The sequence below is a fragment of the Pseudomonas sp. IT-P258 genome (assembly GCF_949767825.1).
Lineage (GTDB): Bacteria > Pseudomonadota > Gammaproteobacteria > Pseudomonadales > Pseudomonadaceae > Aquipseudomonas > Aquipseudomonas monachiensis.
The window spans coordinates 170,037-273,284 of record NZ_CATKPU010000011.1 but is presented as its reverse complement, the minus strand read 5'-3'; the positions used below and the strand labels follow the sequence as shown (position 1 = coordinate 273,284).

The window sequence follows — 103,248 nt, the reverse complement described above, 5'->3', positions numbered from 1 at the left end:
TTTTTTTTCAGCCAGGACGGCTTGCTGCATGGGTGCCGAAATCTCATGCAGGTGCAGGTTGTGGCACCAGACTCATGGCTTGGTTCGCACATCCTGGATGCTGGTGACATCGTTTACTTTCTGCTGAACGCCTACGCCTGGGCGTTGCACGCCGCATTCGGCTGCCGCCTTCGATTATAAGTTGTAGTAATACTTCGAATAATAAATAGAAAATTGACTAATCATGGTCCCGAAACGAAAAATCATCCCCAGACCGGCGCCGTCAGAGCGCCGCGGATTTGCCGTTTCTCTCCTGCCAGAAAAATAACCAAAGGAGTCCCCCCATGAAGCCTCCCGCTTCGTCCCAGCCGCGCCGTGCGGCAGCCGCTGCCTTCATTGGCACCATGATCGAGTGGTACGACTTTTACATCTATGCCACCGCCGCCGCGCTGGTGTTCGGCGCGCTGTTCTTCCCCTCCGACGACAAACTGTTCAGCACCATGGCCGCTTTCGGCACCTTTGCCGTGGGTTTCTTTGCGCGGCCGTTGGGCGGGATTGTCTTCGGTCATATCGGTGACCGCATCGGCCGCAAGAAGTCGCTGATCATCACCTTGTTGATGATGGGCGTGGTCACGGTGTGCATCGGTTTGCTGCCGACCTACGGGCAAATCGGCGCCGCTGCGCCGGTGCTGCTGATTGTGCTGCGTATCGTCCAGGGCATCGCCGTGGGTGGCGAGTGGGGCGGTGCGGTGTTGATGGCCGGCGAGCATGCGCCGAAAGGCCGGCGCAATTTCTTCGCCTCGTTTGCGCAACTGGGCAGCCCGGCGGGTTTGATCCTGTCGCTGCTGGCCTTCAGCGCCGTCACCCGGTTACCGGAAGAGGACCTGATGAGCTGGGGCTGGCGCTTGCCGTTCCTCGCCAGTTCGCTGTTGCTGCTGGTGGGCCTGGCGATTCGCCTGGGGGTCAATGAATCGCCGGAGTTTCTTGCCAGCCGCGAGCAGGCCGGCAAAAGCCAGCGCAAGGAGCAGGCGCCGGTCATGGAAGTGCTGCGCACAGCGTGGCGTCCATTGCTGCTATGCATCGGCGCCAACACCCTGGGGATCGCCGGGGTGTATTTCACCAACACCTTCATGATCGCCTACACCACCCAGCAACTCGAACTGCCGCGCTCATTGATCCTGGAGTGCCTGTTCGTCGTCGCGATCATCCAGTTCTGCATTCAGCCGCTGGCGGCCTGGGTCGCCGAGAAGATTGGCGCGACCCGCTTCCTGTGCCTGGTCTCGCTGCTGGCCATGGCCTCGCCGTACCCGATGTTCGTGCTGGTCAGTTCGGCCCAGGCGCCGCTGATCATCCTCGGCATTGCGTTGGCAGTGGTGTGCATGGCGTCGTTCTACGCGGTGATTGCCGGTTACGTCAGCGGTATGTTCGAGACCCGTGTGCGCTACACCGCGATCTCTCTGGCGTACCAGATTTGCGGCGCGCTGGCCGGTGGCCTGACGCCGCTGATCGGCACGATGCTGGCGCACAGGTTCGCCGGCCAGTGGTGGCCGATGGCGGTGTTCTACAGCCTGATTGCCGCGACTTCTCTGCTGTGTGTGCTGTCCCTTGCCCGTCGCCATGCCAGTGCCGAACGTATGGAACTGGCCAAGGCCTGAGCTGAATTTCCTGGAGAAACACATGTTGAAGACCAATGGTGAACGCCTCTGGGCGAGTCTGATGGCGATGGCCGAAATCGGCGCCACCGCCCGTGGCGGCAGCTGCCGCCTGGCCCTGAGCGACGAGGACAAGGCCGGCCGCGAACTCTTTGCCCACTGGTGCCGCAAAGCCGGCATGACCCTGAGCGTGGATGCCATCGGCAACCTGTTCGCCCGCCGCGCCGGCACCGACCCTGACGCAGCACCGGTGATGATGGGCAGCCACCTCGACACCCAGCCCGAAGGCGGGCGGTTCGATGGCGTGTACGGCGTGCTCGCCGGCCTGGAAGTGGTGCGTTGCCTGAACGATCTGGGCATCCAGACCCGCAAGCCGCTGGAGGTGGCGGTGTGGACCAACGAAGAAGGCGCGCGCTTCACCCCGGCGATGTTCGGCTCGGCGGTGTTCACCGGCATCATGGCGCTGGATGCCGCGCTGGCGGTGCGCGACATCGATGGCATCAGCGTCGCCGAGGCGCTGCAACGCACCGGTTATGCCGGCGCGCGCCCGCTGGGCGGCGCGGTGGATGCGTACTTTGAAGCCCACATCGAACAAGGGCCGATCCTCGAAGACAACGCCAAGAGCATCGGCGTGGTCAGCGGCGGCCAGGCGATTCGCTGGCTCGACGTACGGGTCGAAGGCATGGCGGCCCACGCCGGCACCACGCCGATGCCCCTGCGCAAGGATGCCCTGTACGGTGTGGCGCAGATGATCCAGGCCATCGAAAGCCTGGCGGCGGACTTCGCCCCCGAAGGCCTGACCACGGTCGGTGAGTTGAGCATCAACAAATCGTCGCGCAACACCATTCCGGGCTTGGTGAACTTCACTGTCGACCTGCGTCATCACCGTGATGAAACCATCGAGGCGATGGAGCAACAAGTCCGTGCGCGGCTGCAGGCGATAGCCGACGCTCGCGGCTTGACACTGGCGATCACCCCGCACTGGATCAGCCCGGCGACACCGTTCGACGCGGACTGCGTGGCGGCGGTGCAACAGGCCGTGGACGCCCTGGGCTACGCTCAGCAATCGATCGTCAGCGGCGCCGGACATGACGCGATCCACCTGGCGCGGTACTGCCCGACGGCCATGGTGTTCATCCCGTGCGTGGGCGGCCTGAGCCACAACGAAGCCGAAGATGTGCTGCCCGAGGATGTGCGCCAGGGCACAGATGTGCTGCTCAACGCGGTGTTGGCACGCGCCGAAAAAATCGACTGAACGCAGGCCCGCTCCCACAGCAGTGCGTGTCCGGTTTCAAGATTTTCGTTAACTGACAGGTAATCACTCCATGCGCAGTTTTTTCCACCCCGAACAATTGCTCCACCATCCTCGCAGTTACTACTCCCGTGGCCAGATGCGTACGCCGCAGGAAGTGCCGGAGCGTGCGCAGCGCCTGGTGCAGGCGTCTCATGCATTGGGTTTCAAGGTCGAGCAACCGGTCGATGCCGGGCTCGATCCGCTGCTGGCGGTGCACGGCGCACCGTACCTCACGTTTTTGCAGGAGGCCCATCAGCGCTGGAAAGAGATTCCCGAGGATTGGGGCGACGAAGTGATGTCGAACATCTTTGTCCGCGAACCCAATGCCCTGCGCGGGATTCTCGCGCAAGCCGCGTGCTATCTGGCCGATGGCAGCTGCCCGGTGGGCGAGCAGACCTGGCGTTCGGCCTACTGGTCGGCGCAAAGCGCCATCGCCGGCGCCCGGGCATTGCTCGATGGCGAGCCGGCAGCCTATGCCCTGTGCCGTCCACCGGGTCATCACGCCCGGGCCGAAGCAGCGGGTGGTTTCTGTTATGTGAACAACGCGGCGGTGGCGGCGCAGGTCTTGCGTGCCGGGTTCTCGCGGGTAGCGGTGCTGGATACCGACATGCACCACGGCCAGGGGATTCAGGAGATTTTCTACGATCGCGAAGACGTGCTCTACGTCTCGGTGCATGGCGATCCGACCAACTTCTATCCGGGCGTCGCAGGTTTTGCCGATGAGCGTGGTGTCGGGGCGGGCGAGGGTTTCAACCTCAACCTGCCGATGGCCCATGGCGCCAGCGAGGCGGATTTTCTCGGGCAATTGGAGGTGGCGCTGAAGGCGGTGACGGACTTTGGCGCCGAGGTACTGGTGCTGTCCCTGGGCTTCGATATTTTCGAACTGGACCCGCAGAGCAAAGTGGCGGTGACCCGCGAAGGGTTCGGCGTGCTCGGTGAGCGGATTCGCAGCCTGGGGTTGCCGTGCCTGATCGTGCAGGAGGGCGGGTATCACCTGGAGAGTCTGGAGGAAAATGCCAAGGCGTTTTTTGTCGGGCCTGAGGTCTGGCACCGCTGATTTTTTCTGCGCCTGGGAAATCGCTTTCGCGAGCAAACCCGCTCCCACACTTGACCGTGTTGAACCAAAAATGTGTGTTCAACATCGGACAATGTGGGAGCGGGCTTGCTCGCGAAGAACGATAACTCGGTCTATCTGGTGAATTACAAGCGCCCTACGGCACTTGCCATAGCCCTTACGTTAACGTAAAGATTGCTCCAGGGCGCCGACGTATGAAGGCGCAGGGTGGATGACCCGGAGCGCTTGATGACGCCAATAAAAACAAACTCCCCCAAACTGCATCGCGAAGCCCGGCTGGCCCGGGAAAAGCTGCACCTGGAAGGCGAAGTGCCGGATGGCGTCCTGCGTGCGGAAATCGATGCCTCGTGGCGACGCAGCCTGAGCCATGGCGTGCATTTCAATGCCAAGCATGAGCTGGCGCTGGAATCGAGTGCCAGCCTCGACGTGCTGCTGGCCAGCAACCGCTTGCTGATCGACGCCGCGCTGCCGGCCATCGATTACCTGGCCGAGCGTCAGGGCAAGGAAGGGCTGATCATCCTCGCCAACTCCGACGCCACCATCCTCGCCGTCGAAGGCCGTGCCGACCGTCTCAAGGGCAGTGGCCTGCAGGACATCACCCTCGGCGCCTGCTGGAGCGAAGCGGTGCGCGGCACCAACGCCCTGGGCACGGCACTGGTCGAAGCCCGGCCGACCCTGATCGATTGCGGCGAACATTATCTGGACCGCCTCAGTGATTTTTCCTGCACGTCGGTGCCGATCCATTGCCCCCAGGGCGACATTCTTGGCGTCCTCGACCTGACCCGCGAAGGCCCGCTCGGCCGAGCCCACGACAGCACCGCGCTGCTGGCCATGGCGGTCAGCCAGATCGAAAGCCGCATCTTCAACTCAAGCTATCCGGACGAAATCGTCCTCGCTTTCCACAGCCGCAGGCAATACCTGGAGTCCCCGTGGCAAGGCCTGCTGGCCGTGAGCCTCGGCGGGCAGATCCTCGCGGTCAGCGCCCAGGCCTGCCAGTTGCTTCACGCCGAGCGCTCGGCCCTGATCGGTCGGCGCTGCGAGGAGTTTCTCGGCGTCGATGGCCTGCAGTTGTTGGCGCGTCTGCATCAGGGCGGGGCCGGCAGTCTGCAAACCGCCAAGGGTGAGTTCTTCTACAAGACCCTGCGCGCGCCGCAACGCTCGATCAACGTCAGCAGCCCGCCGCGCACCGCGGCGAAAACACCCAAGGCGCCACCGGATCTGGAGGCGCTGGCCGGCAGCAATACCCGCTACGCCCGTGCCTTGCGCATGGCCCGTCAAGGCCTGGCCAATGAGTTACCGGTCTTGTTGCTGGGCGAAACCGGCACCGGTAAAGAGGTCATCGCCCGCGCCCTGCACATGGCCGGAGCGCGCTGCGACAAACCTTTCGTGGCGGTGAATTGCGCGGCCATTCCCGAAGGCCTGATCGAGTCGGAACTGTTCGGCTACCGCGAAGGCGCGTTCACCGGTTCACGCCGGGGCGGCATGGTCGGGCGCTTGCAGCAGGCCCATGGCGGCACCTTGTTCCTCGATGAAATCGGCGACATGCCATTGGCCTTGCAGGCCCGGTTGTTGCGGGTGTTGCAGGATCGCAAGGTCGCGCCCCTGGGCGCTGGCGAAGAGCAGGACATCGACGTCGCGCTGATCTGCGCCACCCACCGCGACCTCAAGCGTCTGGTGGAAGAAAAACACTTTCGCGAGGACCTGTTCTACCGGGTCAACGGCATCAGCGTGGTGCTCCCGGCCCTGCGCGAACGCGAGGATTTCGGCGCGCTGGTCACTCGCATGCTGACGACACTGGGCGCACCCGCCGTGGTCCTGCACGATGATCTCGATCGCTTGCTCAGCGGCTATCACTGGCCGGGCAACATCCGCCAACTGGAGATGGTCCTGCGCACCGCGCTGGCCATGCGCGAACCGGGTGACACCGTGCTGACCCTCGACCACTTGCCCGACAGCATGCTCGACGAGTTGACCGCCAGCGAACGGCCCCAGGCCGGCAGCATCCGGGAAAACGAACTGGAGCTGATCCGTCAGTCCCTGGACACGCACCAAGGCAACGTCTCGGCCGCCGCCGACGCCCTGGGCATCAGCCGCGCGACCCTGTATCGCAAGCTCAAACAGTTGCGTTCGTGATGCAGCGCCTGATCGTTCGGCTGATCGACAGCCAGAACCCCGAGGCGCTACAAGCGTCACTGCGCTGGCTGTACAGCTTTGTGCGACCCCATCGCCTGGCGATTGCCGGGCTGCTGGGTTTGTCGGTCTGCGCCTCGGCGCTGGTGCTGGTGCAACCGTGGCTGACCAAATTGCTGATCGACGATGGGCTGTTGGCGCGCAACTTCCCGATGCTGGTGTTGATCGCCGGGCTGATGATCGTTGCCGGCTTGTTGGGCACGGCGCTTTCGGGCATCAACCGCTACCTGCACACGCGCCTGTCCGGGCGCATGCTATTTGCCCTGCGCGATGACCTGTACCGACACTTGCAAACCCTGTCGCCGAGCTTTTACGGCCAGCGGCGCATTGGTGACCTGATGTCGCGCCTCGATGGCGACGTCGCGGAAATCCAGCGCTTTGCCGTGGACTCGCTGTTCTCGGCCGTGTCCAGCGTGATCGGCCTGGTGGTGGCCGTGGCGATGCTGCTGACCTTGTCCTGGAAACTCTCGCTGCTGGCCCTGGTGCTGATTCCCCTTGATGTCCTTTGGCTGCGCTGGATGCGGCGCAAGGTCGAGCGCGATGTGCGGCAGTTGCGCGAGCGTTCGGCGGACATGTCGTCGTTCATGGTCGAGACCCTGCCGGTGATGAAGTTCATCCAGTCCGCCGGTCAACAGCAACGCGAAGCACGGCGCCTCGAGACGCTGGGGCAAGGCTACATGAGTCAGTTGCTGCGCCTGCAAGTCACCGAGTTTTTCACCCAGGCCGTGCCCGGTACCCTGACCTCGCTGTCCCGGGCCTGCGCATTCTTGATCGGCGGTTACTGGGTGGTGCAGGGCACCTGGCAACTCGGCGCCCTGATTGCGTTTTCCACCTATCTGGGCATGGCCGTGGGGCCGGTGCAGAGTCTGCTCGGGCTTTACGTCGCGATCCAGCGGATGACCGTCAGCCTCGGCCGGGTCATGGAGTTGCGCGGCGAACAACCGACCGTGCTGACACCCGCCATGCCACGGGCGATGCCCACTGGCGGCGATCTGTGGTTCGACAACGTGCACTTCGCCCATCCCGGCCGCCAATTGACCCTGCGTGGCATCGAAGCGCGGATTCCCTACGGTTTGAAAGTGGCCCTCAGCGGCGGCTCGGGCGTGGGTAAATCCACCCTGATCGATCTGCTGCAACGTCATCACGATCCGCAATCGGGCCGGGTACTGCTGGGCGACGTCGATCTGCGCGAACTGGACCTGTTCCAGTTGCGTCGGCGCATCGCCATCGTCAGCCAGGACATCGTGTTGTTTCGCGGCAGCCTCGCCGACAACCTGGCCTACGCGGTGCCGGATGCCAGCCGCGAGGCGATTGCCGACGTGGCGCGACTGGCGCAACTCGACAGCCTGATCCAGTCCTTGCCCGAAGGTCTCGACAGCCCCTTGGGCGAGCGGGGCCAGCAGTTGTCCGGTGGGCAGAAGCAACGCATCGCGATTGCCCGGGCGCTGTTGCAAGACCCTTTGATCCTGGTGCTCGATGAAGCCACGTCCGCGGTGGATGAGGCCACCGAGCGCGAAGTCATCGACGCCATCGACCGCTTGTTTGCCGGGCGTACACGCATCCTGATCAGCCATCGCCCCTCAACCCTGGCCGATGCCGATCTGCGCTTCGAATTGCTCGACGGCGTGCTGACCTCGAAAACGGTGCTGCATGAAACCTGAGTTGCGCATTGGCGTGGTGGACAGCGGCCACTCGGCGGCACAACGGGTGCAAGTGATCGCCGGCCGGCGCTTTTCATTGCTTGAAGACGGCCTGGCCGAGGGCGACTTGCGCGAAGATCCGCTGGGGCATGGCAGCGCGGTGATCGAGGCGATCGGCCGGCGCGCACCCTCGGCGCTGTTTTGTGTGGCGCAGGTGTTCGACCAGCGGGGTGTCACCAGCGCCTTGCAGATCGCCACGGCGATTGACTGGCTGCTGACGCAGAACGTGCGCCTGATCAATCTGAGCCTTGGCCTGCGTCAGGATCGCAGCCTGTTGCGCGCGGCCTGCGCGGCGGCGGTGGCGCGGGGCGTGTTGCTGTGTGCGTCGAGCCCGGCCCAGGGCGAAGGCGTGTTTCCGGCAAACTATCCGCAGGTGGTGCGGGTGACCGGCGATGCGCGGTGCGCCGAGCAGGAATGGTCGTGGCTCAACAGCGCCCAGGCGGATTTCGCCGCCTGTGTGCATGGCACCTACCCGGGGCAATCCGGGGCGAGCCTCGGTTGTGCCGCCTTGAGCGGGCACATCGCCGGGTTCCTCGCCGAACAGCCTGACGCCAGCAACGCGCAAGTCATCGAGTGGTTGCGCGACCATGCCCGTTACCGTGGCCCTGAACGGCGTTTCGGGCCATGACCGACATCGTCATTCTGGGCGCCGGGCCAGCCGGCGCTGCTGTCGCGCTTGGACTCCGGCGACTGGGCCATGGCGTCACGCTGATCAGCGAATGGCGCCGGTTTGCGGCGCTCGAAGGCGTGTCCGTGCGGGTGCTGGAGGCTTTGCGCGGCGCGGGCCTGCATCAGGCGTTGGCGCAGGCGACGCTGCCTTCTCAACGCCAGGTGAGATGGAATGGCCAACACCACGCGCAGAACATCGAATACTTGCTCGACCGTCCGGTTTTTGATCGAGGCCTGCGTGAGGATTTGCACCTGGCGGGGGTCGAGCTGATCGAAGGCCGGGTGCTGACGGTTCAGTCATCGGCCAATGGTCATCGAATCGAAATCGACGGCCGCGAACCGTTGCTCGCGCCGTTTCTCGTGGAAGCCCGAGGACGTCAGGCCCCCGCTATCGGCAAGGGCATGCGTGGGCCCGAGACGGTCAGCCTGCTCAATCGCTGGCAGGGTTCGCCGGGCAGCACCGCCAGCGCCGTGGAAAGCCTAAAAGACGGCTGGGCATGGATGGCGCGGCGCGCCGACGGCCAGTGTTACTGGCAATGGACGGTGGACGTGGCCAGCGCCGGGTTGCCGGGTAAGGCCATGTTGCTCGAATACTGCCAGCAGCGGCGCCAGGGTTCGAAGCTTGCCACGGCATTTTTTGCCGGCGAAACGGAAGCTGATCTACAACTGCACGCTCGCAGCAGCACAGCGATTCTGAGCCCGCAGGTGTGTGGCGAAAACTGGATTCGGGTCGGCGATGCGGCCATGGCGGTGGACCCGTTGTCGGGCAACGGGATCTTTCAGTCCCTGTCTTCGGCGTTGCAGGCACCGGCGGTGATCAACACGCTGCTGTGCAAACCCGAACGGGCGGCTCTGGCCCAGCGTTTTCACCAGCAGCGGGTGGAACAGTTGTTTTTGCGGTTTGCCCGGATCGGCCGGGATTTTTATGCCGATGAGCAGCGCTGGCCGGATCAGCCGTTCTGGCAGGCGCGACGGAACTGGCCGGACGCCGAGGTGGCCCATGCCGAGGCGGATTTCAATGGGCTGAGGATTGAGCGGGCGCCGGTGTTGCGTGATGGGCTGGTCGATGAGGTCGAGGTGGTGATCACGGCGGATCAGCCGTTGGGCATCTGGCATGTACAGGGGGTTGAAGTGGCGGCGTTGGTGCGGCGGTTGCGCAGTGAATCGGCTGAGCAGGTGTTGGCCGGGTTGACGGCTGAACAGGGAAGGATGGTCAGGAGTTGGTTGATGGGGCAGGGATTCAAACCGTAGGAGCTGGCGAAGCCTGCGATCTTTTGGCTGCCTCAAACGTACCGAGGATCAAAAGATCGCAGGCTTCGCCAGCTCCTACAAAAACTGTTTCACAGTTTGATCAACACCGACTTCAACTCGGTGTAATGCTCGATCGCCGCATACCCCATCTCACGCCCGACCCCGGACATCTTGTAGCCGCCGAACGGCAGCGCCGGGTCCAGGGCGCTGTGGCAGTTGACCCACACCGACCCGGACTTGATCCGTGGGATCATCCGGTGCACCGCCGCCAGATCGTTGGACCAGATGCTCGCGCCCAATCCATACGGACTGTCGTTGGCCATGCGCAAGGCATCGGCCTCATCATCGAACGGAATCGCCACCAGCACCGGCCCGAAGATTTCTTCCTGCACCAGTGAGTGCTTCTGATCGACGTCGACAATCACCGTCGGCTTGACGAAGAACCCCGGGCCGAACTGCTCACCACCGCAGGCGATGGTCGCGCCGCTTTCCCGGCCCTTTTCGATGTAGCCGTAGACGCGCTCCTGCTGGCGCGCCGAGATCAACGGCCCCATGTCGACGCTCGGGTCCAGGCCGTTGCCGAGTTTCATGGCGTTGGCGATGCCAGCGATGTCCGCCACCACATTGTCGAAATGCTTGCGCTGCACATACAGCCTGGAACCTGCGCAGCAGACCTGGCCCTGGTTGAAGAAGATCGCGCTGGCGGCCCCGGCCGCGGCGGTTTTCAGGTCGGCGTCGGCCATGATGATGGTCGGCGACTTGCCGCCCAGCTCCAGGGTGACCCGGGTCATGGAATCCATGGCGATCTTGCCGATCTGTTTGCCCACGGCGGTGGAGCCGGTGAAGGTCAGCTTGTCCACCAGCGGGTTGTGGGTCAGGGCCGAGCCTGCGGTGATGCCGGTGCCGGTGACCACGTTGAAAACGCCTTCGGGATAACCGGCCTCCAGCACCAGCTCGGCAAGTTTCAGTGCGGTCAGCGGGGTTTCGTCGGCGGGCTTGAGCACCACGGTACAACCGGTGGCCAGGGCCGGGCCGAGTTTCCAGCAGGCCAGCAACAGCGGGAAGTTCCAGGCAACGATGGCGCCGACCACGCCCACTGCTTCGCGTCGGATGAAACTGTGGAACTGGTCGTTGGGCATCAGCGGTGCCGACACGTCAACCGTCGAACCTTCGATCTTGGTCGCCCAGCCGGCCATGTAGCGCAGGAAGTCGATGGCCAGTTGCACGTCCATCACCTGGGCGACCGCCGCGCTTTTACCGTTGTTCAGACATTCCAGCTGAGCCAGCAGTTCGGCGTCGCGCTGCATCAGGTCGGCGAGTTTCCACAGCAGGTTCTGCCGCTCCCGGGGGCGGGTGCGGGTCCAGGCCGAATCGTCGAACGCCTGGCGGGCGGCGAGTACCGCGCGGTCGACATCCTCCGGCGTTGCCCGTGGCACCACGCACAGCACTTCGCCGGTGGCCGGGTTGTGCAGGGGCATGGTCTGGCCGTCGGCGGCCTCGACCCAGTCACCGCCGATAAGCATGCGCGGGGCGCGCTGGATGAATGCCGAAGTGGCGGGAAGCAGGTTTGGGAGCGACATGATGAAACCTCGTCTTGTTCGTGTGGCGAGGTCTTTCGCAACGGTTGTGCCAGTTATGTTGATTGGGAGGCAAGAGCCGGTTTAGCGGGGCTTGCGGGTTATGGACCCAAGTTGAAAAGGGGGAGCATGCGTCGCAAATTGCGACGCAGTGAGACGCCGGTGACGCATGGTGAAGTTCAAAAGATCGCAGCCTGCGGCAGCTCCTGCAGAAGGAGCAACGTTCACCTGTAGGAGCTGCCGCAGGCTGCGATCCTTTGATCTTGATCCTATGCTTGTCTCAGGTTGAAACAGTTGTCGCGAAATTGAACGTGGAACGCAGACGACACGATTGGCAAAACACCGGCTTTTATCGGCAAGTCATTGATTCAAAGAAATATTCATAAGCTGGCACGCTCCGTGTATTGCTCATCGCAGACGTTTCTCTTGCCTCCGTCAGCGGTTCACCGCCGGCGGCAGAAACCATAAAAACGATAAGCCACAACAATAAGAACGCACCGTGCGAGGTTCGACGTTGATGAAGAGAAAACTCCGATCAGGCATGAGCGCCAGCCTGCTGGCCGTAGCCGCTTGTGTAGCGCTGCATTCGCCTCATAGCCTGGCAGCCCGCGACGCCCAGACCATCCTCAAGGAAACCTGTCAGGGCTGTCACACCCCCGAAGCCGATAACGCCCTGAGCCGTATCAGCCACCAGCGCAAAACGCCGGAAGGCTGGTTGATGAGCATCGCCCGGATGCAGACCATGCACGGTTTGCAGATCAGCGATGAAGACCGCCGGACGCTTGTCAAATACCTGGCCGATACCCAGGGCCTTGCGCCGAGCGAAACCGACGGCGTGCGCTATGCGCTGGAGCGCCGGCTCAACACCGTCGAACACTTCGACGACCAGACCAGCCAGATGTGCGGCCGCTGCCACTCCGGTGCGCGGGTCGCCCTGCAACGGCGTCCGGCCCAGGAGTGGGAACGCCTGGTGAACTTCCACCTCGGCCAATGGCCGTCGCTGGAGTACCAGGCGCTGTCCCGTGACCGCGACTGGTTCGATCTGGCCCGTAAAGAAATGGTGCCGTTGCTGGCCAAGCGCTATCCGCTGGATAACCCGGCCTGGAAAAAATGGCAGGGCGCGGCGCCGAAAAGCGAGGCGCTGGTGGGCGACTGGAGCTTCAGCGGGCACTTGCCCGGCAAGGGCGAACTGGCCGGTGTGATGAGCGTGACCGCCGACGGCAGCGACACTTTCAAGGTCAGCGTCAAAGGTCAATACGCTGACGGCACGCCGTTCAATGGCGACGGCAGTGCGATTCTCTACACCGGCTATGAATGGCGCGGCAACGTGACGATCGATGGCGTGACCATGCGCCAGGTGTTCGCTGCCCAAGGCAATGCGATGCAGGGCCGGATGTTCGAGGCCGAGCACGATGAGCGCGGTCTGGACTTCGTCGCCGCCAAACAGGGCTCCCAGCGGTTGCTGGCGGTGCAGCCGGGCTATGTGAAGGCCGGCAGCGAAACCGAAGTCACCCTGATCGGCAGCGGCCTGACCGGCAAGCCGGACTTCGGCAAAGGCGTGGAAGTGCTCGAAGTGGTCGAGCAGAGCCCCGAGCGGATCAAGGTCAAGCTCAAGGCGACGGCCAATGCCCAGCCGGGCGTGCGCGCGGTCAGTGTAGGCACGCTGAAAGGCCCGAGCCTGTCGGTGTACAGCAAGATCGCCTCGGTCAAGGTGGTGCCGGAATTCTCGGTGGCTCGGATCGGCGAGGGCGGTGGTTCGACGCCGAAAGTCCAGGGCCGTTTTGACGCCGAAGCCTGGGGCAAGGGCTCCGACGGCAAGCCATATCGCATCGGCGTGTTCCCGGCGCAGTGGAAGGTCGAAGCCTTCGACGACCGCGCCAAGGAAGACGAAGACGTCAAGTTTGCCGGCACCATGCAGGCCGACACCGGCGTGTTCACCCCGGGCGATGCCGGGCCGAACCCGGCGCGCAAGATGTCCACCAACAATGCCGGCAACCTCAAGGTGATCGCCGCCGTCGACGACGCAGGGCAATCCCTGACCGGCGAAGGCCACATGATCGTCACCGTGCAACGCTGGAACAATCCACCGATTCCATGAGTTGGCTGTCCTTGGCTTAACACAGCTTCAAGGCTACAGACACTTTTTGGAATGACCGCAAGCCCCGCCAAGCGGGGCCTGCACAGGAGGTTGGTTATGGGCGCCATATTGAATCTGGTCGAACGCAACCTGCACGAAGTGCAGGTCGATGCCGACCGCATGCTGTTTCACATCCCCAGCAGTTCGCTGTTCGCCAGCGATGAACTGACCGGGACCATCATCGACACCTTGCGTGGGCCCGGTTGTTCCTCGGACGACCTGATCCAGCGCCTGGCCGCGCGTTTCAGCGGCGAGGAAATCACCGAGACCCTGCGCGAGCTGATGGCCCTGGAACTGGTCAGCGACGGTTCGCCGCTGACCCCGGACATCGCCACCAAGCGCGTCGAGCGCACGGCGATCAATACCGTGGTGCTCAACGTCAACACCGGCTGCAACCTGAGCTGCACCTACTGCTACAAGGAAGACCTCGACAAGCCGTCGGCGGGCAAAAAGATGGACGTCGAAACGGCGATCGCCTCGGTGGAAATGCTGCTGCGCGAATCCCCGGACGAAGAGCGTTTCACCGTGGTGTTCTTCGGCGGCGAACCGCTGAGCAACCGCAAGCTGATCGAGTACATGGTCGACTACTGTGAGAAGCGTTTCCGCGAGGCGGGCAAGTTCGTCGAGTTCGTCATGACCACCAACGCCACGCTGCTCACCGAAGAAACCGTGGACTACCTCAACGCCCACCGTTTCGGGCTGTCGGTGAGCATCGACGGGCCGAAAACCGTGCACGACCGCAACCGCATCACCGTGGGCGGGCAGGGCACGTACGACGTGGTGCGGCGCAAGGCCGAGATGCTGCTGTCGCGCTACAACAGCCGTCCGGTCGGTGCGCGGGTGACCCTGACCACCGGCGTGACCGATGTTGAAACCATCTGGGATCACCTGTTCAACGAACTGGGTTTTGCCGAAGTCGGCTTTGCCCCGGTGACCTCCGGCGACATCAGCAGCTTCAACCTCACCAGCGATGAACTGGTGCAGGTGTTCGCCAACATGAAGGCCCTCGGTCGACGCTATCTGGAAGCGGCGCTGGAGCACCGCAACATCGGTTTCTCCAACCTGCACCAGCTCATCACCGACATCCACGAAGGCCACAAGAAAGCCCTGCCGTGCGGCGCGGGCCTGAAGATGCTGGCGGTGGATCACAAAGGCGAGCTGAACCTGTGCCACCGCTTTACCGGTTCGAGCCTGCCGACCTTCGGCAACGTCCACAGCGGTGTGAAGCAGGTGGAGTTGAACGACTTCCTGTCCCAGCGCCTGGACCGCACCAACACCGGCTGCGAGGACTGCCAGATCCGCAACCTGTGTTCCGGCGGCTGCTACCACGAGAGCTACGCCCGCTACGGCGATCCGACCCACCCGACCTATCACTACTGCGAACTGATGCGTGACTGGGTCGACTTCGGCATCGAGGTCTACACCCGGATCATGGCCAATAACCCTGCGTTCATCAGCAGTTACATCACTCCGCGCAAGGCTCACTGATATGAAACATCTCAAGGCAATCAATAACAAAGCGTTGAAGCTGGATCAGGCCGCGGACGAGAACCGCATTGAAGAAGTGGTGGCCATGAGCTCCGTGGCGGGCTGTGCCTCAACCACCGATCCGGGCTGGGAAATCGATGCGTTTGGCGGCGTGTCGTCGCTGTGCCAGCCGATGGAAGCCGACCTCTACGGTTGCTCCGACCCCTGCTGGTGGCCGGCCCAGGTGCCCGACATGATGAGCACCTACCCGGACTGGAACAAGGATGCCCAGGCGTCCAACGAAAACTGGCGCAACCTCGGCACTGTCTTCCCCAAAGACAAGTGATCACAGAAGAAGGATTCCAGCATGCGTAATATCAAAGCCTGCGGCCTGGCCGCGTTCGCCGTTCTGAGCAGCTGTTCGGTCAGTGTTCTGGCCGATGAAAACACCGCACTGCAAGATGGTCACGAGTACATGTTGACCACCAACTACCCGAACAACCTGCACGTGATCGACCTGGCCACCGACACCCTGTTCAAGACCTGCAAGATGCCCGATGCCTTCGGCCCTGGCACCGTGCAATTGTCGCCGGACCGCAAGACCGCCTACGTGCTGAACAATCACTATGCGGACGTCTACGGTGTCGAACTGGACAACTGCAAGCAGGTGTTCCACGCCAGCATCGCCCAGAAGCCGGGGGAAAAAGCGCGCTCGATGTTCGCCTTCACCCTCAGCCACGACGGCAAGGAGCTGTACACTGTCGCCAACCCGACGCTGATGATGAACGATCGCTACGAAGTGCAGCAGCCCCGGCTCGACGTGTACAAGACCGACGCCGGCATGGACGCCAAGCCTGTGCGCAGTTTCCCGACGCCGCGCCAGCTGACCATCATGCAGAGCGGTGACGACGGCACGCTGTACGTGGCCGGGGCGGACGTCTACAAGGTCAATGTGCAGACCGGCAAGTTCGACGTGCTGATCCCCAGCCGCCACTGGAAGCGCCCGAATTACAGCGCGCCGGACGTGCTCTACGTGTGGAACCAGCAGACCTACCGGCATGACTTCTCGCTGCTGTACACCGCGGCGAAGTTCAAGGACAAGAAACAGGACCCGGCCACCGCCGAATACCTGTACGGCCTGTTCAGTGTCGACCTGAAGACCGGCAAGACCGAAACCACCGACTTCGGGCCCTTGACCGAAATCTACTTCAGCGGCATGCGCTCGCCCAAGGACCCGAACCTGATGTTCGGCGTGCTCAACCGCCTGGCCAAGTACGACATCAAACAGAAGAAGATGCTCCAGTCCGCCACGCTCGATCACTCGTACTACTGCATTTCCTTCAACAAGGACGGCAGCAAGATCTACCTGGCGGGGACCTTCAACGACGTGGCGATCTTTGATGCCGACAGCCTCAAGCAAACGGGCAGCATCAAGCTGCCGGGCGGGGACATGGCGATTACCACGGCGCAGATTTTTGTCCGGTAATTGCCGCGCCTGAACTGACGCCTTCGCGGGCAAGCCCGCTCCCACAGTGGATATGCAGTGTGATCACTATCGTGTGAACACCCCTGAACCCTGTGGGAGCGGGCTTGCCCGCGAAGAGGCCCTCAAAAACACCGCAAAAACAGCAAAAATCAAACCCCCGGCACCGGACAACTCAAATCCCCCTCCTGGCACTTCAAGTACTGCTTGAACGTCTGAACCCGTGCCTTGGTCAACTCCGTGGTGCAGTTGCCATAGATCAGCGGATACACACTCCCGCCTTCCACCCCGGACGCCGAGAACCTGCACTCGGCATCGCGGAACGCCACCCACGCCCGCTGCGCACCCACCAACTGCTTCTTGCCGTCCGGGTTGCTCTTGAGCCGCGAAGTGATCTGCTGGTACAGCGCATTCAATTCCTTGTCGGCGGCAGCATTCTGCTGCGCCGCACACTGGTTCATCGTCGCCTGGTCGTTGGCGTTGTCACAATCCACGGCGAACGCCATGGAGGTGAACAACAGGGGCGTCAGCGCCAATAGTAAGCGTGGGTTCATGCTGGAGTGCTCGTTGTGACCGAATGAGAAATGCAGTGTAGCGCTGAGGGGCATTCAGCCCGCTACGCTTGCCATTGCGTGTGTTTTTCCACCGAATCGTATTCCAGCCATGGCACGTCATGGGCCGTCCAGATATGCGCTTGGGGTGTCTTCCGTGGATCGGTATCCAGTGTCGCCACCCGAACGATCACGTGGGGCTGGGCCGGCCGTTCGGCCATCAGGTGTGAACCGCAGGCCGAACAGAAATACCGAAACTTGCCTGGCGACGATTCATGGCGGCTCAGGCGATCCTGGCCTTTGGTCCAGCGAAAATGCTCGCGCATGACCCCGGCGGTCGATGCAAAAGCCGCTGCGTGTGCCTTACGGCAGGTCTGGCAATGGCAGTGGCTGATGGGCATGTCGAGGCTGTCGAGTTCGTATTCGATGGCCTTGCACAGGCAACTGCCGCGCAGGTTGTTCATGTCGCTATCCTTTTCGATGCTGTTTCGAGACGGAACGTTAGCCGTTTCGCCCTCTGACTTTGCGATTGCCCCAGAACTTATCCGTGCAAATGCGACCGAATATCTCAGGCATGATTGATTGCACATCCCCATTGGTACAACTTTAAAGTTGGTCTTGTGGTCTTACTGACCTACTGTTCAAGTACAGGAGGTGACTTATGAACCCAGCATCTGATCGCATCGAAAGGAAAGTCCTGCTCAAGGCCAAGCGTTCGCAGGTCTGGCGTGTGCTGGCCAATGCCGAAATGTTCGGACAGTGGTTTGGCGTGGCGCTGGAGGGCAAGCGCTTTGTGGCAGGCGAGTGGACCCAGGGGCAGATTACCTATCCCGGTTATGAGCATTTGCGCTGGAATGTACTGGTAGAGCGGGTCGAGCCGGAGCGACTGTTTTCGTTTCGCTGGCACCCGTATGCCGTGAACCCTGAAGTCGATTACTCCCAGGAACCCACCACCCTGGTGAAATTCGAACTCGAAGACATGGACGAAGGCACGTTGCTCAAGGTCTCCGAGTCCGGTTTCGATCACGTTCCCCAGGCCCGTCGCGAAAAGGCTTTCCGCATGGACAGTCGCGGTTGGGAAGAGCAAATGAACAATATCGAGCAGTTTTTGATCGACAATGCCAAGTCCCACGAACAACTGAGTGGCTGAAGCTGGCTCGAAACCTGAGGCGTCCAGGGGTTTTCGGAAGGTGGTTTATAGCGAATGTCTTACACGCGATGGTAGTGATATCGCCTGTTACAAATTGGATCCGAAGCGTAATCTGGCCTTACCCACTGAAGCACAGGATGTGCTCAGGATCATGGATGATCGACCATATGCAAGGAACGCTACGACAAGGAGTCGTCATGGTCTTGGAAAAACCCGCTTCGGCGGGTTTTTTTGTGGGCGCGTGAAAACATCGTGGCGGCAGGCACCGGGCTCCCGCCGCCGTTTTTCAATGCCGGTCGAGTTTCGCCGCCGCGCGCTCGGTGATCTGCGCCCGCAGTTTCAACGAGCCGGCAGCCCGCTGGCGAGCCTCCTCCAGCACACTGGCCGGGGCCGTCTCCGGACTGCCCGCGGTAAATGGCGGGGCTGGGGCGTATTCCAGTTGCAATTGCACCAGCTCGGCGGTGGCCTGGTCGAACAGCTCGGCGGCCAGGGTCAGGGCGAAGTCGATACCGGCGGTGATGCCACCACCGGTCAGCAGATTGCCGTCGCGAACCACCCGGTCTTGCACCGCAATTGCACCCAGTGGCTTTAGCAGTTCGTGATACGCCCAGTGAGTGGTGGCGCGTTTGCCCTTGAGCAATCCCGCCGCGCCCAGCACCAGCGAGCCGGTGCACACCGACGTGATGTAGCGGGCATTGGCGGCCTGGGCCTTGAGAAAGTCCAGGGTCTGGTCATCTTCCATCAAGGGGCCGACGCCGCTGCCACCGGGCACGCAGATCACGTCCAGTGCCGGGCAATCATCGAAGGTGGTGGTCGGTTTCAGCAGCAGGCCGGTGCTGGCGGTGACCGGCATCAGGTCTTTCCAGATCAGATGCACTTTCACATCCGGCAGCGAGGCCAGTACGTCATAAGGGCCGGTCAGGTCCAGTTGCTGCACCTGAGGAAACAACAGAAAACCGATCTGCAACGTCATGGTGTTTTTTCTCGTGAAGTGGGTGGACGGTTTGACTTTAGGCTCGTAGGCTTTGGCGTATACGCCAATATCCCCACGAATTACGCCAAATGTCGAAAACCATCCATGTGCTCGCTTTCGCCAACGTGCAATTGCTCGACGTCACCGGGCCGTTGCAGGTCTTCGCTTCGGCCAACGACATTGCCCGCCAGCAAGGCCTGCCGCCACCCTATGCACCGACAGTAATTGTCAGCGGCGGCGGGGCGGTGATGTCGTCGGCGGGGTTGGCCCTGTTGGCCGAACCATTACCGGAAGAGGGCACCGATACCCTGATCGTCGCCGGTGGCTGGGGTGTCTACGCAGCGGCCGAAGATGCGCCGTTGGTCGCCTGGGTGCGCGAACATGCCCATGGCTGCCGGCGGGTTGCCTCGGTGTGCACCGGTGCGTTCCTGCTGGCGGCCAGCGGCTGGCTCGACGGCCGGCGCGTGGTCACCCACTGGACCCGTTGCGAGCAATTGGCGCAGCAGCACCCGCAACTGCACGTCGAGCCCAACCCGATCTTCATTAACGACGGCCCGGTCTGGACCTCGGCCGGGGTGACCGCCGGCATCGACCTGGCGTTGGCCATGGTCGAACAAGATCTGGGGCGCACCATGGCCCTGGAAGTCGCCCGGCAACTGGTGGTGTTTCTCAAGCGTCCGGGTGGCCAGTCGCAATTCAGCGTGACCCTGTCACTGCAACAGGAAGGCAACCGTTTCGACGAACTTCACGCCTGGATCAGCGAAAACCTGACCCACGACCTGGGCATCCCGACCCTGGCCTTGCAGGCCGGCATGAGCGAACGCAGCTTCGTGCGCCACTACCGCGCCGACACCGGCCAGACCCCGGCCCGGGCCATCGAACTGATCCGCGTCGAAACCGCGCGGCGTTTGCTCAGCGATACCGGCGTGCCGATCAAACGGGTGGCGGTGCAATGCGGCTTCGGCAGCGAAGAAACCCTGCGCCGCAGCTTCCTGCGGGCCATGGGCGTGACGCCACAGGCTTATCGGGAGCGGTTTTCGGTTAGTGTTGCAGTAGATCCGGTGTCCGGTTCACGTCAGGCTTCAGCTTCCGCCAGCTGATTGAAATACTTCGCCCGATCTGGCGTGAACGTCACCACCATCCCGGTTCGCGAGCAAGTCAGCGCCCGCTCTTCGCTCAAATCAACATCCAGATCTTCCCCACGCAACCCTTGCCACTGTGCGAGGTATTTAAGGGAGCCATATTTTTCGAGTTTCTTCAGGCTGCGGCTGACGCCGCCTTTCCAGCCCAGTACGGGCAGTTCGCCGGCGAGGCACTGTCGGGCAAGGTCGGGGAAACGGGCGGCGCGCTGGCGGCCGACTTCCCAGCATTTGATCAGGCCCTTGTCACCGGCCTCCCAGAGCTCTTCGCGGTTCAAACCGGTTCGGAGCGGGGAGTCGATGCTGCGTTGGATGCGTTGGGTCATTCTGGTTCCTTGAATTCGGGTGGTTCTGGACAGCTCCGCTGTACCCGTAGAGCAAGGATGTTAGGTGGGGATGTAACAGCTTGCAACAGGGTATTTGCGGGTTTTTGCAAGCTGTTTTGTTTAAGAAACGTAGGACTCGGATTGCACAAGATTTGTAGTGTTAAGGCTGCCAAACAACCTTCTCCCCACTCAACCTCCTATCCAGAAAGCACGCCGCACTGATCAGCGCCAGATGGGTCAATGCCTGCGGTGTGTTGCCCATGTGCCGCCCATGGCTGTCGAACTCTTCGGCATACAGCCCCAGCGGGTTGGCGTACCTGAGCAGTTGTTCGAACTCCAGGTGGGCCTTGTCGAGCTGGCCGGCGCGGGCCAGGCATTCGACGTACCAGAACGAGCACGCGGCGAAGGCGCCTTCGCTGCCGGGCAGGCCGTCGATCTGGCTGTCGTCGTTGCGGTAGCGGTAGACCATGCCGTCGCGCACCAGGCTCTTTTCGATGGCTTCCAGGGTCACCAGCCAGCGCGGGTCGCGGGCGCTGACGAAACGCACCAGCGGCATCAGCAGCATCGAACCGTCCAGGCCGGTGCCGCCGATGTGCTGGACGAAGTGCCCGCGTTCCTCGCACCAGAAGTTCTCCCAGATGTCGGCGTAGATCGCCTGGCGGGTCTGGTCCCAACGCGCGAAGGGGGCCGGCAGCGAGCGTTTTGAAGCAAGGCGGATGGCGCGGTCCAGGGCGACCCAGCACATCAGCCGTGAATGCAGGAAATGATATTGCGCGCCGCGCATCTCCCAGATGCCGACATCCTTCTGCTCCCAGGTTTCACAGACCTGATCGACCACCTCCACCGTGTGTTTCCAGCCTTCATGGGAGATGGCTTCGCCGTATTTGTTGACCAGGTAAATCGCGTCCATCAGCTCGCCAAAGATATCGAGCTGGACTTGTTCGTAAGCCTGATTGCCGATGCGCACCGGTTGTGCGCCACCATGCCCAGACAGGTGCGCCAGCTCGATCTCCGGCAGCTCCTGGCGACCGTCGATGGCGTACAGGATATTGAGTTTCATCGGCTTGCCCTGGCAGTCGCTGACCCGACCGCGCAACCAGCGCATATAGGCGTTGGCCTCTTCGACGAAGCCCAGGCGCATGAACGCATAGACGGTGAACGAGGCGTCGCGGATCCAGGTGAAGCGATAGTCCCAGTTACGTGTGCCACCCGGGCTTTCCGGCAGGCCGAAGGTGGCGGCGGCGAGAATGGCGCCGTGTTTGCGCGAGGTCAGCAGCTTCATCGCCAGGGCCGAGCGGTTGACCATTTCGCGCCAGCGGCCGCGGTAGTTGGACTGGCCGATCCAGTCGCGCCAGAACTTCAGGGTGCGCTCCAGGCACAGTTGCGCGGCACCTTCCTTGAAGCGCGGATCGTCGAGGGCGCCTAGCAGGAATTGACCAGTCTGGTCTTGTTCGAGGGTGAAATCGGCGATCGCCACGTTGGCGTCGATGCGTAATGCCTGATCCGAAGAGAGCCGCAGAGTCGGTTGGTCGGCAGCTTCAAACACCACATCCTGTTTGTTCTGGCGTGCGCGAGTGTAGGCGCGGGCGTAGTCATGGCGCACGGCGCAGCGCATGTGGAAGGTGGCGCGGCCGCTGACCACACGGATCCGCCGCATCAGCAGCGGCAGGTCATCCTCGGTGTCACCGACCGGTAGCAGGTCGGTGACTTCGACCACAGCGCGATCACTGAGCCAGCGGGTCAGCAACACATTGGTGTCGGGCAGGTAGATTTGTTCGCGGCGGGCGTCGGGCAAGTCCGGCGCCAACTGGAAAATTCCGGCTTCGGGGGTGTCCAGCAGCGAGCAGAAGATCGACGGGCTGTCGAACTCCGGCCAGCAGAAAAAATCCACGCTGCCCTTGTCGTTGACCAGCGCCGCGCTGCGCATGTCGCCGATGATGCCGTGGGCGTCGATGGGGCGTTGGCGTTCGGGGGGATCAACCATTGTCGCGAAACTCCGGGAACCGGGGGCCTAAATAGCTGACTGGTTTGGGTGGGCGAGAGTTCATTCGGCGAAGGGTGTGAGTTGTCTGTTCTGGCTCCTTCACATTCAACCAACAATTCCACGCTTCCCCCGCAATCAGCCGTTATGGCAACGTGCAGTCCCCTGATGAGACCCGTCCCATGGCCAACCCCTATCGCGAGTTGTTCAAAGCCCCCGGCAGTGGCGCCTTCGTGCTGGCCGCAATGATCGCGCGCATGCCGATTTCCATGACCGGCATCGGCCTGATCACCATGCTTTCGCAGGTGCAGGGTGGCTACGCAATGGCCGGCGCGGTGGCGGCTACGTTCGCCCTGGCCACGGCCTTTTGTGCGCCGCAGGTTTCGCGGCTGGTGGATCGCTATGGCCAGGGGCGGATTCTGCCGGTGGCGGCGTTGCTGGGCGGTGGGGCACTGTTGCTGCTGTTGCTGTGCACGCGATTGCAGGCGCCGCACTGGACGCTGTTTTTCTTCGCCGCGCTGGCCGGTTGCATGCCGAGCATGTCGGCGATGGTCCGTGCGCGCTGGACCGAGGTGTATCGCGGCCGCCCCGAATTGCAGACCGCCTACGCCCTGGAGTCGGTGCTGGACGAAGTCTGCTTCATCGTCGGGCCGCCGCTGTCGGTGGGGTTGTGTGTGGTGGCATTCCCCGAGGCCGGTCCGCTGGCGGCCTTGCTGGCGCTGGCCATCGGCGTCACCGCGTTCGTCTTGCAGCGCAGCACGGAGCCGCCGGTGCATCCCCATGAAGAACACCATCAAGGCTCGATCATCCGTTCCCGCGACATTCAGTTGCTGATGCTGTTGATGGTGGCCATGGGCACCATCGTCGGCGTGGTCGACGTGGTCAGCGTCGCCTTCGCCCAGCAGCAGGGCCAACCGGCGGCGGCGAGCATCGTGCTGTCGGTGTATGCCATCGGCTCGTGCCTGGCCGGGTTGGCGTTCGGCGCACTGCGCTCGAAAGTGCCGCTGGCGCGCCTGTTCCTGTACGGCGGGGTGGCGACGGCGGTGACCACCTTGCCGTTGCTGCTGGCGACGAACATTTTCGGCTTGTCCCTGGCGGTGTTTGTCGCCGGCCTGTTTTTCGCCCCGACGCTGATTGTCGCCATGGCCCTGGTGGAGCAGATCGTGCCGCCGGCCAAACTCACCGAAGGCCTGACCTGGCTGGTGACCGGCCTGAGCATCGGCGTGGCGATCGGCGCCGCCGGCTCCGGCTGGTTGGTGGACGCCTTCGGCGCACGCAGCGGGTTCTGGCTGGCGATTGCGGCGGGGGCGGTGGTGCTCGGTTCGGCGATTCCGAGTTATCGCCATCTGAAATGAAGATTTACCTGTGGGTTATTCGTATGGCTAATTCTTTGGGCTCCTCGTCCGTTCTCCAAACAGACAACTTTCGAGGAAAGCCCGGTGACCCCGCTGACATTGCTGTGCCTGCCCTATTCGGGCGCGAGTGCCATGGTCTATAGCCGTTGGCGGCGCAAACTGCCGCAGTGGCTCACGCTGCAACCGGTGGAACTGCCGGGGCGTGGCGCGCGGTACGGCGAGCCCTTGCACACCGACATGCGCCGCCTGGCGCTGCAATTGGCCCAGGAACAAAAAACCACGCTCAAGGCGCCATACGCATTGTTCGGCCACAGCATGGGCGCGTTGCTGGCCTGCGAGATGGCCCATGCGTTTCGCTCGCTGGGCTGCCCGGAGCCGGTAGCGCTGTTCGCCTCGGGCACCGCCGCACCGACCCTGCGCGCCGACTACGACCGGGGCTTCGCCCAGCCCAAGACCGACGCCGAACTGATCGAGCAACTGCGCACCCTCAACGGCACCAGCGAAGAGATCCTGGCCAACGAAGAGTTGATGAGCCTGACCCTGCCGGTGCTGCGTGCGGACTTCCTGCTCTGTGGGCGTTTCGCGCCAATTCAACGCCCCTTGCTCAAGTGCCCGGTGCATGTTCTCGGTGGCAAGAGCGATCGCGCCAGCGCCGAACAGTTGATCGGCTGGAGCCAGGAAACCCGTGGCAGTTTTTCGGTGGACATGCTGGCTGGCGGGCACTTCTTCATCCATGAGCAGGAAGCCAAGGTCCTGCGGGTGATCAAGGATCAGCTTGAGGTGCATCATCGGCGGCTTTCCATGGCTGCCGTGGGTTAACACCACTCCCAAGTTTCACCCGCTCCCACATTTTGAACTGCAACAACCACGGTTTTTCGTGTTTTACCCTCCCTCCTGATACTTGCCCCCATCCGCTAATTTTTCCCGCCTGCATTCGTTCTATAGGCACGACGCGCCCTTGCGCCTGCTGCCTACTGATGCGGATGCCGATAGATGAATGCTCAAGACTCCTTGAAACTTGCTCGCCGGTTTATCGGGTTGCCCCTGGAAAAGCGCCAGTTGTTCCTTGCGGCCTTGCACAGGGAGGGCGTGGATTTCGCCCGTTTTCCGATTCCGGCCGGCATCGAGGCCGAGGACCGCCAGGCACTGTCGTACGCCCAGCAACGCATGTGGTTTCTCTGGCAACTGGACCCTCACAGCGGCGCGTACAACTTGCCGGGCGCGGTGCGGTTAACCGGTCGCCTGAACCTGCCGGCGCTGGAGCAGGCGTTCGCCAGCCTGGTGGCGCGGCATGAAACCCTGCGCACGGTGTTCGCCCGTCAGGCCGATGACAGCTTGCTGCAAGTGCCGGCCGCTACGCCGCTGCGAATCGCGCAGGTGGATTTCAGCGCATTGCCTGCCGAGGAACGCGAACCTGCCGTGGCTGAAACCGCCGAGCAGCAATCGGTGCTGCCGTTCGATCTGTTGACCGGTCCGCTGCTGCGGGTGACCTTGCTCAAGCTCGCCGAACAACAGCACGTGCTGTTGCTGACCCTGCACCACATCGTCTCTGACGGCTGGTCGATGAACGTGCTGATCGACGAATTCATCCGCTGCTACGACGCCTTCGATGCGGGCGCGCAACTGCAGCTGGCAGCGTTGCCGATCCAGTACAGCGACTACGCCCTATGGCAGCGCCGCTGGCTGGAGGCGGGCGAGCAGGCGCGGCAACTGGCGTATTGGCAGGCGCAGTTGGGTGACGAACACCCGGTGCTGGAGTTGCCCCTGGACCATTCGCGCCCGGCGATGCCGAGCTATCGCGGCACCCGCTACGAATTCGCGGTCGAGGCACAACTGGCGGAGCGCCTGCGTAGCACCGCACAGAAGCACAACATCACCCTGTTCATGCTGTTGCTCGGCGCCTTCAACGCTTTGCTCCATCGCTACACCGGGCAAACCGACATCCGCGTCGGCGTGCCCATCGCCAACCGCAACCGCGCGGAAATCGAAGGCCTGATCGGCTTCTTCGTCAACACCCAGGTGCTGCGCACGCAACTGGACGGCCAGACCCGGGTCGATGACCTGCTGCGCGCCATCAAGGAAACCGCCCTCGGCGCCCAGGCCCATCAAGACCTGCCATTCGAGCGCCTGGTCGAGGCGCTGAAACTGGAACGCAGCCTCAGCCACACGCCGCTGTTCCAGGTGATGTACAACCACCAGCCGCACGTGGCCGACATGGCCTCGGTCAGCACCGCGTCCGGTCTGGAGCTGGGCAGCATTGACTGGCAAAGCCGCACCACCCAGTTCGACCTGACCCTGGACACCTGGGAGAAGGGCGGCAAGCTGCACGCCGCGCTGACCTACGCCAGCGACCTGTTCGAGGCCGATACCGTTGCGCGCATGGCCGGGCACTGGACGCGCCTGTTGCAGGCGATTGTCGACGACTCGACGCAAAGAGTCGGCGAGTTGCCGATGCTGACCGCGGATGAGCAGCAAGTGCTGGTGCAGGACTGGAACCGCACCGCCGAGACCTATCCGGTCGAGCAGTGCCTGCACCAGTTCATTCAGGCCCAGGCCCGACGCACCCCCGACGCGCCGGCGCTGGTGTTTGGCGAGCGTCAGCTCAGCTACGGGCAACTCGACGCTCGCAGCAATCAACTGGCGCACTGCTTGCGCGAGCAGGGCGTCGGCCCGGATGTGCTGGTGGGGATCTGCGTCGAGCGTTCGCTGGAAATGGTCATCGGCCTGCTGGCGATTTACAAGGCCGGTGGTGCCTACGTACCGCTGGACCCGGAGTACCCGGCCGAGCGCCTGGCCTACATGATCGAAGACAGTGCGATTGGTTTGCTGCTCAGCCAAAGCACCTTGATCGGCGCACTGCCCACCGAGGGCGTCAAGGTCATCGCCCTGGATCAGGAGCACAACTGGCTCGACGGATACAGCGAAACCTGTCCGCAGGTCGACGTGCATCCGTTGAACCTGGCCTACGTGATCTACACCTCCGGTTCCACCGGCAAGCCCAAAGGCGCCGGCAACAGTCACGGAGCTCTGGTCAACCGCTTGTGCTGGATGCAACAGGCTTACGGGCTGGATGGCAGCGACTCGGTGTTGCAGAAAACCCCGTTCAGTTTCGACGTGTCGGTGTGGGAGTTCTTCTGGCCGCTGATGACCGGTGCGCGGCTGGTGGTGGCGCCGCCGGGGGCACATCGCGAACCGGCGCAGTTGATCCGCCTGATCGAAGACCAGGGCATCAGTACACTGCACTTTGTGCCGTCAATGCTTCAGGCGTTCATCCACGAACCGGGCGTCGAGGCTTGCACCGGCCTCAAGCGCATCGTCTGCAGCGGTGAGGCCTTGCCGCTGGATGCGCAATTGCAGGTGTTCAAAAAGCTGCCGGGCGCCGGGTTGTACAACCTGTACGGCCCGACCGAGGCGGCCATCGACGTCACCCACTGGACCTGCATCGACGAAGGCGCCGACAGCGTGCCCATCGGCCGGCCCATCGCCAACCTGCGCACCCATGTGCTGGATGCGCAATTGCTCCCGGTTCCGGCCGGCGTGGCGGGGGAGTTGTACCTCGGTGGCGCCGGGCTGGCGCGCAGTTATCACCGGCGTCCGGCGCTCAGCGCCGAGCGTTTCGTGCCGTGCCCCTTCGATGACGGCGCGCGCTTGTACCGCACCGGCGACCGCGTGCGCCAGCGCGCCGACGGTGTGATCGAATACCTCGGACGCCTCGACCATCAAGTCAAATTGCGTGGCCTGCGCATCGAGCTGGGGGAAATCGAGACTCGCCTGATGCAGCATGCGCTGGTGCGCGAGGCCGTGGTGCTGGTGCAGGGCGGCAAGCAGCTGGTGGCGTATCTGGTGCTGGAAAATACCGACACCGACCCGCAGTGGCCGCAAACCCTCAAGGCCTGGTTGCTCGGCAGCTTGCCGGAATACATGGTGCCCATCTACCTGATGCCGCTGCATGCCTTGCCGGTGACCACCAATGGCAAGCTCGACCGCAAGGCCTTGCCGCCACCGGACGCCGCACCGCAACAGGCATTCGTTGCGCCGCTGGATGCGATGCAGATCGCGCTGGCGCAGATCTGGCAGGACGTATTGGGCGCAGAACCCGTGGGCCTCGAAGACAACTTCTTCGAACTTGGCGGCGACTCGATCATTTCCATCCAGGTGGTCAGCCGCGCCCGCCAGGCCGGTATCCGTCTCAGCCCGCGGGACCTGTTCCAGTACCAGACCGTGCGCAGCCTGGCATTGGTCGCGACGTTCGACAGCCGCAGCAACATCGATCAAGGCCCGGTCAGTGGCGAAGTGATCCTGACCCCGGCGCAGCATTACTTCTTCGAACAGGCCATCGCCCAGCGCCGGCACTGGAATCAGTCGCTGCTGCTGACGCCCCGGGAAGCGCTGAATCCGCAAGTGTTGGAACAGGCGTTGGTTACCGTCATCAACCACCACGACGCCTTGCGCCTGCGCTTCATCGCCGGTGACGAAGGCTGGCAGCAGCGCCATGCAGCGCCAGTCGAGTCAGGTGGGTTGTGGCAGCGTCGGGCGTCTTCGGCCGAAGCCTTGACCGCCCTATGCGATGAGGCGCAACGCAGCCTCGATCTGGCAGAAGGGCCGCTGCTGCGTGCCTTGCTGGTCAGTCTCGACGACGGAAGCCAGCGCCTGCTGCTGGTGGTTCATCACCTGGTCGTGGACGGGGTGTCGTGGCGGGTGTTGCTCGAAGACCTGCAACAGGCTTACCGGCAAGTGGCGCTGCCCGAGAAAACCAGCGCCTACCAAACCTGGGCCGCGCACCTGCAACAGCACGCCCAAGCACTCAGTGAGCAGTTGCCGTACTGGCAGGCGCAACTGGCCGATGCCAGGGACGTGCCGTGTGACAACCCCCGGGGCAGCATGCAGCAGCGCCACGGACACAAGATCGAATCGAAACTTGACGCCGAGTTAACCCAACGTCTGCTGCAACAAGCCCCGGCGGCCTATCGCACCCAGGTCAATGATCTGTTGCTCACGGCGCTGGCGCGGGTCATCTGCCGCTGGAGCGGGCAGCGCTCGACGCTGATCCAGCTGGAAGGCCACGGCCGCGAAGACCTGTCCGACGACCTCGACCTGAGCCGCACCGTCGGCTGGTTCACCAGCCTGTTTCCAGTGCGCCTGCAACCCGAGGCCGAAGTAGAAAGTTCGATCAAGTCGATCAAGGAGCAACTGCGCGCCATTCCCGGCAAAGGCCTGGGCTACGGCTTGCTGCGCTACCTCGGCGAACCGGTGCAGCGTCAGGCCCTGCAAGACTTGCCGGCGCCACGGATCACCTTCAACTACTTGGGGCAGTTCGACCGTCAGTTCGACAACGCCGCGCTGTTCGTCCCGGCCCCGGAAAGCGGCGGCCAGGCCCAGGGCGACGATGCGCCGCTGGCCAACTGGCTGACCGTGGAAGGCCAGGTCTATGGCGGGCAGCTCTCGCTGCAATGGGGCTTCAGCCGTGACCTGTTTGCCGATTCCACCGTGCAACGACTGGCCGATGCCTACACCGAAGAACTCAAGACGCTGATCGAGCATTGCTGCGCGACAACGGCAGGCCAGGTCACGCCATCGGACTTCCCGCTGGCGCGCATCACCCAGGCACAACTCGATGCCTTGCCTGTTGCGGCGCCGGTCATCGAGGACGTTTACCCGCTGACGCCAATGCAGCAGGGCATGCTGTTCCACACCCTGTACGAACCCCAGGCCGAGGCCTACATCAATCAATTGCGCCTGGATATTCAGGGCCTTGAAATCGTGGCGTTCGGCCGGGCCTGGCAGGCGGCGATCAATCGCCACGACATCCTGCGCAGCAGCTTCCACTGGTTGGGGCTCGAGTGCGCCCATCAGGTGATTCATCGCCAGATCGACCTGCAACTGCAAGTGGTCGAAGCGGCCGACATCGACCTCGATGCACTGGCCGCCGAGGAGCGCAGCCGTGGCTTCGAACTCGGCGCCGCGCCGTTGTTCCGCCTGCTGCTGGTACGTCGGGGCAGTGAAGACTGGCACCTGATATACACCAGCCATCACATCCTCATGGACGGCTGGAGCAACGCCCAGTTGCTCGGCGAAGTGATCCAGCACTATGCCGGCCAGACGTTGGCCAGGCCGTTGGGGCAATACCGCGACTACCTGCGCTGGATTCAACAGCAGCCGCTGCTGGCCGCCGAACAGTTCTGGAAACAGGCGCTGGCACCGCTGGAAACACCGACGCTGCTGGCGCAAGCCTTGCCGGCGCCCGCCGAAGGGCGCGGCATGGACGAACATCAATTGACCCTTGAAAGCGCCACGCAACAGCACCTGAGCGATTTCGCCCGCCAGCAGAAAATCACCCTCAACACCTTGCTGCAAGGTGCCTGGGGCCTGCTGTTGCAGCGCTACACCGGCCAGTCCTGTGTGGCCTTCGGCGCGACGATTGCCGGACGCTCCGCGCCGTTGCCGGGCATCGAGCAGCAGTTGGGGCTGTTCATCAACACCCTGCCGATCATCGCCGCGCCGCAGGCAGGGCAGTCGGTGGGCCAATGGCTCAGCGACCTGCAAGCCCTGAACCTGAGCCTGCGCGAGTTCGAACACGTGCCGCTGTACGATATTCAGGGCTGGGCCGGGCAACAGGGGGCGCTGTTCGACAGCCTGCTGGTGTTCGAGAACTTCCCGGTGGCCGCAGCCCTCAAGCAAGGAGCGCCGGCGGGCCTGACCTTCGGCGCGCTGCACAATCACGAAATCACCAGCTACCCACTGACCCTCGGCATCGAAGTCGGCGCCACGTTGCGACTGGATTTCAGTTTCGACCGCTCCCGGTTCAGTGCTGCGCAGATCCGCCAGTTGGGCGCCAGCCTGCTGCATGTGCTGGCGCAATTTGTTGCCCAGCCACAACAGGCGCTCGGTGCCGTCAGCCTGCTGGATGCTCAGGCCCAAGCCCGGGTAATACGCGGCTCGCGTCCACCGGTGCCAGAACTGGACAGTCCGTTGCTGGCCCATCAGCGCTTCGAGCAACAAGCGGCCCGCACCCCCGATGCGCTGGCGGTGATGCTCGGTGACGAACGCCTGACCTACGCCCAACTCAATGCCCAGGCCAACCAGCTCGCCCATCGCCTGCGCGCCCAGGGTGTGGCGCCGGGGCAGCGGGTGGGGCTGTCGCTGCGGCGCAATGCGCAGATGATCGTCAGCCTGATGGCGATCCTCAAGTCCGGCGCCGGTTATGTGCCGCTGGACCCGGATTACCCGGCCGAGCGCCTGGCCTACATGATCGAAGACAGCGGCATGGACCTGCTGCTGGCGCAACCGGGTCTGCTGGCCGATGTAGCACTGCCGCAAGGGTTGCCGCGCCTGGCGCTGGAGCCGGGCGCAGCCGCCGGGTATTGCACCGACAACCCGGTCAACCTCGCCAGCGCCGAAGACCTCGCCTATCTGATCTACACCTCCGGCTCCACCGGACGGCCGAAAGGCGTGTGCCTGGCCCATGCCGCCCTGCGCGAGTTTTGCGTGATCGCGGCGGACTATTCACAACTCACCGCGCAAGACCGCGTGCTGCAGTTCGCCACGTTCAGCTTCGACGGCTTTGTCGAGCAGTGCTACCCGTCATTGTGCGTGGGCGCGGCGCTGGTGATGCGCGGCGATGAACTGTGGGACACCGACACCCTCTACCGCCAGATCATCGAACAGGGCGTGACCCTGGCGGATTTGCCGGCGGCCTACTGGTTCCTGCTGGCTCAGGAGTGGGCCGCACAACCGCAGCGGGACAAGGGGCGCTTGCGCCAGATCCACGTCGGCGGCGAAGCCATGTCGCTGGAAGGCCTGAAGCTGTGGCACGCCGCCGGTTTGGGCGATGTGCGCCTGCTCAACACCTACGGGCCGACCGAAGCCACGGTGGTGTCCAGCACCCATGAGTGCACGCTGGTCGATACCCGCAATCTGATTGGCGTGCCCATCGGCAAAGCCCTGCCCGGTCGCGCACTGTATGTGCTGGACAGCGAAGGCCACCTGCTGCCGACCGGTTGCGTCGGCGAATTGTGCATCGGCGGCGACGACGGCCTTGCCCAGCGCTATCACCAGCGACCGGGCTTGAGCGCCGAACGTTTCATTGCCGATCCGTTTTCCACCACGCCGGGGGCGCGGCTGTATCGCAGCGGCGACCTGGCGCGCTATCGCGAGGATGGTGCGCTGGAGTACCTGGGGCGCATCGATCATCAGGTGAAAATCCGTGGTTTCCGGGTCGAACTGGGTGAGCTGGAAGCGCATCTGCAAGGCCTGCCGATGATCAGCGAAGCCGCGGTGCTGGTGCATGAAGGCGTCGGCGGCAAGCAATTGATCGGCTACGTGGTGCCGGCCGATGCCGGGCTGCTGGCGGCGGATGCACGTCAGCTCACCGACACCGTACGCCGCGCCTTGGGCGAGCGCCTGCCGGACTACATGCTGCCGGCGCAACTGGTGTTGCTGGCTGCATTGCCGCTCAACCGCAACGGCAAGCTAGACCGCGCAGCCTTGCCGGCGCCTGAAGTCTGGGAAGTGGCAACGGGTACTGCACCCCAAGGCGAGCTGGAAATCGAACTGGCACAGATCTGGCGGCAGGTGTTGCAGGTCAGTCGTGTCGACCGGGAAAACAGCTTCTTCGAATTGGGTGGGCACTCGTTGCTGGCGACGCAAATCGTCTCGCAGATCCGCCAGCGCCTGGGCCTGTCGGTGAGCCTGCGCAGCCTGTTCGAACATCCGCGCCTCGAGGATTTCGCTGCTCAGGTGCAGGCGCTGCAACACAGCTGTGAACGCCCGGCGCTGGTGGCGGACACCAGCGGCGAACGCCAGCCGTTGTCCTTTGCCCAGCAGCGCCTGTGGTTCCTGTGGAACCTGGAGCCGGACAGTTCGATGTACAACATGCCCGGTGCCTTGCGCCTGCGGGGCGAGTTGAACCTTGACGCCCTGCGCCTCACCTTCGAAACCCTGGTGCAGCGTCACGCCGTATTGCGCACCACGTTCTATGAAGAAGACGGCCAGACCTGGCAACGGGTGCATGCGCAACTGCCGTTGAGTTTTGTCGACAGCGACCTGCGGCATCGGCCGGCGCCGGACGTCGAAGCGCAGCAACTGGCCCGCGAGGAAGTCTCCCGGCCATTCGACCTGCGCCACGGTCCGTTGCTGCGGGTGCGGGTGCTGCGGGTCGCGGATGACGAGCATGTGCTGTTGCTGACGGTGCATCACATCGTCGCCGATGACTGGTCGTTCCGCGTGCTGATCAATGAATTCGTCACGCTCTATCCAACCCTCAACCGTGGCAAGACCCCGCAACTGCCAGCGCACAGCGTGCAGTACGCCGACTTCGCCAAATGGCAGCGCCAGTGGCTGGAGCAGGGCGGCGAGTTGCAGCGCCAACTCGACTACTGGCAGCAGCGCCTTGCCGAGCCCCAGGCGGTGCTGGAGTTGCCTGCCGATGGCGACCGGCGCACGACACAAGAAGGTGCCAGCGCCCATTTCACCTTCAGCGGCGAACTCAGCCAGCAGTTGCGCGACTTTGCCCAACAGCGCGATCTGTCGCTGTTCATGCTGCTGCTGGCCGGTTTCACCCTGGTCCTGCGCCAGCGTACCGAGGTCGGTCGGGTGCGCATCGGCACCGATATCGCCAACCGAAATCAAGCCGAGCTTGAAGAAATGGTCGGCTTCTTCGTTAACCAATTAGTACTGCAAGTGGAGGTCGATGCCGAGCAGTCGGCGGCGCAGTTGCTGGAGGCCTGTCGTCGGGCGGTGCTGGAGGCTTCGGACCATCAGGACTTGCCGTTCGAGCGCCTGGTGGAAGCCATGCGCCTGCCGCGCCGGGCCGGCCGTTCGCCGCTGTTCGACATCAAGCTGATCTACCAGGAAGGCGTTGCTCGCCTGCCGTCGATGGAAGGCCTGCAGATCGAGGACTTCCCGTCCGGGCGCCAGGCCGCCGAGATCGGCATGGTCGCCGCGTTCTACAACGATGCCGAACACATTCACCTGAGTTTCGAAACGCCGGTGGGCCAGTACCTGCCGAGCACGCTGGAGTCCTTGTTCGAGCAGATCCGGGCGGTACTCGAAGCGCTGATACGCGCTGACGGAGTGCAGGTCGGTGAGTTGCTGGACCTGGCGACCGATGTGCAACGCCGTGCCGATGCGCGCTTGAACGAGCAACGCAAGGCCTTGCTCGGCGGCGCCATGGCGATCAAGCGTCGCTCGGCGAACCGTGGCGCAGCGGCAGCGAAAACAGCGGCGGACTGATTCAGTCGGCGGCGCCCTTGAGCGCCGCCGTCAACATTTTCTGGAGGGGTTTATGACCGTTTCAACGACCAAGTCCATGCCCAGGATGGGCCGTGGTGCCCGTAAAAGCCTGTCCACCGATCCGACGCGGCTGGTGAGTTTTGCGCCGCTGTTCGAAGGCCTGAGCATGCCGCTGGTGTGCCGTCCGGCCGTGTCCGGCGTGAGCCTGGTGGAATGGGCGACCCAGAATCGCGCGCTGATCGAAAGCAAGCTGCTGGAACACGCGGTGATCCTGTTCCGTGGCTTCCAGGTGGCCGATATCGGCGAGTTCAACCGCTGCGTCGACGGGATTTCCGGCGGTGCCCTGGAATACCTGTTCCGCGCTTCGCCACGGACCCAGATCAGCGGCCAGTTCAAGATCTACAGCTCCACCGACTACCCGGCGCCGGAAAAAATCTTCCCGCACAACGAACACTCGTACTCGCCGGTGTTCCCGCGTCACCTGTATTTCTACTGCGACATGCCGTCGACCACCGGCGGTGAAACCCCCTTTGGCGATACCCGCCGGATCCTCGCGCGGATCGACCCGGCGGTGCGCGAAGAATTTGCCCGTAAACGCATCATGTACGTGCGCAACTACGGCGATGGCATGGGCCTGCCATGGCAAACCGTGTTCCAGAGCGAGGATCGCGGCGAAGTCGAGGCCTACTGCACGAAAATCGGCATCCAGGCCGAGTGGAAACCGGGCAACCGCCTGCGCACCCGGCAGAACGGCCCGGCCATCGTGCGCCATCCACTGAGCGGCGAGCGCATCTGGTTCAACCACGGCACCTTCTTCAACGCACTGACACTGCCGGACAGCATCCGCGACAACCTGCTGCGTGAATTCGGCCCGCAGGACCTGCCGCAAAACACCTTCTTCGGCGACGGCTCGCCGATTCCCGACGATGTGATTCGCCACCTGCAAGGCATCTACCGCGAGGTGATGGTCGAGTTCGCCTGGGAGAAGGGCGACGTGGTGCTGCTCGACAACATCCTCAGCGTACATGCGCGCAACGAATTCACCGGCTACAGAAAAATCCTCACGGCCATGGCCATCGCGCAGAAAAGCGCCGACCTGGATCAGGAATAAGGACACCCGACATGAACACCACCGTCCTCGAACCTTCGGTAGACGTATTCCAGGCTTCGGCCCAGCAGGCCTTTTATTTGCGGGCTCAGGAGCTGGGCGCACGGCCGCTGTTCGCCACCTTGACGCTGCCGGTCACCAGGCCAGTGGACGCCCAAGCGTTGCGCAGGGCGCTGGAAACCCTCGGCCAGCGCCATGAAATCCTGCGCACGCTGTACCGCCGCCTGCCGGGCATGAAGTGGCCGGTGCAAAGCCTGTGCGCTGGCTTGCCGCTCACAGTTCTGGGCAACCAGCCTTTGGTGGCCGAGGCCTTGAGTCGCAGCCGTGAAGTCATGGTTGAAGATTCGAAGCAGGCGTTGGTGGTGGCGCAGGTTGAAGACGGAGCAGGGCAGCTGTTCATCACTCTGCTGGCCCCGGCATGCAGCTTCGACGAGGCATCGCTGCGGGTGCTGGCGAGTGAGCTTGGCAGCCTGTTGCGCGGTGAAACCCTGGGCGACGACGAGGACGCGCTGCAATACCTGGACTACAGCGCATGGCAGGAAGAACTGCGCGAGGAAGACATCGGTCACCAGGGCGCGGCGTTCTGGCGCAACCTGCAGCAGCAGGTCGCCGTGGCCCATCGCTTGCCGTTCGAAAAAGCCGTCGATGTCACCCTGGTTCGTCATCAGGCAACGTTGATTGACGGCCCATGGTTGGCTGGCGTGCAACGAGCCGCTGCCGAAACGGGCGTTGAGGCAGAGCAATTGGCACTGTTGCTGTGGACCGCCTTCGTTGCGCGCATCGGCCAACAGGAAAAACTGCTGATGGGCTGGCAGGTGGAGGGTCGCAACGAACAAACCATCGCCACCCTCGGACGCTTCGCCCGGCGTTTGCCCGTGGCTTTCGAGCACCGCAGCCAGCAGACCCTGGCGCAAGCGCTGGTGGCGTTTGCCGCCAGCGTCGAACAGTCGCTGTCGTGGCTCGATTGCCTCAATGAATTCGAACTGAGCGCCGAAGGTTCCGCGCCGCTGCGTTACGGCTTCGTCTATCAGGCTGCCATTGAGAGCGCTATCGAGGTGGATGACGGTAACCCTGAAGTCCTGCGCCTGCGTGTGCAGGGCGATCAATTGCAGTTGTCGTGTCTTGACGGTGCGCTACCCGAATCGATGCTGGTCGAATGGCTGGAGCAGTTTGTCGAGTTCAGCCACCAATTGCTGGCATCGCCCGAGCTGACCCTGGCTCAGGCAAGCCTGGTCAACGGCGCACAACTGAGCCGCCTGATCGAAGGCTTCAACCCGAACGCCACCGAACAGGCATTGCCGTGCCGCTTCCTGCAAGAACTGTTCAGCGAACAGGCGCGCCTGCATCCGCAGCGCATTGCGGTGAGCGTCAACGGTGAGCGCCTGAGCTATGCCGAGCTGGATACGCGCTCCAACCAGGTGGCCAATACCCTGCGCACCCAAGGCGTGGCGCCGGACCAGATAGTGGCAGTCTACGGTCAGCGCTCCCTGGAAATGGTCATCGCCCTGTTGGGCACGCTCAAGGCCGGCGCTGCGTACTTGCCGCTGGACCCGAACTACCCGATCGAGCGGCTGGCGTTCATGCTCGCCGACACCGGCGCGCGCCAGGTGCTGGCCTGCCAGCCATTGCCCGAAGCGTTGCGCAGCGAGCGGACAATCTCCCTGATGCCGGGGGCCGAAGTCTGGTCCGCTGCGTCAACCCGGCCTGAGCCACAGGGCGACAGCGCCAACCTGGCCTACGTCATCTACACCTCCGGTTCCACCGGCAAACCCAAGGGCGTGATGATCAGCCATGCCAACGCCGTGGCCTCGACCCTGGCGCGCAACGCTTTCTACCGCCAGCCGCTGCGGGCATTCCTGATGCTCTCGTCGTTCTCCTTCGACAGCTCGGTGGCCGGGGTTTTCTGGGCGCTGGGGCAGGGTGCGACCCTGTGCCTGCCGGACGAAGACAGCTACAAGGATCCGGCCCGACTGGCCGAGTTGATCCAGCGCGAAGAGATTTCCCACTACCTGACCCTGCCGTCCTACCACGCGCAAATTCTCGAGCACCTCGACCACCAGGCGCTGGCCTGTGTGATCGTCGCCGGCGAAGCCTGTGGCAATGCGCTGGTACAGCGACATCGCGAGGCATTGCCGGGGGTGGCGCTGGTCAACGAATACGGCCCGACCGAAGGCACCGTGTGGTGTTCGGCCCGGGAACTGCCCCTCGGTCAAGAGGATGGCAGCGTGCCGATCGGCCAGCCGATTGCCGGCATGCGCATCCACGTGCTCGGCCCGGACCTGCAACCGGTGGCCGTGGGCGTCGAAGGCGAGTTGTATGTCGGCGGGGCCGGCATTGCCCGGGGTTATCTGCAACGGGCCACGCTGACGGCCGAGCGTTTTGTCCCCGACCTGTTCGCGAAGGCGGCAGGCCAGCGCCTGTATCGCACCGGCGACCTGGCGCGCTATCGCGCCGATGGCGTGCTGGAGTATCTGGGCCGAGTCGATCACCAGGTGAAAATCCGCGGCTTCCGCATTGAGCTGGGGGAAATCGAGTCGGCCATGCGCAACGCGCCGGGCATCGAAGACGCCGCCGTGATTGCCCGGGAAACCCCGACCGGCCCGCAACTGCTGGGCTTTGTGGTGTCCCCGGCCGACACCGCCGACATTCGCCTCAACGAATTGCGCAGCCATCTGGCCGAAGTGCTGCCCGGGCACCTGCAACCGGCGCGCTTGCAGGTGCTGGAGCGTTTCCCACTGATGCCCAACGGCAAACTCAATCGCCAGGCCTTGCTCGATCTCGATGTGCGCCGCAGCGTCTTCGTCGCGCCGCGCAACGACCTCGAAATAACCCTGGCGGCGATCTGGGCCGAAGCGTTGCACGTCGAGCGCGTCGGCGTGCACGACAACTTCTTCGAGCTCGGCGGGCACTCGCTGCTGGCCACGCGCATTCGTGCGCGGATTCAAGAAGAGCTGAACCTGGCGATCCCGCTCAAGCTGTTTTTCGACGGTGACACCCTGGAACGGCTGGCGGCGCATATCGAGCAGTTCCGTGAGCACAGTGAACTTAAAGAAAACGATGTAGACGCCCTTGAAGCGTTGTTCGACGAAGTGGATGAGGAACACGCGCGATGAGTGCTGCACCGGACAGAATGATGACCCTGGCCCAGCGTTTCTGCGGCTTGAGCGCGGACGCCCGGCGTGCGTTGCAACAGAAGATGCACGCCCAGGGGTTGACCCTGGAACGGCTGCCGATCCCGCCACGGGACCGCGGCGTCGAAACGTTGCCGGCGTCCTACGCGCAGCAGCGCTTGTGGTTCCTCTGGCAGATGCAGCCCCAGGCCACGGCCTACAACCTGACCGGTGCCTTCCGCCTGAGCGGCGAGCTCAACCCTGAGGCGCTGGCACAGACCCTGAGCGCGCTGGTACAGCGTCACGAAGTGCTGCGCACCACCTTCGTCTTCGATGAGCAGCAAGTGCTGCAAAAGATTCACCCACGGATGGATGCGCCGCTGGTTGAAGTCAGCGCTGGCGACGAGGTCGAACTGCAACGGCAGATCGCCCTCAATGCCGAGCAGCCGTTCGACCTGCAGCACGGCCCGTTGATGCGCTGCCGCTTGATCCGTCTCGATGCGCAGCAACATGTGCTGGTGCTGACCTTCCACCACATTGTCACCGACGGCGGCTCGCTGCCGATCCTGTTGCAGGAGTTCACCCAACTTTATGCGCAACTGAGTGCCGGGCAGCCTGCGCAGCTGCCGGAGTTGGGCATCCAGTACGCCGACTTCGCCCGCTGGCAGCGCCTGTGGCTGGAGGCCGGCGAGGCCGAGCGCCAGCTCGATTACTGGCGCGAACAGTTGGGCCGTGAACATCCGCCACTGAACCTGCCGACCGACCGTCGTCGCCCGGCGATCCCGAGCCAGCAGGGCGCCAGCGTCGAGCTGGAAATCTCCACTGCGTTGACCGCTCGACTGCGGGACCTTGCCCGCCGCGAAGGCTGCACCCTGTTCATGCTGCTGATGGCGGCATTGCAGACGTTGCTGCATCGCTACAGCGGCGAACAGGACATCCGTGTCGGCGTGCCGATCGCCAACCGCACCCGCCAGGACGTGGAAAACCTGCTGGGCTTCTTCGTCAATACCCAGGTACTGCGCAGCCAGCCACGGGCCGACCAGTCGTTTGGGCAATTGCTCGCCGAGATCAAAGCCGCGGCACTCGGCGCCCAGGCCCATCAGGACCTGCCGTTCGAGCAACTGGTTGATGGCCTGGGCGTGGAACGCAGCCTGAGCCACACGCCGCTGTTCCAGGTGATGTTCAACCACCAGCGCGACAGCGGCGGCCCGCAACGCTGGGACCTGCCGGGGCTGAGCGTCGAACCTCTGATCTGGGATGAGAAAACCACCAAGTTCGATCTGATGCTCGACACCGTCGAGGGCGACGAGGGCATCCACGCGTCGTTCGTCTACGCCACCGAACTGTTCGACGCCTCGACCATCGAGCGTCTCGGCCGGCACTGGCTGAACCTGTTGCAGGCGATTTGCACTGACAGCACGGTTGCCCTGGCGGACCTGCGCATGCTCGACGCCGCCGAGCAGCAGGCCACCTTGCTCGACTGGAATCGCAGTGCGGTGTTGAACGGCGATCAGCCGAACCTGCTGTGCGCCCATCAACTGATCGAAGCCCAGGCCGCCGCGCACCCGAACAACATCGCCGTGACCTGCGACGGCGTCACCCTCACATACGCAGAACTGAACCGCCGCGCCAACCGCATCGCCCATCGCCTGCGCGAGCGCGGCGTCGGCCCGGACGTGTTGGTGGGCATCGCCCTGGAGCGTTCGCTGGAGATGATCGTCAGCCTGCTGGCGATCCTCAAGGCCGGTGGCGCCTATGTGCCGCTGGACCCGCAATACCCGCAGGATCGCCTGGCCTATATGCTCGCCGACAGCGGCACGCGCCTGTTGCTGACCGATTCCGCACTGTTGCCGCGCCTGCCATTGAACGAACAGATCGAAGTGATCTGCATCGATCACGCCAGCGACTGGCTGTCCGAGGCCAGTGCCGACAACCTGCCGAACCTGACTGCGCCAGCGAACCTGGCCTACGTCATCTACACCTCCGGCTCCACCGGCAAACCGAAAGGCACGCTGCTGCCCCACAGCAACCTGACGCGTCTGTTCAGTGCCACCGAACATTGGTTCGGTTTCCATGCGCAGGATGTCTGGAGCCTGTTCCACTCCTATGCGTTCGACTTTTCCGTGTGGGAAATCTTTGGCGCGCTGTTCTACGGCGGCAAGCTGGTGGTGGTGCCCCATGCGGTCAGCCGCTCCCCGGAGGACTTCGCCCGCTTACTGCGTGACGAGCGCGTCACCGTGCTCAACCAGACGCCTTCGGCATTCCGCCAGTTGCTGCCGTTCGCCTGCGCCAATTCACAAGCCATGGCCCTGCGGTATGTGGTGTTCGGCGGCGAGGCGCTGGACGTGGCCAGCCTGCGTCCGTGGTACGACGCCTTCGACGACCGGCAGCCGTTGCTGATCAATATGTACGGCATCACCGAAACCACGGTGCACGTGAGCTACCGGCCGCTGTCCCGCGCCGACCTCGATGGCGCCAACAGCTCGCCGCTGGGGGAGCCGATCGCCGATCTGCGTTGGTACGTGCTCGACCCGCGCCTGAACCCGGTGGCCAAGGGTTGCGTGGGTGAGTTGTACGTCGGCGGTGCCGGCCTTGCTCGCGGCTATCACCAGCGTGCCGACCTGACCGCCACGCGGTTTGTCCCGGACCTGTTCGCCGCCGAATCGGGCGCGCGTCTGTATCGCACCGGCGATCTGGCGCGGTACTGCGCCGATGGCAGCATCGAATACGCCGGGCGTATCGACCATCAAGTGAAGATCCGTGGCTTCCGCATCGAACTGGGGGAAATCCAGGATCGCCTGCAAAACCATCCAGCCATCGAACAGGCGCTGGTGCTGGCGCCCGAGGTCAATGGCAGCCCGCAACTGGTGGCGTGGTTCACCACGACCGGCGGCGACAGCGATCTGCGCCAGTCCCTACGTGAACATCTGCAGGCCGGTTTGCCGGATTACATGGTGCCGGCGCACCTGATCAAACTCGATCAGTGGCCGCTGACCAGCAACGGCAAGCTTGATCGCAACGCGCTACCCAAGCCCGACGCCGCGCTGGCGCAACAGGCCTACACGGCACCGCTGGACGAGATGCAGGCTGCATTGGCAGCAATTTGGCAAGACGTGCTCAAACTCGAGCGGGTAGGCATCGACGATAACTTCTTCGAACTGGGCGGCGACTCGATCATCTCGATCCAGGTGGTCAGCCGCGCGCGTCAGGCCGGGATTCGCATCACCCCCCGGGACCTGTTCCAGCACCAGACCGTGCGGAGTCTGGCGAAGGTTGCCGAGCGCAGTGCAGGGCTGGTGATCGATCAGGGACTGGTGCGTGGCGAGGTGCTGCTGACGCCGATCCAGCACTGGTTCTTCGAGCAGGACATCGAGGCCCGTCATCACTGGAACCAGTCGCTGCTGCTGGAACTGCGCGAGCCGCTGGACAGCGTCAGCCTGCAACAGGCTTTGGCCGCACTGGTAGAACATCACGATGCATTGCGCCTGCGTTTGCGTAATGTCGACGGCACCTGGCAACAGGCCCAGGCCGAGCAGTGGAACAGCGCCGAGGTGCTATGGCAGCGCCAGGCAGCCGATGCCGATGAGTTGTTGGAACTGTGCAACGCCGCGCAAGCCAGCCTGAACCTGCAGGACGGCCCGCTGTTGCGCGCCTTGCTGGTGGACATGGGCGCGGCGGGGCAGCGCCTGTTGCTGGTGGTGCATCACCTGGCGGTGGACGGCGTGTCCTGGCGATTGCTGCTGGAAGATTTGCAAACCGCGTATCAACAAGCGCAGCAAGCTCAACCCGTGCGTCTGCCCTCGAAAACCAGCGCCTATCAGGCCTGGGCCGCGCGCCTGCAATCCCATGCGCAAAGTGCCGGGTTGGCCAGCCAGGCCAGTTACTGGCAAGACCAGTTCCACGACGTGCAAGTTGAACTGCCCGCCGACAACCCCCAAGGTAGCCTGGCCAGCCAGCATGCCGTCAGCGTGGAAACCGTGCTCGACAGCACTTTGACCCGCCAACTGCTGCAGGACGCCCCGGCGGCTTACCGCACCCAGGTCAACGACCTGTTGCTGACGGCGCTGGCGCGGGTGCTGGGCCAATGGACCGGTCAAACTTCGACCCTGGTGAAGCTGGAAGGTCACGGTCGTGAAGACCTGTTCGACGACATCGACCTGACCCGCACCCTGGGCTGGTTTACCTCTATTTTCCCGGTGAAACTCACCCCGGCCACTGATCTGGCCGGCAGCATCAAAACGGTCAAGGAACAACTGCGCGCCGTGCCCGACAAAGGCATCGGCTTCGGCATCCTGCGCTATCTGGCCGACGCCGGCCTTGAGGATCTGCCTTCGCCACAGGTTACCTTCAACTACATGGGCCAGTTCGACGCCAGCTTCGACCAACAGGCACCATGGCGCCCGGCCCGGGAAAGCGGTGGCGCCGAGCAGGGCGCATCGGCCGAGCTGGACCGGGGCCTGAGCATCAACGGTCAGGTCTACGCCGGACAATTGCGCCTGAGCTGGACCTTCAGCGGTGAAGTATTCAAGCCACAGACCGTGCAGCGTCTGGCCGATGCCTACGCCCTGGAACTGCAACAGCTGATCGAGCATTGCCTGAGCGGTACCGGCGGGTTGACCCCGAGCGACGTGCCGCTGGTGCGCGTCGATCAGGCGCAACTGGATGCCTTGCCGCTGGCGGCCAGCCGGATCGAAGACATCCTGCCGCTGTCGCCGATGCAGCAAGGCATGTTGTTCCACAGCCTGTTCGCCCCGGATGCCGGGGCCTACGAGCCGCAGATGCGCGTGGATGTGCAGGGCCTCGACGTCGAGGCGTTCGGCGATGCCTGGCAACAGACACTGCAGCGCCATGAAGTGCTGCGCGCCGCGTTCTTCAGCGAAAGCAACGGCTCGCGGCCGCTGCAAGTGATCCTGGCCGACGCCACGCTGCCGCTGACCGTGCTCGATTGGCGCGATCAAACCACGGTGACCGAAGCGCTGGATCGCCTGGCCGAGGTCGACCGTTTGCGCGGTTTCGACCTGACGTTGGCGCCGTTGCTGCGCCTGACCCTGGTGCAGACTGCCAGCGATATTCATCACCTGATCTTCACCCACCACCACATCCTGCTGGACGGCTGGAGCACTTCGCAGTTGTTCGGCGAAGTGCTCCAGCGGTATTGCGGGATCATGCCCGCGCCAAGCGTCGGTCGTTATCGCGATTACATGACCTGGCTGGGCAGCCGTGATCGGGCTGCGTGCGAAGCGTTCTGGCTGGAGCAGTTGCAGTCGTTCACCGAGCCGACGCGACTGGCCGGTGCCTTGCCGGGGCCGGTTGCGGCGCAGGGCGGTGCTCATCGCACCCTGCACCTGAGCCTGGACCGCGCGGCCACCGAGCGCCTGAGCAGCTTTGCCCGTCAGGCTCGCGTCACGCCCAACACCCTGCTGCAAGCGGCGTGGCTGTTGCTGTTGCAGCGCTACACCGGGCAGCAGACCGTGGCGTTCGGCGCCACGGTGTCGGGGCGTCCGAGTGAGTTGCAGGGGATCGAGCAGCAGATCGGTCTGTTCATCAACACCTTGCCGGTGATCGCCACGCCGCACCCCGAACGCACGGTCAGCCAATGGATCGATGAAGTCCAGGCGCTCAACCTCAAGCTGCGCGAAGTCGAATACACGCCGCTGGCGGATGTGCAGCGTTGGGCCGGGCACTCTGGCGAAGCGTTGTTCGACACGTTGCTGGTGTTCGAAAACTACCCGGTGGCGCAAGCGCTGGAAGAGGGTAACGCCAGCACGTTGAAGTTCTCCGGTATCAGTAACCACGACCAGACCAGCTTCCCCCTGGCCATCGCCGCCGAGCTGGGTGAATGCCTGGATTTGCGCTTCAACTACGACACGGCGCTGTTCAGCGCCGAAGCCATCGAAGGGGTGAGCGCACGTCTGCTGGCGTTGCTCGATGCCATGGTGAGTACGCCGCAGCAGCCCTTGGGGCGCCTGAGCCTGCTCGATGCCGCACAAACGGCGCAGCAGGTCGAAGGTTTCAACCGCACCGCGCAGGCCTGGCCGGATGTGCGCCCGGTCTACCAGTGCTTCGAAACCCAGGTACTGCAAACCCCCGAGGCCCCGGCCCTGGTGTTTGCCGGCCAGACCCTCAGCTATCGCGAACTCAACCAACAGTCCAACCGGCTGGCGCACTACCTGCGCAGCCAGGGCGTTGGCGCCGAAGTGTTGGTGGGCATTGCCGCCGAGCGTTCGCTGGAACTGGTGATCGGTCTGCTGGCGATCATGAAGGCCGGTGGCGCCTACGTGCCGCTGGACCCGGACTACCCGCGCGAACGCCTGGAACACATGTTCAACGACAGCGGCGTACACCTGCTGTTGACCCAGCGGCATCTGCTGCAGCAGTTGCCGATTCCGCCCGCCACCACGGCGATTTGTCTCGATGACATGGCCGGTTTGCTGGACGGCCTGAGCGACGAAAACCTGCCCTGCGTGGTCGAGCTGCAATCGCTGGCCTACATGATCTACACCTCCGGCTCCACGGGCAAACCCAAGGGCGCGGCCAACCGTCACGATGCCTTGTACAACCGCCTGGCGTGGATGCAGGGCGCGTACCCACTGGACGGGCGCGACACCGTCTTGCAGAAAACCCCGTTCAGTTTTGACGTATCGGTCTGGGAGTTCTTCTGGCCATTGATGACCGGTGCACGCCTGGCCATGGCCGAACCGGGTGCCCATCGCGATCCGGCGCAACTGGTCGACCTGATCGAGCAGTACCAGGTCAGCACCCTGCATTTCGTGCCGTCGATGTTGCAGGCGTTTGTCCAGGGCGAAGGCTTCGAGCGTTGCGCCAGCCTGCGGCAGATCCTGTGCAGCGGCGAAGCCTTGTCGGCGGACTTGCAGCACAACCTGTTCCGCGTGCTGCCCAACGTCGGCCTGTACAACCTCTACGGCCCGACCGAAGCGGCCATCGACGTGACCCACTGGACCTGTGTCGATGACGGCGGCTTCAGCGTGCCGATCGGTTATCCGATCGCCAACCTGGTGACCTACATCCTCGACGACAGCCTGCAACCGCAAGTCCAAGGTTGCGTGGGTGAGCTGTACCTGGGCGGTATCGGCCTGGCCCGTGGTTACCACAACCGTCCCGACCTGACCGCCGAGCGCTTTGTCGCCAGCCCGTTCGGTGAGCAGGGCGAGCGCCTGTACCGCACCGGCGACCTGGCGCGTTATCGCGAAGGCGGCGTGATCGAATACGTCGGGCGCATCGACCATCAAGTGAAGATCCGTGGCTTGCGCATTGAGCTGGGGGAAATCGAAGCCTGCCTGCTGGAGCATCCGTCGGTGCGCGAAGCGGTGGTGATCGCCGTCGATATTGGCATATCCAAACAACTGGTGGCTTACGTCGTGGGTGATGCCGCTGTCGATCCACTCAAGCAACACCTGCGCAACGCGCTGCCCGAACACATGCAGCCGAGCCACGTGCTGCTGCTCGATCAGTTGCCGGTAACGCCCAACGGCAAGCTGGATCGCCGCGCATTGCCGCAGCCGGACCAGCAAGTGCGTGAATACATCGCGCCGCGCAATGCCGTGGAAACAACGCTGCAAACAGTGTGGCAGGCGTTGTTCGAAGTGCCGCAAGTGGGCGTTTTCGACAACTTCTTCGAACTGGGCGGCGATTCCATCGTCTCGATCCAGGCCGTCAGCCGCGCACGCAAGGCCGGGTTGAGCATTTCCCCCAAGGACGTGTTCAGCCATCCGACCATCGCCGAACTGGCCACGGTCGCTCAACCGCTCACGGCGAATCAGGCCGTGCCGACGCAGGTTGCACCAGCAGCAAAAGTCGAACTGAGTGAAGCGCAATATCAGGCGCTGGAATTGACGGCGGACGAAGTCGAGGACGTCTATCCGCTGTCGCCGATGCAGCAGGGCATGCTGTTCCACTCGGTGCAGGACGGCGACTCGGGGCTGTACGTCAACCAGATCGAAGTGGGCGTGCGCGGGGTTGCTGGCGCGCGTTTCCGTGCAGCCTGGACCGATGCCGTCCGGCGTCACGGGATTCTACGTACCGCATTCCTCTGGGAAGGCGACAAGGAACCGCTGCAAGTGGTGCGGCGTGACGCGCCGTCATTGCTCACTGAATTGGACTGGCGCGGGCTGGACAATCAGCCCGGGCGCCTGCGCCAATTGGCTTTCGAAGAACGCGAACGCGGCTTCTCGCTGAACCGTGCGCCCTTGTTGCGCCTGTTGCTGGTGCGTCTGGAAGACGACCGCTATCGCCTGATCTGGACCTACCACCACATCCTCATGGATGGCTGGAGCGTGTCGCGCCTGATCGGTGAAGTGCTGCGTCATTACAGCGGTGAGGAGCACGAGCCGGTGGCGGCCTATCGCGACTACATCGACTGGCTCGGCCAGCAAGTCGCCGAGGCCAGCGAAGCGTTCTGGAAAGACAAACTCAGTAATCTCGAAGGCGCCACCCACCTGGCCCGCGCCTTGCCGGTCAAAGCGCCGCAAGCCGGTTACCACGCGATCTATACGCACCTGAGCGCCGGGCAGACCGCACGCTTTCAGGCCTTTGCCCAGCAACAGCAAGTGACCCTCAACACCCTGGTGCAAGCCGCGTGGCTGCTGCTGTTGCAGCGCTACACCGGCCAGCGCACGGTGACCTTCGGCGCCACCGTGTCCGGCCGCCCGGAAACCCTCAACGGCTCGGAGAACATGCTCGGGCTGTTCATCAACACCTTGCCGGTGGTTAACACGGTGCCGACCGAAGCCCGCGTCGGCGACTGGCTGCGCGAACTCCAGGCCTACAACCTCGACATCCGCGACTACCAGCAAACCCCGCTCAGCGATATCCAGCGCTGGGCCGGGCAGGGTGGGCAGTCGTTGTTCGACAGCATCATCGTGTTCGAAAACCAGCCGGTGGACCGCACCCTGCGCGAGTGGAACGGCGATGCCCTGCGCTTCGACGACGTCTCCGATTTCGGCCTGACCAGCTTCGCCATGGACCTGATGGTCAGCCTCGACGAAGGGCTGCGCATCGAGTACATGCACCAGCGCGATCAGTTCGACCTGGCCACCGTCGAAGTCCTGCGCAGCCACATGGAAAGCCTGATGCAGCGCCTGTACGACGACGCCGGGCGCGCGGTCGGTGAACTGGGCCTGCTTACCCTGGACGAAGGCCGGGCGCTGGACGGCGAACTGCCGGTGGTGGCCGAGGGGGACGAGACGCCGGTGCACGAACTGATCCGCCAGCGTGCGCGACTGCAACCGGAGCACACGGCGCTGGTGCTCAGTTATGCCGAGCGCGACGCCGAGCACTTGAGCTACGCCGAACTGGACCGTCGCTCCGATGCCCTGGCGGTGCATCTGCTTGAACAGGGCGTGCAGGCCGAAGACGTGATCGGCGTGTTCATGGAGCGCTCGCTGGAGTTGGTGGTGTCGTTGCTGGCGGTGATGAAGTGCGGCGCCGCTTACGTGCCGCTTGACCCGCAATACCCGCAGGAACGCCTGCGCTACATGATGGCCGACAGCGACATGCGCCTGCTGCTGACCCAGGAGCGGCTGCGTGATAGCGCGCAACTCAATCCGGGCACGCCGATGGTCGCCGTGGATCGCCTGAACCTCGACGTCGAGGTGCCGGCACCGCAACGCGCGGTGCATGCCGAGCAATTGGCCTACCTGATCTACACCTCGGGCTCCACCGGCAAGCCGAAAAGTGTCGCCGTGGCCCACGGGCCGCTGAGCATGCACGTGCAAGCCATCGCCGAGCTGTACGAGATGGACCCGGACAATCGCGAACTGCATTTCATGTCGTTCGCCTTCGACGGTGCCCATGAACGCTGGATCACCGCGCTGATCAGCGGCTCGACCCTGGTGATCCGCGACAACACCTTGTGGACCGCCGAACAGACCCTGGCGGTGCTGCACCGCCAACGCATCAGCGTCGCCTGCTTCCCGCCGGCGTACCTGCTGCAACTGGCCGAACATGCCGAATTGCAGGGTGGCGATCCACCGCCGGTGCGCATCTATTGCTTCGGTGGCGATGCGGTGCCGGACGCCACATTTGAACGGGTCAAGCACACACTCAGGCCGCAATTCCTGGTCAACGGCTACGGCCCGACGGAGACCGTGGTCACGCCGCTGCTGTGGAAAATCGCCGCCGACGGCCACTGCCAGGCGATGTATGCGCCGATTGGCCAACGCGTCGGCGCCCGCAGCCTGCACGTGCTGGACATGGACCTCAACCCGCTGCCGGTGGGCATGGTCGGCGAGTTGTACATCGGCGGACGGGGCGTCGCGCGCGGCTACCATCGTCACCCGTGGCAGTCTGCCGAGCGCTTCGTCGCCGACCCGTTCAGCACCGAGGGCGGGCGCCTGTACCGCACCGGCGACCTGGTGCGCCGTCGCGAGGATGGCGTGTTCGATTACGTCGGCCGTATCGACCATCAGGTCAAGGTGCGCGGCTTCCGCATCGAACTGGGCGAAATCGAAGCCCGATTGCGCGAGCAGGCCGGGGTCAACGATGCGCTGGTGGTGGTGCGGGACAACAGCCAGGGGCCGCAATTGGTGGGTTATGTGGTGGCGGCGCAAGACGATGGCCTCGGCCCGCGTTGCCAGGCGGCATTGCGCGAGAGCCTGCCCGACTACATGGTGCCGACGCAGGTCGTGGTGCTGCCGCGCTTCCCGCTGACCCCCAACGGCAAGCTCGACCGCAAGGCCTTGCCGGACCTGGCCTTCAGCGGTCGCGACTACGTGGCGCCACGCACGCCGCTGGAATGGGCGCTGGCGGACATCTGGCAGCAGGTGCTGGGCATCGAGAAGGTCGGCATCACCGACAACTTCTTCGAACTGGGCGGCGATTCGCTGCGCACCCTCAAGGTGATCTCGAAAGTCCGCGCCCTGAATGAGCCTGGCTTCCAGCTCAAGCTACGGGACATGATGGCCAAGCCGACGATTGCCGGGTTGTCCGGTGTCGATGAACAGCCGCTGCGACAGCGTCCGCAACCGCTGTTGCTGCTCAACCAGGTGGTAGGCGATCAGCCGCCGCTGTTCTGCCTGCACGCCGGTTTCGGCACGGTGTTCGACTACGAGCCACTGGCCCGGCGCCTGGAGGGCGAGCGCACGGTGTACGGCGTGCAATGCCGGATGCTGCTGGACCGGCAGTGGCACGACACCTCGCTATCGCAGATGGCCGCCGACTACGTCGAGGCGATCCGCGCCCGGCAACCCCAGGGCCCGTACCACGTGCTGGGCTGGTCGCTGGGCGGGGCGCTGGCGTTGATGGTGAGTGACCTGTTCGAACAGCAGGGCCAGCGTGTGGCATTCATCGGTCTGGTGGACAGCTTTGTACCGACCCAGGCCAATGCCGTGGCCAGCCCGGATGAGTGGCGTACGGATCTGGCCGAGTTCCTCGGTGCAACTTTGGGCATGGACGATGCGGTGATCGCCCGGGTGTTGAGTAGCGAGTCGGCAGGGGACCACGACGCCGTGGCGCGGATCATTCGCGCGGTGATCGACAGCCAAAGCGATCAGGCCAGCGGTTATGCGCTGCTCGGTGCCGACGAACTGGCCCAGACGTTCATGGTCAGCACGCGCTTGAAGGCGCTGTCGCGGCAGATCGAAACCTTGCCGATTCCTCAGGCCGAACTGCATTGCTGGTGGGCTGACGGCAACCCGACGACCGAACGCGCGACCCTGGAACGTCAGCAACCACGGCTGCGCAAGGTGCAGACGGTAACGGCCGGCCACTTCGATATCCTGCAGCAGGATGAGTGCCTGGACGCGGTGGTGGCGGCGCTTGGCCGGGAGGTGGTGGCGCAGTTCTAAACCAATCATTTGTGGTAAGGCAGCTTCCCTGTGGCGAGGGAGCTTGCTCCCGCTGGGTCGCGAAGCGGCCCCAAAACCGGGCATCGCGGTGATTCAGGTATACCGCATTGCTCGGGTTTACGACTGCTTCGCAGCCGAACGGGAGCAAGCTCCCTCGCCACAGATTTTCGTTCGGTGCAGGAGGTTTTTGATTGAACAGGATTACGCCCTAATGAACGGTCCTCACGGTTCGTTTATTGGGCGAGCTTTTTTATTTTTGGAGACCACCGCCCATGGCACTGCACCCGGACATCGAAGGATTTCTAGAACTGGCCGAGTTCGGCCGCCTCAGCGGCAAAAGCCAACCGATGCATGAGCTGAGCCCCGGCGAAGCGCGGCAGCAGTTCGAACAGACTTCGCAGTGGCTCGATGCGGTGCCGGCGGGCGCGTTGACAGTGACGGCGGTCAGCATTTCTGCGCGGGACGGGCATGTGCTCAACGCGCGGCTGTACGCCAAACCGCAACCGGACAGCGAACCGCGCCCGGTGTTGTTGTACTTCCATGGCGGCGGTTACGTTGTGGGCAGCCTCGATTCCCACGACACCCTGTGCCGACGCCTGGCGCTGGCGGGGGAGTTTGCCGTGTTGTCGGCGGACTATCGCCTGGCGCCGGAACACCGTTTTCCGACTGCTTACAACGATGCCGAAGACGTCACCCGTTGGCTGGCCCTCACCGGAGCCAATGCGTTGGGGCTGGACGCCAGGCGCATTGCGCTGGCCGGGGACAGCGTCGGCGGCAGCCTGGTGGCATCGCTGTGTATCGCCATTGCCCGGGACCCATTGGGCTGGCCGCTGGTGCCGCGCCTGCAAGTGCTGCTGTACCCGGTGATCGACGCGGTAAAAAAGCGCCCGTCTCTTACGCGGTTCGCCGAAGGCTATCTGCTGGAAGCCACCACGCTGGAATGGTTTTACCAGCAGTACCAACGCAGCGAGGCCGACCGCGCCGACTGGCGTTTTTCACCGCTGTACGCCGAGCGTTTGCAAAGGCTGACGCCGACGGTGCTGTGGCTGGCCGAGTACGACCCGTTGCTCGACGAAGGCCTGGCCTGGGCCGAGAAACTGCGTGCCGCGGGGCAACCCTTGGTGCTGGAGGTAAAGGCCGGCATGACCCACGACTTTGCGCGCATGGGCGAGATGGTCCAGGAAGTGCCGGGGATGCTGGCGCAACTGGCGGCGCAGATCAGCGAGAGCCTGGCCTGATTCACTGTGAGGGGAGTACGGATGCCGATCAGTTAAATGCAATCCCTGTGGGAGCGAGCTTGCTCGCGATAGCGGTGTATCTAACACATCAATGTTGAATTTGCCGCCGCCATCGCGAGCAAGCTCGCTGCCACAGGCCATCGGTGATCTGGAAATTGTGGTCAGGGCGGATCAAGCCGATCCAGCGCCCGATTCACCGCCAGTTCCCCCAGCATGATCACCTGCGCAATCCCCAACAGCGCATTGCGACTCGTCCCCTCCAGATGATCCACCAGATCATTGGCCATGACATTGGCCGACGCCAGCGATTCGCAGGCATGCACCAGCAGGGTTTCGGTACTGAGCTCGGGGTTGACGATGAACATGGTGCTGGGTGTGCGCGGGGTGGCCATGATGTTGGCGCCCGGGTTGAGGTAGTGATTGAGCGCGCGCTCGGCGGCTTCGTGGAATTGTTTTGAGTCGGGGCTTTCGTACGGCGAGGCCGGGTCGGAGTCCGGCGGATTGGGTGTGGGCTTGAACATGGATGGTAAACCTCTCAGTTGAGCCGCAACCTGTCTCGCTACTAAACGGAAGGGTGGCGGCTGTGCGCAAGTTAGTAGACCGGATTACCACCCAAATCCGGCGCACCCGAAGGTGCCATGCGCACAGCCACCATCAAATGCAGGCGGACACCTGATTGAAGGACGCTTATGCAACCGATTTTGGATGGTAAGACGGGCTACTAAACCCGATCACTGGAAATCAGTGACCCGAACCAAGTTACCGACACCCCCCAAGGCGCACAAGCCGGCGGATTCTGGCGTACCTGTAGGCAACGGCGCAAGGCGTTGTGGCTTTCACGAAGTAACCTGTAGGCCGCTTAAACAGGCGCTATCGAGTGGTTTTCAACCTGCTGCCATGCCTTGTCAGAGAGCGTTGAATTCCTCGGAGTCGGCAGGAAGAGTCCTACGAAAGTTTGCGGTTGGCCCTCGGAAGTACAGCCCTTACGATCTGACGCGACGCAATGGTCGGCTAACCCAATGACATTCATCATTGCCAATGACGACAGCGGCTCTGGAGGCCATTATGAGCGCCGACTTTTCCCCCATCGTTTCAGGGCTTGAGACCGAAGAGCAGGTCGCCAACCATGACCGTTGGTTCCGCGCCAAGGTGCAAGCTTCGATAGACGACCCGCGCCCGAATGTCCCACATGATCGGATGATGGAAGATATTCGAGCCCTCATCGAGTCAAAACGCAATGTCAATGGACGAATGGGTGATATGTAAAGTCTCCGGGCTCGCACCGCAAATCCGCGAGCTGGAAGCGCAGGCCGTTGCAGAAGGCTTCAGGTTCCTCACCCGGTTGATTTCGGAATGGGAAAGCGGCGCCAATCGATTCGATCAGCAGGGTGAGTGCCTATTGGGGGTGTTTCGCAACGGGAGGCTGATAGCCGTTGGAGGTCTCTCATCCGATCCATTTTCCGAACCGGGCGTAGGAAGATTACGGCGGGTGTACGTCGCCCCTGCATCAAGGGGCCGGAATGTGGGTAAAGCGCTGGTGCGGCAGCTACTGGAACTGGCGTCTGAGCATTTCCGCGTTGTGCGACTGTCCACGGACACCCCCAAGGGCGCTGCCTTTTACCTGCGCAGCGGGTTTGAACCGATACACGATGAACATGCGACGCATATGAAGTCATTGGTGAGGGGCAAATAGCCCATACGAAATCACCGATCAAGTGCCTTGCCAGAGGAAAAACACTGCGAAATACGAAAAAGCTGCCCGTTAATTGGCGGTATCAATCCCAACGGCGTTCTGAAAAAACCAAGGACGATTCAATGATGGATCATAAAAAAAACCTCCTCAGTTGCCTGATATTCCCCATCGCCCCTGTCGCCGTCATTTTTCTCACCTTCGCCCTGTGCAAGGACATCTGGATGGAAAGTTTCTACACGCCCGGCGAGGACGGCGGCGAAGTGGAACCAACGCTGGCGCTCGTTATCATTCCGATCCTGCTGGTAATTGCCGCACCGTTGCTGGCGGGGCTGACAGGGCTGACTCGATGGGGTTCGCGGCGCTTTGAACGCGGTGCCTGGTGGCGGTGGTTGATGGCGATTCCACGCGTCGTGCTGGTAGCCATTGCGTTGTTTCTGTTTATGCTTTCGAGCGGTTTCCTGATGGGCGACACGTTCGGTCCATTCAGGCATTGGCAGGTGGCCTGCGCATGGGCAGCCTGCGCGGTCACCGTCGGGGCATTTGTGCTTCAGCAACTTTCACGTCTGAAGGAATAGTCTTCAGGCCTCGGACTGAGTACTGCCGGGCCATCTTCCGCAGACCGTATCGGCTATGTATCATCGACCTCGGCCCGATGCTGCCCGCCGCTCGCTCCCGTTGGGAAAGGTGAAAGCATCTCCTCCTTCTACAAACCTTTTCGCCTCTCTTGACGGTCGAGGTTTGGCAATGCGAGCACCAAGGCATCTCGGCTACAGGAGCAGCCATGTTTTCAATCGAGCAAGCCAAGCAAATGGCCAAACAGTTGCGCGCCTCGCTGGAGGAACGCAATCAAGTGGTGACCCATTCCACCGCGCTGGAACTGGTCGCGCAGCAACTGGGCTACAAGGACTGGAACACCGCTTCAGCGATGCTTTCCCAGGCAAACACCCCGTCCACGCCTGCTGCGACGTTCGACAAACCCATTCCAATCCTGCGGATGTTCGACGAAGCCAAGGCGCGCGAGTTCTATCTGGATTTTCTGGGTTTTAGCGTCGAGTTCGAACACCGTTTCGAGGCTGATCTGCCGCTGTACCTGGGCATCAGTCGCGACGGTCTGCAACTGCACCTTTCCGAACATCACGGCGATGCCAGCCCGGGCTCGACTGTATTTGTGCCGATGAAAAATATCGAACTGCTGCGGGACGAGTTGCTCGGCAAGCGCTACGGCTACGGACGCCCGGATATTGTTCAGCAGGGCTGGGGCAAAGTCCTGGAAGTCTACGACCCGTTCGGCAACCGGATTCGCTTCTGCCAATACTGATCCGGCGGTGCGAACCGGGGTAACCCGGTCCGCTTCAAGGCACAACGATTCGACCTCGCGCGCTCCGATTCGGGCTGTGCTTTAATCTGAAACCTTCAATCAGGAGATCTCGGAATGGAACCCAACATCGCACACATTTCTCGCTTCCTCGTATCAGGTCTGACCGTACGTACGAAGAACCAGGATGAATTCCGGCAGGAGAGTGCGAAGATCCCCGGGTTGTGGGGCAAGTTCTTTTCCGCCAGCGTTGCTGACCAGATCCCGGACCGCTTACCCAACGCACATGTTGTTGGTGTGTACTCAACTTATGAATCTGACGCCAACGGTTTGTACAACGTGACGGCAGGTGTGCCCGTGACCGCGACGAGCGCGGACTTCGACAGCATCGAGATTCAGGAAGGCAAGTATCTGGTCTTCGAAGCCCGTGGCCCAATGCCCGCTGCGGTCATTCAGGCCTGGGGGGATATCTGGAACTACTTTGAACAGCATCAACAGGTGCAACGTCGTTACGCCACGGACTTTGAATCCTATGGCGGCCCTGACGAAGTCCGGATTCATATTGGCGTTGTGGCATAAACGCTGAACGAAACATGTGGGTTAAATCTTGAGGATCAACACGGCATGACCACGCAGGACACTTCGCTTCAAGACATCGCCGCGCCTGAAGGCGTCTGTTACGGCTGCGGCAGCCAGAATCCGCACGGGCTGCACATCAAGAGCTTCTGGCATGAAGACGGGGTGCATGTCATGGCCGAGCATTTGCCGGAAGACAAATACTGCGGCTGGCCGGGTCTGGTTTACGGCGGTTTGATCGCGATGCTGGTCGATTGCCACTCCAACTGGGCGGCGATGGCTTATCACTACCGGGCAGAACAGCGCGAGGTGGGCAGCCTGCCCCACGTTACATGCGTCACCGGTAACCTGGGCATCAAGTACATCAAGCCCACCCCGATGGGTGTCCCCCTGACACTGCGTGCAAGAGTCGAGGGCGAGGTCGGGCGCAAAAGCCGGGTCATCTGCGAGATCTTCGCCGGGGATGTCCTGACCGCTGTCGGGGACTCCACGTTTGTCCGCGTCGATACCGAGCAACTCAGGACCGCCGCGCACGAGCGCAAGGTCGACTCCTGAAGCCGGCGCAACAAATACACATTACCTTTGCGGTTCGTCAGCGAATCAGCACCGGGCCGCAAGCGGCCCGGGTGGGGTGTGGCTGTTGACGCTGCCGGCAATCAATACTGCGCGCGCAAGCTCAGGGTCAGGGTGCGCGGGTCGCCGTAGAAGTTGGTGCCCCAGGAGGCGTCGACGCGGTCGTAGTACTTGCGGTCGAACAGGTTGTTGGCGGTCAGTGTCGACGACAGGTGTTCGTTGAACTTGTAGCCGACCTGGGCCGAGGTCACGGCATAGCCGCCTTGTTTGAACTTCACGTCACGCTGGTAGTAGGTGTCGCTGACCACACGCACGCCACCGGCGACGCTGAAGTCCTTGAGCGCACCGTCGGTGAACTCGTACTTGGTCCACAGGTTGTAGTTGTGCTTGGGCGTGATGGTGCTGAAGGTCTTGCCTTTGTTGGCCTGATCGCCGTCCAGGAACTTGGTGGAGGTGAAGGCGTAACCGGTGACGATGCTCCAGTTGTCGGTCAGGTTGCCGCTCAACTCGGTTTCCCAGCCCTGGCTGCGGGCCTTGCCTTCGGTCATGTAGGCACCGGAGTTGTTGTCGTATTCGGCGCGGTTTTCATCGTAGATGCGAAAGGCGGCGAGGCTGGCGTTCAGGCGACCGTCGTAGAACTCGCGCTTGAGGCCGATTTCGTACTGCTTGCCTTCGCGCGGGCCGACCGGCTCGCCGTTTGTGCCGATTTCGCTCTGCGGTTTGAACACGCCGGTGTAGCTGAAGTAGGTCGACAGTTCAGGGGTGATCTTGCCGATGATGGCGCCGTACGGCACGACCTTGCGGTTGATGCTGGTGTGGGCTTCGCCGAAGTTGTTGAAGAAGGCGTTGGCGTTCTTCGCATCGCTTTCGTACCAGGTGACGCGGCTGCCGCCGATGACATCGAGCCAGTCGGTGACGTTGATCTTGGCGCGGGTGTAGACGCCGTACTGATCGGACTTGGACCAGTTGCCGTTGACGTGGGCATAGTCGTTGCGGGGAATGTCGATGCTGTCCGGATCGTACACGTTGATCGGGAAGTACTCGCCGCCGCCGTAGGTGAAGTCCTTGTCCAGGTGCTGGTATTCGGCGCCCACGGTGAACTCGTGGCGGCGATCGGCGAACTCGAACGGCGTGGTGACGAAGCTGTCGACGCCGACGGTCTTGATGTGGGTGTAGTAGTCGTAGGCGACGGCCCAGCTGTCACCGGTGGCCGGGTCGACCGCGCCGTCGGCCCAGGTGAAGTTACGCTCCGGGGTTTCGGCGTCGCGGTAGGTCAGGGTGGTCTTGAACTGACCGCCGTTGTCCAGTTCGTGGTCGAGTTCGGCGAAGGACTCCCAGACTTTTTCGTTGAGGGTGTTCCACTTGGCATCGACGAAGGTCGAGCGCGGCACGTCGAGCAATGAGCCGTCGGCGTAGGCCGGCAGGCCGAAGGCCGGGGTGGAGTTGTTCTTCTGGTAAGCGCCGCCGACCGACAGGGTGGTGGCCGGGTCGAGGTCGAATTCCAGGCGACCGTAGACCATCGGGCGTTCGTTCTGCGCGTAGTCGACGAAGGACTGGTTGTTCTCGTAGGCGGTGATGAAACGACCGCGCACGGTGCCCTGTTCGTTCAACGGGCCGGTGACGTCCACCGAAGAACGGTAGCGATCGTAGGAGCCGGCGGCCAGTTCGCCACCGAGGGCGAATTTGCTCAGGGCGCGCTTGCGCACCACGTTGATCGTACCGCCGGGTTCGCCCGCGCCCTGGTACAGGCCCGACGGGCCGCGCAGCACTTCGATGCGGTCGTACATCGCCAGGTCGAAGCTGGTGGCCATGTCGCCCTGGCCGGTGGGCTGCGAGACGCCGTCGACCTGCACCTGGTCGACGAGGAAGCCACGCATGTAGACGTCGTTGAGGCTGGAGCCGGAGTTGTAGGTCTTGATGGTCACGCCGGTGACCTGGCGCATGGCGTCCTGCAGGCTGTTCAGGTTCTGGTCGTCCATGCGCTGGCGCGTGACGACGGACACCGACTGCGGGATGTCCTTGAGCTTGATGTTGCCTTTGCCGATGGTCACTTCGTCGCTGGTGTAGGAGTGCGAACCTTCGGTGGTCGGCCCCAGCGCCACGCCGGTGATGGACGTCGCACCCAGTTGCAGTGCACTGGAGTCACCGGCCGATGGCACCAGCGACACGGTGTTGCCATTCAACTGAAAATTGATGCCGCTCCCCAGCAGCAAGGTTTTCAGTGCCTGTTCCGGTTCCATGTTGCCGGACACCGCCGTGGACTTGATGCCGTTGACCATGTCCTGGCTGTAGAGAATCTGCAGGTTGGTCTGCTGGCCCAGTTGGCGCAATGCGCTGGCCAGCGACTGAGCCGGTACATTGACGTTCACCGGGGCTGCCTCGACCTGGGACGTACCCAACAACAACAGGGTCAGCAGCGCGCCCGGCACGACCGTTCGGAATTTCTTTTGCCGTTCGATGGCTAAGGCCAAGGGGGCGCGGGACAGAGTAAGGCTTTGCATTGCTCGAATCGCTCCAGAAGGGTGTGTGCAGTTTTTTAGTTAATGATAATTATTATTAGACGGACCACGTTGCCTAAACCGGAAAACAAACTCTAAAAAACAATGATTTGCGTGCGGCAACGGCACTCAGGCGGTTGCGCGCTCGGTGACGACCCGCCCCGATTCCATGCGCACCAGTTGATCGGCCATGTCGAAATAGCGGTCGTCGTGGGAGATGACGATGATGGTCTTGCCCAGGCGTTTGAGGTCGGGCAGCAGCTCGGTGTAGAAGATGCGGCGGAAGGTCGGGTCCTGGTCGGCGGCCCATTCGTCGAACACCAGCACCGGGCGTTCTTCCAGCCAGGCATTGACCAGCGCCAGGCGCTTGCGCTGGCCGGTGGACAGGTCGGTGGTGGTGAAGCTGCCGTCCCTGACGCTGACCTTGTGCGCGATCTCCAGCCGTTGCAGGTATTGGTTGGCATCTTCGGGGATGTGCTGGTCGCCCTGGACCACGTCATCGAACAGGTAGTAATCGGCAAAGATCGTGGTGAACAATTGGCGGTAGTCGTCGCGATTGTGCGCGTCGATGCCTTGGCCGTTGAGCAGGATCGAACCCTGTTGCGGCGTGTAGAGGCCAAGCAGCAACTTGATCAGGGTGGTCTTGCCGCAGCCGTTTTCACCGACGATGAAAATGATCTCGCCTTGCTCGATGGTCAGGTTCACCGGGCCCAGGCGAAACGCGTCGCTGCCCGGTGCGGCGGGGAAGGCGTAGCTGACGTGGTCCAGTTGCAGGCGGTTGACCACGGTCGGCGGGGTGCCTTTGTCGTTGAGCAGCAGGTGCGGCTCGGGGGAGGAAAACTGGCTCGACAGTTCGGCAATGCGGCGAAAGGCAATGCGTGCCCGGCTGACGATCGGCAAGGTGCTGACCAGATGCTCGATCGGGCCTTTCATGTACAGCAGCACCAGCACGAAGCCGCTCATCACCGCCTTGTCGGCACTGGGCCAGAAGGATTGCAGGGCCAGCGCCAGGCCGATGACCACGAAGAACAGCATCGAGCCCAGGGTCTTGGCGATCACGAAGGTGTTGATCGAACGCACCTGGGTGTTACAGATGAAGTCGGCAGTGCCCTGGATGCCCTTGACGAACATGCGCTGGCGGCGCGGGCGGTGGATGCGCAACTCCTTGGCGCCACCGGCAATGGCGTTGTAGTGCTTTTGCAGATCGTCCTCGGCGTCGCGGGCGGCCATGAAACCCTGGATGCCCTTGCCTTGGGCGTAGAACTGGATGCCGGTGCCGATGGCAATCGCCAGCACCATCATCAGGAACATCGGCCACGACAACATCGCCAGGTAACCCATGCAGCCAAGGGTCACGGTCAGGGAAATCGCCAGCGGCGCGAAGGCGAAGGCGAAATCGCTGATGGTGTCGACGTCGTGGGTCAGCACCGGGATCAAGCGGTGGCTGCGGTAGCGCTCGATCTGCTCGATGGGCGCTGAAAGCACCTTTTCCCCAAGTTCTTTGCGCAGCCGGGCAATGATGTGCTGGCCGACGTAGTTGGTGCCGATGTCCGAGCAGATCGAGCTGCCCAGGGCCAGCAGGCACAGGCCGCCGAACAGCGCGACCACGTCTTGGGTCAGGCCTTCGGCCGAGTGCAGCGCGTTGTTGATGGTGGCCAGCAACACCGTCACGCTCAGGCCACCCACCATGCCCAGGAGGATCGACAGACTGACGACGAGCCGGAACGGTTTGAGGAGGGTGAACAATTCATGAATTGCACCGCGCGTTGGCTGGGTCATGAGCAGAGGGTTCCTTGGGTCTTGAGGCAGATACCCAGTAGAACGTCTGATGGAGGGCTTAATTTAAACGGTGGGTGACTGGTGGCGGGGGAGTTACACAAAACCTGTGGGAGCGGCGGTGCGGCGATCCGACTTGCTCGCGAAAGCGGTTTGTCAGTCACATTGATGTTGGATGTGCTGCCGCCTTCGCGAGCAAGTCGGATCGCCGCACCGCCGCTCCCACAAGGATTTGGGAAGGAGTCATAGGTTGGGTGTCAGGTCGCGCACGACGCGAAATCCGATCCAGTCGCCACGGGTTTGCGGGTCGATGTCATTGCGGTTGCCCGAGCGGGAAAACACCGGCGCCTCGCCCCAGTCGTTGCCACGGATGCGCAGGGTGTCGCAGTTCGGTTCGGTCCAGGCGCTGCCATCGGTGGGCGCGCCGACATAGTCCGGGTGATAGCAATCGGCGATCCACTCGTAGACATTGCCGTGCATGTCGTACAGGCCGAAGGCATTCGCCGGATAGCTGCCCACGGGTGAGGAATAGCTGTAGCCATCGGTGGGGCCGTAGGTGTTGGCGTGTGTGGCGATGCTGTACTCGGTGCCGGGGTCGAACGGGAAGGGGAACGCTCCCTTTGACCCGGCACGGGCGGCGTACTCGCGCTGGGCCTCGCTGACGATGTGGTAATGCTGGCCGGTCTTCATTGACAGCCAGGCGACGTAGGCACTGACCTCGGCGAAGTTCATGCACACCGCCGGCTGACGCGGGCCCTGTGGATAACGCGGCTTGCCGTTGATGCACTCGCGGCCGGGGCGGGTGTCGCCATCGGGCAGGGTGATCCCGGTTTCCTTCATGTATTGGGCCCATTCGCCGGCGGTGATCTGGTAGCGGCTCATGGCAAAGGGTTTGTCGAACGTCACCTCATGCATCGGGCCTTCATCAGGTTCGCGGCCGACTTCGTCGTCCGGGGTGCCCATGGTGAAGGTGCCGGCGGGCAACACCACCATTTCCGGGCAGTTACGGCAATCCTTGAAGACCTTGCCGGGCAAGGGCGCGGTGTAGGCCTGGGCGAAGCCGGGCAAGGCGCTGCCGAGCACGGCCAACAGCGTCAGGGTGCCGAGTTTTTTCAGGGTGCTTTTCATAATGGTTCTCGCTCAGTCAGACCTGGTTGGCCAGCAGTTCCATCAGGCGGTCGATGTGCGCTTGGGTATTGAGTAGCCCTGGCGACACACGAATGATCGGCCCGACATCACGGTCCACGGCATCGCACACCACACGCTGATCCATCAGGTAATTGGCAACTGCCTCGCAGTCCCGGTTCTTGATGCGGAAGAAGGTGAAACCGGCGGAATACTCCGGCGACAGTGGCGTGACCAGCTCCACCGACGGGTGTGCCTGCAAGCGTTTTTTCAGGTAGCTGTTGATGGCGTGAATGCGTGTCGCGACCTCGGCCTTGCCCAGTTCCAGGTGCAATTTGAAGGCCTCGGTCAGCGCCCAGCGGTGTTCGAACGAGTGGTAGCCGCCGTAGGTCATCACCGTGGAGAACTGGGTGGCTTCGGAGAATGTCGGGATGGTCGGGGTCACGTCCTTGAGCTCGTCGGAGCGGGCACAGATGATCCCGGTGCCCCGTGGGCCGAACATCCATTTGTGGGTGCCGGCAATGAAGAAATCGCAGTGCATGTCCGGGAAATCGACGTTCTCTACGCCGAAGCCGTGGACGCCATCGATCACGTAGAGGATGCGGTCCTTGTCGGCGCGGCCACGGTTTTTCTCTTCAACCAGTTTGCCGATCTCGCCGATGGGCAATTTCACGCCGCTGCCGGAATGCACCCAGGTCATGCCCAGGACGCGGGTTTCGGGGCGGATGTTGCGTTCAATCGCGGCCAGCACTTCGGCGGTCGAGACCTTGTACGGGTCTTCGAACAACTTGATCTTGCGAACCTGGGTGCCGTCCTTCCGGGTGCGGTATTCGAACACGCTGTTGGCGGCGTAGTGCTCGTGTTCGCTGGTGAGGATCTCCTGGTCCGGGCGCACGTGGATGCCGGCATAGATCATCGCCAGGCCTTCGGTGGTGCTGCCGGTCAGGGCGATCTGTGACGGCTTGGCCTTCAGGTAACGGCCGGCCCACACGCGCACCTCTTCTTCGCGGCGTTCGGTTTCGCCGCGATGCCAATCCATGGCCAGGCCCGGGTTGCGATCGAGGTTGGCGCGGTGCATCTCGATGGCTTCACGCACAGGCAGCGGATGCGAGGTCACCAGGAAGTTGGCGAAGTGCAGGTAGTTCGGGTCTTGGGTGAAGAGTTGGCGCAACTGGTCCCATTTGTCCTTGGGCAGTGGCGCGGAGCTGGCGGCCCGTACCGGCAGGCTCACAGCGCAGGCCAAGGGAAGACCGGCCGCGAGGATGCCGGCCTGCTTTAAGAATGAACGACGGTTGGTCATGGATTCGGTTCGCTTTGGCAATAGATGAAAATCAGTTCTGGACCACGGGCCGGGAGGACTTCTGCACCTGGTCCCAGACCCGCAGGAAGTTGCCGCCCCAAAGCTTGGCGATGTCGGCTTCGCTGTAGCCGCGGCTGATCAGTTCGGCGGTCACGTTGCGGGCCTCGCTGACGTCTTTCCAGCCATCGAGGCCGCCGCCGTCGTTGAAGTCGGAACTGATGCCGACGTGGTCGATGCCGATTTTCTTCACGGCGTAATCGATTGCATCGCCGTAATCCTTGAGGGTGGCCTTGGGTTCTTCGTCGAGGATTGAATAGAGCTGGCTGGCGTACTCGCCGAAGCGCTGCTCGGGCCAGACGGTGATCACCGGGTCGCCGGGCATCAGGGCCATCTCCAGGCCTTGCAGCGGTTGCAGGTCGAAGCGGGCGCGCAGGGCGTTGAGCTTGTCCTGGGTGGCCTGGCTCAGCGGGCGGATGTAGGTCGGGAAGCCGACAATCTGCACCACGCCGCCGCTGTTCTTGATCAGCTGCATTTCCGGGTCGCTGAGGTTGCGCGGGATGTCCACCAGGGCACGCGGCGCCGAGTGGGAGGCGACCATCGGCGTGCGGCTCAGTTGCGCCACTTGCTCCAGGGCCTTGGTCGACATCTGCGACACATCGATGATCACGCCCAGGTCGTTGAGGCGATGCACCGCTTGCTTGCCGATGTCCGACAGCCCGCCCAGGGCATCCCGCGAATCGTTGAAGAACGGCAGCGGCCGCGACGAGTCGGCCCAGGCGTTGTTGCCTACGTAGCTGAAGCCGAACATGCGCATGCCGCGCGCTGCCCACTTGTCCAGGGCGTTGAGGTCGTTGCCCAGCGGGTAGGCATTGAGCATGCTGATGAACACCGCGAACTTGCCTTCGCCGTGCAGGCGACGGAAGTCGTCGGGGGTGTAGGCGATGGCCACTTGGTTGGGGAAGTCGCGCACCATGGCGCTGATGATCTTGTAGCGGGTTTCCTGCTCGTGTCGGGCCTCGTCGACGAAACCGGCGGTAGGGCGATGGGGGGCGTTGGGGCCGTTCCAGATTTCCGGCCAGCCGAAGATCGTCAGCGCCGCCCCGGACAGACGCCCGCGCCCGGTCTTGACCAGGTCGAACTGGCCTTCGCCGTCCTTGTCGACTTCGTTGCCGGCGGTGCCGAAGTCCATGGGCACGGTGATGTGGCTGTCGAACGAGAGGATGCGTTCCTGCAACTGATCGGCCTGTTTCATCACCTTGACCGGGTAGCCGGGGTTGTCCCTGAACCAGTAATTCCAAGCCGCGAAACCCGCCCCCGCGCTGATCGCCAGGGCCAGCGGCAGGCCGATGAAAAGAGCCTTTTTCGAACGTGGTTTGGTCATTGCCGTCTCAGTCAGATTCGCCGCCCCGGTGCAGGCGCAGGGGCCTTTGCTATCAGGGGGGAACGAGTGGCTGGCCATGGAATTTAGGTTGATCCCAAAAGATCGCAGCCTGCGGCAGCTCCTACATTGGATCGGCATAAACCCGTAGGAGCTGCCGAAGGCTGCGATCTTTCAAAGCACCGTAAATTTGTCGGTGCAACAAACGTTCTAGCTTGGATAAAGCCTGCTCCATGGCTGACACAGGTAGGGCAATGACGATTTCTCGACGATGGTTCCTCGCGGGCCTGGCGCTGACCGGTGCCGCCGTGCCGGCGGCGTATTACGGGCATCGCGAACTGACCAGGCCGGACCCGAGCATCACTCCCGGCGAAGCCTCGTTCGATGTGGCGGATGTCGCCGGCCAACGCTTGGCGGATACCTTGCGCGGGGTCTGGCAGATTCGTTTCGAAGGTCGTGACGCCGGTATCGAAGGCTTGCCCCTCGAAGGCCTGGAGGTGTTCCTCGACATCGGGCACAAGGGTCGCGGTTTCAGTGGTTATCTCGACACCGCCGAGCGTTTGCGCTCCAGCGAAGAGCCCCGTTACCGAGTGTTGGGCGATCTGTCCGGGGCCAACCCGAAGCAGCTGGGTTGGCGTCTGCTGGGCGCCAGTGGCTGTTGCGAATACGAATTCGAGATGACCCTGGACGAGGTCTGGGCCGGTTTCGGCAACGCCGGCAGCGGCAGCCTCAGTGGGCGGGTGCTGGACCTGAAGCGGCCGCTGATGCTGACGGCCCAGGACAATCGATTCATTGCCGTCAAACGGGTATTCCCTGAAGCCCGCGAGCGTGCCGGCCTCAACAAGGCACTGCTGGCCTGGCTGGTATCACCGGAGCATCGGCTGTTCCACCAGCTCTGGCATGCCTCCCGGGACAAGTGGCACAAGCTGTCCGAAGACCAGCGCGGCGCCTTGCGCGGGCTCGGCTGGCAACCCGGCCCGCGGGACCAGGAGCGCGATGCCCGTGGCGAACGCAAGGATCGCAACGGTTCGGGCGTGGACTTTTTCTTCATGCACCGGCACATGCTCGGCACGGCGCGGTCGATGCAGGACCTGCCGTCCTGGACGCACTTCCCGTTACCGCAGCCGGAACTGGCGCGGGACCGGCCCGGCTTCGCGCGTTACTTCGACAACCACGACGGCACCGCGTTGCCGCCGACCTGGCTGGCCGAGGACGATGACGAGTACACGCAATGGGTCAGCGACATCAAGACTGGCGAGACGTACCGCAGCAATTTCCAGGTCTGGGAATCCCGCTACCGCGACCCGCGTTACCTGTCGACGCTGACCCTCGGCCAGTTCGGCTCGGAGGTCGAACTGGGCCTGCACGACTGGCTGCACATGCGCTGGGCTTCGGTGCCCCGTGATCCGTCCAACGGTCAGCCGGTGCCGTTCGCCCGGGATCCGGCGGACTTTTCCTCGCGCTGGTTTGCAGCGGAAAACGATTTTCTCGGTGACCCGTTTTCTTCCCATGTGAGCCCGGTGTTCTGGCATTTTCACGGCTGGATCGACGACCGCCTGGAAGACTGGTTCCGCGCCCACGAGCGTTTTCATCCGGGGCAGGTCAGTCGGTTGCTGGTTAACGGTGTGCAATGGTTCGCGCCGGGGCGCTGGGTCGAGATCGATGACCCCTGGCTCGGGCCAACCACCCATGGCTGCAGCACCACGCCGGGGTTGCAGGCGGGCAAGTCAGTGGAAATGGACCCGGAAACCATGAAGCTGGCGCTGCGCATCACCTTTGGCGAGGACGAGAAGAAACTGAAGGGTCTGTTCCGCAAAGTGCCGCAGCGACCGTGGTATGCGCGCAATTTGAAGGCCAAGGCATAAAGCCAAAGATCGCAGCCTGCGGCAGCTCCTACAGCTTATGCGGCGTACCTGTAGGAGCTGCCGCAGGCTGCGATCTTTTGATTCTCATATTGTCCACCCCCCACCCAACGCCTTGTATAGCGCAATACTCGCCTGCATCCGCGACAACCGCAGTTGCACATTCAAATCCTGCGCCGCATACAGCGTGCGCTGGGTCTCCAGCACCGTCAGCAAGTCCTCGGCCCCGGCCTGATAACGGCTTTGCGCGATGTTGAAGGCGGTTTGCGCCTGGCTCAGTTCTTCACTCTGCCACCCGCGCTGTTGATCCAGCCCGCGGATGCTGTTGAGGGCTTTTTCGACGTCGGCGAAGCCGTTGATGATCGCCCCGCGATAGGTCTCCAGCAGTTCTTCCTGGCGTGCCGTGGCCTTGTCGCGCTGGGCGCCGAGGCGGCCGTTGTTGAACACCGGCGCGAGCAGCCCGGCGGTGAGGTTGTAGAAGGGGCTGCGCAGGATGTCGTCGGCCCGGTCGGCGCCGGAGCCGATTTCGGCGGTGAGGGTCACGGTCGGCAGCATCGCGGCCCGGGCGACGGTGACGTCGGCCTGGGCGGCGGCCAGTTGCGCCTCGGCCCGGGCAATGTCCGGGCGGCGACTGAGCAACTGGCTGGGTACCCCGGCGTCAATCGCCGGCCAGGTCAGTTGATCGAAGCGTTCCTGACCCAGCGACAGCGCCTGAACCGGGCGGCCGAGCAGGGCGGCGAGGCTGATCCGCGCCTCTTCGGCCTGTTGCCGCACCAGCGGCAGCTGGCGTTGTTGCGCCGCCACCAGGCTTTTTTGCTGCGCCAGTTCCAGGGCCGTGGCCGAACCCGAATCGAAACGAGTCTGCACCAGTTTCAACACGCTTTGGGCATTGGCCAGGTTCAATTCGGCGATGCGGCGCTGCTCCTGCAGCGACAAGGCTTGCGCGTAGCCGTTGGCCACACCGCTGAGCAGCGTCAGTTCCACCGTGGCCTGATCGAACTCGCTGGCTTGCAGACTGAATTGCGCACTGTCGCGAGTGGCACGCTGGCCCCCCCAGAAATCGATTTCGTAGCTGGCAGTCAGGTTCGCCGTGAAATAGTCGACGGCGTCGTTATCGCTGTCGGCATCAAGCTGACTGTAGCCGTTGCCCCGCAGCAGCTTCTGGCGATTGGCGTTGATCCCGGCCTTGACCTCGGGCAGTTGCGAGCCGCCGGCAATCACCGTGTCGGCCTGGGCCTGGCGCACTCTGGCGACGGCCGCGGCCAGGTCGTAGCTGCCGAGCCGCGCCTGTTCGATCAGGCGTCCCAGTTGCGGGCTGCCGAAGCGGTTCCACCATTGCTGGTTGTCATGGACAGCGCCTGCGGTGTGTGGCGATTGCCAGGCGGCCGGCGGCTGGATACCGCTGTCAGGGCGCTGGGGCGGGGTGCCGCAGGCACTGAGCAACAGGCACAGGGTTATCACACTGAGTGGCGGCTTCATCAATCGATCATTCACTGGTAAGGGCCGTGACCGGGTCGAGTCGGGCAGCCTTGCGGGCCGGCATATAGCCGAAAACGACACCGGTAACCAGGGCGCAGCCGAAGGCGCCCAGCACCGCTATCAGGGAGAACGCGACAGCGACTTCGCTGAAAATCAGCACGCCACCGACGATCAGCGCCAGGGCAATCCCGGTGAGGCCGCCCACCACCGAGAGCATCACCGCTTCGGTGAGGAACTGGCGCAGGATGTCGCGCTGGCGGGCACCAGTGGCCATGCGGATACCGATCTCGCGAGTCCGCTCGCGCACGGTCATGAGCATGATGTTCATCACGCCGATCCCGCCCACCAGCAGCGAGATCGCCGCAATCGAACCGAGCATCAGCGACAGGGTGTTTTGCGTGCGCGCCTCGGCCTGGATCATCGCCGCGTTGTTGGTCAGTTCGAAATCGTGCTTGCCGTCGTGCAGGCGCAGCATCAGTTGCTCGATGGCTTTTTCGGTCTCCTTGACCTTGCGCGCATCGGCGGCGGCGATGGCGATGTACTCGGGATTGTGGGTGCCGAACAGGCGCACGCTGGCGGCGGAGTAGGGGATGGCGATGCGGTCGTCGCTGTCGGTGTCACCGGAGCTGGCACCTTTTTCCGCGAGCACGCCGACCACCTGGAAGGGGACGTTTTCGATGAGGATGTACTGGCCGATCGGGTTGGTCACGTCCTTGAGCAATTTGCTCCGCACCTTGTGCCCGATCACCGCGACCGCCGCGGCGTTCTGTTCATCGGCGTGGGTGAAGTAGCTGCCTTCGACCACCGGCCAGTTGAAAATCGCCGGGAAGTTGGTGTCGTTGCCGCCGACGTAGCTCAAGTGGTCGAGGTTACCAAAACGCACCCCGGCCTCCTGGCCGTTGACCGGCATGATCCGCATCACCTGGGGCAGGCTGGCAATCGCGGCGACCTCATCGAGGGTGACGATGCCCATGGGCGTGCGCGGGTTGGGCGCCGAACCGCTGAGGTAGATGATGTTGGAACCGAACGCGCCCATCTGCGCCATCACCTGGCGCTTGCTGCCTTCGCCCACGGCCAGCATCACCACCACCGAGGCCACACCGATGATGATGCCGAGCAGGGTCAGGGCGGTGCGGAACTTGTTGATCCACATCACTCGCCACGCCGCGTGCACGGCATCGACCAATTCGCCTTTCCAGGCGCCGGTGGCTTCGGCGCCTTCGCTCAGGCGTCTGCGCAAATCGACGGCTTGCAGGGCGCCGGGGTTGGCCGGGTTTTGCGCGGCGCGATTGTCCCGGGCGCTGTCGCTGATGATCTCGCCGTCGCGAATTTCGATGATGCGTTTAGCCCGGGCCGCCACTTCCCGGTCGTGGGTGATGAGGATCACCACATGGCCCTGGCTCGCCAGTTCGTCGAGCAGGGCCATGACTTCGGCGCCGCTGTGGCTGTCGAGGGCGCCGGTGGGTTCGTCGGCCAGGATGATGTGGCCGCCATTCATCAGCGCGCGGGCAATCGACACCCGTTGCTGCTGCCCGCCGGAGAGCTGGTGCGGGCGGTTGCCGGTGCGCGACGCCAGGCCGAGACGGTCGAGCAGGGCGGCGGCGCGGGCGTGGCGTTCTGCGGCGGGCAAGCCTGCGTAGATCGCCGGCATCTCGACGTTTTCCTGGGCCGAACCGGAGGGAATCAGATGGTAGCCCTGGAACACAAACCCGAAGGCTTCACGCCGCAGCCAGGCCAGTTCGTCGCTGTCCAGGGCGGCGACGTTTTCCCCGGCGAAGCGGTATTCGCCCGAGGTCGGGCGGTCGAGGCAGCCGAGGATGTTCATCAGCGTCGACTTGCCGGAACCGGAAGCGCCGACAATCGCCACAAACTCCCCGGCATGGATCGACAGGTCGATGCCGCGCAGCACGTGGACTTCAGGCGCGTCGCCGCCGCCGTAGGCTTTGCGGATGTCCGAAAGGTCGATCAGGGGCGTGTGCATTCAGCCGCCACTCCCGTCGACGGGACCGATCAACAGGTGATCGCCCTCCTGCAGGCCGTCGAGGATCTGTACCCGCAGGCGGTCGCTGATGCCGGTGCGCACGTTGCGCTGTTCGATGCTGCCATTGCTGGCGACTACTTGCGCGGTCTGCCGGTCTGATTGCGTGCCGGCCTGCAGGGCTGTGATGGGGGCGGTGAGTACGTTCTGCGCCTGATTGGCGACGAAAAATACCTGGGTGGTCATTTCCGCCATCAAGGCGTTGTCGGCGTTGTCGACGTCCAGCAACACGGTGTACAGCACCACGCGGGCACTCCCGCTTTTGCTGGTGCTGGCGGGGCTGCCGCCGCCCTGGCTGGTCTGGTCCAGGGGCTTGGGCGGGACGGGCAGGATTTGCCGCACGGTGCTGGTCCAGCGCCGGGCGCCGCCGCTCAGGGTGGTGAACCAGGCGTGCATGCCGGGTTTGACGTGGCCGATGTCGGCCTCCGAGACCTCGGCCCACACGGTCATCGGCGACAGCTTGGCGATGCGCAGGATCAGCGGTGTTTGTTGCTGGGCGTTGAGGGTCTGGCCTTCCCGGGCATCCAGCGCCACTACGGTACCGGCCATTGGCGCATAAATCCGCGTGTAGCCGAGCTCCGCCTGGTCGCTGCGCAGGCTGGCTTCGGCCTGGCGGATCTGCGCCTGGAACATGTCGACCCGTGCCTGGGTGGCGCGCAGTTCGGCCTGGGCGGTCTGCACGTCTTCTTCACGGGTGGCGCCGCCGGCGGCGAGGTTCTGTTGACGCTGGTATTTCTGCCGGGCCAGATCGTGTTGCGCGCGCTGTTCCTGCAGCTGCGCCTTGAGATTTTCGACGGAGAAGCGCCCGGCATCGAGTTTGGCCTGTTGCGTGGAGGGGTCGATTTCCACCAGCAATTGGCCTTCCTTGACCTGGTCGCCGACCTCTACGTGGATCTTGTGGATCTGCCCGGACGCCTGGGCGCCGACGTCGACATAGCGCCGCGGTTGCAGGGTGCCCAGTGCCGTTACGCTGCTTTCAATGTCGGCGCGGCTGACCTGGACGGTGACCAGCCCGTCGCGGCCCGGGGGGATGAACTGCCAGGCGGCGACGGCAGCCACGGGGATCAGACAAAGTGCTGCAAGCAGGGCGCGTCGGGTCTGTCGGGGACGTTTCATGCGGGGTTCCGGCCTTGGGAAATAGGTCCGTCGTTCAGCGGCGGGTCGATGGCTGAACGCTGTCGGCAGGGCCGAACAGGGACGGGGAGCTGTCCTGTAAACGATGAACCCGACGGGAAATTTAACCGGCGACACAAGGTGTAACACCTGTAGGAGCTGCCGAAGGCTGCGATCTTTTGATTTTCGACGTAGCTGAAAACGCTAAAGATCGCAGCCTGCGGCAGCTCCTACCCTCAGAGCGGTGCACAGCCGCTAGACCATGACTATTTATCGGGCAAGGCGACGCAGTACTTTAAATCTATATGAGAATTACTATAAATTACGCGACTCGAACTGCCACTATCGTGCCACTGTCTATTTCAACGGTCACGCAAAGGGCTCAAGGACAGAAACCGCACCCCCGTGCGGACGGGAGTCATGTTGGAAAACTACTATCGCGAACTGGTGTGTTTCCTGAACGCCAGGCTGGGCAACCGTCAGGTGGCCGAAGATGTGGTGCATGACGCTTATCTGCGGGTCCTGGAGCGTTCCAGTGATACGCCGATCGAGCAGCCCCGGGCATTCCTTTATCGCACCGCCCTGAACCTGGTCATCGACGACCATCGACGCAACACCCTGCGTCAGGCCGAATCCCTGGACGTACTCGACAACGAAGAGCGCTATTTCACCCCTTCGCCGCTAAACGTGCTCGATCATGGCCAGCGCCTGGAAATGCTCCAGAGTGCCCTGGCGGAGTTGCCGAGGTTGTGCCGCGAGAGTTTCCTGCTGCGCAAGATCGAAGGCCTGTCCCATCCGCAGATTGCCGAGCAACTGGGCATTTCCCGGGCAATGGTCGAGAAGCACATCGTCAACGCCATGAAGCATTGCCGTATACGGATGCGACAGTGGGACGCCCAGTGATCCCGCGCGGTTAAATTTTTTTTCACGGTCCTCGTTCCTACTCAACAGACGACCTGTTGTGCGGCCCTTGGCGGGTCAGGTCACTTAGGTTCAATGCCCCGTCTTTGAGGGGAACATCCAGAGGACACTGGACATGACACAGGCAATTGCTTCGCCCCTCGTTCACGACCTGATCGGCGTCGGTTTCGGCCCGTCGAACCTGGCACTGGCCATCGCGCTGCAAGAGCGCGGGGCGAGCCAGGGCAACCTGGATGTGCTGTTCCTCGACAAGCAGGCCGACTACCGTTGGCACGGCAACACCCTGGTGACCCAGAGCGAGTTGCAGATTTCCTTTCTCAAGGACCTGGTGACCCTGCGCAATCCGACCAGCCCTTACTCGTTCGTCAATTACCTCAAGGCCCACGGGCGCCTGGTGGACTTCATCAACCTGGGCACCTTCTATCCGTGCCGCATGGAGTACAACGACTACCTGCGCTGGGTTGCCGGGCAGTTCATCGCGCAAAGCCGCTACGGCGAAGAAGTGCTGACCATCGAGCCGGTGCTGCACAACCATCAGGTCGAGGCGTTGCGGGTGATTTCCCGCGATGCGAGCGGGCATCAACAGGTGCGCACCACCCGTTCGGTGGTGGTCAGCACCGGTGGCACGCCACGCATTCCCGAGGTGTTCAAGGCACTCAAGGATGACGGCCGGGTGTTCCATCACTCCCAGTACCTGGCGCAGATGGCCAGGCAGCCGTGCGTGGACAACCGGCCGATGAGCATTGCGATCATCGGTGGCGGGCAAAGCGCGGCAGAGGCCTTCATCGATTTGAACGACAGCTTCCCGTCGGTGCAAGTGGACATGATCCTGCGCGGCTCGGCACTCAAGCCGGCCGACGACAGCCCCTTCGTCAACGAAGTGTTCTCACCGGAGTTCACCGACCTGGTGTTCCAGCAGCCCGACAGCGAGCGCGAGCGACTGGTCAACGAGTACCACAACACCAATTACTCGGTGGTGGACATCGATCTGATCGAGCGCATCTACGGTATTTTCTACCGGCAGAAAGTCTCGGGTATCGCCCGTCATGCGTTCCACACCCTGACCACTATCGAAAAGGCCACCGCCAACGAGCGGGGCATTGAACTGGTGTTGCGCAACAACGCCACCGGCGAAGTCTCGGTGCGTCACTACGACGCCGTGGTGCTGGCCACCGGTTACGAGCGGCAGATGCACCGCAAGCTGCTGGCACCGCTGCAAGAGTACCTGGGTGATTTCGAGGTCGATCGCAACTACAAACTGATCACCGATGAGCGCTGCAAGGCCGGCCTCTACATGCAGGGCTTCTGCCAGGCCAGCCATGGGCTGAGCGACACCTTGCTGTCGATCCTGCCGATTCGTGCCGATGAAATTGCCGGCTCGCTGTATGAGCACGGCAAGCATCGCGGGCATGGGCGGTCGGTGGTGGATTTGTTGTTGGCGACGGCGAGCTGATATCGAGTTGACCGTCAAAAGATCGCAGCCTCCGGCAGCTCCTACATTGGGATGGCGTACACCCGTAGGAGCTGCCGAAGGCTGCGATCTTTTGATGAGGACTCCAATCCTGAACCCTACCTGAAGAACCCCGCGATTGCCCCGGCAAGGTTTTGTAACGGGTTTACTCGCCAAACATCGGGGCGTAAGCTTCGCGCGTTTTCATCCATTACGGAGACCCACAGTGGGTACTTGTTCGAGTGACAGTTGTCGGCCGGTCTCGGTAACCGGCACTTTCTCGGCAAGATAACGCGCAGTCTCCTGTGCCGTTGTCTCGCCGACAAGCGAGCAGCGGCATCCCGATCATGGCCAGTCCCGGCCGTGTCCCGACGTCCCTCTCATCGACGCTGAACAGTGCGTGGTTTCGACTTTTTTGTCGTGGCCGCCGCTCTATCGACACGCCTGTCATTCGTGACCGGCGTGCCAGGCCTTGCTTTGCCGGTTGTTCCGGCGGCAGCGGCGTGGACTTGCCTGCTCGACGGTTTCCCGGCTGACCAAAGGGGCTCCAGCCATGAAACTTACCCTCAAGGAATTCTTCGCAGGTTTCCTGCGTACCCGCCACATCGCCCGGCACTTCCGTCGCCTGGCGTTGCTGGAAACCTTCACCGACACCACGGTCAGCCGTGAAGTCCCGCCCACCCTGGCGCAAACCCTGGTGGCCGCTGCCGGCAGCGACACCGGTCAATTGCTCAACACCCTGGGCAGTCACACCGACGGCTTGAGTGAACTCGAAGCCGATGTCCTGCGCGAGCAATTCGGCCTCAATGAAGTCGAGCACGAACAGCCGCTGCCGTGGTGGACGCACCTGTGGCATTGCTACAAGAATCCGTTCAACCTGCTGCTGACGCTGCTGGCGCTCATCTCCTGGCTGACCGAAGACCTGAAAGCCGCCGTCGTGATTTTCTCCATGGTGGTGCTCTCGACCTTGCTGCGTTTCTGGCAGGAAACCAAATCCAACCAGGCTGCCGATGCCCTCAAGGCCATGGTCAGCAACACCGCTACGGTGATGCGCCGGGACCTTGAGGACCGTGGCGCGCAGCGCATCGAATTGCCGATCAGGCAACTGGTGCCGGGCGACCTGATCGTGCTGTCGGCCGGTGACATGATTCCCGCCGATTGCCGGGTGCTCAGCGCCAAGGACCTGTTCGTCAGCCAGGCAGCCATGACCGGTGAATCGATGCCGGTGGAAAAATTTTCCCGCCAGCAGGATCGCGACACGCGCAATCCGCTGGACCTGGACAACATCCTGTTCATGGGCACCAACGTGGTGTCCGGCACGGCCATGGCGGTGATACTCACCACCGGCAACAGCACCTATTTCGGTGCCTTGGCCCAGCGCGTCGGCGCCACTGACAGGGCGCCGACTTCGTTCCAGACCGGGGTCAACAAAGTCAGCTGGCTGCTGATCCGCTTCATGTTCGTGATGGCGCCGCTGGTGTTGTTCATCAACGGTTTCACCAAGGGCGACTGGACCGAAGCGCTGCTGTTCGCGTTGTCGATTGCCGTGGGCCTGACTCCGGAAATGCTGCCGATGATCGTCACCTCGACCCTGGCCAAGGGCGCGGTGTTCCTGTCGCGCAAGAAAGTCATCGTCAAACGCCTCGACGCCATCCAGAACTTTGGCGCCATGGACGTGCTGTGTACCGACAAGACCGGCACCCTGACCCAGGACAAGATCTTCCTGGCGCACAACGTCGACGTCTGGGGCAACGCCTGCGATGACGTGCTGGAAATGGCCTACCTCAACAGCTACTACCAGACCGGCCTGAAAAACCTGCTGGATGTGGCGGTGCTCGAACACGTCGAGATCCACCGTGAGCTGAAAGTCGGCACGGCGTTTCGCAAGGTCGACGAGATCCCGTTCGACTTCACCCGCCGGCGCATGTCGGTGGTGGTCGCCGAGCGCGATCAGCCGCACCTGCTGATCTGCAAGGGGGCTGTGGAAGAGGTGCTGGCGGTGTGCTCGCGTGTGCGCCATGGCGAAGTCGATGAAGCCTTGACCGAAGAACTGCTGGCGCGAATCCGTCAGGTCACGGCCACCTTCAACGCCGAAGGCTTGCGAGTGGTGGCGGTGGCGGCACGGCCAATGGTCGAAGGGCGCGACACCTACAGCCTGGCCGATGAACAGGCACTGACGCTGATCGGTTACGTGGCGTTTCTCGATCCGCCGAAAGAAAGCACCGCGCCCGCCCTCAAGGCCCTGGCCGCCCATGGCGTGGCGGTGAAAGTGCTGACCGGCGACAACGAACTGGTGACGGCGAAGATCTGCCGCGAAGTCGGCCTGGAACAGCAAGGCCTGCTGATGGGCAACGACATCGAACGCATGAGCGATGCCGAGCTGGCGAAGGCGGTGGAGACCACCAACGTCTTCGCCAGGCTGACGCCGTCCCACAAGGAGCGCATCGTCCGGCTACTCAAGGGCAACGGCCATGTGGTCGGTTTCATGGGCGACGGCATCAATGACGCCCCGGCCCTGCGCACCGCCGACATCGGTATTTCCGTGGACAGCGCGGTGGACATCGCCAAGGAAGCGGCCGACATCATCCTGCTGGAAAAAAGCCTGATGGTGCTGGAGGAGGGCGTGCTGGAAGGGCGCCGGACCTTCGCCAACATGCTCAAGTACATCAAGATGACCGCCAGTTCGAACTTCGGCAACGTGTTCTCGGTGCTGGTGGCCAGTGCGTTCATCCCGTTCCTGCCGATGCTGCCGATGCACCTGCTGGTGCAGAACCTGCTCTATGACATTTCGCAGATCGCCATCCCGTTCGATAACGTCGATGACGAAATGCTCAAGCAGCCGCAGCGCTGGCAACCGGCGGATGTCGGGCGCTTCATGCTGTTTTTCGGGCCGATCAGTTCGATCTTCGACATCTCCACCTTCGCCTTGATGTGGTACGTGTTCGATGCCAGCACCCCGGATCACCAGACCCTGTTCCAGTCCGGCTGGTTCGTGGTCGGGCTGCTGACCCAGACCCTGATCGTGCACATGATCCGCACGCCGAAGATCCCGTTCCTGCAAAGCCGCGCGGCCATGCCATTGCTGGTGATGACCGGATTGATCATGGCCGTGGGGATTTTCCTGCCGATGGGACCGCTGGCCCATTACTTCAAATTGCAGGCGTTGCCGTCGCTGTACTTCGTGTTCCTGCCGGTGATCCTGCTGGCGTACATGGCGCTGACCCAGGCGGTGAAGGGGTTCTACATCCGCCGGTTTGGCTGGCAATAAAGCCGCCAGCATGACCTTTGTGGCGAGGGAGCTTGCTCCCGCTCGACTGCGTAGCAGTCGCAAAACCGGCGAGCGAGGTTTGCTGGAGGGACCGCATTGTCAGGTTTTGGGGCCGCTTCGCTGCCCAGCGGGAGCAAGCTCCCTCGCCACAAGGGGTGTGTGTTTTTCAAGGAGTTTCATATGCAAGCCATCAACAACCTCAACCTGGCCTCCCTGCTCGACACCCTGGTCAGCCTCGGCGCTGCCTTCATCCTCGGCGGCCTGATCGGTTTCGAACGCCAGTACCGGCAGCGCACCGCCGGCCTGCGCACCAATGTGCTGGTGGCGGTGGGCGCGGCAATTTTCGTCGACATGGCCACCCGGCTAGGCGGTGCCGAAGGCGCCGTGCGGGTCGTAGCCTACGTGGTTTCCGGCATCGGCTTTCTCGGTGCCGGGGTGATCATGCGCGAAGAGGGCAATGTGCGCGGCCTCAATACCGCCGCCACGCTCTGGACCTCGGCGGCGGTCGGTGCCTGCGCCGGCGCCGACCTGCTGGCCGAGGCGCTGCTTGGCACCTTATTCGTGCTGGCGGCAAACACGCTGCTGCGGCCGATCGTCAACAACATCAACCGTCAGCCGCTGGATGTGATTTCGGCGGAAGTCACCAACATCGTCTATGTCATTGCCCGGCGTACGCAGCAGAAAACCGTGCTGGCCTTGCTCGAAGCCGAGCTTGCGCGCTGCAACTATCCGGCCAGCGATGTCGACGTGCATGCCTTCGGTACGGATGAAATTGAAATCGAAGCCACCCTGGCGACCACCTCGGTCGATGGTGATGAACTGGATGAGCTGGTGGCACGGATTTCGGCCTCGTCCCTGGTGGTGCAGGCGTTCTGGAGTCCGAGTACCACGGAGTAAAGGTCAGGAGGTGCGATTGCGTTTCTCTGGCAGAGTCAGATTAACCGGAACTTATTTAGGAAAATTCCTACATAAACCTAGGAAGGTCTTCCGTAGGCTTTGCGACCTCTTGAAACCGACATCCTTTTGGAGGTCACCATGCCGAACAAATCCTTGCGCATCCTGATCGCCGATGCGCAGCACTTCAACCGTCTGCGGATCGAGCGGCTGCTCAATCAGCTCGGCTACTTTCGCGTGGCACCGGTGCAGAGTCTCGAAGAGCTCCTTCCTCTGGTGGAGTACGGTTGCGAACCTCTGGACCTGGTGCTCATCAATGGAGCGATGGCCAGTGAAGGGCTGGACTTGTTGAATTTCTTTCTCGACAACCCGCAGGTAAATCACGCGTTTATCTTCAATGAACGGCAGGCGTCGTTGCCGTCAGGCGTGGGCAACGTCCAGGTCAGCCAGGCCGCCCTGCCTGACCTGGCGTGCATTACGCAGTTGATGAGCGTCGTCAATCGTCGGCTACCGTTCGTCGGAACTGTCATTTCTGTCAGGTAGTTCTTTCCAGCCTTCCATGCAAAAGTCTATGCGCAGCGTTGTGCCCAACCGCTGCGGCGCCTGGAGGGCATTTTTTGCCCGATCGTGTTGTTTTGCACGGGAGTTGTCATGAAGTCAGCACTGATTGTGGAAGATCATCCGGTGGTTCGCTCCATGATCAAACTCGTACTCAAGGGGGAAGGGTTCAAGCAAGTATATGAAGCCTCCCGTGGCGATGAGGTCCTGGCGTTGGTCCGGGAGCATCAGCCGGATGTCGTGCTGCTTGATCTGGGCCTTCCTGGTGTGGCGGGGCTTGAGGTGATGGACCGAATCAAGGCCGAAAACACGCGATGTCGCGTGGTGGTGTTCACTTCACTGGAGGCCCAGTTCTATCAGGACCGCTGCATGCGTGCCGGGGCTGTTGCCTATGTTTCCAAGAGCAAGGACCTGGATGACTTGAAGGCAGCGGTGAATTCCGTGATGGCCGGCTACACCTATTTCGCCCAGATCCCCTCGAGCTCCGTGTCGATGGGGGAGTTGCAACGCAGCGAAAAGCAGTTGATCGAAAAGCTCTCCAATCGTGAGTTGACCATTTTGCAGTACCTGGCCCGGGGTTCGAAAAACCTGGAAATCGCCGAGATCATGCACCTGAGCTACAAGACCGTCAGTACCTACAAGACCCGACTCACCCTCAAGCTCAATATGAACTCGTCGGTGCACTTGAGGGATTTCGCCCTGCGCAATCATCTGATCTGAATGAACGCACTCCGACGACTGGCAGATGGGGTGTTGATTGGCCTTCTTCTTTGGGCATCGACGGCCTGTGCGCAACAGTCGTTGACCCTGTTGGGGCGCTCGAGTGTCGAAGGCCTGAGCGTCAGATTGTCGCAAACCGAGTTGCGCTGGCTGCAGCAAAAGGGCCGATTGGTGCTGGCCGTCTCGGCGCCGGACTATCCCCCCTTCGAGTTCAACACGGCGGGCAAGGTGTTCGAAGGCGTGACCGCCGATTACGCCGGGTTGCTCGAACAATTGTTGAACGTTGTCATCGAGGTCCGGCGTTATCCGTCGCGCGCCGACGCGGTGCAGGCGATCAAGGAGGGGCGGGCAGACCTGTTGGGAACGGCCAATCGGTTTGAAGCCGAAGATCCACAGCTGCAGATGTCCAGTGCCTATGCGGTCGATCAACCGGTGCTGGTCACCCGCACCGATTTCCCTCCGGTGCTCGACCCGACACTGGCCGGCAAGCGGCTGGTGATGCTGTATCACTACCTGCCCGAATACAGCGTGCAACAGTTCTATTCCAGGGCGCAGGTCCAGTTGTTTCCCTCGACACTGGCGGCAATGGGCGCCGTGGCGTACGGTCAGGCCGATGTCTACCTGGGGGATGCGATCAATGCCCATTACCTGATCAGCAAGAATTATCTGGATAATGTGCGACTGACGGACTTCTCGCCCATGGAGTCCGGGCGTTTTGCCTTTGCGATGGACCGCGACAACGATTCGCTGTTGCGCATCGTCAACAAGGCGCTTGCGGCCATCAGCACCAATGAGCAAATGAACATCCTGCGCCGTTGGGGGGCAAACGAGGTGTCTATCCCCGGTACCCAGTCCTTGCAATTGAGCGTGGCCGAACAGCGCTGGCTTGAGCGCCACCCGCGGGTGAAGGTCGCGATCAACGAAAATATCCCGCCCATTTCATTTATCGACAGCGAAGGCAGGTTTCGCGGGATTGGCATCGATGTGCTGGCGAAAATCAGTTTGCGCACCGGCTTGCAATTTGACATCCAGGGCATGAAGTCGGTGGCCCAGATGATGACCGCCATCAAGAGCGGGCAAATCGATGTGCTGGCCGGTATCGGCCTCAGTTCCCAGCGTGAAGATGAGTTGCTGTTCACCCGCGCGTTCCTGAGCAGCCCTTCGGTGCTGGTGACCCGCGTTGACACGGAAAGCCCCAGGACGCTGGATGATATGGCAGGGCGACCCCTGGCACTGACCCAGGGCAACATTGTTGGCGAGTACCTTCGCCAGCATTACCCGTTGATCCAGCTGGTGGATGCGCCCCTGTCGACGGACGCCATGGAAATGGTCGACCAAGGCAAGGCCCAGGGCGGCATCAACTCCTTGATCAGCGCCCGTTACCTGATTTCCCGGCAGTATCGCGATCGCCTGCAAGTGACCAGCACCGTGGGCACCGACCCTGCACGAAGCACCCTGGCGACCAGTCGCGGGGCCACCGAGCTGCATTCGATCCTGGACAAGGCGCTGTTGAGCATCCCTCCCGAAGAAATTGACGAGTTGACCCAGCCCTGGCGCTATGACGCGATGGTCGAGCAGAGTTACTGGCTGCGACACCGGCAGGCGATCGTGCAGGCATTTGCGGTGGCGGGTGTCTTGCTGTTGCTCGCGTTGGCGGGGATCGTCTGGCAGCGTCGGCAGATTCGCCAGCGTCAGCAATTGCTCGGGCAATTGCAGGAAGCCAAGGACGCGGCGGACGACGCCAACCGGGCCAAGACCACGTTCCTGGCCACCATGAGCCATGAAATCCGCACGCCGATGAACGCGCTGATCGGCATGCTCGAACTGGCGCTGAAGCGGGCCGATGAAGGGGAGACCGACCGCGCCGCCATTGAGGTGGCGTCCAACGCCGGGCAACAATTGCTGGATTTGATCGGTGACATTCTGGACGTTGCCCGGATCGAATCCGGGCATTTGTCGCTGGCGCCGGAGCGGGTCAATCTGCAGTTGCTGGTGACTTCGGTCTGCCGGGTTTTCGAAGGGCTGGCGGTGCAGAAGAGTCTGCAGTGGCGGGTCGAGCTCGATGAACACAGTGACCGTGACGTGATGCTCGACCCCACGCGCTTCAAACAGGTGTTGTCCAATCTGCTGAGCAACGCGATCAAGTTCACCCGGGAAGGCCAGGTAAGCCTGACGCTGCGAGTGCGACCTCAAGCCCCGGCGCACCTCGCCGTCAGCGTACGCATCGAAGACAGCGGCATCGGCATCAGCGCTTTCGACCAGCAACGTCTGTTCAGCCCGTTTGTGCAGGCAGACAACAACCAGCAGAGCGCCCGGCAAGGTTCCGGCCTGGGGCTGGTGATCAGTCGTACTCTGTGCGAAATGATGGGCGGCCGGTTGCAACTCGACAGTGAGCTCGGGCGCGGGACTCGGGTGGACATCAGCCTGGTGCTGCCTGTCCTGCAAGCGTTACCCGCGGGGGGCAAGCCCCTGGATTCGGCGCAGCTGACGACCCGGCCGTTGTCGATTCTGGTGGTCGACGATTATCCGGCCAATCGCCTGTTGCTCTCGCGGCAGCTGAGCTATCTCGGTCATCGCGTAGTGCTGGCCGAAGACGGGGCGCAGGGGCTTGAACAGTGGCGCGGGCAAGGGTTCGATCTGGTCATCACCGACTGCAACATGCCGCGGCTCAGTGGTTACGAATTGGCGGGTGCGATACGTGAGCAAGAGCGGGTGCAGGGGCTGTCATCAACGTTGATTCTGGGCTTTACCGCCAATGCACAGGCCGAGGAGAAGGCCCGATGCCAGGCGGCAGGCATGGACGATTGCCTGTTCAAGCCCATTCGCCTGGTGGATTTGCAGGCGTGGCTGGCCCAGCGGTTTTCCAGCGCACCCTCAACGGCTACCGACGACCATGGCGTCTGCGAGTTTGACTTGAGCGGGCTGGAACGCTACGCGGATGCGGACCGTGAGCTGATCGATCAACTGTTGCACGACCTGGCGCTATCCAACCGCGAGGACCGCATGCATTTGCTCGCCTTGCACACCGGCGGCAATCGCCCGGGCTTGCGGGAATTGGCACACCGGATCAAGGGTGGAGCGCTGATGGTGCGAGCCCACGCCCTGGTCGAGTGTTGCGAACAACTGGAGCAGGCGTGCAACGACGGCCGCGCGGCAATGATCGACGACGCCGTCGAGCGGTTGCAGCAGGCCATGGCCCGCCTGGACCGGCGTCTGGAGCAGGATTGAGGCTCAATCCCAGTTCGGTGCGATGCCTTTCGGGCTGGTCAAGCGGTGGCCGCGATCCAGCGATGCGATCAGGGCCATGTCGGCCTCGCTCAAGGTCAGTTCGCGAGCCTTCAAGTTGCTTTCAAGGTTGGCCCGGCGCGTGGACGACGGGATTACCGCGTAACCCGATTGCATGGCCCAGGCCAGGGTGACCTGCGCCGGAGTCGCGTGCAGGCGTTCGGCAATCTGCTGGATGAGCGGATCCTTCAGGACTTCACCGTAAGCCAGGGTCATGTATGAGGTGATGCCGATGCCCTGGCTGCGTGCGAACTCGACGATTTTGCGGTTTTGCAGGTAGGGGTGCAGTTCGATCTGGTGGGTGGCGATGTGCTCGGCACCGATGGCCGCGACTGCCTGTTTCATCAGGTCGATGGTGAAGTTGGACACACCGATCTGCCGGGTCAGGCCCAGGCGTTTGGCCTCGAGCAGGGCGCCCATGAATTCTGCGACCGGCACCTGATCGTCCGGCGACGGCCAGTGGATCAGGGTCAGGTCCAGGTAGTCGGTCTGCAGTTTGCGCAGGCTTTCTTTCAGGCTGTCGATCAGGCGATCACCGGCCAGGTTGGCGACCCAGATCTTGCTGGTGATGAACAGCTCTTCCCGGGCGATAGCGCTGGCGGCGATAGCCTCGCCGACGTCAGCTTCGTTCTCGTAGATTTGTGCGGTATCGATCACCCGGTAGCCGAGCGCCAGGGCGGTGCTCACCGAATCGATGACCACCTGGCCTTGCAAGCGAAAGGTACCCAGGCCGAAGGCGGGAATGGACATTGATGACTCCAGGGGTTGCAGTGGGAATGGGCGGCAGTATCCGCGCCTGCATCCGTGAGAAAAACCGCTGGAGCGGCAAAGCAATGTTTACCGGAAATCAAGAATCGGTGGCAGTCCGGTTTGGTGAGGGTGTCTGGTCTGACGCCTTCGTCGGAACGCCGCCCGGAGCAAGCCCGCTCCCACAGGGGAATGCATTCCAAATGTGGGAGCGTGCTCGCTCGCGAAGGCGGCGACTCGGTCTAAAGCCTTACCCCGACCCTAGGCAATATCACTGTGGCTGAATTCCTCCCCGAGAAAATCGATCAACGTGCGTACCGAGGGCAGCAAGCCCCGGCGCGAGGGGAAGATTGCATGGATGACACCGCTCTTCGGTGCCCAGCCCGGCACCAGTTCCACCAGTTGCCCGGCGGCGATTTCATCGCGCACCACCACACTGGGCAGGTGCACGATGCCGATCCCGGCGAGTGCCGCGTGGCGCAAGGCCAACAGGTCATCGGTGACCATGCGCGGGGCATGCCGGATCATCGCGGTACTGCCGTCGGCCCCGAACAGTTCCCACTGATATTCGCGCTGCGCCGCGCCCCAGTGCAGGCTCGGCAAGCCGCTGAGGTCGGCCGGGGAAGCCGGCGTCGACAGGCGCGATAAAAAGGCCGGGCTGCCGACCACGCTCTGGGTGCTGTTGCCCAGCACTTTCATCACCATGTCGGTGTTTTCCAGCGGCGGAAAGCGTACCCGCAGGGCAATGTCGAAGCCTTCGTGAATCAGGTCGACGCGGCGATTGGTGCTCTCGATGAACAATTCCACCAAGGGATACTTGAGCATATAGCGGGTCAGCATCGGCCCGACCCAGGAATTGAGCAGCGCCGTCGGGCAACTGACACGCACCAGGCCCTGGGGCTCTGAGCGATTGCGCTCGATCAGTTCGGCAGCGCTTTCCGCCTCCACCCGCATGGCCAGGCAGCGCTGGTAATAGGCCTGGCCGATTTCCGTCAACGAGCAATGCCGGCTGGTGCGGTGCAGCAGGCGCACGCCGAGGCGTTCTTCAAGCTCGGCGATACGTCGACTGAGCTTGGACTTGGGCATGTCGAGTGCCCGGCCGGCCGCGGCGAAACCGTGATGCTCCACCACCTGGGTGAAGTAGTAGAGGGTGTTGAGGTCTTCCACCATCGTTCTCCAAATAGAACGCTAAAGCTGATTTTTGCAGTCTAGCGCAGCAAAGGTCACGGTTTTAAGCTTTGTCCATGGCTTCACTCACCTCATCAGGAGACACCATGAAAAACATCATCGGTATCTACACCAGTCCACGGACCCATTGGGTGGGCGACGGTTTTCCGGTTCGCACGCTGTTTTCCTACGACAACCTGGGCAAACACATCAGCCCGTTCCTGCTGCTGGATCACGCCGGCCCCGCTGAATTCACCCCGACCAGCGAGCGACGTGGCGTTGGTCAGCATCCTCACCGTGGCTTCGAAACCGTGACTATCGTTTACAAGGGCGAACTGGAGCACCGGGACTCCACCGGCAGTGGCGGCAAGATCGGCCCCGGCGATGTGCAATGGATGACCGCGGCCTCGGGGATCCTGCATGAAGAGTTTCACTCCGAAGGTTTCGCCAAAAGCGGTGGCACCCTGGAGATGGTGCAACTGTGGGTCAACCTGCCGGCCAGGGACAAAATGGCCGACCCCGGCTACCAGACGATTCTCGACCGTGACATCCCGGCCATCGCCTTGAAAGACAACGCCGGCAGCCTGCGCCTGATCGCCGGTGCGTTCGACGGCCACAAGGGCGCGGCGCGCACCTTCACCCCGGTCGACGTGTGGGACATTCGTTTGAATGCTGGCAAATTGCTCACCCTTGACCTGCACGAAGGGCGCAACACCGCACTGGTGGTGCTGCGCGGCACGGTTCAGGTAAACGGCCAGGAATCGGTGCGCCAGGGGCAACTGGCGCTGTTCGACCGCAAGGGCGATCAGGTGACCCTCGAAGCCAGCGAAGACGCGGTGGTGCTGTTGCTCAGCGGCGAGCCGATCGACGAGCCGATCGTCGGTCATGGGCCGTTCGTGATGAACACCGAGCAGGAAATCCACCAGGCCTTCGCCGACTTCCAGTCCGGCCAGTTCGGCCGGATGCACGCTTAATTCGCAGCGCTGTTACACCCGACTCTACACAGGATGAGTAGGCCGGTTTTCAGGCCAGGGATGGCTGTTGCCCAAAAGAAAGAGGAAACGCACATGAACACTGTCTACGCGGCCAACTTCAACGGCCAGAAGCCGACCATCGACCCCAACGACAGCGCGATGCTGTTGATCGATCACCAGAGCGGACTGTTCCAGATCGTCAAGGACATGGACGTGCCCCAACTACGCGCCAATGCCATTGCCCTGGCCAAGGCCGCGACCCTGCTGAAGATGCCCGTGATCACCACTGCTTCCGTTCCCCAGGGGCCGAACGGGCCGTTGATCCCGGAAATCCACGAGGCCGCACCCCATGCGCAATACGTGGCGCGCAAAGGTGAAATCAACGCCTGGGACAACCCGGAGTTTCACGCGGCGGTCAAAGCCACCGGCAGGAAAACCCTGGTGATCGCCGGTACCTTGACCAGCGTGTGCCTGGCGTTCCCGTCCATCGCCGCCGTGCATGAAGGCTACAAGGTGTTTGCCGTGGTCGACGCCTCCGGCAACCACTCGAAACTGGCCACTGATCTGACCGTTGCCCGCCTGGCCCAGGCCGGGGTGGTGCCGATCGACATCATGGCGACGCTCTCTGAGCTGCAAGGCTCGTGGAACCGTCCGGATGCCGAGCAGTGGGCCGCTGTCTACGCCCAGGCCATGCCGCATTATCAATTGCTGATCGAGAGTTACCTCAAGGCCCAGCAAGTGGCGAACGAACACGAGGCGCTGGACTCCCAGCGCTGACCGGTGACCCCACGCCGATTTCCATTCGGCATCGATAACACGCGAGGACTACTGCAATGACCACTTCCTACAAGCGTCTGGACAAGGACAACGCCGCGGTTCTGATGGTTGATCATCAGGCGGGCCTGCTGTCACTGGTGCGCGACATCGACCCGGATCGATTCAAGAACAACGTGCTGGCCCTGGCCGACCTGGCCAAGTACTTCAAGCTGCCGACCATCCTCACCACCAGTTTCGAAACGGGCCCTAACGGACCGCTGGTGCCCGAACTCAAGGCCCTTTTTCCGGACGCGCCATACATCGCTCGCCCGGGCCAGATCAACGCCTGGGACAACGAAGATTTCGTCAAGGCGATCAAGGCCACCGGCAAGAAGCAACTGATCATCGCCGGTGTGGTGACAGAAGTGTGCGTGGCCTTCCCGGCGCTTTCGGCCCTGGCCGAAGGCTTTGAGGTGTTCGTGGTCACCGACGCGTCCGGCACCTTCAACGAACTGACCCGCGAATCGGCGTGGAACCGTATGACCGCTCAGGGCGCGCAACTGATGACCTGGTTCGGCCTGGCCTGTGAACTGCACCGCGACTGGCGCAACGATGTCGAAGGGTTGGGCACATTGTTCTCCAACCATATTCCGGATTACCGCAACCTGATGACCAGCTACAGCACGCTGGCAAACAGCAAGTAATCCAGCCAACACGCTTTCCCCTGTGGGAGCGAGCCCGCTCGCGATGACGGTAGAACAGGCACTGATGTAGTGACTGTCAGTCCGCCATCGCGAGCAAGCTCGCTCCCACAGGTTTTTTGGGTGTCCAGCCAGACGTGTTCAACCAGCCAAATCAATTCCACCTACACTGACGCCAATCCATGCGATCTTCGCGTTATTGGCCCTGGCTGGAGTTGTTAGATGCTGTCATTGCTCACCGAACACCCGCTGATTTGCGCGATGGCGCTGATCCTGATCGATCTTGGGTTGTGGTACTTGCTCAGTGCCTTTGGCAGCGCCTGGCGGCTGTTGGTGCGGGTGGTGATTTTCTCTTTGTTCAGCCTCTTGCTGTTCAACGAAGGCCTGAACCCGATGGAGCCGCCGCCCTGGCCTGACAACGTACCCTTGCATCTGGCGGCCACCGGCTTGCAGATCGGCTGGTGGTTGTTCGGTGCGCGGACCCTGACCGTGCTGATCGGCGCGGTAATGATGCAACGGGTCGGGCATACCGGGCGCTTGCTCCAGGACTTGCTAGGCGCGGTGATTTTTCTGATCGCGGTGATTGCCGCCCTGGCCTATGTGCTGGATCTGCCGGTCAAGGGCGTGCTGGCGACGTCCGGTGCGTTGGCGATCATCGTCGGCCTGGCCTTGCAAAGTACCCTCAGCGATGTGTTTTCCGGGATCGTCCTCAACACCACCAAGCCTTATCAACTGGATGACTACATCTCCATAGACGGCATGGAGGGCAAGGTCACCGACATCGACTGGCGTGCCACGCGTCTGCAGACCGCCCAGGGTTGCATGGCGGTGATACCCAACTCCCTGGCCGCCAAGGCCAAGATCATCAATTTCAGTCGGCCGAGCGATATGTTCGGCATCTCTGTTTCGCTGGAAGTGAGCCCCCACGCGCGGCCGAACACGGTGATCGAAGCCCTGGAACGGGCCATGCAGGGATGCCGCTTTCTGTTGGAGACACCGTCGCCGAGTGTCGGCATGAAAACTGCCGGTAACACCGGCGTGGTCTATGAAATCAGCGGGTTTGTCGCGCAGATGGACCAGAAGCGTTCGGTGCGCAATCAACTGTTCGACCTGGCCTACCGGCACTTGCAGGCGTCCGGCGTCAACCTGCTGTCGAGCGTGGAACCCAATCCGCCGGGCAACCTGTCGCGACCCCGGGCATTGCTCGACAGCTCGCCGATTTTCTCTACCCTGCGCCAGGAAGAGAAAGACACCTTCAGCCAGAACATGACCTTGCAATCGTTCCGCGCCGGGGAAACGATCCTGGAGGCGGGGGAGGTCAGTGATCACCTGTTCATCATCGAGTCCGGGGTGGTGACGGTGACGCTGACCCGGCACGGCGTACCTTTCGAGTCCGGGCGCATGGGGCCGGGGGAAGTGATAGGCGAGGCCGGGATCCTGGAGGACAGCTCGGTGCCTGCACGGTTTACCGCCAAGACCTTCTGTGGCCTGTACCGCATCGAAAAGTCCTACCTCAAGCCATGCCTGGATGCCCGTCAAGACATCAACGATGCAATGAAAACCTTGCTCGATTACCGGCTGCACAAGGCAAAAACCCTGACTCAGGACCTGCCGGTGGCGCAGGTGAAGAAGGGCTTTTTGCAGTGGTTGCGCAATCGGGTTTGAATGGCCTCCTCGACTTCTGAAGGATTGGCTATTTGTGCAGACCGGTCGTGGCACTAATGTAGTGACACACCCATTTGCCCTGGAACACACCATGAAAACCCGGATCGATTTCTACACCGCTTCCCCTGATGCCCTCAAAGCGATGATCGCCCTGGAAACAGCAGTGTCGAAATTGCCACTGGAAAAAAACCTGATCGAACTGGTCAAGCTGCGTACCTCGCAAATCAACGGCTGCGCCTTTTGCCTGGACATGCACAGCGCCGATGCGCGCAAGGGCGGTGAGTCCGAGCGTCGCCTGGCGACGCTGTCGGCCTGGCGCGAAACGCCGTTCTTCACCGAGCGTGAACGCGCCGCACTGGCCTGGACCGAATCCCTGACCCTGATCAGCCAGACCCACGCCCCGGACGAAGACTATGAACTGGCTAGCGCCCAGTTCGATGCCAAGGAATTGGTCGACCTGACCGTCGCCATCACCACCATCAACGCCTGGAACCGCCTGGCCATCGGCTTTCGCAAAATGCCCCAGGCCTGACCCGCAAAAACATCAATGAGCATCGGCACTCGGCGCGGCCGGTGGTTGCACCTTGCGCATCAGGGGCACCATCGCCGTGGCGATAATGAAGCAGACCATGATCATCAGGAACGCATCGCCATAGGTTTGCGTCTGGGCTTCGCGGTATGTCAGCAACCATAGCTGATGCAGGCTGGCAGTCACCCCTGCGTCACCGCTCTGGCCAAAGGCGGCAAAGTTGTTGCCGACCTGGGACAGCCATTGGTTGAGTGCCTCGTTGGTGCTGTTGAGGTTCTCCGCCAACCGGGTGAAGTGCAGATTGGTGCGGTCGTTGAGAATGGTCGCACACGCAGCGATGCCGATAGCCCCGCCCAGGTTGCGCATCAGGTTGAACAACCCCGACGCATGCTTTAGCCGCGCCGGTGCCAGGCCGCCAAGGGTCAAAGTCACCGCCGGTGGTACCGCCAATTGCTGGGCAATCCCGCGCAAGGCTTGCGGCAGCATCAACTCCTTGGCCCCCCAGTCATGGGTGATCGGGCTGAAATCCCACATCGATAACGCGAACAGCCCAAGGCCGGTCATCATGATCCAGCGCAGGTCGATGCGGTTGGCCAGAAAGGCATACAGCGGAATCGCCATGATCTGGAACACCCCGGTGGAGAAAACCGCCAGACCAATGTCCAGCGCTCCGTAGCCACGCACCCGGCCGAGGAACAGCGGCGTCAGGTAAATGGTGGCGAACAGGCCGATGCCGGTGACGAACGAGAAGAAACAGCCGAGGGCAAAGTTGCGATCCTTCAAGGCGCGCAGATCGACAATCGGATTGGCCACGTGCAAGGTCCGGCCGATGAATGCCAGTCCGGCCAGGCCGCTGATCCATGCGGTGGTCAGGATCGTGCGGTCACTGAACCAGTTCCAGCGCGGGCCTTCTTCGAGGGTGTATTCCAGGCAGCCGAGGAACAGCGCCAGAAACACCATGCTCAAGTAATCCGCGCCTTTGAGCAGCGACAGTTCCGGCTGGTCGATTTTCACCAGCATCGGCACGGCCACGGCGACAAAGATGCCGGGGAGCAGGTTTATGTAGAACAGCCAGTGCCAGGAGGATATGTCGGTGATCCAGCCACCGATCACCGGCCCCAGGGTCGGTGCCAGGGACGCCACTGCGCCGATGGTCGCGGCGGCGATCACCCGTTGCTTGCCGGTGAAGAACACGAAGGCCGTGGTGAACACCAGTGGAATCATCGAGCCGCCCAGAAACCCTTGCAGGGCACGGAAGGCAATCATGCTCTGGATGTTCCAGGCCACGCCGCACAACAGGCTGGCCAGGGTAAAGCCCACCGCCGATGCGCAGAACAGCCAGCGCGTCGAGAACACCCGGGACAGCCAGCCCGACAGCGGGATCACGATGATTTCGGCGATCAGGTAACTGGTTTGCACCCACGCGGTTTCGTCGGTGCCGGCGGAGAGCCCGCCGCCGATGTCACGCAACGAAGCCGAGACGATCTGAATATCCAGCAGCGCAATGAACATGCCGATGCACATGCTGGCAAAGGCGAAGACCTTGGTCGCCGTCGCCATGCTCGCGGCATTGAACGGTTGCGCCGGGGCGGCAAGGGCGCGACTCATGGTGCGCTGGCCACGGCTGGCGCCTCAGGCTCCTTGCGCGTGTCCACTTCAGCGGTCACCGACAACCCCGGACGCAGGTGGCCGAGCACACTGTCGGCCGGGTCGAGGTGAATCCGCACCGGCACCCGCTGCACGATCTTGGTGAAGTTGCCGGTGGCGTTTTCCGGTGGCAACACACTGAATTGCGAACCGCTGGCGGGGGCGAGGCTGTCCAGGTGACCGTGGAATTCCTGCCCCGAGAGCACGTCGGCACGGATCACTACCCGTTGCCCCGGCACCATGTGTGCCAGTTGGTCTTCCTTGAAGTTGGCATCGACCCACAGGCCGCTGGTCGGCACCACCGAGAGCAATTGCGAGCCGGCCTGGGCATAGGCGCCGACCCGGGCCCGGCGATTGCCGATCACACCGTCGACTGGTGCCTTCAGTTCGGTGTAGCCGACATTCAATTGCGCCAGGTCGCGCTCGGCCTTGGCCTGGATCAGGGCGGCCCGGGCTTGTTGTTTCTGGGTGTCGATCACATTCAACTGGCGCTGCGCGGCCAGCAATTCAGCCTGGGCGCGGTTGCTTTGGGCCTGGGCCGTCTTGAACGTGGCGTTGGCCCGCTGGGCGCTTTCCACCGAGACGGCGTTGGTGGTCACCAGTTTTTTGTAGCGGCTATCATCGTCCCGGGAGCGGGCGGTTTCGGCACCGGCGGCGTCGATGCCGGCACGGGCCTGGCCGATGACGGCCTGTTGCAGTTGTTCGGTGGCTTCTAGGTTGGCGAGCAGGGCTTCTTCGGCGGCCACTGCGCCTTCGGCCTTGGCCAGGTTGGCGCGGTAGTCGCGCGAATCGAGACGGATCAGCACATCGCCGGCCTTGACCTTCTGGTTGTCGGTCACCAGCACTTCGTCGATGTAACCCGCCACCTTTGGCCCGATCACCGTAACGTCGCCGCCGATGTAGGCGTCGTCGGTTTCCTCGATGAAGCGCCCGACGCTCCACCAATGCGCACCGTACACACCAGCCAGCACCAGTGCCGCGATACCAACGGTTGGCAACAGCAGGCGTTTGAGCAGGGGAGGTTTTGCTGGTTTCACCGGGGCGTCCAGATCGGGTTCTACGGTGGACATGCTGGTCATGGAGGGGTACCTGTCGGGGCGGCGTTTAATTATGATGGCTGTAATATGATGTATGTAATATTTCGTGACAAGTGGTTTTTGCTGCCGGTCGTCAGGTGGAGTTCTGATCAGGAAGACTCATTCATGGCCACTGTCGAGATGCCGAGGATTTTTTTGCTGTTGTAGGCAGAGTCTTAGGGCGTTGTGGTCTGCCGCATAATTCGGAAACACCCTACACGCTCATTAGAAGCGTCCTATATCAACCATTGTCAGCTTCTTGAAAGCTTCCCGGCGCTCGAGCGAGGGCGGCAACGAAGCCTCCCCGCCTGCATCGATAGACTAGGGAGGTCTGCAACATGCACCCCGTATTGCCCGTTTTCTTCGACCACAGCCGCCACACACTCTGGGTCCGAGAGGTGGACGCCCCCCTCGACGTCCTGGCCTTCCACGGCGAAGAACACCTCAGCCAGCCGTTCAGCTACTACATCGAGTTCACCTCCAGCCAGCTCGACATCGACGCCGAACTCATGCTTGGCCAACCCGCCAGCTTCAGCCTGCACGCACTGCCGGAAAAGGTCTCGTCGCTGATCTTCGAACCGTCCGAAGTCAAGCCGCTGCGCAGCTTGCACGGGGTAATCAGTAGCTTCAAACGCCTGTCCGCTTCCGTCGACGAGGCGCGCTACGAAGTCACCCTGCAACCGCGCCTGGCGCTGCTCGCGCGGGGCCGGCAATACCGGATCTACCAGCACCGGTCGGTGCCGGAAATCGTCGAGCACATCCTGCGCGGCCGCCACGATTTCAGGGGCCAGGACTTCCTCTTCCACCTGCACCGCGAGTACCCCCGGCGCGAGCAGGTGATGCAATACGGCGAAAGCGACCTGGCCTTCATCGCCCGGTTGCTGGCCGAAGTCGGCATCTGGTACCGCTTCACCAGCGACGAACGCCTGAGTATCGACGTCGTCGAATTCCACGACTCCCCGCGCGCCTACCAGTTCGACGTCGAACTGCCGCTGCGGCCGCTCTCCGGGCTGAGCAGCGACCAGGACAGCGTCTGGGCCCTGCAGTCGGAACACCAGGTGGTGGAACAGCACGTGAACATCCGCGCCTACCACCACCGTGACGCCCGCGCGCACCTCGACGGCGACATCGACCAGACGCGCGGCGCCAAGGGCACCTACGGCGAGGCCTATCACTACGCCGAACCCTACACCGCGCTCGGCGACCGCCATGCCTTCCCCGAAGACGTGCAGTGCGAAAGCGGCTACTTCTATGCGCGCCTGCGCCACGAGCGTTACCTCAACCGCCGCACTCGCCTGCGCGGCATGAGCAGCAGCGCCTGCCTGGCGCCGGGCCAGGTGCTGGAAGTCACCGACGGCGCGCCCCAGGCCTTCGCGCCGCGGGCGGTGATCATCGGGCTTCAGGCCAGCGCCACCCGCGACCGCAGCTTCGAGTGCAGCTTCCAGGCCATCCCCTATGCGCAGACGGTGTGCTTTCGCCCAGACGTACCGCCCAAACCCTTGATCGCCGGCACCGTGCCGGCCCGGGTGACCAGCGCGCAGGCCCACAACCCCTACGCCGATACCGACGCCGAAGGCCGCTACCGGGTGCAATTCCTGTTCGACCGCGACACTTGGGACGCCGGTCGCGAAAGCACCTGGCTGCGCCTGGCCCGGGCATACGCCGGCGACACCCACGGCCTGCACCTGCCGCTGATCGCCGGCACCGAAGTGGCGGTGGCCTTCGAACAGGGCGACCCGGACCGGCCCTACATCGCCCACGCCCTGCACGACAGCCAGCACCCCGACCACGTCACCATGTACAACGAAAAGCGCAACGTGCTGCGCACCCCGGCCAACAACAAACTGCGGCTGGACGATACCCGCGGGCAGGAGCACATCAAGCTCAGCACCGAACACAGCGGCAAGAGTCAGCTCAACCTTGGGCACGTGGTGGATGCCGAGCGGCAAAAACGGGGTGAAGGGTTTGAGTTGCGCACCGATGCCTGGGGCGCGATTCGCGCGGGCAAGGGGTTGTTTATCAGCTCCGATGAACAGAGCAAAGCCCAAGGGCAGGTGCTGGAGATGGGGGCCGCATCCAGCCTGATCGAGGGGGCGAAAGGGCAGATAGCCTACTGGCAAGATATCGCCCTGGCCCACCACAGCCGCCAGCCCACTCTCGACGGCTTGCAGCAGTTGCAAAGCGCCGCGAAAGACCTGGCCGACGCGGCCATCTTGCTCAGCGCACCCAAGGGCATCGGTGCGGTGACGCCGGCCAGCCTGCTTCTGAAAAGTGGCGACGCGCTCCACCTGCAAAGTGACGACGACATCAATCTGGCCGCCGTCCAGCGTCTTTTAGCCCACGCCATTCAAGGCATCTCCCTGTTGGCCCAGCAGGGAGGCCTGCGCGTGGTCTCCGGCAAGGGGCCGCTGGAAATCGAGTCCCACGACGATCTACTGAATCTGATTGCCCAGCTGGACGTCACGATGCAGTCGGTGCAGGGGCATCTGCTGTTCACGGCCAAAAAAGGCATCACGCTGGCCAGTGGAGAAAATTTCATCCGCATCGATCCGAACGACGGCATCACTCAGGAAAGCTCCAGCAAGCTGACGTCTCGGGGGCAGCATATCTGGGAGGGGCCTGGCGGCCAGAGTTTTCCGTTGATGGTGTTGCCGAAGTCGGTGTGTGAAGAGTGCCTGAAAATTGCTCAAGCCGAGGCGGCGGGCGCAGTGATGCGCACGACCGGTGGGGGACGATAAATGCAAGAAACTTATGAACAGTGGCTCGACCAGTTGGAAGGCTTGTGCCGTGCAGCGGACCTCGATCATGTTGATTTAATCGTCGACCAAGCGGGCTCCGATGTTTCCCTGCTACCAGCACTCGAAGCCATCGAGCCAGCCATTCCCTGGTTTTCATTTTTCAGCACAACGCCGGAGGAGACGTTGTTGCCTCAGGCGCCGATCCTGATGCGCATCAGTCTGGACGATTGGCACCACAAAGCCTGGCTGGAAGAAATCATCGAGCAGATGGGGCACATGCCGAGACTCATGTTGTTGATTTCCCCCATCCCGTTCGATGTTCTGACCAAGACCCTGCAAGGACTTTCACAGCTTGAATGGGGAGGAGAGTCTGGCTTGCTGCGTTTCTACGATCCGCGTGTGCTACCGCAATTGTTGGCAAGCGTCCTGGATCCGGAACAGAAACAACGGTTTCTGAGCCTGGCGCTGTTCTGGAGTTGGCTGGATCGGGATCAACGGATTGCCTGGCAACCGGGCACCTATGGCTCGGATCAGGTACTTGGAGAAGCAAACACTCCGGTTGAGTTGACGGATGCGCAGTTTGATCGGTTGGGCTGCATCAGTGATGCGCAAAAGTTGCTCGGGTTTGCAGTGAAAGCGTTTTCACAACTATCCAGTGAGGAGTGTTTTTCTCGCTGTTACCACGTTGTGCTTCAAGCAAGTTGCGAAAATTATTTCGGGGGTTTGAATGCTTGTGCGGTGGACAAATTTGCTGTGTTGTCTGGTGCGAGTGGAGAGGGGCAAGAGTGACTAAATTTATAGCGAAATTAATATTGGTGGGGCTGCTTGTCTCATCTCTTATGGGGTGCGGAACAAATGCGGCGCGGATTGAAAACTTGGGTTTTGCCAGCGATGCAGATTATTACAGGGGGGTAGTAACAGATGTTCAGGTACTAACATTTAATGCGGATCTTGCATCCGTGCTTTGTTATATAACAATTATTTGTCCGGTTGTCGTGCTGGCCAGTATTCCAGTCGATCTGGCGGTCGATACGCTGAGCATTCCCCATGACTACGCGCGTGCAGATAGAAAAGAAGAAATGACTGATATCCAGGCGAGAATGGAGCCGAATCATGGGTATATTAAGTTTGACTTTGGTGGTTCAAAAAGCTTCCGAGCTTCTGCGCAATCAATTAGGTATGGGGTGGAGTATAAGAATGGCACTAAAAAAGACCTGAGGTTATATGTTGATGGTGCTCCCCTTGTTGACTCTTCGATGACGGCTTATATACCGGCCTTCAAAGGATACTTGCCTGATTCAATGTGGATGTATTATGGAGAGCGTTATGATGATGTAAAGGTTAGGTTTGTTTTTCCAGATAAGCTTTCTGCGTCTTCTGTCAACAGCTCAAAAGTAAACGATTGGCTGCATTCAAATAACAATACTTTTGTTTTCTATGATGGTAGGCAAGGGGTAGAAGACAAGGAAAGTAAAGTTTCAATTTCGCCAGCTATAAAATATCCGGATGTAAAGTTTTCGGTTGAGCCACGCTGGCGTCCAAGCTCACATACTTATTAAGTGGGCGGATTATCTGTGGTTTAAGGGGTGTCTGTATCTATGCGTAGCCAATGTGTTTGTTGCAGGTATATGTAGGTTTAAGTGAAAAAATTTTCATTCCGGGTGTTTGTCGTACGCGACTTAATAAACAGGGAGCGTTTAATGGGTAACGAGAAAGGGAAGGCTGGGCGGCAATGGGCTGTCGGTAGTTTGCTGTTGTTGCTGGGCGGGTGCTCTCCGGGGACTCCGAAGTATCTGGCCGGGGATTTGAATGGGGTTAATCACACGTCGGCGGCTATTAATTACTTCATGGTGAATGGTTATGGAGGAGGGAATGCCAGTCCTAATGGATACGGGGGTGGAGTGTGTTGTGTGATGTTGCCCAGCCAATGGTCGCCGGGTTTGAAGTTCAAAGTGGAGTGGGAAACCGATCCGAATCCAAACGCAAAAATAAAACGCAAAACATCGGGTTATGGATTCGATCCAGATGCATACGATCAGCATAAAGCCAAGTACCAGCAACACACTGCCATTGTGGAACTTCCGCCTTATGAAGACGAACTGTGTGCGTTGGAAGTGCATTTTCTGCCGTGTCATCAAGTCAAGGTGTCCACTTCCTGTTGGGCTTATCCCTCACCCAATAGTCCGATCAAAGAGCCAATAAAAATGAAGGAGCCTGCCGTATGTCCGAAGTAAAGACCCGTGATGCCGTAGGTAGTGAACGAAAGTTTCCTGCCGCAGGCATTTTTCGTGCGCAGCTTAATAAACAGGGAGGCGTTTAATGAGTAATGAGAAAGGGAAGGTCGGGCGGCAATGGGCTGTCGGTAGTTTGCTGTTGTTACTGGTCGGGTGTTCTCCGGGGACGCCGAAGTTCCTGGCCGGGGATTTGAGCGGGGTTAATCACACGTCGGCGGCGATCAATCATTTTTCCGTAAATGGTTATGGTGGAAGAAACATCTCTCCGTTTGGTTATGGAGGGGGAGTGTGTTGTGTGATGTTGCCCAGCCAATGGTCGCCGGGTTTGAAGTTCAAAGTGGAGTGGGAAACTGATTCTGATCCTTATGCTAAATCCCCTCCATTGGGAACCGATGAGTTTCGGGCCTTTATGGTCAAGCATAAAGCCAAGTACCAGCAACACACTGCGATTGTGGAACTTCCGCCCTATGAAGACGAACTGTGTGCGTTGGAAGTGCACTTTCTACCTTGTCATCAGGTCAAGGTGTCCACTTCCTGCTGGCGCTACCCGTCACCCAACAGTCCGATCAAGGAACCTCTGAACATGCAGGAGCCAGCCGTATGTCCGAAGTAAAGAATCGTGATTCCGTGTATGTCCCGTCCCTGTTTCCCAAGGAAGGGCGGTTGCCCAGCGATCCAGCAGTTGTGAGGGACAATTACGATCGGCAAACGGCCGAAGTGGAGTTGTACCGTCAGCAGTTGAATGCCCAACGCGGGTTTCGCGGCGCTTCCACCTGCGCGCGTGCCCTGCACATCAGCCTGTTTTTCGATGGCACCAACAACAACGAGCCCTACGATACCCGCGAGGCCAAACCGCCCCACCCGACCAATATCGCGCGGCTGTTTCACGCCAGTCTGGATCAACCGGAAAACGGTTATTTTGGTTACTACATCCCCGGCGTGGGCACCCCCTTTCCCGAGATTGGCGAACTGGACTTCAGTATCATGGGTATGGCGTTTGCCAACCGGGGCGAGGACCGGATCAACTGGGGACTGCTGAGAATCGCCGACGCGTTGTCTTTTGCGTTAGATAACAAGAAGGGCTTGGCGCTCCCGGTCGCCCAGACCAAGCTCAAAGCCATGGCCACCACCTGGCCCATGACCGCCTTGGGCAAAAGCAGCCGCCGCCAGGCCATGGTTTCGCTGCTGGAGCCGTTGCGGGTCAAGGTGTCGACGGCGCAACCCACGGTGCTGGCGATCAAGTTGTTCGTTTATGGCTTTTCCCGGGGGGCCGCCGAGGCGCGCACCTTCATCACCTGGTTGAGCGAGTTGTTTGACACGCCGCAAGGCGCCGAGCTTCCAGAACAAAAGCTCCTTGGCCTGCCATTGAGTATCGAATTCCTTGGTTTGCTGGATACCGTGGCCTCGGTGGGCAGCGCCCGTGCCGCGCCCTTCGCCGAAGGGCATATGGACTGGGCCGATGGCACTCAATCACTGCCCGATGTCGGGCGTTTCCCCGAATGGATCAAGGACTGCCGGCACTTCGTCGCCGCCCATGAGAAGCGTCTGTGTTTCCCGTCTCAAGAAAAGGTAGTGAACGAAAGTTGCCTGTCGCAGGCATTTTTCGTGCGCAACTTAATAAACAGGGAGGAGTTTAATGAGTAATGAGAAAGGGAAGGCTGGGCGGCAGTGGGCTGTCGGTAGTTTGCTGTTGTTGCTGACCGGGTGCTCTCCGGGGACGCCAAAATATTTGGGCGGTAATTTGAATGCGGTTAACCATACGTCCGCAGCCATCAATAGTTTTTCGGTAAATGGTTATGGGGGGGGCAATGCCAGTCCTAATGGATACGGGGGGGGAGTGTGTTGTGTGATGTTGCCCAGCCAATGGTCGCCGGATTTGAAGTTCAAAGTGGAGTGGGAAACTGATCCAGCCCCCTATGAAAAAATTAAACGTAAACCCGATGGGTTTAATTTTGATGAATCTGCATTGGCTAAACATGAAGCCAATTACGGAAGACACACTGCCATCGTGGAGCTTCCACCATATGAAGCAGAGAATTTGTGTTCGTTAAAAATTCATTTTTTACCTTGTGATCAGGTTAAAGCTACCACTGCCTGCATGGCTTATGGTCAACCTGCCTATCCGATCAAGGAACCTCTGAACATGCAGGAACCAGCCGTATGTCCGAAATAAAGAATCGTGATTCTGTATATGTCCCGGCCCTATTTCCCAAGGAGCGGCGTTTACCCAGCGATCCTGAAGCGGTAAGGGAGAATTACCAACGGCAAACGGCTGAAGTGGAGTTGTATCGCCAGGAGTTAAATGCCCAGCGCGGATTTCGTGGGGCTTCCACGTGCGCGCGCGCGTTGCACATCAGCTTGTTTTTCGATGGCACTAATAACAACGAGCACAACGACACTCGTGTGGCCGAGCCGCCACACCCGACCAATATTGCACGGCTTTTTCACGCCAGCATTCTTCAGCCGGAAAGCGGTTATTTCCGCTATTACATTCCTGGCGTGGGCACCCCCTTTCCCGAGATTGGCGAACTGGATTTCAGTACCATGGGTATGGCGTTCGCCAACCGGGGCGAGGACCGGATCAATTGGGGATTGCTTCAGATCGCAAACGCGTTGTCCGTTGCACTGACTAAAGATGATTTATCGCTGACCACGATGCAGACCAAGCTCAAAGCCATGGCCACCACCTGGCCCATGACCGCATTGGGCAAAAGCAGCCGCCGCCAGGCCATGGCTTCGCTGCTGGAGCCGTTGCGGGCCAAGGTCGCGACGGCGCAACCCAAAGTGCTGGCGATCAAATTGTTCGTCTATGGCTTTTCTCGCGGCGCCGCCGAGGCGCGTACTTTCGTCACCTGGTTGAGCGAGCTGTTCGATACCCCGCAAGGCGTCGAACTCCCGGAGCAAAAGCTGTTGGGCCTGCCGTTGAGCATCGAATTCCTCGGCCTGCTGGACACTGTGGCCTCGGTGGGCAGCGCCCGTGCCGCGCCCTTTGCCGAAGGGCATATGGACTGGGCTGATGGCACACAGTCACTGCCGGATGTCGCGCGTTTCCCTGAGTGGATCAAGGACTGCCGGCACTTCGTCGCCGCCCACGAGCAGCGGTTGTGTTTCCCGCTGGACTCGATCCGTTATGCCGACGGCCGTTACCCGCCCTATGCCACTGAAGTGGTTTACCCCGGCATGCATTCGGACGTTGGCGGTGGATACCCACCTGGGGATCAGGGCAAGGCCCGCGGTGGGGCGGGCGAGTTGTTGTCGCAGATTGTTCTGCATGACTTGTATGCAGCGGCCTTCTCGGCGGGCGCGCCATTGACTGTGTCCGAAGCAATAGTCCCGGATGACCTTCGACAAATTCAACCGACACGAGCCATGTCGACGGCAACCGAAAAAGAATTTGCACTGGACGATTCGCTCATCAACCGCTTCAACGCCTGGCGCACCACCCTGGGCTTGGCCGAAGACCCTGCCTCAACTCCAACCACCAGCGAACCCCTACGCCTTGGCCACAACCTGGAAGACACCATGGCCGCGCAACTGGCCTGGCTCACTGGTTGGCGAATCGAGCGATTCGCCCGGGGCAGTTATGCCAATCAGCCTTTTTACGGCCAGGCCGTGCAAACCAACGCGACCCTGCAAGCCGAGCAGAAAGCCCAGCGTCAGATGGATACGAAGAAGGCCAAAGGGGCCCGCGCGGGCGTTCGAGGCCAACCCGTCGAAACGCAAAATCTGGCCGCCCTTGCCGGCCCACCGCCTTACGAACCAGTGCTGGACCAGCAGCAAATCCGCGAGGCCGCCGTCGAGTTCGAACACGACTATCAGCAGTGGCGCCGAGATCAGACCAGCTTTGGGGGATTGGTATTCGATGGCGTGCTGAGGGACACGGTGTATCTGCTCAGCGAGGATGACGAGCAGCGCGAGTACGCGCAGATCAAGGCGGCCGGAGAGTTGCGCGCCAAGGAACTGTTCATCGAACGTAGGGACAATCGGTTTGAAGTGAGTGACTCAGCGTCGATCGCTGCGGTAGTCGCCATGTTCGACGATCAGGTACACGACTCCCGCGCCTGGTTCCTGCATGACTTCATGAATTCGCGGGAGATGTTTGGTGATTACTTCCGTTATCGCGCGGTGTATTTCGGCGATGAATCCAACAAGCGCTGGACGCCGGTCGTGGTGGCGGGACGCGTGGTGGGCATTGCCCTGGTGTTGGGCGGGGCGTACAGCATTCGTCGTTACGGCGGCAAAGCCTTTGCCGGGACGATGGTCGCGGCATCAGTGGGTTATCAGGTGATCAACGCCGCCACGGGCGAAGTGGAACCCTTCCTGCCGGGCGCGGAGCAGATCCTGAAATCGACGTTGGCCATCGGCCAGGTCGTGGCGCAGCAAAAGCAGGCCATTGTCAAAGCCGAAGACGCGCTGCGCATGGAGAACATGCTCGACTACCTGACCCGCAGTGGCGGGTTGGTCGAGCGGGTGAAGGAGGTGGTGTCTTGATGCCCTTGGTGCGTAGGGGCGATCCGCTGCGCCCTTATGGCGGCGAGGTGCTGGAAGGTCACTTCGAAGCCTTCGGCATGCCGGTGGCTTGCATGGGTGACAAGGTGCGCTGCGACAAACACGGCACGACGCGTATCAGCGAGGGCGCCTCGGGGTTCACCATGGAAGGCAAATTGTTGGCGCTGGATGGCTACCGCTGTGACTGTGGTTGCCGGTTGGTCAGCACCCTGGCGGTTTCCTCCATGGGGGTGGTGCCATGAATCGGCCGCCGGAGTACCCCGAGGTAGTGGCGCCAAGTGTTCCACAGTGGCGGTGCTGGTGGCTGGTTTTACTGTGGCTATGGGGCCTGCAGGCGGCCGCCTTGCTCACGCTGTGGCCTGAGGATCAGCCACGGCTGGAGCTGTGGTTATGGAGTGCCGTGCTGCCGTTGTGTTGGGCGTTGGCATTGGCCCTGCGCGTGTTGGCATGGCAAATCGGCCTGTTTGGCAACGGCGTGTATCACCGTAGCGTGGACGCCGCGGTTCAGCGCTGGTGGCGGCGCCGCAGTCTGGGTTTGCCGGTGCAGCAGGTGTGGTTGATTGGTCCAGCGGGCGATGTCCAGGACAATTACCAAGGGTTGATGGCAGGCACCTCTTTGCCGAAGCCATCGAAACTGCGGGAGGCCTCACAGGTACGGTTTTGTTGCCCGCTTTCGCTGACCAAGACCACCCTGCGCGCACCGGCCCTGGCTCGGTATCTGGCTCGGATGACCCTTGAACTCCCGGAATTGAAAGAACGTTGGCCGGCATTGCGAGGTGTTGTCTGGATGGGGGATGAGAGCAGCCAGACCGCCTTCACAACGGCACTGGGCAAGGGGGGAGTGGTGCTGCCCGAAGCACGCTTGCCTTTGGACGATCTGACCGATCTGGACGCTCTGATCGATGCCTTTTTCCACGATTGTCGTGACAAGGATGATTGGGTGCTGTGCGCTGGCGTGATCTCGGTCGAAAGTGCTGAAGGCACAGAACTGCCCGGCGAGGCGGGCTTTCTCTGGCTGGTGAGTTCGCAGGGGCGCCAGGTGTTGCACCGGGGAGAGTACTTGAATGAGACGCACCAGACAGCTGTAGGCCTCTGTACACAAATGCAGCGATATGCCGGGATCGACTCGGCCCCCCCCAACCTGCCTTGCAATGGATAAGGAAAGCCAGGAAGCCTTCGTGGAAGGCGGGTGGTCGGCTGGCGAACATCAATTGGCAAGACACTGGGGGGGACTGGCGCATATCGCACCATTCATTGGTATGTCCCTGGCGCTGTTACAGGCGGGGAAGGCCGGACAACCTTGCGGTTGGCTGAGTCAGGATGGAAACAAGCGATTGGCTATTGGAATGGCGGTGCCTCATGGCAATGAATAACGCAAAGTACAAGGGTTCTTTGATTCGCGTGGGATTGGGTTATCTGCTGATCCTGGCATTACTGGTGATACAGGGTTGTCTGCTGTATGCCTTGAGCGGCACTCACTTCGGCTGGCCGCAACTGTCGCTCAAAGACTTGGCGCTGCGCGGTTTCGGCATCTGGTTTGCCATCGGCTGGACCTGCCCGACCATTCTGCTGGCCTGGGATCGGCTGGCAGGGACTCGGTCGAATCGGATAATCGGAATGGTCGCTGAAACACCGGTTTCACCCTTGAGCAAACCGAGCGATTCCCCCGACATTTCCTGGTTCCCCGAATTAAAGGAGCACCTGCGCGAGAACTACAGTTTTCTCAAACGGCCAAAGGTTCGCTTTCTGTTGGTCGTCGGCGAACCCGAGCAGGTCGAAGCCATCGCCCCCAAACTGGCAGTACAAAAATGGCTGGAAGGTCACGACACCATCCTGCTTTGGGGCGGTAGCCTGCAAAGCAAATTCGATGATTCACGCCTCGAAGCGTGGCGCAACCTGACCCGCTGGCGCCCCCTTGACGGCGTCATCTGAGCCCTCGACAAACCACAAAGCGCCGACCCCCGCGCCATGGACCATGGCATACGCCACCTGCAAACCCTGGCCCACAAGCTGCGCTGGCAGTTACCGCTGCACCTGTGGCAGGTCTGCGACAGTCAGTGGGACCAGAAAACACGCCAGACCCAGGCGGTGGGTTGTCTGTTGCCGACACGGTTGACGCCGGTGGCCGTGGAGAATGCTCTGCAAGACCTGTTGGAACCCCTGCGCGACTCCGGATGGGCGCAGATGCATGGAGCCATTCATCATGACTTCCTGCTGCGCCTGTCCCGCGATTTGCAGGTCGAGGGCATTGCCCGTTGGCGGCAGGCGCTGACGCCGTTGTTCCGGGTGTTTGCCCGTGGCGTGCCGTTGCGCGGGTTGTGGTTCAGCCTGCCGGTGCCGGGTGGCGAAGAAAAAAAGGGAAATACTGAGCACTTTTGGCACGCCACACCGCCCTGGGAGGGCGTGCTCGGTGACAAGACTGTTCACCGTCGCCGTTTGGGCTGGGGCGCCACGCGGATCAGTTATTCACTAGCAATGGGGCTGGCGCTGATCTGGGGCGCCGGCCTGCTGCTGTCCTTCGCCAGCAACCGCGTGCACATTGCCCAGATGCAGAGCACGTTGGTCTCTCTCGAACAGTCGCAGAGCCCCGACGAACAACTGCTGGCGTTCAACGAGTTGACCCGCGAGCTGGGGCGCCTGGACTACCGCGCCGAGCACGGCACGCCCTGGTACCTGCGCTTCGGCCTCAACCAGAACGACCCATTGCTGGCGACGCTGTGGCCGCGCTACGTCGACGCCAACCAGCGGTTGCTGCGCGACCCGGCCGTGGCCAGGCTGCAGCAGCAACTCAAGGCGCTGATCCAGTTGCCGCCGGACAGCCCCAAACGCGCCAGGCGTGCCCCGCAAGCCTACGCGCAGCTCAAGGCCTACCTGATGATGGCGCGCCCGGAAAAAGCCGACGCGGCTTTCCTCGCCAAGGTGCTGGTCGAGACCCAGGCGCAGCGCGCCGACATGACGCCGGGGCTCTGGCAGGGCCTGTCACCCGGCCTCTGGCAGTTTTATGCCGAGCAACTGGCGGCCCATCCGGCCTGGCGTATCGAGGCTGACCCGACGCTGGTGGCCCAGGCCCGTCAGGTACTGCTCGGCCAGCTTGGCCAGCGCAATGCCGAAGCCAGCCTGTACCGCCAGGTGCTCGATGCGGCGGCCAATCACTACCCGGCTCTGAGCTTGCCGCAGATGGTCGGCGACACCGACGCCCGCGCGCTGTTCGCCACCACGGCCAGCGTGCCCGGGGTGTTCACCC

General features: G+C 62.2%; 68 protein-coding genes and 2 pseudogenes (1 of these 70 cut by a window edge). 51 read left to right on the top strand and 19 right to left on the bottom strand.

The window, feature by feature from the left end; translation table 11 throughout:
- The 8 genes from ACM6G4_RS01160 to ACM6G4_RS01125 all read left to right on the top strand — a co-directional run.
- Positions 1–180 (top strand): hypothetical protein (locus tag ACM6G4_RS01160; protein WP_414912855.1); only part of this gene is annotated, 180 nt, incomplete at its 5' end.
- A 143-nt stretch (positions 181–323) separates the two neighbouring features.
- Positions 324–1,634: an MFS transporter gene (locus ACM6G4_RS01155; RefSeq protein ID WP_056722695.1), complete on the top strand. Its 1,311-nt coding sequence runs from the start codon at positions 324–326 to the stop codon at positions 1,632–1,634.
- A gap of 22 nt (positions 1,635–1,656) precedes the next feature.
- Positions 1,657–2,886 carry a Zn-dependent hydrolase gene (locus ACM6G4_RS01150; RefSeq protein ID WP_414912854.1) on the top strand — a complete coding sequence of 410 codons (1,230 nt, stop codon included), beginning with the start codon at positions 1,657–1,659 and terminating at the stop codon, positions 2,884–2,886.
- 70 nt (positions 2,887–2,956) lie between these two features.
- Positions 2,957–3,982: a histone deacetylase family protein gene (locus tag ACM6G4_RS01145; RefSeq protein ID WP_414912853.1), complete on the top strand. Its 1,026-nt coding sequence runs from the start codon at positions 2,957–2,959 to the stop codon at positions 3,980–3,982.
- A 246-nt stretch (positions 3,983–4,228) separates the two neighbouring features.
- A complete protein-coding gene (locus ACM6G4_RS01140) occupies positions 4,229–6,133 on the top strand; it encodes a sigma-54-dependent Fis family transcriptional regulator (protein WP_414912852.1) in 1,905 nt (634 codons plus the stop codon).
- Positions 6,133–7,851, top strand: coding sequence for an ABC transporter ATP-binding protein (locus ACM6G4_RS01135; protein ID WP_414912851.1), 1,719 nt, complete (start codon positions 6,133–6,135; stop codon positions 7,849–7,851). The genes ACM6G4_RS01140 and ACM6G4_RS01135 overlap by 1 nt, the downstream gene beginning before the upstream one ends.
- A complete protein-coding gene (locus ACM6G4_RS01130; RefSeq protein ID WP_056722686.1) occupies positions 7,841–8,518 on the top strand; it encodes a S8 family serine peptidase in 678 nt (225 codons plus the stop codon). The genes ACM6G4_RS01135 and ACM6G4_RS01130 overlap by 11 nt, the downstream gene beginning before the upstream one ends.
- The gene (locus ACM6G4_RS01125) at positions 8,515–9,810 is read left to right on the top strand and encodes a lycopene cyclase family protein (RefSeq protein ID WP_414912850.1); all 1,296 of its coding nucleotides are present in this window, start codon (positions 8,515–8,517) and stop codon (positions 9,808–9,810) included. Before ACM6G4_RS01130 ends, ACM6G4_RS01125 begins: the two co-directional genes overlap by 4 nt.
- A gap of 89 nt (positions 9,811–9,899) precedes the next feature.
- On the opposite strand, the gene ACM6G4_RS01120 is transcribed toward ACM6G4_RS01125, so the two are convergent.
- Positions 9,900–11,390 carry an aldehyde dehydrogenase family protein gene (locus tag ACM6G4_RS01120; protein WP_414912849.1) on the bottom strand — a complete coding sequence of 497 codons (1,491 nt, stop codon included), beginning with the start codon at positions 11,388–11,390 and terminating at the stop codon, positions 9,900–9,902.
- A 514-nt stretch (positions 11,391–11,904) separates the two neighbouring features.
- Here ACM6G4_RS01120 and peaA point away from each other — a divergent pair.
- The 4 genes from peaA to peaD all read left to right on the top strand — a co-directional run bounded on the left by peaA (position 11,905) and on the right by peaD (position 16,477).
- On the top strand, positions 11,905–13,485 hold the full coding sequence (gene peaA / locus ACM6G4_RS01115) for a quinohemoprotein amine dehydrogenase subunit alpha (protein WP_414912848.1): 1,581 nt from the start codon (positions 11,905–11,907) through the stop codon (positions 13,483–13,485).
- Between the two features lie 96 nt (positions 13,486–13,581).
- Positions 13,582–15,012: a quinohemoprotein amine dehydrogenase maturation protein gene (gene peaB / locus ACM6G4_RS01110; RefSeq protein ID WP_056722678.1), complete on the top strand. Its 1,431-nt coding sequence runs from the start codon at positions 13,582–13,584 to the stop codon at positions 15,010–15,012.
- A gap of 1 nt (position 15,013) precedes the next feature.
- Positions 15,014–15,337, top strand: a complete 324-nt coding sequence (qhpC, locus tag ACM6G4_RS01105; RefSeq protein ID WP_007971075.1) for a quinohemoprotein amine dehydrogenase subunit gamma — start codon at positions 15,014–15,016, stop codon at positions 15,335–15,337.
- A 21-nt stretch (positions 15,338–15,358) separates the two neighbouring features.
- Positions 15,359–16,477 carry a quinohemoprotein amine dehydrogenase subunit beta gene (peaD, locus tag ACM6G4_RS01100; protein ID WP_414912847.1) on the top strand — a complete coding sequence of 373 codons (1,119 nt, stop codon included), beginning with the start codon at positions 15,359–15,361 and terminating at the stop codon, positions 16,475–16,477.
- A 149-nt stretch (positions 16,478–16,626) separates the two neighbouring features.
- On the opposite strand, the gene ACM6G4_RS01095 is transcribed toward peaD, so the two are convergent.
- Both ACM6G4_RS01095 and ACM6G4_RS01090 read right to left on the bottom strand, forming a co-directional pair.
- Entirely contained in the window at positions 16,627–17,028 is a 402-nt protein-coding gene (locus tag ACM6G4_RS01095) for a lysozyme inhibitor LprI family protein (RefSeq protein WP_414912846.1), read from the bottom strand.
- Positions 17,029–17,090: 62 nt separating this feature from the next.
- Positions 17,091–17,489 carry a GFA family protein gene (locus ACM6G4_RS01090; protein ID WP_223465804.1) on the bottom strand — a complete coding sequence of 133 codons (399 nt, stop codon included), beginning with the start codon at positions 17,487–17,489 and terminating at the stop codon, positions 17,091–17,093.
- A gap of 197 nt (positions 17,490–17,686) precedes the next feature.
- Here ACM6G4_RS01090 and ACM6G4_RS01085 point away from each other — a divergent pair, with 197 nt between their 5' ends.
- Positions 17,687–18,175: an SRPBCC family protein gene (locus ACM6G4_RS01085; protein WP_409079192.1), complete on the top strand. Its 489-nt coding sequence runs from the start codon at positions 17,687–17,689 to the stop codon at positions 18,173–18,175.
- Positions 18,176–18,461: 286 nt separating this feature from the next.
- Here the strand turns inward: ACM6G4_RS01085 and inhA are convergent, their stop codons facing one another.
- On the bottom strand, positions 18,462–19,148 hold the full coding sequence (gene inhA, locus ACM6G4_RS01080) for an isonitrile hydratase (protein ID WP_414912845.1): 687 nt from the start codon (positions 19,146–19,148) through the stop codon (positions 18,462–18,464).
- An 89-nt stretch (positions 19,149–19,237) separates the two neighbouring features.
- Between inhA and ACM6G4_RS01075 the strand changes: the two genes are divergently transcribed.
- Positions 19,238–20,248 (top strand): GlxA family transcriptional regulator, encoded by a 1,011-nt coding sequence (locus tag ACM6G4_RS01075; RefSeq protein ID WP_414912844.1) that lies wholly within the window; start codon positions 19,238–19,240, stop codon positions 20,246–20,248.
- On the opposite strand, the gene ACM6G4_RS01070 is transcribed toward ACM6G4_RS01075, so the two are convergent.
- Together ACM6G4_RS01070 and ACM6G4_RS01065 are read right to left on the bottom strand one after the other, a co-directional pair.
- On the bottom strand, positions 20,224–20,613 hold the full coding sequence (locus tag ACM6G4_RS01070; protein WP_223541888.1) for a hypothetical protein: 390 nt from the start codon (positions 20,611–20,613) through the stop codon (positions 20,224–20,226). The genes ACM6G4_RS01075 and ACM6G4_RS01070 overlap by 25 nt on opposite strands.
- Before the next feature lie 160 nt (positions 20,614–20,773).
- Positions 20,774–22,597: a glycoside hydrolase family 15 protein gene (locus tag ACM6G4_RS01065; protein WP_414912843.1), complete on the bottom strand. Its 1,824-nt coding sequence runs from the start codon at positions 22,595–22,597 to the stop codon at positions 20,774–20,776.
- Between the two features lie 179 nt (positions 22,598–22,776).
- Here ACM6G4_RS01065 and ACM6G4_RS01060 point away from each other — a divergent pair, with 179 nt between their 5' ends.
- The 7 genes from ACM6G4_RS01060 to ACM6G4_RS01030 all read left to right on the top strand — a co-directional run bounded on the left by ACM6G4_RS01060 (position 22,777) and on the right by ACM6G4_RS01030 (position 51,439).
- On the top strand, positions 22,777–23,949 hold the full coding sequence (locus ACM6G4_RS01060) for an MFS transporter (protein WP_414912842.1): 1,173 nt from the start codon (positions 22,777–22,779) through the stop codon (positions 23,947–23,949).
- Positions 23,950–24,033: 84 nt separating this feature from the next.
- Positions 24,034–24,768 carry a thioesterase II family protein gene (locus ACM6G4_RS01055; RefSeq protein WP_409079188.1) on the top strand — a complete coding sequence of 245 codons (735 nt, stop codon included), beginning with the start codon at positions 24,034–24,036 and terminating at the stop codon, positions 24,766–24,768.
- 174 nt (positions 24,769–24,942) lie between these two features.
- Complete coding sequence (locus tag ACM6G4_RS01050) at positions 24,943–34,179, top strand: amino acid adenylation domain-containing protein (protein ID WP_414912841.1); 9,237 nt, start codon at positions 24,943–24,945, stop codon at positions 34,177–34,179.
- 52 nt (positions 34,180–34,231) lie between these two features.
- Entirely contained in the window at positions 34,232–35,290 is a 1,059-nt protein-coding gene (locus ACM6G4_RS01045) for a TauD/TfdA family dioxygenase (protein WP_414912840.1), read from the top strand.
- A gap of 11 nt (positions 35,291–35,301) precedes the next feature.
- Positions 35,302–38,400 carry a non-ribosomal peptide synthetase gene (locus tag ACM6G4_RS01040; protein WP_414912839.1) on the top strand — a complete coding sequence of 1,033 codons (3,099 nt, stop codon included), beginning with the start codon at positions 35,302–35,304 and terminating at the stop codon, positions 38,398–38,400.
- The gene (locus ACM6G4_RS01035; RefSeq protein ID WP_414912838.1) at positions 38,397–50,201 is read left to right on the top strand and encodes an amino acid adenylation domain-containing protein; all 11,805 of its coding nucleotides are present in this window, start codon (positions 38,397–38,399) and stop codon (positions 50,199–50,201) included. The genes ACM6G4_RS01040 and ACM6G4_RS01035 overlap by 4 nt, the downstream gene beginning before the upstream one ends.
- Before the next feature lie 272 nt (positions 50,202–50,473).
- The gene (locus tag ACM6G4_RS01030; RefSeq protein WP_414912837.1) at positions 50,474–51,439 is read left to right on the top strand and encodes an alpha/beta hydrolase; all 966 of its coding nucleotides are present in this window, start codon (positions 50,474–50,476) and stop codon (positions 51,437–51,439) included.
- A 161-nt stretch (positions 51,440–51,600) separates the two neighbouring features.
- Here ACM6G4_RS01030 and ACM6G4_RS01025 read toward each other — a convergent pair whose 3' ends face one another.
- On the bottom strand, positions 51,601–51,960 hold the full coding sequence (locus tag ACM6G4_RS01025; protein WP_414912836.1) for a DUF6124 family protein: 360 nt from the start codon (positions 51,958–51,960) through the stop codon (positions 51,601–51,603).
- Between the two features lie 544 nt (positions 51,961–52,504).
- On the opposite strand from ACM6G4_RS01025, the gene ACM6G4_RS01020 reads away from it, so the two are divergent.
- From ACM6G4_RS01020 to ACM6G4_RS00995, 6 genes are all read left to right on the top strand, one after another.
- Complete coding sequence (locus ACM6G4_RS01020; RefSeq protein WP_414912835.1) at positions 52,505–52,705, top strand: antitoxin; 201 nt, start codon at positions 52,505–52,507, stop codon at positions 52,703–52,705.
- Complete coding sequence (locus ACM6G4_RS01015; RefSeq protein WP_414912834.1) at positions 52,677–53,132, top strand: GNAT family N-acetyltransferase; 456 nt, start codon at positions 52,677–52,679, stop codon at positions 53,130–53,132. Before ACM6G4_RS01020 ends, ACM6G4_RS01015 begins: the two co-directional genes overlap by 29 nt.
- 122 nt (positions 53,133–53,254) lie before the next feature.
- Positions 53,255–53,707, top strand: coding sequence for a hypothetical protein (locus ACM6G4_RS01010; protein ID WP_150725726.1), 453 nt, complete (start codon positions 53,255–53,257; stop codon positions 53,705–53,707).
- A gap of 206 nt (positions 53,708–53,913) precedes the next feature.
- On the top strand, positions 53,914–54,450 hold the full coding sequence (locus tag ACM6G4_RS01005) for a glyoxalase superfamily protein (protein WP_414912833.1): 537 nt from the start codon (positions 53,914–53,916) through the stop codon (positions 54,448–54,450).
- 114 nt (positions 54,451–54,564) lie between these two features.
- Positions 54,565–55,026 (top strand): GyrI-like domain-containing protein, encoded by a 462-nt coding sequence (locus ACM6G4_RS01000; protein ID WP_414912832.1) that lies wholly within the window; start codon positions 54,565–54,567, stop codon positions 55,024–55,026.
- A 45-nt stretch (positions 55,027–55,071) separates the two neighbouring features.
- Positions 55,072–55,578 (top strand): PaaI family thioesterase, encoded by a 507-nt coding sequence (locus ACM6G4_RS00995; protein ID WP_414912831.1) that lies wholly within the window; start codon positions 55,072–55,074, stop codon positions 55,576–55,578.
- 101 nt (positions 55,579–55,679) lie between these two features.
- Here ACM6G4_RS00995 and ACM6G4_RS00990 read toward each other — a convergent pair whose 3' ends face one another.
- The 5 genes from ACM6G4_RS00990 to pvdM form a co-directional block, all read right to left on the bottom strand.
- Positions 55,680–58,097, bottom strand: a complete 2,418-nt coding sequence (locus ACM6G4_RS00990; protein ID WP_414912830.1) for a TonB-dependent siderophore receptor — start codon at positions 58,095–58,097, stop codon at positions 55,680–55,682.
- A 126-nt stretch (positions 58,098–58,223) separates the two neighbouring features.
- Positions 58,224–59,873, bottom strand: coding sequence for a cyclic peptide export ABC transporter (locus ACM6G4_RS00985; protein WP_414912829.1), 1,650 nt, complete (start codon positions 59,871–59,873; stop codon positions 58,224–58,226).
- A gap of 240 nt (positions 59,874–60,113) precedes the next feature.
- Positions 60,114–60,998 carry a formylglycine-generating enzyme family protein gene (locus ACM6G4_RS00980; RefSeq protein ID WP_414912828.1) on the bottom strand — a complete coding sequence of 295 codons (885 nt, stop codon included), beginning with the start codon at positions 60,996–60,998 and terminating at the stop codon, positions 60,114–60,116.
- A gap of 16 nt (positions 60,999–61,014) precedes the next feature.
- A complete protein-coding gene (locus tag ACM6G4_RS00975; RefSeq protein WP_414912827.1) occupies positions 61,015–62,295 on the bottom strand; it encodes an aminotransferase class V-fold PLP-dependent enzyme in 1,281 nt (426 codons plus the stop codon).
- 31 nt (positions 62,296–62,326) lie between these two features.
- Positions 62,327–63,676: a pyoverdine-tailoring dipeptidase-like protein PvdM gene (pvdM, locus tag ACM6G4_RS00970; RefSeq protein ID WP_414912826.1), complete on the bottom strand. Its 1,350-nt coding sequence runs from the start codon at positions 63,674–63,676 to the stop codon at positions 62,327–62,329.
- 251 nt (positions 63,677–63,927) lie between these two features.
- Between pvdM and ACM6G4_RS00965 the strand changes: the two genes are divergently transcribed.
- Positions 63,928–65,538 (top strand): PvdJ/PvdD/PvdP-like protein, encoded by a 1,611-nt coding sequence (locus ACM6G4_RS00965; RefSeq protein ID WP_414912825.1) that lies wholly within the window; start codon positions 63,928–63,930, stop codon positions 65,536–65,538.
- Between the two features lie 84 nt (positions 65,539–65,622).
- Here ACM6G4_RS00965 and ACM6G4_RS00960 read toward each other — a convergent pair whose 3' ends face one another.
- The 3 genes from ACM6G4_RS00960 to ACM6G4_RS00950 are packed head-to-tail and all read right to left on the bottom strand — an operon-like array spanning position 65,623 to position 70,168.
- Entirely contained in the window at positions 65,623–67,014 is a 1,392-nt protein-coding gene (locus ACM6G4_RS00960; RefSeq protein WP_414912824.1) for an efflux transporter outer membrane subunit, read from the bottom strand.
- Positions 67,015–67,021: 7 nt separating this feature from the next.
- Positions 67,022–68,995, bottom strand: a complete 1,974-nt coding sequence (locus ACM6G4_RS00955; protein ID WP_414912823.1) for a MacB family efflux pump subunit — start codon at positions 68,993–68,995, stop codon at positions 67,022–67,024.
- Positions 68,996–70,168 carry an efflux RND transporter periplasmic adaptor subunit gene (locus tag ACM6G4_RS00950; protein ID WP_414912822.1) on the bottom strand — a complete coding sequence of 391 codons (1,173 nt, stop codon included), beginning with the start codon at positions 70,166–70,168 and terminating at the stop codon, positions 68,996–68,998.
- 417 nt (positions 70,169–70,585) lie between these two features.
- Between ACM6G4_RS00950 and ACM6G4_RS00945 the strand changes: the two genes are divergently transcribed.
- The 7 genes from ACM6G4_RS00945 to ACM6G4_RS00915 all read left to right on the top strand — a co-directional run bounded on the left by ACM6G4_RS00945 (position 70,586) and on the right by ACM6G4_RS00915 (position 81,204).
- The gene (locus ACM6G4_RS00945) at positions 70,586–71,068 is read left to right on the top strand and encodes a sigma-70 family RNA polymerase sigma factor (protein ID WP_414912821.1); all 483 of its coding nucleotides are present in this window, start codon (positions 70,586–70,588) and stop codon (positions 71,066–71,068) included.
- A gap of 133 nt (positions 71,069–71,201) precedes the next feature.
- Positions 71,202–72,539, top strand: coding sequence for a lysine N(6)-hydroxylase/L-ornithine N(5)-oxygenase family protein (locus ACM6G4_RS00940; RefSeq protein ID WP_414912820.1), 1,338 nt, complete (start codon positions 71,202–71,204; stop codon positions 72,537–72,539).
- A 550-nt stretch (positions 72,540–73,089) separates the two neighbouring features.
- The gene (gene mgtA, locus ACM6G4_RS00935; protein WP_414912819.1) at positions 73,090–75,804 is read left to right on the top strand and encodes a magnesium-translocating P-type ATPase; all 2,715 of its coding nucleotides are present in this window, start codon (positions 73,090–73,092) and stop codon (positions 75,802–75,804) included.
- A 180-nt stretch (positions 75,805–75,984) separates the two neighbouring features.
- On the top strand, positions 75,985–76,701 hold the full coding sequence (locus ACM6G4_RS00930; protein WP_414912818.1) for an MgtC/SapB family protein: 717 nt from the start codon (positions 75,985–75,987) through the stop codon (positions 76,699–76,701).
- Positions 76,702–76,839: 138 nt separating this feature from the next.
- Positions 76,840–77,241: a chemotaxis protein CheY gene (locus ACM6G4_RS00925; RefSeq protein ID WP_414912817.1), complete on the top strand. Its 402-nt coding sequence runs from the start codon at positions 76,840–76,842 to the stop codon at positions 77,239–77,241.
- Between the two features lie 108 nt (positions 77,242–77,349).
- On the top strand, positions 77,350–77,976 hold the full coding sequence (locus tag ACM6G4_RS00920) for a response regulator transcription factor (RefSeq protein ID WP_056722608.1): 627 nt from the start codon (positions 77,350–77,352) through the stop codon (positions 77,974–77,976).
- Complete coding sequence (locus tag ACM6G4_RS00915) at positions 77,977–81,204, top strand: transporter substrate-binding domain-containing protein (protein WP_414912816.1); 3,228 nt, start codon at positions 77,977–77,979, stop codon at positions 81,202–81,204.
- A 3-nt stretch (positions 81,205–81,207) separates the two neighbouring features.
- Here the strand turns inward: ACM6G4_RS00915 and dkgB are convergent, their stop codons facing one another.
- Both dkgB and ACM6G4_RS00905 read right to left on the bottom strand, forming a co-directional pair.
- Complete coding sequence (gene dkgB / locus ACM6G4_RS00910) at positions 81,208–82,011, bottom strand: 2,5-didehydrogluconate reductase DkgB (RefSeq protein WP_414912815.1); 804 nt, start codon at positions 82,009–82,011, stop codon at positions 81,208–81,210.
- Between the two features lie 258 nt (positions 82,012–82,269).
- Entirely contained in the window at positions 82,270–83,178 is a 909-nt protein-coding gene (locus ACM6G4_RS00905) for a LysR family transcriptional regulator (RefSeq protein WP_414912814.1), read from the bottom strand.
- Between the two features lie 104 nt (positions 83,179–83,282).
- Here ACM6G4_RS00905 and ACM6G4_RS00900 point away from each other — a divergent pair, with 104 nt between their 5' ends.
- The 5 genes from ACM6G4_RS00900 (at position 83,283) to ACM6G4_RS00880 (ending at position 87,803) form a co-directional block, all read left to right on the top strand.
- A complete protein-coding gene (locus tag ACM6G4_RS00900; protein ID WP_414912813.1) occupies positions 83,283–84,149 on the top strand; it encodes a pirin family protein in 867 nt (288 codons plus the stop codon).
- Positions 84,150–84,242: 93 nt separating this feature from the next.
- The gene (locus ACM6G4_RS00895) at positions 84,243–84,926 is read left to right on the top strand and encodes an isochorismatase family protein (RefSeq protein WP_056722596.1); all 684 of its coding nucleotides are present in this window, start codon (positions 84,243–84,245) and stop codon (positions 84,924–84,926) included.
- A gap of 56 nt (positions 84,927–84,982) precedes the next feature.
- Positions 84,983–85,609, top strand: a complete 627-nt coding sequence (gene ycaC, locus ACM6G4_RS00890; protein WP_223446133.1) for an isochorismate family cysteine hydrolase YcaC — start codon at positions 84,983–84,985, stop codon at positions 85,607–85,609.
- Positions 85,610–85,828: 219 nt separating this feature from the next.
- Entirely contained in the window at positions 85,829–87,271 is a 1,443-nt protein-coding gene (locus ACM6G4_RS00885) for a mechanosensitive ion channel domain-containing protein (RefSeq protein WP_414912812.1), read from the top strand.
- Between the two features lie 91 nt (positions 87,272–87,362).
- Positions 87,363–87,803 (top strand): carboxymuconolactone decarboxylase family protein, encoded by a 441-nt coding sequence (locus tag ACM6G4_RS00880; protein ID WP_056722587.1) that lies wholly within the window; start codon positions 87,363–87,365, stop codon positions 87,801–87,803.
- A gap of 12 nt (positions 87,804–87,815) precedes the next feature.
- Here ACM6G4_RS00880 and ACM6G4_RS00875 read toward each other — a convergent pair whose 3' ends face one another.
- Entirely contained in the window at positions 87,816–89,408 is a 1,593-nt protein-coding gene (locus ACM6G4_RS00875; protein ID WP_056722586.1) for a DHA2 family efflux MFS transporter permease subunit, read from the bottom strand.
- Positions 89,405–90,526: an HlyD family secretion protein gene (locus ACM6G4_RS00870; protein ID WP_414912811.1), complete on the bottom strand. Its 1,122-nt coding sequence runs from the start codon at positions 90,524–90,526 to the stop codon at positions 89,405–89,407. The genes ACM6G4_RS00875 and ACM6G4_RS00870 overlap by 4 nt, the downstream gene beginning before the upstream one ends.
- Positions 90,527–90,861: 335 nt before the next feature.
- Between ACM6G4_RS00870 and ACM6G4_RS00865 the strand changes: the two genes are divergently transcribed.
- The 11 genes and pseudogenes from ACM6G4_RS00865 to ACM6G4_RS00815 all read left to right on the top strand — a co-directional run.
- Positions 90,862–93,261, top strand: a complete 2,400-nt coding sequence (locus ACM6G4_RS00865; protein ID WP_414912810.1) for a type VI secretion system Vgr family protein — start codon at positions 90,862–90,864, stop codon at positions 93,259–93,261.
- Entirely contained in the window at positions 93,262–94,050 is a 789-nt protein-coding gene (locus ACM6G4_RS00860; protein WP_414912809.1) for a DUF4123 domain-containing protein, read from the top strand.
- A complete protein-coding gene (locus ACM6G4_RS00855) occupies positions 94,047–94,820 on the top strand; it encodes a hypothetical protein (protein WP_414912808.1) in 774 nt (257 codons plus the stop codon). Before ACM6G4_RS00860 ends, ACM6G4_RS00855 begins: the two co-directional genes overlap by 4 nt.
- A 141-nt stretch (positions 94,821–94,961) precedes the next feature.
- On the top strand, positions 94,962–95,495 hold the full coding sequence (locus tag ACM6G4_RS00850) for a DUF3304 domain-containing protein (protein WP_409079165.1): 534 nt from the start codon (positions 94,962–94,964) through the stop codon (positions 95,493–95,495).
- Between the two features lie 85 nt (positions 95,496–95,580).
- A complete protein-coding gene (locus ACM6G4_RS00845; protein ID WP_414912807.1) occupies positions 95,581–96,108 on the top strand; it encodes a DUF3304 domain-containing protein in 528 nt (175 codons plus the stop codon).
- Positions 96,096–97,139: a DUF2235 domain-containing protein gene (locus ACM6G4_RS00840; RefSeq protein WP_082562900.1), complete on the top strand. Its 1,044-nt coding sequence runs from the start codon at positions 96,096–96,098 to the stop codon at positions 97,137–97,139. The genes ACM6G4_RS00845 and ACM6G4_RS00840 overlap by 13 nt, the downstream gene beginning before the upstream one ends.
- Positions 97,132–97,668 (top strand): DUF3304 domain-containing protein, encoded by a 537-nt coding sequence (locus ACM6G4_RS00835; protein WP_414912806.1) that lies wholly within the window; start codon positions 97,132–97,134, stop codon positions 97,666–97,668. The genes ACM6G4_RS00840 and ACM6G4_RS00835 overlap by 8 nt, the downstream gene beginning before the upstream one ends.
- Positions 97,656–99,986 carry a T6SS phospholipase effector Tle1-like catalytic domain-containing protein gene (locus tag ACM6G4_RS00830; protein WP_414912805.1) on the top strand — a complete coding sequence of 777 codons (2,331 nt, stop codon included), beginning with the start codon at positions 97,656–97,658 and terminating at the stop codon, positions 99,984–99,986. The genes ACM6G4_RS00835 and ACM6G4_RS00830 overlap by 13 nt, the downstream gene beginning before the upstream one ends.
- Complete coding sequence (locus ACM6G4_RS00825; protein WP_056722572.1) at positions 99,983–100,246, top strand: PAAR domain-containing protein; 264 nt, start codon at positions 99,983–99,985, stop codon at positions 100,244–100,246. Before ACM6G4_RS00830 ends, ACM6G4_RS00825 begins: the two co-directional genes overlap by 4 nt.
- Before the next feature lie 140 nt (positions 100,247–100,386).
- Positions 100,387–101,377: pseudogene (locus ACM6G4_RS00820) on the top strand (hypothetical protein).
- A pseudogene (locus ACM6G4_RS00815) lies at positions 101,370–103,248 on the top strand (ImcF-related family protein); it runs 1,490 nt beyond the window's last position. The pseudogenes ACM6G4_RS00820 and ACM6G4_RS00815 overlap by 8 nt, the downstream one beginning before the upstream one ends.

Bases quoted from the DNA above. Each gene is read 5' to 3' on its own strand.
- ACM6G4_RS00875 (WP_056722586.1), bottom strand. From the start codon at position 89,408: ATGAGTCGCGCCCTTGCCGCCCCGGCGCAACCGTTCAATGCCGCGAGC.
- ACM6G4_RS01135 (WP_414912851.1), top strand. From the start codon at position 6,133: ATGCAGCGCCTGATCGTTCGGCTGATCGACAGCCAGAACCCCGAGGCG.
- ACM6G4_RS01075 (WP_414912844.1), top strand. From the start codon at position 19,238: ATGTCGAAAACCATCCATGTGCTCGCTTTCGCCAACGTGCAATTGCTC.
- ACM6G4_RS01070 (WP_223541888.1), bottom strand. From the start codon at position 20,613: ATGACCCAACGCATCCAACGCAGCATCGACTCCCCGCTCCGAACCGGT.
- mgtA (WP_414912819.1), top strand. From the start codon at position 73,090: ATGAAACTTACCCTCAAGGAATTCTTCGCAGGTTTCCTGCGTACCCGC.
- ACM6G4_RS01145 (WP_414912853.1), top strand. From the start codon at position 2,957: ATGCGCAGTTTTTTCCACCCCGAACAATTGCTCCACCATCCTCGCAGT.
- ACM6G4_RS00865 (WP_414912810.1), top strand. From the start codon at position 90,862: ATGCACCCCGTATTGCCCGTTTTCTTCGACCACAGCCGCCACACACTC.
- ACM6G4_RS00920 (WP_056722608.1), top strand. From the start codon at position 77,350: ATGAAGTCAGCACTGATTGTGGAAGATCATCCGGTGGTTCGCTCCATG.
- ACM6G4_RS01010 (WP_150725726.1), top strand. From the start codon at position 53,255: ATGATGGATCATAAAAAAAACCTCCTCAGTTGCCTGATATTCCCCATC.
- ACM6G4_RS00945 (WP_414912821.1), top strand. From the start codon at position 70,586: ATGTTGGAAAACTACTATCGCGAACTGGTGTGTTTCCTGAACGCCAGG.
- ACM6G4_RS00870 (WP_414912811.1), bottom strand. From the start codon at position 90,526: ATGACCAGCATGTCCACCGTAGAACCCGATCTGGACGCCCCGGTGAAA.
- ycaC (WP_223446133.1), top strand. From the start codon at position 84,983: ATGACCACTTCCTACAAGCGTCTGGACAAGGACAACGCCGCGGTTCTG.
- ACM6G4_RS01050 (WP_414912841.1), top strand. From the start codon at position 24,943: ATGAATGCTCAAGACTCCTTGAAACTTGCTCGCCGGTTTATCGGGTTG.
- ACM6G4_RS01000 (WP_414912832.1), top strand. From the start codon at position 54,565: ATGGAACCCAACATCGCACACATTTCTCGCTTCCTCGTATCAGGTCTG.
- ACM6G4_RS01005 (WP_414912833.1), top strand. From the start codon at position 53,914: ATGTTTTCAATCGAGCAAGCCAAGCAAATGGCCAAACAGTTGCGCGCC.
- ACM6G4_RS00925 (WP_414912817.1), top strand. From the start codon at position 76,840: ATGCCGAACAAATCCTTGCGCATCCTGATCGCCGATGCGCAGCACTTC.
- ACM6G4_RS01025 (WP_414912836.1), bottom strand. From the start codon at position 51,960: ATGTTCAAGCCCACACCCAATCCGCCGGACTCCGACCCGGCCTCGCCG.
- ACM6G4_RS00975 (WP_414912827.1), bottom strand. From the start codon at position 62,295: ATGACCAACCGTCGTTCATTCTTAAAGCAGGCCGGCATCCTCGCGGCC.
- qhpC (WP_007971075.1), top strand. From the start codon at position 15,014: ATGAAACATCTCAAGGCAATCAATAACAAAGCGTTGAAGCTGGATCAG.
- ACM6G4_RS01035 (WP_414912838.1), top strand. From the start codon at position 38,397: ATGAGTGCTGCACCGGACAGAATGATGACCCTGGCCCAGCGTTTCTGC.
- ACM6G4_RS00955 (WP_414912823.1), bottom strand. From the start codon at position 68,995: ATGCACACGCCCCTGATCGACCTTTCGGACATCCGCAAAGCCTACGGC.
- ACM6G4_RS00990 (WP_414912830.1), bottom strand. From the start codon at position 58,097: ATGCAAAGCCTTACTCTGTCCCGCGCCCCCTTGGCCTTAGCCATCGAA.
- peaA (WP_414912848.1), top strand. From the start codon at position 11,905: ATGAAGAGAAAACTCCGATCAGGCATGAGCGCCAGCCTGCTGGCCGTA.
- ACM6G4_RS00965 (WP_414912825.1), top strand. From the start codon at position 63,928: ATGACGATTTCTCGACGATGGTTCCTCGCGGGCCTGGCGCTGACCGGT.
- ACM6G4_RS01065 (WP_414912843.1), bottom strand. From the start codon at position 22,597: ATGGTTGATCCCCCCGAACGCCAACGCCCCATCGACGCCCACGGCATC.
- ACM6G4_RS01030 (WP_414912837.1), top strand. From the start codon at position 50,474: ATGGCACTGCACCCGGACATCGAAGGATTTCTAGAACTGGCCGAGTTC.
- peaD (WP_414912847.1), top strand. From the start codon at position 15,359: ATGCGTAATATCAAAGCCTGCGGCCTGGCCGCGTTCGCCGTTCTGAGC.
- ACM6G4_RS00860 (WP_414912809.1), top strand. From the start codon at position 93,262: ATGCAAGAAACTTATGAACAGTGGCTCGACCAGTTGGAAGGCTTGTGC.
- pvdM (WP_414912826.1), bottom strand. From the start codon at position 63,676: ATGACCAAACCACGTTCGAAAAAGGCTCTTTTCATCGGCCTGCCGCTG.
- ACM6G4_RS00930 (WP_414912818.1), top strand. From the start codon at position 75,985: ATGCAAGCCATCAACAACCTCAACCTGGCCTCCCTGCTCGACACCCTG.
- ACM6G4_RS01020 (WP_414912835.1), top strand. From the start codon at position 52,505: ATGAGCGCCGACTTTTCCCCCATCGTTTCAGGGCTTGAGACCGAAGAG.
- ACM6G4_RS00940 (WP_414912820.1), top strand. From the start codon at position 71,202: ATGACACAGGCAATTGCTTCGCCCCTCGTTCACGACCTGATCGGCGTC.
- ACM6G4_RS01015 (WP_414912834.1), top strand. From the start codon at position 52,677: ATGTCAATGGACGAATGGGTGATATGTAAAGTCTCCGGGCTCGCACCG.
- ACM6G4_RS00880 (WP_056722587.1), top strand. From the start codon at position 87,363: ATGAAAACCCGGATCGATTTCTACACCGCTTCCCCTGATGCCCTCAAA.
- dkgB (WP_414912815.1), bottom strand. From the start codon at position 82,011: ATGTCCATTCCCGCCTTCGGCCTGGGTACCTTTCGCTTGCAAGGCCAG.
- ACM6G4_RS00915 (WP_414912816.1), top strand. From the start codon at position 77,977: ATGAACGCACTCCGACGACTGGCAGATGGGGTGTTGATTGGCCTTCTT.
- ACM6G4_RS00950 (WP_414912822.1), bottom strand. From the start codon at position 70,168: ATGAAACGTCCCCGACAGACCCGACGCGCCCTGCTTGCAGCACTTTGT.
- ACM6G4_RS00845 (WP_414912807.1), top strand. From the start codon at position 95,581: ATGAGTAATGAGAAAGGGAAGGTCGGGCGGCAATGGGCTGTCGGTAGT.
- ACM6G4_RS00960 (WP_414912824.1), bottom strand. From the start codon at position 67,014: ATGAAGCCGCCACTCAGTGTGATAACCCTGTGCCTGTTGCTCAGTGCC.
- ACM6G4_RS01085 (WP_409079192.1), top strand. From the start codon at position 17,687: ATGAACCCAGCATCTGATCGCATCGAAAGGAAAGTCCTGCTCAAGGCC.
- ACM6G4_RS01155 (WP_056722695.1), top strand. From the start codon at position 324: ATGAAGCCTCCCGCTTCGTCCCAGCCGCGCCGTGCGGCAGCCGCTGCC.
- ACM6G4_RS01125 (WP_414912850.1), top strand. From the start codon at position 8,515: ATGACCGACATCGTCATTCTGGGCGCCGGGCCAGCCGGCGCTGCTGTC.
- ACM6G4_RS01095 (WP_414912846.1), bottom strand. From the start codon at position 17,028: ATGAACCCACGCTTACTATTGGCGCTGACGCCCCTGTTGTTCACCTCC.
- ACM6G4_RS01150 (WP_414912854.1), top strand. From the start codon at position 1,657: ATGTTGAAGACCAATGGTGAACGCCTCTGGGCGAGTCTGATGGCGATG.
- ACM6G4_RS01140 (WP_414912852.1), top strand. From the start codon at position 4,229: ATGACGCCAATAAAAACAAACTCCCCCAAACTGCATCGCGAAGCCCGG.
- ACM6G4_RS01045 (WP_414912840.1), top strand. From the start codon at position 34,232: ATGACCGTTTCAACGACCAAGTCCATGCCCAGGATGGGCCGTGGTGCC.
- ACM6G4_RS01130 (WP_056722686.1), top strand. From the start codon at position 7,841: ATGAAACCTGAGTTGCGCATTGGCGTGGTGGACAGCGGCCACTCGGCG.
- peaB (WP_056722678.1), top strand. From the start codon at position 13,582: ATGGGCGCCATATTGAATCTGGTCGAACGCAACCTGCACGAAGTGCAG.
- ACM6G4_RS00895 (WP_056722596.1), top strand. From the start codon at position 84,243: ATGAACACTGTCTACGCGGCCAACTTCAACGGCCAGAAGCCGACCATC.
- ACM6G4_RS00980 (WP_414912828.1), bottom strand. From the start codon at position 60,998: ATGAAAAGCACCCTGAAAAAACTCGGCACCCTGACGCTGTTGGCCGTG.
- ACM6G4_RS00995 (WP_414912831.1), top strand. From the start codon at position 55,072: ATGACCACGCAGGACACTTCGCTTCAAGACATCGCCGCGCCTGAAGGC.
- ACM6G4_RS01090 (WP_223465804.1), bottom strand. From the start codon at position 17,489: ATGAACAACCTGCGCGGCAGTTGCCTGTGCAAGGCCATCGAATACGAA.
- ACM6G4_RS01060 (WP_414912842.1), top strand. From the start codon at position 22,777: ATGGCCAACCCCTATCGCGAGTTGTTCAAAGCCCCCGGCAGTGGCGCC.
- ACM6G4_RS00985 (WP_414912829.1), bottom strand. From the start codon at position 59,873: ATGACCCAGCCAACGCGCGGTGCAATTCATGAATTGTTCACCCTCCTC.
- ACM6G4_RS00830 (WP_414912805.1), top strand. From the start codon at position 97,656: ATGTCCGAAATAAAGAATCGTGATTCTGTATATGTCCCGGCCCTATTT.
- ACM6G4_RS01120 (WP_414912849.1), bottom strand. From the start codon at position 11,390: ATGTCGCTCCCAAACCTGCTTCCCGCCACTTCGGCATTCATCCAGCGC.
- ACM6G4_RS00900 (WP_414912813.1), top strand. From the start codon at position 83,283: ATGAAAAACATCATCGGTATCTACACCAGTCCACGGACCCATTGGGTG.
- ACM6G4_RS00835 (WP_414912806.1), top strand. From the start codon at position 97,132: ATGAGTAATGAGAAAGGGAAGGCTGGGCGGCAGTGGGCTGTCGGTAGT.
- ACM6G4_RS00840 (WP_082562900.1), top strand. From the start codon at position 96,096: ATGTCCGAAGTAAAGAATCGTGATTCCGTGTATGTCCCGTCCCTGTTT.
- inhA (WP_414912845.1), bottom strand. From the start codon at position 19,148: ATGACGTTGCAGATCGGTTTTCTGTTGTTTCCTCAGGTGCAGCAACTG.
- ACM6G4_RS00905 (WP_414912814.1), bottom strand. From the start codon at position 83,178: ATGGTGGAAGACCTCAACACCCTCTACTACTTCACCCAGGTGGTGGAG.
- ACM6G4_RS00850 (WP_409079165.1), top strand. From the start codon at position 94,962: ATGGGTAACGAGAAAGGGAAGGCTGGGCGGCAATGGGCTGTCGGTAGT.
- ACM6G4_RS00885 (WP_414912812.1), top strand. From the start codon at position 85,829: ATGCTGTCATTGCTCACCGAACACCCGCTGATTTGCGCGATGGCGCTG.
- ACM6G4_RS01040 (WP_414912839.1), top strand. From the start codon at position 35,302: ATGAACACCACCGTCCTCGAACCTTCGGTAGACGTATTCCAGGCTTCG.